We start from the raw sequence: 115,343 nt of genomic DNA on the forward strand, positions 1-115,343 counted from the left end.
CATATCGCATTTGAAGAAAAACCGCGTTGCAGAGCATCGCGTGTCTGCATGGCCGTCATAAAATCCATATAGCCATCGGTTGAAAAGCGATAGGCCGCCAGTGAAATGTTGCTGTTAATTTCCCGAATAAGCTTGCTGTAGCTAACCTGGTAGCTTTGTCCACTGCGGGTGTTATTACGCCACTCCTCTTCCCCCAGTCGGGCATGGGCCTGGGTAATATCAAACGATACGGCACCAACAGGCGTACCAACTGCCGCTCCAAGCTGAACTGCATAATAATTCTGGCTGAATTGCGCTCCTCCATAGCCCGTTAAGGCGTTCGTCAGACCATGCTGCCACGTCGCCTGATACACCATCGGCTTCTCCCGGACATTATCGTTACGCAACTTTCCGGCGGTGATGGCATAACGTGAAGATCCAGGGCGTAGTAATTGGGCAACTGAAGCGTAAGGCACGTTAAACCGTTGTTCCGTACCGTCTGCCTCACGCACAGTGACGTTAAGATCGCCGCCATAACCGGTTGGGTAGAGATCATTAATTAAAAATACCCCGGGCGTCACCGTGGTCTCGTACAAAACCAGCTCTCCCTGACGAACGGTCACTCTGGCGTTAGTACGCGCAATCCCCTGAATCTCCGGGGCATAGCCACGTAGCGACTCTGGCAACATGCGTTCATCCGTAACCATCTGCACGCCAGAAAAAGGTAGCGTATCGAACAGATCCCCATTGGTATTAGATTGACCAATCAACATTCGGGCTTTTAAGAGCGGAACATCATGCTGAAGATAGGTATTGATAGTACCGTAGCTGTCTGGTCCATTATTTGTACTGCTGTATGAGCCATTGTGACGCAGATACCATGAGCCAATATTTAGCCCCGCGTTTATACCGGCATATAATGAATTAAATTGCTGATTTTTCATTTCACTGTGATATCCATTTATGTTATATCCCAGTAACAGCGCGGGTATACCGCTATCCCATAATTGCGGACTCACCGTTCCTCTGGCTACCTTCAACATATAGAGCTGTGGAATGACAATATCCAGCCGTTGCTCATTACTATCATAATTAACTTTCGCTTCTGGCAGATATTGTTGAAGATCAATACAGCCTTCGACGTTACTCTGGTTAAAAAAATTGTCCGGTAGTTTGTCATAATTAAAGGTAATGCTTTTCAGTACCTCTGTAGACAAACAGGGGTAAATAGATTTGTCATTTCTGGCTCGAAGCTCAATATCTTTTTTATTGATGAACTGATCATTTACATACATCGCTGTTTTATAAACGCCAGGTATTCCGGACGAACCATAAGCAAAACGACTTAGATCGACTGTTTTTTCATCATCGGTATTCAGGAAAGTAGGATCAAACGCTACCGTTTTCATGGTCTGGCTTATCGCTGCGTTTGAGTCTTCAGCCCGTAGAATCCCCAGAATAGATGTTGAAAATATCGCTATTGCCAACGGCGGATATTTTTTCCGAAAGCCTAACTGAATATATTTAGACATAAAAAGCCTTTTTGCTGATTTTATAAGCAGTAATAAAATAAGCATTAATTTAATCAGGGAAGCGTAATATCCGGATCATTTAATATCAGCAGAGAATGCATTCACAGCACCATAATCATTGACAAATGCACCGCTAATTTTACTACCCGCATTTCCAGGAATATTCACCATGATTGAACGGCGTGGGGGAACCATCACACCTGCAATTTTATTATTGTTCACTACCAGTCTGGCAAAGCTTACATAAAAGGGTGTCGGGTTCGTCGCTTCCAGATGAGTGCCTTTCGCCTGCCAGATAATGGATTTCACTGCGTCATTAGCGCTTCCCTGCAATCCTGCCGGACGAAAGAACAGCTTAATACGACTACGAAAGGCTACCTGTAGCGTATTCTGGTCTGCTTTTGCCTGATTTATACCCGGTATTTCCAGTACGTTTAGCCAGAAGACAGACTCTCTGTCTACAGGAAGACTGACACCGGTATAGCTAATCCGTAGCGTCTGGCCTTTTCCGGCATCAACTCGATTTATGGGTGGCGTCAAAACAAAAGGGACTTTAATCGCCGACGGGCGTGCATTCTGATCGCCACTATCAATCCAGCTTTGCAGTAAGATCGGCGCCGAACCGTTATTCATGATCTTAACGCTAATTTCATTATTGTCAGATGGATAGATAATACGCGTACCGCTAATTACTGCACTAGCTAACGCATTTTCACTAAAAATTGTCAGTACTATAAATACAACACTATGAATAAATACACGCGCCGAAAATTTCATGGATTCTCCTGGCGTTGAATAATAGGGGGAAATTTTCCCCCTCTTCTTAGCGCAACGTTAAACGTTTCATTGATACTGAATGGAATAAACTACGTTACTGCCAACAGTACCGGCAGTAGTTTCATCCTCCGCATAATAGCGGACGGTATAGGGTAAATTAGCGGTGCCGCTGCTGACATTAACGTATGTATTGCCCGTCGTCTGGTTCGTATTACCAACGTGGATTACGGACTGAGATGAACTGGAAGCGTCCAATAACTGGAGGCTGACGTTCGTTGCATTTCCCGTCATGTTCTTCAGCCGACCATTAACCAGATCGACAGATGTACCTGATTCGAAAAACGCAGAGGCGGTTTGCAGGGTATTGGCACAGTTATTCAACGCCATAACAAAGCCTGTTTCACCCGCTGTTTTCGTGGCGGCATCCAGTTGGCTGGTACTCACGGTAGGTAAAACAACGGTTGCATCCGCCCCCTGCCCATCCACAGAGACATCACAGGTATTTGCTGTCAGCTCACCACTAAAGGTAATAGTTCCTGTGGAAGCCGCCTGTACTAATCCTGTCATGCAAAAAAGGCTTGTCAGCGATATAATGCGATTTAGGTTTTTCATCTTTTTTCCTTCTTATTGCTTTTTAATAAAGCCATTCTAATTCTCCCGACTTAAAATGGCGCATTCGTTATCAACAGGTCATTAATATGGTTAGGTTTACTAAAAAATATTTCCTTCAACGAGCATAGAAAATAAAACTTACTTCTCTCGGTTATAAACCACCTATTAAAGCGTAGCGGTGAATGCATGTTGTACATCGCCGTCAAACTCATGCGCAAACCATTTTGATACATACTAATAACACCAAACACAAAAAGAAATCATGGTTTGCTTAAATATAAGTTTAAGAAAAAACCCATTACAAAATAATATAAGAGTAGCTACAAACATCATATACAGGCATGAAAATTTGCTTTTTCAGAATATCTCTCTATTTCTTAACGATAAACGCCATGCCATTTCACAAAACTGCTGTCATATCATATGTTATTTAAGACGATATAAGACTCCGTACCAGCATGGTTTATCATTTTTCCGCTTTAGCGGTGAGTGCATAATCTCCACAATAGTGCGGTTGTATATATAAAAGGTAAGAATTTTCGGTAGATTACACCTTCCGATAAATTATTTCACAAATGATTTTAGAAGAAGCCTAAGCCGTTACTTCTCTTTACATCGCTGACATCACGCATTACGTCACTGGAATGCCTTTGCCTGCCATTTATATTGTTCGGCGTCTTATTAAGGGATGGTATCAGCCAGTTAAGACGAGTATTACCCTACTTAACCGGAATAACTTAGACAGTTCACCCAAAAAACCAATAAAATTTAGCATATTAATCTAAATTCAAGGTTAAGCTCATTTCACTTGATGGCCACGTATAAATACCGAAAACTATTTGTCGGTAGCTCCGCCAGGTTATCGCTATAGTGGAAAAGAATGGGTATTAAGGCACCGGCTAAAATAGCCTCTCATTGGGTATACGTATGGCATAATGCGCCATCCCGATAAACCGATAAATGGCGGTTCCTATTTTATATTAAAACAGAAACTCCGGGAAAGGAATTGATCGACATGGCTGTATACGTTGTGAGCAATAACCTTTATTTACAAGAAGGTATGACTGCGTTGATTCGTAGCACAGGGACTAAAGTGATAAAGGCAGGCATACATGATTTACCTTTTGATCTTCTCAGCTTTGAGGATATTATTATTCTTCACCTTAGCCCCGACAGTAAAAACTACGCAAGAATTATTTCCTCACTAAATCGATTAACGAAGTTAATGGTGGTACAAACATCGATGAATCTATTATGTTGCTATGCCGATCACATCATTAATGCAAAAGATTCGTTATCTAATCTAAAACAGGCAACGCTTAATTTATTAAAAACCATCAAAAGTAAAATTAATGATGGTCCATTGCTCAGTCGTATTGAAAATATTATAATCAATTATGCTCTTGCAGGGAAAAGCGTTAATGCCATTGCGCATATTTTAAAATTACCGCCAAAGAGAGTATATGATTATCGCAGTCGGGCGTGCAAAAGGCTGGGTGGAAAAAAAATTCACGACCTTTTGCTGATACAAGAAATTTTCAACTAAGATATTAATGGTTGCTGGTATACACATTTTATCGAGGGAAATGTGTATACCAGCATTTATTTTGCACAGTAAAAAAGTGGCCTCCCCCCGGTAGAAAAAATAAAACCACCAGCTCCTTGATTTTGAATAGAATAGTTGACACTTTTATCAGGAAAAACGTAGAAATCTGGCAAAATCTTCGCCATTGTATCTGAGGGTAACGTTTCCAGGATACGGTACTTATTAACCTTTGTAGATATCAATTGATAAATATCGTGATTTTCTCTCCAACTATATTCAATATCTCGCCTGATTTTCCCTTTTAATTTATCATTCTCATAATAGTTACCGCTAACAGCTACAATCCCCTTTTTATCTTCCAGTGAATAAATAAAATTGAGTTGAATATCTGAGCGTGATTGATTATAGAAAACGATCAGTGAGGAACGGCATTCTTCTTTGTCCAGAATCTTTGTCGTATAATAACTATATGATGCGTACACTAACACCCCGGTAAGCAGAGAAGCAATACTGAAAGTAACACGTTTTTTATTATTCATTGTTTGTCTCGCGAAAAGAAAGAGTAACGCATTGCATAGGGGATGTGTTAGTATATTTTTTAGAGCATGCAAGCATTGACAAACCCGGCGATGTGGTTGAGAGCGGAAAATAGATCCATGGATATTTTTTATAGCTTACCCCTGAGCTAAGAAGTAGTCTTTTAAAATGCTTAAATTCGCTTTGCTCGTTATGAGTTTCATCTTTTATAAAAAAATTATAGCCTTTATCTTTATCTACTAATTTATAATCTGCATAAAAACTTTTTGTACTATCGGCATTCCATAAATAGTATCCTCCTGCCGCACCAACCCAAAATGCCAGCAAAATAAAACAGATAGTTCGGACATCGTAACTTGTTAAAAAATTATATTTTTCTTGCTTTTCAGGCTGCGTTTTCACCACAGGGCATTTTGCTGTCGAACTCAAATCCGTTTCGTTTTCGATATCGGGATGGGTAACATCAGATGTACTTTGGCTGGCATCAATTATCCTGAACTCACTATCTACACATGTAATCTCAACGTCTTTATCAATTTGAAATCCTTTTCGCGGTATTGTATTGACGACGGGAGCCTCCGTCTGACCGACATTACGTAACCCTCGGCGGACAATAGAAATATTCTGATAAAGTGTATTTGCCGGAACAATGATTCCATCGTCCTCCCAAACGGTTTTATAAAATTGTCGCTGAGTGACAATGTCTGGATGAGACTCAAGCAAAAGTAACAAACAACGGCAGGCGGGTGCCGTAAGCACAACCTCAACATCCTGATTATTCAGGGAAACTAATTTTTTATTGTCGGGTAAGAAAACAATATACCGATTTATAATCCAATGCATACTTTCATTTGTTACGTGCAAGCGTCCCGAAAATCTTACCGGGCCTCATTAAATAGGGGAGAAAGATTCTAACGTTAAATGGAGGAAGCGGAAAACAATAATTAAAATAAATTTAAGTTATTTCTTACACAACAATTGTTTAACAAAAACATTAATCAATTTTCGGGAAATATTAACGTGATAATACTGGTTACCGTGTTTTACTTCCCTGCCGGATGGCGACACTAACGTCTTATCAAACCTACATGCCTGACTCCACAGGCCTGATAAGCAAAAACCCGCCGAAGCGGGTTTTATGAAGAGGTGAAACTGACCGATAAGCCGGGTTCTGTCGTGGACAGTCATTCATCTAGGCCAGCAATCGCTCACTGGCTCAAGCAGCCTACCCGGGTTCAGTACGGGCCGTACCTTATGAACCCCTATTTGGCCTTGCTCCGGGTGGAGTTTACCGTGCCACGGACTGTTACCAGCCGCGCGGTGCGCTCTTACCGCACCCTTTCACCCTTACCTGATCCCACTTGCGTGGGCCATCGGCGGTTTGCTCTCTGTTGCACTGGTCGTGGGTTTCCCCCCCAGGCGTTACCTGGCACCCTGCCCTATGGAGCCCGGACTTTCCTCCCCTCCGCCCGTCTCCCCGAAAGGACGACGACGAAGCGGCGACTGTCTGGTCAGCTTCGGCGCGAAGTATAGAGGGTTCGCGCAACTTTGTCACCCTGCGCTGCGCATTCCTATCGCCAGAGCAGCAGCAACATTTCTGGAGGCCCGATAAATATTGTTAAAATCCCCCCCGAAAAACCTCCTCCAGCATCACAATGCGCGTGAGTATGCTAAAGACCGCATCGTTAGCGAGTGACTTCCACTTTTGCCAGTTTTTCGTAGTAGCACACCAAAGCGCTATGGTCGTCATTACCGTGTCCATCCGCGCGTAACGCCTGCATCATCTTCATAACGGCGGCGGTCAGCGGTAGCTGCGCGCCAACGCCGTGGGAGGTATCCAGCGCATTCGCCAGATCTTTAATGTGCAGATCGATACGGAAACCCGGTGTAAAGTTTCTGTCCATGACCATCGGCGTTTTCGCATCCAGTACCGTACTGCCAGCCAAACCGCCACGAATCGCCTGATAGACCAGATCCGGATTGACACCAGCTTTAGTCGCCAGCGTCAGCGCTTCAGACATGGCGGCGATATTCAGCGCCACAATCACCTGGTTAGCCAGTTTCGTGACGTTGCCTGCGCCGATATCGCCGGTATGCACCACGGAACCGGCCATCGCTTTCATCAGGTCGTAGTATTTGTCGAAAATCGCTTTGTCGCCGCCGACCATGACGGACAGCGTGCCGTCGATGGCTTTGGGTTCCCCGCCGCTGACCGGCGCATCCAGCATTGCAATGCCTTTTGCTTTCAGGGCTTCGCTGATCTCACGGCTTGCCAGCGGCGCGATAGAACTCATATCAATCAATACGGCTCCCGGCTTCGCGCCTTCGATGATACCGTTCTCGCCCAGCGCAACCTCTTTCACATGCGGAGAGTTAGGCAGCATCGTGATGATGACGTCGCACTGTTCAGCGGTCGCCTTCGCCGTAGAAGCTGTTTCCGCGCCTGCGGCGATTACGTCGGCAATCGCTTCAGGATTACGATCGGACACCACCAGCGAGTACCCTGCTTTCAACAAGTTTTTGCTCATGGGCTTACCCATGATGCCTAAGCCAATAAAGCCAACTTTCATCGTCATAACGTTCTCTCTTTCCATACCGGGATTATTTTTTAAAGGTGTCGGCAAGCTTCTGCGTGCCGGCGCGGAATACGCCTAAATCGCTGCCAACAGCGACAAAGGTCGCGCCCCATTCCAGATAACAGCGGGCATCCGCCTCTACCGGCGCCAGAATGCCGCACGGTTTACCGTGCGCTTTGGCGCGGGCAAAAATATGCTGAATCGTCTGTTGCACGTCAGGGTGAGAGGCATTGCCGAGATGACCCAGCGCGGCGGCCAGATCGCTGGGGCCGACAAAAATGCCATCAACGCCTTCCGTTGCGGCGATGGCATCAACGTTGTCGACACCCAACTGGCTTTCGATTTGAACAATAATGGTGATGTTTTTGTTCGACTGCGCAAAGTAATCAGGCACCGTGCCGAACATGTTGGCGCGGTGAGAAACAGAGACGCCGCGAATGCCTTCCGGCGGGTAGCGCGTCGAGGCGACGGCGCGAGCCGCTTCCTCTTGCGTTTCAACAAAGGGGAGCAGGAAGTTATAAAACCCGATATCCAGCATCCGTTTGATAATGACCGGTTCATTGGTCGGCACACGTACCACAGGCGCGCTGGCGCTGCCTTTCAATGCCATTAACTGCGGAATTAAGGTGGTCACATCGTTCGGCGCATGTTCGCCATCCAGCACCAGCCAGTCAAATCCCGCCAGACCGAGAACTTCGGTGGTGATTGGGTTTGCCAGTGCAGACCAGCAGCCAATCTGCACCTGTTGCGACGCCAGCGCCGCTTTAAACTTATTCGGGAAAATAGCGTTATTCATCGCTTATACCTTCGCTTATTTCTTTAATTCTCTACCTATGATGTCGCCGCCATGACTTATAGCAGCGACAATAAAAATGCTTATCTGAAAATAAGAATGAGTCTCCAGATTCTATTTCTAGTGTGGTAACACATCCTGTAGCACAATATACCGCCCCAATATCTTTATCGTTTTTTATTATTATCATGGCATTTTCAAATAACTCGTCAGATACACTGAATTCGCTATTCAGTATAAACAGCATATGGCGGATAATCATTGTGCAAATGCTCATTAAGAAGGGGGCGCTTAACGCTTATTTTTGAGCATACGCCCATGATACTGGGCGCTAATGCACACATTTACGCTTTCCCTGGCCTACATAAAAAATTTCATAATTTGCGGTGACCTGGATCACATTCTTATATTTATACTCCTGTCATTCTTATTTCATTAGGCATGAACTTTATTTCTTATATTGAGATTTAACGATTAAACCATAACCAAAATAGATAATCCTTTTTCTATCATCCAGGCTGGAGAATGCTGAACAATGGCCAATATCGAAATTCGCCAGGAATCGTCATCGGCGTTTTATATAAAAGTACACGAAACCGATAATGTCGCAATTATTGTTAATCACCACGGTCTTAAAGCCGGAACACGTTTTTCGGATGGACTGGAACTGACTGAACATATTCCGCAAGGCCATAAAGTCTCTCTGACGGATATCCCCGCTCACGACGAAATCGTCCGTTACGGCGAAGTCATCGGGTATGCGGTACGTGACATCCCACGCGGAAGCTGGATCGACGAGTCGCTGGTTGAACTGCCAAAAGCGCCGTCGCTGAATACGCTGCCGCTGGCGACCAAAGTGCCAGAACCACTGCCGCTGCTGGAAGGTTACACGTTTGAGGGCTATCGTAACGCCGATGGCAGCGTCGGCACCAAAAATCTGCTTGGCATTACCACCAGCGTGCACTGTGTGGCGGGCGTGGTCGAGTATGTGGTGAAAGTGATTGAGCGCGATCTCCTGCCCAAATACCCGAATGTCGATGGCGTTGTAGGGCTAAACCATCTGTACGGCTGCGGCGTGGCAATCAACGCGCCGGCGGCGGTCGTGCCGATTCGCACGATTCATAATATCGCGCTCAACCCCAATTTTGGCGGCGAAGTGATGCTGATTGGCCTCGGTTGCGAAAAACTGCAACCGGAACGACTGCTGGAAGGCACCGAGGATGTCCCCGCCATCGCCGTCGAAAGCGCCAGTATTGTGCGTTTACAGGACGAACAGCATGTCGGCTTTAAAGCAATGGTCGATGATATTTTGCAGGTCGCCGAACGCCATCTGACGAGACTGAACCAACGCCAGCGCGAAACCTGCCCGGCTTCCGAGCTGGTCGTCGGAATGCAGTGCGGCGGCAGCGATGCGTTTTCCGGCGTCACGGCAAACCCGGCGGTGGGTTACGCTTCCGATCTGCTGGTACGCTGCGGCGCGACCGTCATGTTCTCAGAGGTTACCGAAGTGCGCGATGCCATTCATCTTCTGACGCCGCGCGCCATCAACGAAGCCGTGGGTAAACGTCTGCTGGATGAGATGGTCTGGTACGATAATTACCTTGATATGGGGAAAACCGATCGCAGCGCTAACCCGTCCCCTGGCAACAAAAAAGGTGGCCTGGCGAATGTGGTGGAAAAAGCGCTGGGCTCTATCGCTAAATCCGGTCAGAGCGCCATTGTGGAGGTATTGTCGCCAGGCCAGCGCCCCACCAAACACGGCCTGATTTACGCCGCGACGCCCGCCAGCGATTTCGTCTGCGGCACGCAGCAGGTCGCTTCCGGCATTACCGTACAGGTCTTTACCACCGGACGCGGCACGCCGTACGGGCTGATGGCAGTGCCGGTGATTAAAATGGCGACGCGTACCGAGCTGGCGAACCGCTGGTATGACTTAATGGATATCAATGCAGGCACCATCGCCACGGGTGAAGAGACAATCGAAGATGTGGGCTGGAAGCTGTTTCACTTTATTCTCGATGTCGCCAGTGGTCGGAAAAAGACTTTTTCGGATCAATGGGGCTTACATAACCAACTGGCGGTATTTAACCCGGCGCCAGTGACCTGATCCAGACGATGCCGGATAAAAAAGTAGCCGTTATCCAGCCTGGGTATAACCGTATAATCTGTAAACCGGGTAAGCGCCAGCGCCGCCCGGTATTTTTACGTATCATGCAATTATATTTTCACCAGTATCACATCAATTCCGCTCTTACGTAGCCCTTCCAGACTTTCCACGGGAATGCCCTCATCAACAATAATCATATCGATCCGTTGCGTATCAATGATCTTATGCAGGCTGGAACGATCGAATTTGCTGGAGTCAGTAACAACAATAATCCTCTCCGCCACCTCACACATCCGACGGTTAAGCCTGGCTTCATCTTCATTATGAGTACTAATACCACGCTCTAAATCAATAGCATCAACGCCAAGGAACAACATATCGAAATGGTAATTCTGTAAGGAGTGCTCCGCCTGATCGCCATAAAAAGACAGAGACTGGCGGCGGAGATGTCCACCAGTCATTAGTAATTCGACGCCCTCGGCTTCCAGTAAGGCATTAGCAACGTTCATACCATTGGTCATAGCAATCACATCAGTGTGCTTGCGCATCAGACGAGCAATTTCATAAGTCGTCGTACCCGAGTCAAGAATCACACGATGACCCGGTTTAATCAGCTCGACCGCAGCTCTGGCAATACTGCGTTTCAATGCCGTATTAAGAGAACTTTTATCTTCCACAGAAGGCTCAATACCTGAGGTATTACTGTCACAGATTAGCGCGCCGCCGTAGGCTCTTACTGCAATACCCTGCTTTTCAAGGAAAGCCAGGTCGTTACGAATTGTCACCGTAGATACGCCAAACAATACGGAAAGATCGCTCACTTGTACGCTTCCCTGCTGTCGCAGCCGCTGAATAATCAGCTCACGTCTTTCACTGGTACCCGTTACGCGTTTATCTGCGGAAGAGTCGGTATGGCCCATAAAACATCCTTTAATTAAATCTTTCGTTTTATTTCGTTTTGACTATTAACGCTTTTCTTATAGGGGAAAGCAAGCCTCCCTCCGGTAATACCCAGATCCCTCCACCTAAATCTTTCATTATGTTTCTTTTGTGAAACAGATCGGAAAACCATTAACTTTCATTTTCTTTTCAAAAGACCATGATACAGTATAAAATGAAATACAACGAAAGAAGATGGACGTAATCACCTGAACTGGAGAAGAAAGTGAAACATTTAACTAAAATGGTGGAGCAGCATAAACGCGAGAAAGCAAACGGGATTTACGCCGTTTGTTCCGCGCATCCACTGGTACTGGAATCCGCGATACGCTACGCCCACGCTAACCACACCCCCTTGCTGATCGAAGCAACCTCTAACCAGGTTGACCAGTTTGGCGGCTACACAGGCATGACCCCTGCCGATTTTCGCGATTTTGTCTGCCAGCTCGCCGATTCACTGGGATTTCCTCAATCAGAATTAATCCTGGGCGGAGACCATCTCGGTCCCAATCGTTGGCAAAACCTGCCCGCTACACAGGCGATGGTTAATGCCGATGACCTGATTAAAAGTTATGTAGCAGCCGGATTTAAAAAGATCCACCTGGATTGCAGTATGTCCTGCGCCGATGACCCGGTGCCGCTAACCGATGAAATCGTAGCGGAGCGGGCGGCTCGCCTGGCGAAAGTAGCAGAAGAAACCTGTCAGCAGCATTTTGGTGAATCCGACCTGGTCTATGTCATCGGGACGGAAGTTCCGGTTCCCGGCGGGGCGCATGAAACATTAACAGAGCTGGAAGTAACCACGCCGGAAGCAGCACGCGCCACGCTGGAAGCCCACCGTCATGCGTTTGAAAAGGCAGGACTGGATGCTATCTGGCCACGCATCATTGGACTGGTTGTACAGCCCGGCGTCGAGTTTGACCACACGCATATCATCGATTACCAGCCACAAAAAGCTATCGCTCTGAGCAAAATGGTGGAAGCGTATGACACGCTGGTATTCGAAGCGCACTCCACGGATTACCAGACACCGCAGTCGCTGCGCCAGCTAGTGAAAGATCACTTCGCCATCCTGAAAGTCGGTCCGGCCCTGACCTTCGCCCTACGCGAAGCGCTCTTCTCGCTGGCGGCCATTGAAGAAGAGTTGCTTCCAGCTAAAACCAGCTCCGGACTACGTCATGTACTTGAAAGCGTGATGCTCGATCGCCCGGAATACTGGCAGAGCCACTATCACGGAGATGGTCACGCTCGACGTCTGGCGCGTGGCTACAGCTATTCTGACCGCGTTCGCTACTACTGGCCGGACAGCCAGATTGATAACGCCTTCGAGCGGCTGGTACGCAACCTCGCAGACGAACCTATTCCACTGCCGCTCATCAGTCAGTATTTACCGTTGCAGTACGTAAAAGTCCGCGCGGGAGATATCAACGCTACGCCGAAAGAACTCATCATCAGTCATATTCAGGACATCTTGCAACAGTACCACGCCGCTTGTTATGGCACGATGTTCCATAACGAATAACAAAAAGGAAAAACGTTATGGCAAATCTGGTACTGGTCGACGAACCGGGTCGGTGCCGCGAAGGAAAACTGCTTGAGGAAGGAATATGACGCAAATTTTGCGCGCCAGGCGCCTACTGACAGAGCAAGGCTGGCTGGACGATCACCAGTTGCGTATTGAAGAGGGCATTATCACCGCGCTAGAACCCATTCCGGCAGGCATAACATTGCGTGATGCCGAGTTGCTGTGCCCTGCTTATATTGATACCCATGTTCACGGCGGCGCGGGAGTCGACGTGATGGATGAAGCGCCGGACGCACTCGATAAACTGGCAATCCATAAAGCACGTGAAGGGGTAGCCAGTTGGCTACCCACTACCGTTACAGCGCCGCTAAAGGCGATTCACAGCGCTCTGAAACGTATAGCGCTACGCTGCCATTCGGGCGGCCCGGGCGCACAGGTGTTGGGGAGCTACCTGGAAGGCCCCTACTTCACGCCGCAGAATAAAGGAGCGCATCCCCCGGAGCTGTTCCGGGAACTGAATCTCGTCGAATTAAATGAACTGATAGCAATCTCCCGGCATACCTTACGCGTGGTCGCGCTGGCGCCGGAAAAAACCGGAGCATTAGAAGCAATTGCCCATCTGAAGCAGCAGGGGGTTCGGGTGATGCTAGGACACAGCGCAGCCACCTGGAAGCAAACCCACGCCGCTTTTGATGCAGGCGCGAACGGGCTGGTGCACTGCTATAACGGCATGACCGGTCTGCATCACCGGGAACCGGGAATGGTCGGCGCAGGGTTAACGGACCCCCGTGCCTGGCTGGAGCTTATCGCCGACGGCCACCACGTCCATCCGGCGGCAATGAAACTGTGCTGCTGTTGCGCCAAAGATCGGGTGGTACTGATCACCGATGCCATGCAGGCTGCAGGCCAGTCCGACGGGCGCTATACACTCTGCGGTGAAGAGGTGGAAATGCACGGCGGTATCGTGCGGACCGCTTCCGGCGGTCTGGCGGGCAGCACCCTATCAGTTGATGCAGCGGTTCGCAATATGGTCGAGTTGACGGGGATCGCCACAGGGGAAGCTATCCATATGGCTTCGCTACATCCGGCCCGCTTGTTAGGAATCGATCATCATTTGGGATCGTTAAAAACAGGCAAACGCGCCAATATCATTGCGCTAGATAACAGGCTGTATTTACAACAGATCTGGATTCAGGGTCGAGCATTTCCCTTATAACCCTTTCATTGTACGTTATTATGGCCTTCGGTTATCTCCCGCAAGGCCTTTCTTTTCCTTTCGCTTCATAAAAATTCAACCCTGCATATTTAAATCTATTTATTATAAATCAACAAGATAAACACAGCCTTCATTTTAATGGATATAAATTTCGTTTTATTTCATTTGCCCACATTGAACTTTCGATTCCTTTCCTATAAATTACAGCAAACGATTATGTGAATAAGTGAAACGAAACGAAAGATAGCAACACTTTGCTAACGTCTGATGTGGAATTCACAAGACTAAGGACTTACGTTATGCCAGAAACCTATACCTCAGCAGCCGCGACAACCGGAACCTGGACAGAAAAAGAGATTCGTCAGCAGCCCGCCAGTTGGCTTCGCTCACTGAATCATATCGATACTATTCGCTCCGCGATCGACAGCTTTCTTACACCATTGCTGCATAAAAACGACCTCAGGATAGTCCTCACCGGGGCGGGTACTTCAGCATTTATCGGCGAAATCATCGCTCCCTGGCTTGCCAGCCAGACCGGAAAAAATATCTGTGCCATACCGACAACCGATCTGGTCACCAATCCGATGGACTATCTGAACCCGGCGCACCCATTACTGTTGGTCTCCTTCGCCCGTTCCGGTAACAGTCCGGAGAGTGTCGCCGCCGTTGAACTGGCAAATCACTTCGTTCCAGAGTGTTACCATCTTTCGATCACCTGTAACGAGGCAGGCAGCCTGTATCAAAACGCTGTTGGAAACGACAATGCTTTTGCATTGTTAATGCCCGCTGAAACACACGATCGCGGCTTTGCGATGACCAGCAGTATCACCACCATGATGGCCAGTTGCCTGGCCGTCTTCGTTCCGGAAATGATTAATAGTCGGACCTTCCGTGACGTGGCCGATCGTTGTCAGGCGATTCTGAACTCACTCGGTGATTTCAACCACGGCGTGTTTGGTAGTGAGCCCTGGAAACGAATCGTTTACCTCGGTAGCGGTGGGCTGCAGGGTGCCGCACGTGAGTCATCGCTGAAAGTGCTGGAGCTGACAGCGGGTAAACTGGCAGCATTCTATGACTCGCCGACCGGTTTCCGCCACGGTCCAAAATCACTGGTCGATAGCGAAACGTTGATCGTGGTGTACATCTCCAGCCACCCTTATACACGCCAATATGATCTCGATCTGTTGGCTGAATTGCGTCGCGATCGACAGGCCATGCGCGTCGTAGCCATTGCTGCTGAAAGTGATGCCGTTATTGACGCTGGCCCGCACATCCTGCTGCCGCCTTCACGCTTCTTTAACGATATTGAGCAGGCTTTCTGCTTCCTGATGTACGCCCAGGTATTCGCGCTCACACAATCAATCAGTGTTGGTAATACTCCAGATACCCCTTCCGCCAGCGGCACAGTCAACCGTGTGGTACAGGGCGTCGTTATTCATCCCTGGCAGGATTAAGAGGTTCCGATCATGAGCATTATTTCCACAAAATATCTCCTGCAGGATGCGCAGGCAAAAGGTTATGCGGTACCGGCTTTCAACATTCATAATGCCGAGACGATCCAGGCGATCCTTGAAGTGTGCAGCGAAATGAAATCCCCCGTGATCCTCGCCGGGACGCCGGGTACTTTTAAGCATATTGCGCTGGAAGAGATCTATGCGCTATGCAGCGCATACTCTACCAGTTTCGGTATACCACTGGCACTGCACCTCGATCACCACGAATCGCTGGATGATATTCGCCATAAGGTGAATGCGGGTGTGCGTAGCGCCATGATCGATGGTAGCCACTTCCCATTTGAAGATAACGTAAAGCTGGTGAAATCAGTCGTGGACTTTTGCCACTCACGTGATTGCAGCGTAGAGGCAGAGCTAGGGCGCCTGGGCGGAGTCGAAGACGACATGAGCGTTGATGCGGAAAATGCTTTTCTGACCGATCCGCAGGAAGCCAAACGCTTTGTCGAACTGACGGGCGTAGATAGCCTTGCTGTTGCTATCGGTACGGCGCATGGCCTCTACACTAAAAAACCCAAAATCGATTTCCAACGTCTGGCAGAAATTCGTGAAGTGGTTGATATACCGCTGGTGCTGCACGGCGCAAGCGATGTACCTGACGAATATGTACGACGCACTATTGAATTAGGTGTATGTAAAGTGAATGTAGCAACCGAATTAAAAATTGCTTTTGCCGCTGCGGTCAAAAAATGGTTTATTGAAAACCCGGATGGCAACGACCCACGTTATTATATGCGTGTTGGTATGAATGCGATGAAAGAAGTGGTAAGAAGTAAGATAACCGTTTGTAATTCACACGAAAAATTACTACCTACTCTACAGTATTAATATATTTTTCTGGGTTAGATAAATAAATTAATCACTATCACTACTTAGTTCTCAATTTATGAAGGTCATGATGAGCACCTCATGATCTTCATAGTATCTTATTGTCAATAATGGAGTATTCTGCACACCCCAGGAAAAGTCTTTCAAACCATAAGTATGGCCATTATTTCAAAGCATTGCCCACACCAGCGGGGTGATTATTGAAGACGAAAGCCACTATGTTCTGGGCAGTGAACGCTTTTTGCCGAATCGACTTCGGCACGCAAAGATATTGGCAGGAACAAGCAATAGAACGGATGCGAAAACAGGGCTGATAACTGAAATCCCATTCTGCCGGATGGCGACGCCTGAGCGTCTTATCCGGCCTACGGGTATCAAACGCGTTAATAAATTTATGAATCCTGCTGCGCCAGCGCATATTTATACAGCGCATTCTTCTTCACGCCATGAATTTCCGCCGCCAGCGCCGCCGCTTTTTTCAGCGGCAATTCGGCCTGTAGCAGCGCCAGCGTGCGCAGCGCGTCGGCGGGCAGGTCGTCTTCTTGCGCTTTATGCCCTTCGACAATCAGCACCATCTCGCCTTTACGGCGGTTTTCATCCTCTTTCACCCACGCCAGCAGCTCGCCGACCGGCGCGCCGTGAATCGTCTCCCAGGTTTTGGTCAGCTCACGCGCCAGCACCACGTAGCGGGATTCGCCCCACACGGCCACCATATCTTCCAGGCTATCCAGCAGACGATGGGTGGACTCATAAAAAATCAGCGTTCGCAGCTCCGCTTCAACCGCCTTCAGCGCATCGCGGCGACCTTTGGATTTCGCCGGTAAAAAGCCTTCATAGCAGAAACGGTCGGATGGCAGGCCAGCGGCGCTCAGGGCGGCAATAGCCGCACACGGCCCCGGTAGCGGCACCACACGGATGCCCGCTTCGCGACAAGTACGCACCAGATGGTAACCCGGATCGTTAATTAGCGGCGTACCGGCATCGGAAACCAGCGCAATGTTTTGCCCTTCTTTCAGCTTCGCGACCAGCGTTTCCGCTTTTTGTTGTTCGTTATGGTCATGCAACGCGAACAGCCGGGCGTTAATCGCGAAATGCTGCAGTAATAAACCGGTATGTCGGGTGTCTTCAGCAGCAATTAAATCAACGGCTTGTAAAACTTCCAGCGCACGTTGGGTAATATCAGCCAAATTCCCGATAGGAGTAGGTACAATAAAGAGTTGGCCCTGAGAATTATCCGCCGATTCGTTTTGTTTCATTGTGTCGTCCGTATTGCCGATTTAATATTGAGCATTGCGTAAAAAAATATCACTGGATACAGTATGGTACCCTCAACATTTTCTCGTTTGAACGCCGCGCGCGCGCTGCCTGTCGTCCTGGCGGCACTGCTTTTCGCCGGTTGCGGCACCCAGGCGCCGGATCAAAGCGCAGCCTATATGCAGGGCTCAGCGCAAGCTGACTCCGCCTTTTACCTGCATCAGATGCAGCAAAGCGCAGATGATAGCAAGACCAACTGGCAATTACTCGCCATTCATGCCCTGCTGAAAGAAGGTAAAAGCCAGCAGGCCGTCGACCTGTTCAACCAACTCCCGCAGAATCTGAACGATACGCAACGCCGCGAGCAGTCGCTGCTGGCCGTCGAGATCAAACTGGCGCAGAAAGATGTGGCAGGCGCGCAGGCCTTGCTGGATAAGCTAAAGCCCGCCGACTTTGCGCCAACTCAGCAAGCGCGTTACTGGCAGGCGCAGATCGATGCCAGCCAGGGACGCCCGTCACTTACCCTATTACGGGCGTTAATCGCTCAGGAACCGCTACTGGCAGCGAAAGATAAACAAAAAAATATCGACGCCACCTGGCAGGCGCTCTCCGCCATGACGCAGGATCAGGCCAGGACGCTGGTTATCAACGCCGATGAAAATGTGCTTCAGGGCTGGCTGGATCTGCAACGCGTCTGGTTTGACAACCGCAACGATCCAGACATGCTGAAAGCCGGGATCGCCGACTGGCAAAAACGCTACCCGCAAAATCCGGGGGCGAAAATGCTGCCGACACAGCTCGTCAATGTACAACGTTTTAAACCGGCTTCCACCAGCAAAATCGCTCTGCTGCTGCCGCTGAGCGGTCAGGCCGCCGTGTTTGGCCGTACCATCCAGCAAGGTTTTGAAGCCGCGAAAAACCTCGGCACCCAGGCGGTGGAGATGCAGCCTGCCGCCGCGCCTGACGCGCCGGTCGAACCTGGCGTGGAGGAGACGCAACCACAAATCACCGATGGCGTCGCCAGTCCGTCACAGGCCTCGGTGAGCGATCTGACTGATGACGCTCCATCCCAGTCCGCTACGCCAGTCAGCGCGCCACAAACGCCCCCTGCACAGCCTGCTACGGCAAGCGCGCCGGCAAATCCTTCCGCTGAATTAAAAATCTACGATACCTCTTCCCAGCCGTTGGATCAGGTGCTTGCCCAGGTTCAGCAAGACGGCGCCAGTATTGTCGTCGGACCGTTGTTGAAAAACAATGTGGAAGCGCTGATGAAAAGCAACACGCCGCTCAACGTACTGGCGCTCAACCAGCCGGAAACGGTACATAGCTTCCCTAACATCTGCTATTTCGCGCTCTCTCCGGAAGATGAAGCCCGTGACGCAGCGCATCATATTTATGACCAGGGCAAGCAGTCGCCGCTGCTGTTGATCCCACGCAGCGCGCTTGGCGATCGCGTGGCGAATGCCTTCACCCAGGAGTGGCAAAAACTGGGCGGCGGCATCGTGTTACAGCAAAAATTCGGCTCCGTAGCCGAGCTGAAAATGGGCGTGAACGGCGGCGCGGGTATCGCGTTGACGGGCAGCCCGGTCGCCGGTAGCGTGCCTTCGCAGCCGGGCGTCACCATTGGTGGTCTGACCATCCCTGCGCCGCCGACCGACGCGCAAATCACCGGCGGTGGACGCGTAGACGCGGTCTATATTCTGGCTACACCGGAGGAGATTGGCTTTATCAAACCAATGATCGCCATGCGTAACGGCACCCAGAGCGGCGCGACGCTGTATGCCAGCTCCCGCAGCGCGCAAGGCACCTCCGGCCCCGACTTCCGTCTGGAGATGGATGGCTTGCAGTACAGTGAAGTTCCCATGCTGGCAGGCGGCAATATGCCGTTGATGCAGCAGGCGCTGAGTACCGTACATAACGATTATTCTCTGGCGCGGATGTATGCCATGGGCGTGGACGCCTGGACGCTGGCGAACCACTTTTCGCAGATGCGTCAGGTGCCGGGATTTGAGATCAATGGCAATACCGGCGCATTAACCGCCAGCCCGGATTGTGTGATTAACAGGAAGTTATCATGGCTCAAATACCAGCAAGGGGAGATTGTTCCCGCCAGCTAACGCGTAAACAGGCCGGTGACGTGTGGGAAGCTGCCGCGCGTCGCTGGCTGGAAAGCAAAGGACTGCGGTTTGTCGCCGCCAACGTGCGCGAGCGCGGCGGCGAAATCGATCTGATCATGCGCGACGGAAAAACCACGGTTTTTGTTGAGGTTCTCTACAGGCGCTCCGGGCTTTATGGCGGCGCGGCGGCCAGTGTGACCCGCAGCAAACAACACAAATTATTACATACTGCCCGCTTGTGGCTCGCCCGCCAGAATGGGAGTTTTGATACTGTGGATTGTCGGTTCGATGTGTTAGCCTTCACCGGAAATGAGATTGAGTGGTTTCGGGATGCGTTTAACGACCACTCATAATTGAAGATTTTAAGGATTAGCGTGCTCGATAGAATCAAAGTCTGCTTTACAGAAAGCATTCAAACTCAAATTGCTGCGGCGGAAGCGCTTCCGGATGCCATTTCCCGCGCCGCCATGACGCTGGTTCATTCCCTGCTTAACGGCAACAAAATCCTCTGTTGTGGAAACGGAACGTCCGCGGCCAACGCACAGCATTTTGCTGCCAGCATGATTAACCGCTTTGAAACGGAGCGACCCAGTTTACCCGCCATTGCACTAAATACCGATAATGTGGTCTTAACAGCGATCGCTAACGATCGCCTGCACGATGAAGTTTATGCAAAACAAGTCCGGGCGCTGGGACATGCAGGCGATGTTTTATTGGCGATCTCTACGCGTGGTAATAGTCGCGATATCGTAAAAGCCGTTGAAGCAGCCGTCACGCGTGACATGACCATTGTGGCGCTAACCGGGTATGACGGGGGCGAGCTGGCCGGACTACTAGGGCCGCAGGATGTTGAAATTCGTATCCCTTCACACCACAGCGCGCGCATTCAGGAAATGCATATGCTGACGGTAAACTGCCTGTGCGATTTGATTGATAACACGCTTTTTCCTCACCAGGATGATTAAGGAGTACACATGAAGGCATTTTCGCCGCTCGCAGTCCTTATTTCTGCGTTGCTATTGCAAGGCTGCGTCGCCGCCGCGGTAGTGGGTACGGCGGCCGTCGGTACCAAAGCCGCAACCGACCCGCGTAGCGTGGGCACCCAGGTGGATGACGGAACGCTGGAACTGCGCGTCAGTAGCGCGCTGTCGAAAGATGAGCAAATCAAAAAAGAGACGCGCATCAACGTCACGGCTTATCAGGGCAAAGTTTTGTTAGTGGGCCAGTCGCCAAACAGCGAACTCTCCGCACGCGCTAAACAGATAGCGATGGGCGTTGAAGGCACCACCGAGGTTTATAACGAGATTCGCCAGGGTCAGCCTATCGGCCTGGGGACCGCCTCTAACGATACCTGGATCACCACGAAAGTTCGCTCACAGCTACTGACCAGCGATCAGGTAAAATCGTCAAACGTAAAAGTCACCACTGAAAATGGCGAAGTGTTCCTGCTGGGCCTGGTGACTGAACGTGAAGGTAAAGCGGCAGCGGATATCGCCAGCCGGGTGAGCGGCGTGAAACGCGTGACCACCGCCTTTACGTATATTAAGTAACCGGTGTGCCGGGTGGCGATAAGAATGTGTAAACCGCATCGCCATCCGGCAAATCCTCCGGCTTCGCTACCCCGCTTTTTCCCGCAGTTGCGATGAGGTCAGAATCGTCACGCCTTCTTGTGCTGGCGCCAGCGCTTCCGCCAGCATGGCGCGCGCCACATCCCGCGCATCAATCGATTTCCAGTTGCCGGGCAGCAGCCGGAATAGCGGAGCGAAAAGCGTTTCATTCACCCGCCGCGTTGTTCTGTCGCCGAGCAGCATAGAAGGCCGGGCAATCGTCAAACGAGGCCATTTTTGCGCGATTAACGCCTCCTCCATTTCTCCTTTCACCCGATTATAGAAAAACGGAGAGTGCGCGTTTGCTCCCATTGAGCTGACCACCAACATGTGCTGCGCGCCCAGCCGACGCCCGGTCAGTGCGGTATCAACCACCAGCGTATAATCCGCATGAATAAACGCCGCTTTACTTCCCGCTTCACGCCGGGTCGTGCCCAGGCAGCAAAAAACAATATCCACCGGGTCGGTCACCTGAGCTAACGCATCGGTAAGCTGCGGATCGTGAGGGTTATACACGCCGACAATATCCGTCAGCGGACGACGCGTCGGCGCGGCGATAGCGCTCACCTGCGGCGTGTTGATTAACATTCTCAGCAGATGTCCGCCGACCAGTCCGGTCGCGCCGGTAATCAGTACCTGACTCATCCTCGCTCCTTTACAGATTTGTCCACCTTGCACTCTCGGCCCTATCGACCAGGCTTAATAGTCTACGAGGTAAGTATCCATCATTGTGGGAAATTTGCCTTACCAGAAGCCAACACCGCGGAGGAAACGCATGAGTAAGAAAATAGCCGTTTTGATTACCGATGAATTTGAAGATTCAGAATTTACCTCGCCGGCAGCAGAATTCCGTCAGGCCGGACATGAGGTCATCACCATCGAAAAAGAGGCGGGTAAAACGGTGAAAGGAAAAAAAGGCGAGGCCAGCGTCACCATTGATAAGGCGATTGATGATGTTCGTCCCGACGAGTTCGACGCCTTGCTATTGCCGGGAGGTCATTCGCCGGACCACCTGCGCGGCGACAGCCGTTTCGTGGATTTTACCCGCGATTTTGTTAACAGCGGTAAACCGGTCTTTGCCATTTGCCACGGCCCGCAGTTGTTGATCAGCGCTGATGTCATTCGTGGCCGCAAACTCACGGCGGTGAAACCGATTATTATCGATGTGAAGAACGCGGGCGCGGAATTTTACGATCAGGAAGTCGTCGTCGATAAAGATCAGCTGGTGACCAGCCGCACGCCTGACGACCTGCCGGCATTTAACCGCGAGGCGCTACGCCTGCTGGGCGCGTGAATCGCGTAACCAGTGCAGTTTTTTACCAAACCCCAGCGTATTGTCGGTGAATTTAATTTCATCCAGCCGGATTTCCCATACCGGCGCTGGCAGCACTCTGGCGACCGGGAAGCGACGAAGGTAAGCTTTACGCGCGGCGTCGCTCTCCTGCCCCTCCAGACGGCGAATTTCCCCTTTAAACTGCACGCCGCGAATGCGCGCCACCGTTTTCGGCTGTCCGTTGACCGTTCCCGCAACTGGCGCGCGCGCGCCGGACATTTGCGCATGGAGGGTTTTATCCTCCGTTAACAGATACAACGCGACGTTTTGCGCATCGAACAAATAAAACGCGTTGGCGCACCACAGCTCTCCCTCATGGTGTACGCACCAGGTCACCACATGTTGTTTCGCCAGCCAACGGCCAATAGCGGTAAGTGTGTCCATCTTTATTCTCGCTTATACTGGGAACCTGAAAATTATCATGCTGATGGCGACAATGACACCCTGGTATCTGTATCTGATTCGTACGGCAGACAATGCGCTTTACACCGGGATCACCACCGATGTGGCGCGTCGTTACAGGCAGCATCAAACGGGAAAAGGCGCAAAAGCATTACGGGGGAAAGGTGAATTAACGCTGGCGTTTGCGGCGCAGGTCGGCGATCGCTCGCTGGCCCTGCGCATAGAGTATCGCATCAAACAGCTCACAAAGCGCCAGAAGGAGCACCTTGTGACGGAACGCGAGGTATTTGAAGCGCTATTGTCCAGCCTGCAAACGCCGGTGCTTAAAAACGATTGAAGTGGTCGTGATACTCCACCAGCCCCGTCACGCCCTCCAGCGCATCCTCAGCCAAACGGTGTACCTGGAAAGCGCTTTCCGTACCGGGCCAACGGCAGTGAAGATCGTAATGAGCGGCCAGTTCAAAACCGAAGCGGCTATATAACGCCGGGTCACCCAGCGTCACGACCGCCGCGTAGCCGAACTCATTGAGCGAATCCAGCCCTTCATACACTAACTGGCGCGCCAGCCCTTGCCCGCGATATTTTTCATCCACCGCCAGCGGCGCCATACCGACCCACTGTAAATCCTCGCCCTGCACATCAACCGGGCTGAAGGCCACATAGCCCACCACCTGACCTTCATCATCCGTGGCCACCAGACCGAGCGTCAGAAAGCCATCTTCACGCAAATCGTGAACCAGCTTCGCTTCCGCATCGCTTTCGAATGAACGGCGTAACAGCGCATCAATACCAGGCGCATCAATGGGGATTTCTACTCGAATTAGCATGGTTCACCTACCGAGGTCTGTTTGGTTTCCGGCGAGTTTTTCATGCCCGCCTCAACAAAATCCGCCAGTTGCAGCAGCATAACGCGTAACGCTTTCGGCATCTGCTCCAGTTCGATGGCGTCCATCAGATTCTTCACATATAACCCTAACTCAGTATCGCCTTCAATGACCAGTCGACGCTGGAAAAAGAGCGTATCCGGGTCCTGTTTACGGGCAGCTATCATTAGCAGATCGCTGGCGTCGGCGCTAAAACTGACGTCGGCATCCGCCTGCTGGCTAACGATCAGCTTTTCATTTTCAACCGTGGTATACCATTTTAAGTCAATGTCACGCACATGAATGCTTAACCAACGACCTTCGAGGAATTCCAGCTCTCCATCGGCCAGCGCCTGACGAAACTGCCAGCTCAGAACCTGTTCCAGAACCTGGCGCTTTAGCGCAAAGGGCGTCAGTTTAACCGGTACACTCATCAGAGACGGGCCAGCATGGACTAAGCGTGAACGCAGTTTATCTAACACGAGCTTTACTCCCTGTTTCAATAGTCCTGTTATTTTGCCATATCCAATAAATCACATGGCGGCGTAAATCAACAATTGTGTCTGATTTTCTACCCCATTATTGGTGTTACCAATACGCCTTTAACTGCCTTAAATCAAAAATTGTCGCAGCAAGGTTAACTAAAATCCCTGTTCGTTAACAATTTTGCGTCTCAGACGTAATCCTCAGGATAAATTATGGAGCTGCTCTGCCCTGCCGGAAATCTCCCGGCGCTGAAGGCGGCCATCGAGAACGGCGCTGACGCCGTTTATATCGGGTTAAAAGACGATACCAATGCCCGTCACTTTGCCGGCCTTAACTTCACCGAAAAAAAATTGCAGGAAGCGGTGAGCTTTGTTCACCAGCATCGCCGCAAATTACACATCGCCATTAATACTTTTGCGCATCCGGACGGCTATGTCCGCTGGCAGCGCGCCGTGGATATGGCGGCGCAGCTTGGCGCCGACGCGTTGATTCTCGCCGACCTCGCTATGCTGGAATATGCCGCAGAGCGTTACCCACATATTGAGCGTCATGTTTCCGTTCAGGCCTCGGCAACCAACGAAGAGGCGATTCGCTTTTATCACCGCCACTTTGATGTCCACCGCGTGGTACTGCCGCGTGTACTGTCGATTCACCAGGTAAAACAACTGGCCCGCGTCACGCCGGTGCCGCTGGAGGTATTCGCGTTCGGCAGCCTGTGCATTATGGCGGAAGGTCGCTGCTATCTTTCTTCTTACCTGACGGGGGAATCGCCCAATACCGTCGGCGCCTGCTCCCCCGCCCGCTTTGTTCGTTGGCAGCAAACCCCGCAGGGGCTGGAATCGCGCCTGAATGATGTCCTGATCGACCGTTACCAGGATGGCGAAAACGCGGGCTACCCAACGCTATGTAAAGGCCGCTATTTAGTAGACGGCGAGCGCTATCACGCGCTGGAGGAGCCAACCAGCCTGAACACGCTGGAGCTGCTGCCGGAGCTCATGGCGGCGAATATCGCCTCGGTGAAGATCGAAGGCCGCCAGCGCAGCCCGGCCTATGTCAGCCAGGTGGCGAAAGTGTGGCGCCAGGCGATCGATCGCTGCAAAGCCGCCCCGCAAAACTTCGTTCCACAGCGCGACTGGATGGAGACGCTCGGCGCGATGTCCGAAGGCACCCAAACCACGCTTGGCGCATATCACCGTAAATGGCAGTGAGAGGAGCTATGAAATATTCCTTAGGACCGGTGCTTTATTACTGGCCGAAAGAGACGCTGGAAGATTTTTATCAGCAGGCCGCAAAAAGCAGTGCTGACGTCATTTATCTGGGCGAAGCGGTGTGTAGCAAGCGTCGCGCTACCAAAGTCGGCGACTGGTTGGAAATGGCGAAATCCCTCGCCGCCAGCGGTAAGCAGGTGGCGCTCTCCACCCTGGCGCTGGTACAGGCGTCATCTGAATTAAGCGAGCTGAAACGCTATGTGGACAACGGCGATTTTCTGCTGGAAGCCAGCGATCTTGGCGTGGTGAATCTGTGCGCCGAGCGCAAACTGCCATTTGTCGCCGGCCATGCGCTGAACTGTTACAACGCGGTCACGCTGCGTCGGTTGCTGAAAGAAGGCATGGTGCGCTGGTGTATGCCGGTGGAGCTGTCCCGCGACTGGCTGGTGAATTTGCTTAATCAGTGCGATGAACTGGGCATCCGCAATCAGTTTGAAGTGGAAGTGTTGAGCTATGGGCATCTGCCGCTGGCCTACTCCGCTCGCTGCTTTACTGCCCGTTCGGAAGACCGTCCAAAAGATGAATGCGAAACCTGCTGTATCAAGTATCCAAACGGTCGTGACGTGCTCTCGCAGGAGAATCAGCAGGTGTTTGTGCTTAACGGTATTCAGACCATGAGCGGCTATGTCTATAACCTTGGCAACGAACTGACGTCGATGCAGGGATTGGTGGATATCGTGCGGCTATCGCCGTTGGGTACGGAGACATTGGCCATGCTTGATGCCTTTCGCGCTAACGAAAACGGCGGCGCGCCATTAGCACTTGCCGCGCATAGCGACTGTAACGGCTACTGGAAACGTCTGGCCGGGCTGGAGCTACAGGCGTAAATTTGCCGGATGGTGCCTGGCGTAGGCCTGATAAGCGTAGTGCCATCAGGCATGTCATATTCGCGACCTGTCTTATAACGCTCACTTTGTTAACAACATTCGCTAATCTTTAATGCAGTATTAAAAGATTAACCGGTAACAAAGTGAGCCGTTATGACTAACAAAACTATTCCGTTCTCGGTGCTGGATCTGGCGCCGATCCCTGAAGGATCTTCGGCAAAAGAAGCCTTCACGCACTCGCTTGATCTCGCACGGCTGGCTGAAAAGCGCGGCTATCACCGCTACTGGCTGGCGGAACATCACAACATGACCGGCATCGCCAGCGCGGCGACCTCGGTATTGATTGGCTATCTGGCGGCCAATACCACAACATTACGTCTTGGCTCCGGCGGCGTGATGCTGCCTAACCATTCACCGCTGGTGATTGCCGAGCAGTTTGGCACGCTGAATACCCTCTATCCAGGACGTATCGACTTAGGGCTGGGACGCGCGCCGGGTAGCGATCAGCCGACGATGCGCGCGCTACGTCGTCATATGAGCGGCGATATCGATAACTTTCCACGCGATGTCGCAGAGCTGGTGGACTGGTTCGACGCCCGTGATCCCAGCCCGCTGGTGCGCCCGGTGCCCGGCTACGGCGAGAAGATCCCGGTCTGGCTGCTGGGCTCCAGCCTGTATAGCGCGCAGTTGGCGGCCCAGCTTGGCCTGCCGTTCGCCTTTGCTTCGCATTTCGCGCCGGATATGTTGTTTCAGGCGCTGCATCTGTACCGCACCCAGTTCAAACCTTCAGCGCGACTGGAAAAACCGTACGCGATGGTGTGCATTAACATTATTGCTGCCGATAGCAATCGCGACGCGGAGTTCCTGTTTACCTCCATGCAGCAGGCCTTTGTGAAGCTACGCCGTGGAGAGACCGGCCAACTGCCGCCGCCGATCGAGAACATGGATACCTTCTGGTCGTCATCCGAGCAGTATGGCGTGCAGCAGGCGTTGAGCATGTCGCTGGTCGGTGATAAAGCGAAGGTCCGCCACGGGCTGGAATCTATCCTGCGGGAAACTCAGGCGGATGAAATTATGGTCAACGGCCAGATTTTCGATCATCAGGCGCGGCTACATTCGTTTGAACTGGCGATGAATGTGAAGCAAGAATTGTTGGGATAGTACGCCTTGTGCCGGATGGCGGCTTCGCCTGATCCGGCCTACATAAGCACGCAGGCCCGGTAAGCGTAGCGCCACCGGGCCATTATTTTACTGATACACCGGCAACAGATTAAAGCTCGACAAGATATGCACCAAAGCGTTACCGACGCCAAACAGCAGAATCAGTACAATCATCGGCGTGCCGCCCCAGACGCGAAATTTTGGGCTACCAAAGCGCTGGCGAGATTTACGCGCCAATAATGCCGGCACAATGGCCGCCCAGATCGTCGCTGCCAGTCCTGCATAACCAATGGCGTACAGGAAGCCGTTCGGGTACAACAGGCCACCGATCATCGGCGGCAGGAAAGTCAGCAGCGCGGTCTTCAAACGTCCCATCGCCGAGTCATCAAAGCCAAACAGATCCGCCAGGTAGTCAAACAGCCCCAGCGTAACCCCAAGGAATGAGCTCGCGACAGCAAAGTTAGAGAACACCACCAGCAGCAGATCCAGGCTGCGGCTGTTCAGCACGCCGCTCAATGCCTGTACCAGCACATCAATATTGCCGCCTTTCTGCGCAATGCCGATAAATTCCGGACGCGGGATGTTGCCCATCGTCCCCAGCAGCCAGACAGAATAGAGCGCCAGCGCCAGTAACGTCCCATAAATCAGGCACTTCACGATGGTGCGCGGATCTTTGCCGTAATATTTCATCAGGCTCGGCACGTTACCGTGATAACCAAAAGAGGCCAGACAAAATGGCAGCGTCATCAGCAGGTACGGCGTATATGACGCGTGGCTTTCAGCCACGTTAAACAACGTGGTCGGCGTGACGTGCCCCAACAAGCTGCCGAAGGTCAGGAAGAAAGTAATCACTTTCGCGCCCAGCACAATCGCCGTCATCCGACTGACCGCCTTCGTACTCAGCCACACTACAAACGCCACCAGCAGCGCAAAGGCAAAACCAGCCGCTCGCGCCGGAACGTTCAGCGACATCTCAGCAAAGGTATGATGCAGAATCGAGCCGCTCGCCGAGATATAGGCATAAGTCAGGATGTAGAGCACAAAGGCAATAGAAATGCCGTTGACAATATTCCAGCCTTTCCCCAGCAGATCTTTGGTGATGGTGTCGAAACTCGAACCAATGCGGTAGTTAAGGTTGGCTTCGAGGATCATCAGCCCGGAGTGCAGCATACAAAACCAGGTAAAGACCAGTGCCGCCATCGACCAGAAGAACCACGCCCCGGACATGACCACCGGCAGAGAGAACATCCCCGCGCCAATGATGGTACCGCCGATAATCACTACGCCGCCAAGCAGCGAAGGTGACGTTTGGGTGGTGGTAAGTGTTGCCATTCAGCTCTCTCTCCAGTCATTTATAGTGTGACTATCTATCAATACGCTGCACTGTACCAGTACATGAGTACAAAAGAAATAAAAAAAGCCCCGATTGTTACGATCGGGGCTGTATATTTTACTTTACGCTGTGAACGCGCAGGTCAGCGTGAGTTACGCATCACCGCCGAAACGACGACGACCGGTGGAGTCATCGCGACGCGGACCACGGCTTTCACGACGCTCGCCGCTGAAACGGCGACCTTCGCTACGGCCGCCTTCACGACGTTCACCGCTAAAATTACGACCGCCTTCACGACGTTCGCCGCTAAAGCTACGACCACCGCCACGACGCTCACCACCGGTATGCGGCTGAGCATCACCCAGCAACTGCATATTCATCGGCTTGTTCAGAATGCGGGTACGCGTGAAGTGCTGAAGCACTTCACCCGGCATACCTTTCGGCAGCTCGATGGTGGAGTGAGACGCGAACAGCTTAATGTTACCAATGTAACGGCTGCTGATGTCGCCTTCGTTAGCGATCGCGCCCACGATATGGCGAACTTCAACGCCATCATCGCGGCCCACTTCAATGCGGTACAACTGCATATCGCCAACGTCACGACGTTCACGACGCGGACGATCTTCACGGTCGCCACGCGGGCTACGGTCGTTACGATCGCGCGGACTACGGTCATCACGGTCGCGGAATTCACGCTTAGGACGCATCGGCGCATCCGGCGGCAGAATCAGCGGACGCTCGCCCTGCGCCATTTTCAGCAGCGCGGCGGCCAGCGTTTCGAGGTCCAGCTCTTCCCCTTCAGCAGACGGCTGGATTTTCGCCAGCAGCGCACGGTACTGATCCAGATCGCTGCTTTCCAACTGCTGCTGAACTTTCGCGGCGAATTTTTCCAGACGACGTTTGCCCAGCAGTTCTGCGTTCGGCAGTTCCACTTCCGGAATGGTCAGCTTCATGGTGCGTTCGATGTTACGCAGCAGACGACGCTCGCGGTTCTCAACGAACAGCAGCGCGCGGCCAGCGCGACCTGCACGACCAGTACGGCCAATACGGTGAACGTAAGACTCGGAGTCCATCGGGATGTCGTAGTTCACTACCAGGCTGATGCGCTCAACGTCCAGACCACGGGCCGCAACGTCGGTGGCGATCAGGATGTCCAGACGACCATCTTTCAGACGTTCCAGAGTCTGCTCACGCAGCGCCTGGTTCATATCGCCATTCAACGCGGCGCTGTTGTAGCCGCTACGTTCCAGCGCTTCCGCTACTTCCAGAGTCGCGTTTTTGGTACGCACGAAGATAATCGCCGCATCAAAGTCTTCCGCTTCCAGGAAACGCACCAGCGCTTCGTTTTTACGCATGCCCCACACCGTCCAGTAGCTCTGGCTGATGTCAGGACGGGTCGTCACGCTGGACTGAATGCGCACTTCCTGCGGCTCTTTCATAAAGCGGCGGGTAATGCGACGAATCGCTTCCGGCATGGTGGCGGAGAACAGAGCAGTCTGATGACCTTCCGGGATCTGCGCCATAATAGTTTCAACGTCTTCGATGAAGCCCATACGCAGCATTTCGTCGGCTTCATCCAGCACCAGACCGCTCAGTTTAGAGAGGTCGAGGGTGCCGCGTTTTAAGTGATCAAGCAGACGTCCGGGCGTACCGACAACGATCTGCGGCCCCTGACGCAGGGCGCGTAACTGCACGTCATAACGCTGACCGCCGTACAGAGCAACCACGTTTACGCCGCGCATGTGTTTAGAGAAATCTGTCATGGCTTCGGCAACCTGTACCGCCAGTTCGCGGGTTGGCGCCAGCACCAGAATCTGAGGTGCCTTCAGCTCAGGATCAAGATTGTTGAGCAGCGGTAAAGAGAACGCTGCAGTTTTGCCGCTACCGGTCTGGGCCATGCCCAGCACGTCGCGACCGCCCAGCAGATGCGGAATGCACTCTGCCTGGATTGGAGATGGTTTTTCGTAACCCAGATCGGTAAGGGCTTCAAGGATAGGAGCCTTCAGCCCCAGATCTGCAAAAGTGGTTTCGAATTCAGCCATGTAGTACGTGTGCCTCAAAATTAATGGCGGCCAGTCTACATAACTCATCATGAAATTGATCTGCAATTTTCATTGAAAAGTGTGAACCGGCTCAAAGTAGGTGTATTAACGAACAACAACGCCCTCACCCGCGAAGGTGATGGCAATCAAAAAGATTACGGGCTGATATGTTCGTCAGCTATTGCTGGTCCGATTCTGCCAGGTCATCTTGGTCCTGGCCCAGGAGCGATAATTCCAACAATGCGTATCGGTGCTCAACAAAGTTATGAACGTTGTTGGCCACCGCCAGTTTGAACAGAGCCGTGGCGCTGTCCAAATCCCCCAGACTTAGGTAGTACTTACCTAAATAGAAGTTGGTTTCACTGAGATGCTCAGCGAGCGAGGTGTTATCCGTTGCGTCCGCCTTGAGCCTGTCCATCAGCGTTGCTTCGCTAATGTCGCCCAGGTAGAACTCGACAATGTTCCATCCCCATTGCTCTTTATCCGATTTTTCGAAGCGTGCTTTTAACGCTTCTTTCGCCTGCTTCTCATTGAGCTTCTGCTCAACAAGATACAGCCACAGGCTGCGGTAAGGATCATTGGGATCGTCTTGATAAAACGCCAGCAGATCATCTTGCGCTAACTTATCACGGCCGCCGTAATACAATGCGATACCGCGGTTTAAGTGCGCGTAGTTGTAAGTTGGATCAAGCTCTAGTACAGAATCAAACGCTTCATAGGCAGCATCAAAATTGCCTGCCTGCGTTAAATAAATGCCTAAGTAATTGAATACTTCAGGCATATCCGGTCTGATTGCCAGCGCTTGTGAAAAATCATTTCGCGCTAATGCCCTCAAACCAAGACTATCATACAACACTCCGCGCTCATATAAAAGCTGTGCGCGTTCGTCATCGGTTAAAGCCCGACTGGCAAGAATCTGTTCCATACGCGCCAGAATCACTTCCTGCTGTAAAGTCGGTTGCAATGGTACTGCGAGGACTTCACTTTTACGCCAGGCGGAATTACTGCATCCTGCCAGCGTGAGTGCTGTCGCAACGAAACACCAGCGCAAAAAAGGCTTCATTTCCCACTCCCGAAGACAACGATTGAATGAACGTCCTGTTCCCCGGTGGCTCAACAAGGCGTCCAGCCAGGTCTAAAGCCCTCCGCAATGCGGAGGGCAAAAGGCAACCTTACTCGCCCTGTTCGCTCGCCGGAGCTTCCGGCGCAGCCGCAGGTTGAGACTGCTCGGTTGCTTCTTTAATGCTCAGACGTACACGGCCCTGGCGGTCAACTTCCAGAACCTTAACCGGCACTTCCTGACCCATCTGCAGATAGTCGGTCACTTTCTCTACACGCTTATCCGCGATTTGAGAGATGTGAACCAGACCTTCTTTACCGCCGCCGATGGCAACAAACGCGCCAAAGTCAACGATGCGGGTCACTTTACCATTGTAGATACGACCGACTTCGATCTCCGCGGTGATCTCTTCGATACGACGGATAGCGTATTTCGCTTTTTCACCGTCGGTCGCCGCGATCTTCACAGTACCGTCATCTTCGATTTCGATGGTAGTACCGGTCTCTTCAGTCAGCGCGCGGATCACAGAACCGCCTTTACCGATCACGTCTTTGATCTTGTCCGTGCTGATCTTGATGGTATGGATACGCGGCGCGAATTCAGAGATATCGCCGCGCGGCGCGTTGATCGCCTGTTCCATCACGCCCAGGATGTGCAGACGCGCGCCTTTCGCCTGATTCAGCGCCACCTGCATGATCTCTTTGGTGATACCTTCAATTTTGATATCCATCTGCAGCGCAGAGATACCGTCGCGGGAACCCGCCACTTTGAAGTCCATATCGCCCAGGTGATCTTCGTCGCCCAGAATGTCAGACAGTACAACGTAGTTGTCGCCTTCTTTCACCAGACCCATCGCGATACCCGCTACGGCGGCTTTAATTGGCACGCCAGCGTCCATCAGCGCCAGAGAAGCGCCGCACACGGAAGCCATAGAGGAAGAACCGTTGGATTCAGTAATCTCAGACACCACGCGAACGGTGTACGGGAATTTATCCATGTCCGGCATCACTGCCAGCACGCCGCGCTTCGCCAGACGACCGTGACCAATTTCACGACGCTTAGGAGAACCGACCATGCCGGTTTCGCCTACGGAGTACGGAGGGAAGTTGTAGTGGAACAGGAAGCTGTCAGTACGCTCGCCCATCAGTTCATCAAGCACCTGCGCGTCACGGGCAGTGCCCAGTGTTGCGGTAACCAGCGCCTGCGTTTCACCACGGGTGAACAGAGCGGAACCATGAGTACGCGGCAGCACGCCAGTGCGCACGTCCAGACCGCGGATCATGTCTTTTTCACGGCCATCGATACGCGGCTCGCCTGCCAGTACGCGGCTACGAACCACGTTTTTCTCAATCGCGTGCAGGATTTCGCCCAGTTCATTAGCGTCCAGAGTTTCATCTTCTGCGATAAGCTGATCGATGGTTTCGGATTTGATCACGTCAACCTGAGCATAGCGCTCTTGTTTATCGGTGATGCGGTACGCGTCGCTCAGACGAGATTCAGCCAGCGCAGCAACGCGCGCGTTCAGTGCGTCGTTGACGGCTTCCGGCTGCCAGTCCCAACGCGGTTTACCAGCTTCTTTCACCAGGTCGTTGATCGCCTGGATAACGACCTGTTGCTGCTCGTGACCGAATACCACCGCGCCCAGCATAGTGTCTTCGCTCAGCAGTTCAGCTTCGGATTCCACCATCAGCACAGCCGCTTCAGTACCGGCAACCACCAGGTCCAGTTTGCTCTCTTTCAGCTCGTCCTGGGTCGGGTTCAGTACGTACTGCTCGTTGATATAGCCAACACGCGCCGCGCCGATTGGGCCGTTGAACGGAATGCCGGACAGCGACAGCGCAGCGGATGCGCCGATCATCGCCACGATATCCGGGTTAACCTGCGGGTTAACGGAAACGACGGTGGCGATAACCTGCACTTCGTTAACGAAACCTTCCGGGAATAGCGGACGAACCGGGCGGTCAATCAGACGCGCGATCAGGGTTTCGCCTTCGCTTGGACGGCCTTCACGACGGAAGAAGCTGCCCGGGATACGGCCAGCAGCGTAGGTACGCTCCTGATAGTTAACGGTCAGTGGGAAGAAGTCCTGGCCTGGCTTGGCTTTTTTCTGGCCGACAACAGTAACGAATACGGCGGTGTCATCCATGCTTACCATAACAGCGGCTGTGGCCTGACGCGCCATCATGCCAGTTTCCAGCGTTACGGTATGCTGACCGTACTGGAATTTACGAACGATCGGATTAAGCAAAATAATATCCTTTCCAATTTTTGACGGCACAATACGCACCGTCGTTAATACCCGATCTTCTGCGCATCCTCGCGACTAATGACAACCCTAACCCTGATTCGGGTGAAGCCTCTCATTAGCCGCGCGAACCTCTGCAACGGAAGATCATTCATAGCAACAATACATTAGTTTCCAGTGAATTGCTGCCGTCCACTTGAAAAAAGGGGCCATTAGGCCCCTTCTTTCTGAAACTCGCAAGAATTAGCGACGCAGGCCCAGACGCTCAATCAGCGCGGTGTAGCGTGCAACATCTTTACGTTTCAGGTAGTCGAGCAGTTTACGACGCTGAGAAACCATACGCAGCAGACCACGACGGCTGTGGTGATCTTTTTTGTGCTCTGCAAAGTGACCCTGCAGGTGGTTAATCTGTGCAGTCAACAGAGCAACCTGAACATCGGTAGAACCGGTGTCGTTTGCGTCACGACCGAACTCAGAAACGATTTTAGCTGTAGCTTCAGTACTTAGAGACATTTTAAAACTCCAAAGTATTTAAGAATGAAAGGACGCCGATCTCTAATTCAGCGGTCCCTGTGTATACACTTCATCCTTCAAACTGCCTCTGTGTTGGCTGCGTCCGCTCACCTCAGTCACTTACTTGAGTAAGCCCCTGAGGATGTAATGAGAGATATCCTTGTCCCTCACCAGAGGCAGCCTTAGGCTGTTCAAATTCGTTCCAGACGAATTTGTCTCTTCCTTGCCGCCTTGATGCAGCTCGAATGATTTTGTGTACACGCCCGCAAACTGTTAAATAATTTACGCGACGTTAAGCGGCGGTATTCTACTCGTAGCGCTCTCTTATCGCAAGACGAAGCGACGTTATGCCGGATACTCTACTACCAGTCGACGGGGCGCAACACGACCTTCGTCGTCAATTTCGCCCATACCGATAAATTTACCGTCTTCACCTTCCGTCACACGAACCAGTCCATTCAACGGCGCGCCCGTGGTACGAACCGGGTTGCCATTTTTGAAGTATACCGAAGACGTTAACGGCAGATTAACAACAGGATAGTCCGAAGCAGGACTATCCATTGGCATCAATAATGGATCGAGCAACTGCGCTGCCGGAACGCCTTGCTGTTCCGCCTGCGCCACCAGCGTCTGCAAATGCTCCAGCGTGACCATTCGCTCTACCGGATACTTACTTACCGTCAGACGGCGCAGGTAAATGACGTGTGCGCCGCAGCCCAGTTTCTCACCTAAATCGTCAATAATGGTACGAATATAGGTGCCTTTCGAGCAGTGAACTTCCAGTTCAAGCTCGTTACCTTCGTGGCGAATAAACAGCAGTTCGTAGACGGTAATCGGGCGGGCTTCGCGCGGCACTTCGATACCCTGACGGGCATATTCGTACAGCTTCTTGCCCTGATACTTCAGCGCTGAATACATTGACGGAATCTGTTCGATATCTCCACGAAAGGTCTCCAGCGCGCTCGCAAGCTGCCCGGCGCTGAAAGTCACCGGACGCTCCAGCACGATTTGACCATCGGCGTCAGAGGTATCCGTACGTTGCCCCAGACGGGCAATAACACGATAGCGTTTGTCAGAATCCAGCAGGTACTGCGAAAATTTTGTCGCTTCACCGAGGCAAATCGGCAACATGCCGGTCGCCAGCGGGTCCAGCGCGCCGGTATGCCCGGCGCGGTTGGCATTGTAGATGCGCTTAACTTTCTGCAGCACGTCATTGCTGGACATGCCCTGCGGCTTATCCAGCAGCAGAACGCCGTGAATATCGCGGCCACGACGACGAGGACGACTCATCAATCCTCCTTGCTGTCGTCCGGGTTCACACGACGTTCTTCGTCATGTTTCACCACGTTAGTCACCAGGTTGGACATACGCATCCCTTCCACCAGCGAGTTATCGTAGAAGAAGGTGAGTTCCGGCACGATACGCAGGCGCATCGCTTTACCCAGCAGGCTACGGATAAATCCGGACGCTTCCTGCAACGCTTTGATACCCGCTTTCACCGCGTCTTCATCTTTGTCGTTCAGGAAGGTCACAAACACTTTGGCATAGGCCAGGTCACGGGACATTTCGACACCGGAGACGGTGGTCATCATGCCCAGACGCGGGTCTTTAATTTCGCGCTGCAGGATGATGGCAATCTCTTTTTGCATCTCCTGGGCCACACGCTGCGGGCGACCGAATTCTTTCGCCATAATAAATTCTCCAGAATAAAGACAAAAAAGGGGCATTCAGCCCCTTTTAAATTCATGCCGGGTGGCGCTTCGCTTACCCGGCCTACGCAAAATTATCTTCTAAGTATTTTGGGTTGCAACAAGGCGGCAAGAGTGTGAATCCCCGGGAGCATAGATAACTATGTGACCGGGGTGAACACTCGTAGCCAACGCAGTTGCGGCCCGAAAGACGACGAAGATTAAGCGATGGTACGTTGGATCTCGATAATCTCGAACACTTCAATCATATCGCCAACGCGAACGTCGTTGTAGTTCTTCACGCCGATACCACATTCCATGCCGTTACGGACTTCGTTAACGTCATCTTTGAAGCGGCGCAGGGATTCCAGCTCGCCTTCATAGATAACCACGTTGTCGCGCAGTACGCGGATTGGGTTATGGCGTTTAATCGTACCTTCGGTAACCATACAGCCCGCGATCGCGCCGAATTTCGGCGATTTGAACACATCGCGCACTTCAGCCAGACCGATGATCTGCTGTTTCAGTTCCGGAGACAGCATACCGCTCATCGCAGCTTTCACTTCGTCGATCAGGTTATAGATGACGGAGTAGTAACGCAGATCCAGGCTTTCAGACTCGATCACTTTACGCGCAGATGCATCGGCACGCACGTTGAAGCCGACCAGAATCGCGTTGGACGCCGCAGCCAGGGTGGCGTCAGTTTCGGTGATGCCCCCTACGCCGGAACCGATGATCTTCACTTTAACTTCGTCAGTAGACAGTTTCAGCAAGGAGTCGGAGATCGCTTCCACGGAACCCTGTACGTCAGCCTTCAGCACGATGTTCACTTCGTGAACTTCGCCTTCGGTCATGTTGGCGAACATGTTCTCAAGTTTCGATTTTTGCTGACGCGCCAGTTTCACTTCACGGAATTTGCCCTGACGGTACAGCGCCACTTCACGCGCTTTCTTCTCGTCACGGACCACGGTGACTTCGTCACCGGCAGCCGGAACGCCAGACAGGCCGAGAATTTCCACCGGAATGGACGGACCCGCTTCCAGCACTTCCAGACCCAGCTCGTTACGCATCGCGCGCACACGGCCATATTCGAAGCCGCACAGCACGATATCGCCTTTGTGCAGCGTACCTTCGCGTACCAGAACGGTAGCCACCGGACCACGACCTTTATCAAGGAAGGATTCAATGACCGCGCCGCTCGCCATACCTTTACGTACGGCTTTCAGCTCCAGGACTTCGGCTTGCAGCAGGATCGCGTCCAGCAGTTCGTCGATACCGGTGCCCGCTTTCGCAGACACATGGACGAACTGGCTTTCACCGCCCCACTCTTCCGGCAGAATGCCGTACTGGGACAGCTCGTTCTTCACACGATCCGGATCGGCTTCCGGCTTATCAATTTTGTTCACCGCCACAACCACCGGCACACCTGCCGCTTTCGCGTGCTGGATAGCTTCGATAGTCTGCGGCATCACGCCGTCGTCTGCCGCCACTACCAGAACCACGATATCCGTTGCCTGGGCGCCGCGAGCACGCATGGAGGTAAACGCGGCGTGGCCCGGGGTGTCCAGGAAGGTGATCATACCGTTGTCAGTTTCAACGTGGTATGCGCCGATGTGCTGGGTAATGCCGCCCGCTTCGCCAGAGGCCACCTTCGTTGAACGAATGTAGTCCAGCAGAGAGGTTTTACCGTGGTCAACGTGACCCATGATGGTCACAACCGGTGCGCGCGGTTCAGCCGCAGCGCCGGTGTCACGGTCGCTCATTACCGCTTCTTCCAGTTCGTTTTCACGACGCAGGATAACCTTGTGGCCCATCTCTTCGGCGACCAACTGTGCGGTTTCCTGGTCTATGACCTGGTTGATGGTAGCCATGGCGCCCAGTTTCATCATCGCTTTGATGACCTGAGAGCCTTTAACCGCCATCTTGTTCGCCAATTCGCCAACGGTGATGGTTTCACCGATCACCACGTCGCGGTTAACGGCCTGAGCGGGCTTCTGGAAGCCTTGCTGTAAAGAAGACCCTTTACGCTTACCACCTTTACCGCCGCGAACCGCAGCACGCGCTTCTTCACGATCGGCTTTGGATTCGGCATGTTTGCCTTTTTTCGCCGGACGAGCCGCTTTCGCATTACGGCCACGACCGCGACCGCCTTCTACTTCACGATCGCTTTCGTCTTCGGCCTGGCGAGCGTGCTGAGAAGTGGTGACATGATAGTCACTGGTGTCTTCTACAGGCTCAGGCGTTGCGGTCCATTTGTTTTCTTCCGCCATGCGGCGAGCTTCTTCTGCTACACGACGCGCTTCTTCTTCGAGTTTGCGACGTGCTTCTTCTTCCGCTTTACGCTTCAGTTCTGCAGCTTCATTCTCACGGCGGGCTTTTTCGGCCTGGGCGGTTTTGGTCATATCGTCAGTCTGTTGATTGCTCACTTTGTCTTTTTCCGCAGCTTCACGTTTCGCTTTTTCAGCGGCTTCACGCTTAGCTTGTTCTGCGGCCTCGCGTTCAGCTTTTTGTTGCGCCTCGCGTTTGGCCTGTTCTTCTGCCTCACGACGGGCTTGCTCTTCCGCTTCACGCTGCGCCTGTTCTTCCGCGGCAAGGCGTTCAGCCTCTTGCGGGTCGCGTTTTACAAAGGTGCGCTTCTTGCGGACTTCGATTTGTACCGATTTACTTTTTCCACCGGTACCTGGAATATTCAGGGTGCTGCGCGTTTTACGCTGCAGCGTCAGTTTATCGGGACCAGAAACCGCTTCGCGGTTCAGGTGCGCCAGTAAAGTCTGTTTTTCTTGTGCGGACACAGAGTCGTCAGCAGATTTCCGGATACCTGCATCAGCAAACTGCTGTACCAGGCGATCCACGGAAACCTGTCTCTCTGCGGCCAGCGCTTTTACGGTTACATCTGTCATGCTGTTCCTTCCTGCTACAGTTTATTACGCTTCGTCGCCGAACCAGCAAATATTACGGGCAGCCATAATCAGCTCACCGGCTTTTTCGTCGGTCAACCCTTCGATATCAGCCAGATCATCAATGCCCTGGTCGGCGAGATCTTCCAGCGTACAAACACCACGAGCCGCCAGTTTGAAAGCCATATCGCGATCTAATCCTTCCAGATTCAGCAGATCGTCAGCCGGTTTATTATCACCGAGGCTTGCTTCCTGGTCCTGCGCCAGAGTGGCCAGTGCGTTTTTAGCACGCTCGCGCAGTGCTTCAACGGTCGGCTCATCAAGGCCGTCAATTTCCAGCAGTTCTTTCATTGGCACATAAGCCAGTTCTTCGAGCGTGGAGAAACCTTCTTCTACCAGAACGGTCGCGAACTCTTCATCAATATCAAGATATTTAGTAAAGATCTCGATAGCGGCATGTGTTTCAGCCTGATGTTTAGCCTGCAGGTCATCAACGGTCATTACGTTGAGTTCCCAGCCGCTCAATTGCGAAGCCAGGCGGACGTTCTGACCATTACGTCCGATCGCCTGCGCCAGATTACCGGCTTCAACGGCGATATCCATGGTATGTTTATCTTCGTCCACCACGATAGACGCGACGTCTGCCGGCGCCATCGCATTAATGACGAACTGCGCCGGGTTATCATCCCACAGCACGATATCAATACGCTCGCCGCCCAGCTCGGTAGAGACCGCCTGAACGCGCGCGCCGCGCATACCCACGCAAGCGCCGACCGGATCGATACGCTTATCGTTGGTTTTCACCGCGATTTTCGCACGAGAACCCGGATCGCGAGCCGCAGCTTTAATTTCAATCACTTCTTCGCCGATTTCCGGCACTTCAATGCGGAAAAGTTCAATTAGCATTTCCGGCCTGGAACGGGTGACGAATAGTTGCGCGCCACGCGCTTCCGGGCGAACAGCATACAGCACACCGCGAATACGGTCGCCAGGACGGAAGTTTTCACGCGGTAGCATATCTTCACGCAGAATCACCGCTTCAGCGTTACCGGCCATCCCTTCGGATTTAATTTCCAGAGAGATATTGTCGCGGTTCACTTTCTTCACCACGCCAGTGACGATTTCGCCTTCCTGGTCGCGGAACTGATCGACAACCATCGCCCGTTCGGCTTCACGGACTTTCTGCACGATAACCTGTTTCGCAGTCTGCGTGGTGATACGGTCAAAGGTGACAGATTCAATCTGATCTTCAACATAGTCGCCGACATTCAGGCTTTCGTCTTCAAAGCGCGCCGCTTCCAGTGTAATTTCCTTCGTCGGCATGGTCACTTCTTCAACGATCAACCAACGGCGGAAAGTATCAAAATCACCGCTTTTACGATCGATTTCTACACGAACATCGATCTCCTGCTCATATTTTTTCTTTGTTGCTGTCGCCAGCGCACTTTCCAGCGCTTCAAAAATTTTTTCGCGTGGCAGCGCTTTTTCGTTGGAGACGGCTTCAACAACAGCCAAAATTTCTTTGTTCATCGCGGGCTTTTCACCTCATCCAGACTGTTAAAAGTGGGGAACCAGGTTCGCCTTCTGGATATTACTCAGCGCGAACACTTCATCTTTGCCTTCGACTGTGACGGTAATCATTTCACCGTCCACCGCTTTGATAATGCCCTGCCACTTGCGACGGTTCTGTACCGCCATGCGAAGAACCAGCGCGACTTCTTCACCCTGGAAACGCGCATAATGATCGGCAGTGAACATAGGACGGTCGAGACCCGGTGACGAGACTTCAAGGTTGTAAGCCACGGAGATAGGATCTTCAACGTCCAGCACCGCGCTTACCTGGTGGCTCACATCAGCACAATCATCAACATTGATGCCATCTTCACTATCAATATAGATGCGCAGTGTGGATGTGCGACCGCGAATAAATTCGATGCCGACCAGCTCATAGCCTAAGGCTTCAACTGGCGCTGTAATCATCTCTGTTAATTTTTGCTCTAATGTGGACAAGCCCACCCCCAAGACATAAAAAAAGGGCCTAAAGCCCAGTTATTCTGTAGTCAGATAACAAAAAACCCCGATAAATCGGGGCTTTAGATAACTGAACCCTATAACCGCAACTGCGGTCTGGTGTACCTTCCGAAAGAATTTTTTTCAAATCCAGCTACGAAGGACATAATCTTCACAGTATATTTGAAAAAGAACTCTAAGGGAAAGTGGTTGCGGGAGCCGGATTTGAACCGACGACCTTCGGGTTATGAGCCCGACGAGCTACCAGGCTGCTCCACCCCGCGCCTGAAACGTGGCAAATTCTACTCGTTTTGGGTAAAAAATGCAAATACTGCTGGGATTTGGTACCGAGGACGGGACGTAAAATCTGCGCACAGTATAGTGACCAGGCATGAGTAATGTCAACCTTATTCCCAATATGCAGATGAATGAATATCACTCTTCGTTATACTCATCCCACCTCTCCGGCTTATACACGCATTTCACAACGTTATTTTAGTAAACCCTCACTAAACGCTTCCTGTCTCTGATAAAAGATGATTAAATGAAAACTCATTTATTTTGCATAAAAATGCACTGAAACAGAAAACCGATCTCATTATCAGTCAATCAAGCAGGGTTCTATTCTATGACGACGATTCTTAAGCATCTTCCAGCAGGTCAACGTATTGGTATCGCTTTTTCCGGCGGTCTGGACACCAGCGCCGCACTGCTGTGGATGCGACAAAAAGGAGCTGTCCCATATGCATATACTGCGAATCTGGGACAACCGGATGAGGATGACTATGACGCCATTCCTCGTCGCGCAATGGAGTATGGCGCAGAGAACGCTCGCCTGATTGATTGCCGCAAGCAGTTGGTTGCAGAAGGGATCGCGGCGATTCAGTGCGGCGCTTTCCATAATACGACTGGCGGGCTGACCTATTTCAATACCACGCCGCTGGGCCGTGCCGTGACCGGCACGATGCTGGTCGCAGCGATGAAAGAAGACGGCGTGAATATCTGGGGTGACGGCAGCACCTATAAAGGCAACGATATTGAACGTTTCTATCGTTACGGCCTGCTGACGAATGCTGAATTACAGATTTACAAACCGTGGCTGGATACTGACTTTATCGATGAGCTGGGCGGTCGCCATGAGATGTCTGAATTTATGATTGCCTGCGGTTTCGACTATAAGATGTCAGTCGAAAAAGCCTATTCCACCGACTCCAATATGCTCGGCGCCACGCATGAAGCGAAAGATCTGGAGTTTCTTAATTCCAGCGTCAAGATCGTCAACCCGATTATGGGCGTGAAGTTCTGGGACGAAGAGGTGAAGATTCCGGCGGAAGAAGTGACCGTCCGTTTTGAGCAGGGACATCCGGTAGCGCTGAATGGCAAAACCTTCAGCAATGATGTTGAGATGATGCTGGAAGCGAATCGCATCGGTGGCCGCCACGGCCTGGGCATGAGCGACCAAATTGAAAACCGCATCATTGAAGCGAAAAGCCGCGGTATTTATGAAGCCCCCGGAATGGCGCTGCTACACATCGCCTATGAGCGTCTGCTGACCGGTATCCACAATGAAGATACCATCGAGCAGTATCACGCCCATGGCCGCCAACTGGGTCGTCTGCTGTATCAGGGCCGCTGGTTCGACTCTCAGGCGCTGATGCTGCGCGATTCCCTGCAACGCTGGGTAGCCAGCCAGGTGACGGGCGAGGTCACGCTGGAGCTGCGTCGCGGCAACGACTACTCAATTCTGAACACCGTATCCGACAATCTGACCTATAAGCCAGAACGTTTAACCATGGAAAAAGGCGATTCCGTATTCTCGCCAGACGATCGTATCGGTCAGTTGACGATGCGTAACCTGGACATCACCGATACGCGTGAAAAACTGTATGGCTATGCACAGTCTGGCCTGCTGGCGACATCGTCCGCCACCGGTTTACCGCAGGTCGGCAGTCTGGAAAACAATGCAAAGTAACCGAATGATATTTCTCACAGGCCGCGCAAGCGGCCTTTTTTATGGGGGATGATAACTGTAGGCCGAATAAGGCGTACACGCCGCCATCCGGCATTGATTGCCTGGCGACGCTACGCTTATCAGGCCTACATGCCACATCATTTGACGGGGCTCAGACGAAAAAAAAGACGCTTTTCAGCGTCTCTTTTCTGGAATATTGGTACCGAGGACGGGACTTGAACCCGTAAGCCCTATTGGGCACTACCACCTCAAGGTAGCGTGTCTACCAATTCCACCACCTCGGCACGGATACTACTATTAACGCGGGATATCGCTGGTCGGCTGGGCCGGCGCAGCAGGTTGAGTCTGCTCGGTCTTCGCCGGTGCGCTCAGGTTTTCCCACTCGCTTCCTTTATTGGTTTTGTTGCTATTGATATTACCCAACACCAGACTGATGATGAAGAACAGCGTCGCCAGTACCGCCGTCATTCGGGTCATGAAGTTACCAGAACCACTTGAACCAAATAGCGTAGCGGAAGCGCCTGCTCCGAAGGAGGCTCCCATATCAGCGCCTTTACCTTGCTGCAGCATGATCAGACCCACAAGGCCAATTGCCACAATAAGGAAAACAACTAAAAGAGCTTCGTACATAATCAACCTGTTCCTTGCGGAGTTGCCGCGTACCAATGCTTCTACCAATAAAGCGGGATTTTTACTGTTTCCCACTGAAGCGGGTGTGAATACTAACCAAAGCGAATGACCTTCGCAAGGGCAATTTAAGCGCATTGTATCAACTGCGGAAAAAAACAGCAAAAGCGTTATTTTTTACGGACAGTAAGGCGGCAACCGCCGCCTTTTTAGTCACTTAAACGATTAAACGGCTTTTACCGCGTCCGCAATACGATGGGCGAATGCCGTAACCTGCGCTTCATCCTCGCCTTCAACCATCACGCGAATCAGCGGTTCGGTACCGGATTTACGTAGCAGTACCCGCCCACGATTGCCGAGCGTGGCTTCTACGTCCGCCGTTACCGCTTTCACCGCTTCATTTTCCAGCGGATCGCCACTACCGGCGGTGTAACGCACGTTAACCAGAATCTGCGGGAACATTTTCATACCGCTGCACAGATCGTGCAGACTCATGTGATTACGCACCATCGCCGCCAAAACTTGTAGCCCCGCAACGATACCGTCGCCAGTGGTCGTTTTATCCAGCAGAATAACGTGACCAGAGTTTTCCGCGCCGATGCGCCAGCCTTTTTCCTGCAATTTTTCCAGCACGTAGCGGTCACCCACTTTCGCCCTGGCAAACGGAATGCCGAGCTGTTTAAGCGCCAGCTCCAGACCCATATTGCTCATCAGCGTCCCCACCGCGCCACCGCGCAGTTGGCCCTGGCGCAGCCCTTCGCGCGCGATGATATACATGATCTGATCGCCATCGACTTTTGCGCCTTCGTGGTCAACCATGATGACGCGGTCGCCGTCGCCGTCCAGCGCGATACCGAGGTCCGCTTTCTCCGCCAACACGCGCGCCTGCAACGCGCGCACGTCGGTTGCGCCCACTTCTTCGTTAATGTTGACGCCGTTTGGCTCACAGCCGATGGCGATAACGGTCGCGCCCAGCTCGCGCAGCACATTCGGCGCGATGTGGTAGGTGGCGCCGTTGGCGCAATCCACGACCACTTTCAGGCCATTAAGGCTCAGCTCGTTCGGGAAGGTGCCTTTACAGAACTCAATATAACGTCCGGCGGCGTCGACGATGCGACTCGCTTTCCCCAGCTCAGCGGAGTCTACGCAGGTGATCTCTTTTTCCATTTCGGCTTCGATGGCTTCTTCCACATCGTCAGGCAGTTTCGTGCCATCGATAGAGAAGAATTTAATCCCGTTATCATAGAACGGGTTATGCGAAGCCGAGATAACGATACCCGCCTCCGCGCGGAAAGTCCGCGTCAGATAGGCGACGGCCGGCGTTGGCATAGGTCCGGTAAACGAGGCCGACAGCCCCGCAGCGGCAAGGCCCGCCTCCAGCGCGGATTCCAGCATATAGCCAGAAATACGCGTATCTTTACCGATAATAATTTTACGCGAACCATGACGCGCCAGCACTTTTCCGGCAGCCCAACCCAGTTTAAGCACAAAATCAGGTGTAATGGGGGCATCGCCTACACGCCCGCGAATCCCATCGGTGCCGAAATATTTACGATTACTCATAGCGTTTGTTTCCCTTTGCAGACAGAGTGGCTTCTACCACCCGCATCGCCTCTACGGTTTCTTTGACGTCATGGACGCGAATGATCTGCGCGCCCTGCATCGCGGCAATTACTGCGCACGCAAGGCTGCCGTTCAGACGGTCTGATGGCCCCACGTTAAGTAGCTGACCAACCATCGTTTTACGCGACATGCCCACCAGCAGCGGCAGGTTAAAATGATGAAACTCACCCAGTCGCGCCAGTAAGGTATAGTTGTGAGAGAGATTTTTACCGAAACCGAATCCGGGGTCGAGCAACAATTTCTCTTTTGCGATGCCGGCCTTTTCACAACGTGCTATTTGCTCAATAAAGTAGCGATTCACCTCGGCAAAGACATCGTCATATTTCGGCGCATTCTGCATGGTTTTGGGGTTGCCCTGCATATGCATAAGACTGACCGGCAAGCCAGTTTCCGCCGCGGCTTCCAACGCGCCAGGTTCGGAAAGCGAACGGACATCATTGATAATATGCACGCCCGCCCTCGCCGCTTCACGGATTACCTCGGGTTTAGAGGTATCCACAGAAATCCACACTTCAAAACGTTGCGCTATTGCTTCCAGCACCGGAATGACGCGATCCAGCTCTTCTTCCACGCTCACTTCCGCCGCGCCTGGCCGCGTTGATTCACCACCCACATCAATAATTGTCGCCCCGGCATTCACCATTAAATTCGCATGTTTCACCGCCTCAATCAGCGTGTTATGCGCGCCGCCGTCGGAGAAAGAATCCGGTGTTACGTTCAGGATACCCATAACATGCGGATGAGTGAGATCGAGCGTGGCGCCCTGAGCGAAGAGTTTCATGGTCAAAATCCCTGTTTTATTTATGGTGAGTTAAAAAAGAAAAACCCCGGGGCAAGCCCCAGGGTTTCGGTGAGCGCTAAACATAGTGTTGTACAACAAACGCTTATTTGTCGCCCAACTGCTCTGACATCGTGTTGCCCGGGTTCGGCGTGCGTGGTTCATCAACCGGACGCGGCGCACGAGGCGTACCATTGCTGTCAGAGTTATTGGTGCCGTTTGGATCTTCCCAGCCCGCAGGCGGACGCACTTCACGACGCGCCATCAAGTCATCAATCTGCGGCGCATCGATGGTTTCATATTTCATCAGCGCATCTTTCATGGCGTGCAGAATATCCATATTATCAGTCAGGATCTGACGGGCGCGATTGTAGTTACGTTCAATCAGCGCTTTCACTTCCTGGTCGATGATACGCGCAGTTTCATCGGACATATGCTTCGCTTTCGCGACGCTACGGCCGAGGAACACTTCACCCTCTTCTTCTGCGTACAGCAACGGACCGAGTTTCTCCGAGAAGCCCCACTGGGTCACCATGTTACGCGCCAGGTTCGTCGCGACTTTAATGTCGTTCGACGCGCCAGTGGAAACATGCTCAACGCCGTAGATAATCTCTTCCGCCAGACGGCCGCCGTACAGGGTAGAGATCTGACTTTCCAGCTTCTGACGGCTGGCGCTGATCGCGTCGCCTTCAGGCAGAAAGAAGGTCACACCCAACGCACGACCACGTGGGATAATCGTCACTTTGTGCACCGGATCGTGTTCCGGCACCAGGCGACCGATAATCGCGTGGCCCGCTTCGTGGTAAGCGGTCGACTCTTTCTGCGCTTCCGTCATCACCATGGAGCGACGTTCGGCGCCCATCATGATTTTGTCTTTCGCTTTCTCGAACTCGACCATCGACACTACGCGTTTGTTGCCGCGTGCGGCAAACAGCGCCGCTTCGTTGACCAGGTTCGCCAGGTCCGCACCGGAGAAGCCCGGCGTACCGCGCGCGATGATCGCTGCATCAATGTCCGTCGCTAACGGTACGCGACGCATATGCACCTTCAGAATCTGCTCACGACCGCGAACATCCGGCAGGCCAACCACCACCTGACGGTCAAAACGACCTGGACGCAGCAGCGCAGGGTCAAGGACGTCAGGACGGTTGGTCGCCGCGATAACGATGATACCTTCGTTACCCTCGAAGCCGTCCATCTCAACCAGCATCTGGTTCAACGTCTGCTCACGTTCATCATGACCGCCGCCAAGACCTGCGCCACGCTGGCGACCTACGGCGTCAATTTCATCGATGAAGATAATGCACGGCGCCGCTTTCTTGGCCTGTTCGAACATGTCGCGCACACGGGATGCACCAACACCAACGAACATTTCCACAAAGTCAGAACCGGAAATCGTAAAGAATGGCACCTTCGCTTCACCTGCAATGGCTTTTGCCAGCAGGGTTTTACCGGTACCCGGCGGTCCGACCATCAGAACGCCTTTCGGAATTTTACCGCCCAGCTTCTGGAAGCGGCTCGGTTCACGCAGGTATTCAACCAGTTCCGCCACTTCTTCTTTCGCTTCGTCACAGCCCGCGACGTCAGCAAACGTGGTTTTGATCTGATCTTCCGTCAGCATACGCGCCTTGCTCTTACCGAACGACATGGCGCCTTTGCCACCGCCGCCCTGCATCTGACGCATGAAGAAGATCCAGACGCCGATCAGCAACAGCATCGGGAACCAGGAAATGAAGATAGAAGCCAGCAGGCTTGGCTCTTCGGGAGGTTCGCCAACAACCTTGACGTTTTTAGTCAGCAGGTTATCAAGCAGCTTCGGATCATTAATCGGAATGTAAGTCGTGTAACGGTTACTATCTTTCTTGGTAACGTTGATCTCACGTCCGTTGATACGCGCTTCGCGAACCTGGTCCTGATTGACCTCTTGCAGGAAGGTAGAGTAATCCACCTTACGGCCATTAGACTCGCTGGGCCCAAAGCTCTGGAATACTGACATCAGCACAACGGCAATGACCAGCCAGAGTATTAGGTTTTTCGCCATGTCACTCAAGGGATTAACCTCTTATTACAACTGTGTTAAAAACAGCGTCAGGATACTCTATATCCAGTTTCTTTCAAACCTTACGTCTGAAATCTGCCGGTTATCACTTTCGCCCGGTCGCTACAATGTACACTTCACGCGAACGCGCACGCGAAGAGTCCGGCTTACGAACTTTGACCTTCGTAAACAGGGAGCGAATTTCCCTTAGATACTCATCGAAACCTTCGCCCTGGAACACCTTCACTACAAAACTTCCGCCTGGCGCCAGCACATCGCGGCACATCTCTAACGCCAGCTCCACCAGATACATGGCGCGGGGGATATCCACCGCCGGTGTTCCGCTCATGTTTGGTGCCATATCCGACATGACAACTTGTACTTTACTGTCACCCACGCGTTCCAGTAACGCTTTCATGACAAGTTCATCACGAAAATCGCCCTGAAGAAAGTCCACACCAACGATAGGATCCATAGGTAAAAGATCACAAGCGATGATACGGCCTTTACCGCCAATCTGCGTGACCACATATTGTGACCAGCCTCCTGGCGCAGCGCCGAGATCGACTACCGTCATTCCCGGCTTAAAAAGTTTGTCACTTTGCTGTATTTCATCAAGTTTAAACCAGGCACGGGAGCGTAGCCCCTTTTTCTGCGCCTGTTGAACATATTTATCGCTAAAGTGTTCCTGAAGCCAGCGGCTTGAGCTGGCAGAACGCTTTTTACCTGTCATTTAACTTTCCCGTCGGGGCAGTTCATCGTAGCCAATGGCGTAAATTTCTACACGCCTATTTGGCGATATAAGGGAGATGGCGGTAGAATGACCCGTTTTCAATCCCAACGTAAGCAAAAATATACGATGAATCTGAGTACTAAACAAAAACAGCACCTAAAAGGTCTGGCACATCCGCTCAAGCCTGTTGTTATGCTTGGCAATAATGGTTTGACCGAAGGGGTACTGGCCGAGATTGAACAAGCGTTAGAGCACCATGAACTTATCAAGGTGAAAATCGCCTCGGAAGATCGCGAAACAAAAACCTTGATCGTGGACGCTATCGTGCGCGAAACCGGCGCCTGTAACGTACAGGTCATCGGTAAAACGCTGGTGCTGTATCGCCCAACTAAAGAGCGTAAAATCTCGCTGCCGCGTTAAGGATATCCTAAAGTCGAACACAAAATCTGTGTAAAACGAGGGGTTTTCCACGAGCAGGAGAGCAAAATGCCACGCTCTCTCCGTTGATAAAAGGCCGCTATGCGGCCTTTTTCCTTTCTTTACAATACACCAACAATTTGCGTATTGAGTACTACTTAAAGGTATTCCACTTTAAGCACTTCATATTCCACATCGCCGCCAGGCGTTTTGATCACCACGACGTCATCCTGCTCTTTGCCGATCAGGCCGCGAGCGATTGGCGAGTTTACCGAAATGAGATTTTGCTTAAAATCCGCCTCATCATCGCCAACAATACGGTAGGTCTGCTCTTCGTCGGTGTCCAGGTTCAGCACCGTGACGGTAGCGCCAAAAATCACACGACCATTGTTCGGCATTTTGGTGACATCAATCACCTGCGCATTCGACAGTTTTGCTTCGATATCTTTAATACGTCCTTCGCAGAAACCCTGCTGTTCGCGTGCAGCATGATACTCCGCGTTTTCTTTTAAATCGCCATGTTCACGCGCTTCGGCGATAGCGGCGATGATTTCAGGACGGCGCACAGATTTCAGAAAATCCAGCTCTTCGCGCAGTTTTTCGGCACCGCGTAAGGTCATCGGAATAGCTTGCATTTGTTATACCTCTTGAACATTCCTGTAGGGGGCAATGAACTCTACCCCGGCTGCTAAGCCAGCCCCGGCATATGCCATACCAGGGTCAGAAGCAAAAAAACACCAACCCGGGCGCGCAGTCCCAGGTCAGCTACAATTTCCTCTTTGATACCCATTTTACCCTGGAGTTCCCTATGGGTCATCGTTTACTTTTTAGGGCGTTGCGCCGTAGTATGACGGCTTGTTTCCAGGGTGTTAGCGCGAGATTATGCGATTTTCCAGATTTATCATCGGATTGACTACCAGTATAGCGTTCAGCGTTCAGGCCGCGAATATTGACGAATACATCAAACAGCTTCCGGCTGGCGCCAACCTCGCGCTGATGGTGCAAAAGGTTGGCGCGCCCGCGCCGGCTATTGATTACCATAGTCAGCAGATGGCGCTTCCCGCCAGCACCCAAAAAGTGATTACCGCGCTGGCGGCGCTGATTCAACTCGGCCCGGATTTCCGTTTTACGACCACGCTGGAGACCAAAGGCAGCGTCGATAACGGCATCTTAAAAGGTGACTTAATTGCGCGCTTCGGCGGCGATCCAACGCTAAGACGTCAGGATATTCGCAATATGGTCGCGACGCTGAAAAAGTCCGGCGTCACGCAAATCGACGGCAATGTGCTTATCGACACGTCGATTTTCGCCAGCCACGATAAAGCGCCAGGCTGGCCGTGGAACGACCTGACGCAGTGTTTCAGCGCGCCTCCCGCCGCCGCCATCGTTGACCGTAACTGCTTTTCTGTGTCGCTTTATAGCGCGCAAAAACCAAACGATTTAGCCTTTATTCGCGTGGCCTCTTATTATCCGGTAACGATGTTCAGCCAGGTGCGGACCCTGCCGCGCGGTTCGGCAGAAGCGCAGTATTGCGAGCTGGATGTTGTGCCTGGGGATTTGAACCGTTATACGCTTACCGGCTGTTTACCACAGCGCACCGACCCGCTGCCGCTGGCCTTTGCTATTCAGGACGGTGCCAGCTACGCGGGCGCGATCCTCAAGCAGGAGCTGAAAGAGGCCGGAATAACTTACCGCGGCACGTTGCTGCGTCAGACGCTGGTTAACGAGCCCGGAACAATCGTCGCCAGTAAACAGTCGGCGCCACTGCACGATCTGCTTAAGATTATGCTGAAAAAGTCAGACAATATGATCGCTGATACTGTTTTTCGGATGATTGGTCATGTCAGGTTTAACGTGCCTGGCACCTGGCGGGCGGGATCGGATGCCGTTCGCCAGATCCTGCGCCAACAGGCGGGAATCGACATAGGCAATACCATTATTGCCGATGGTTCAGGCCTCTCTCGTCATAACCTGATCGCTCCCGCCACGATGATGCAGGTGCTGCAATATATCGCTCAACACGATAATGAGCTGAACTTTATCTCTATGCTGCCGCTGGCGGGCTATGATGGTTCATTACAATATCGCGCCGGGCTGCATCAGGCGGGCGTAGACGGTAAGGTTTCAGCGAAAACCGGGTCACTGCAGGGGGTGTATAACCTGGCGGGCTTTATTACCACCGCAAGCGGGCAACGGATGGCATTTGTACAGTATTTGTCCGGCTACGCGGTTCCACCAGCCGATCAGCGTAATCGCCGCATCCCGTTAGTGCGCTTTGAAAGCCGGCTGTACAAGGATATTTATCAGAACAACTAGGTGGAGCGTTTGATTGCCGGATGGCGGCGCTTTGCGCCTTATCCGGCCTACAAGTATGTAGGCCCGGTAAGCGCAAGCGCCACCGGGCATTTAAAGCCGATTAACGCTTATAGATGAACTCGACGCCTTCTTCGTCGTCTTCGTCCCAGTCGTCATCCCAATCATCGTCTGCGTCTTCTTCCACTTCAGCCAACTGCTGACGATGATAATCATCCCACATGAACTCGACTTTTTCCGGCTGTTTCGCTTCTTCAGCCTGCGCGATCGGGTTCTCGATGATAAAGGTCATCACATCCCAGCAGAGATCTTTCACTCCTAGCTGACTGGCAGCGGAAATCAGATAGTATTTCCCTTCCCAGCCCAACGCTTCGGCGATCGCTTTCGCTTTCTCTTCCGCTTCGGCTTTATCCATCAGATCGATTTTGTTGAACACTAACCAGCGCGGTTTAGCCGCCAGATCCTGGCTGTATTTTTCCAGTTCGCCAATAATGATACGGGCGTTTTCCACCGGATCGGAACCGTCGATCGGATCGATATCAATGAGGTGCAGCAGTACGCGGCAACGTTCGAGGTGCTTCAGGAAGCGAATTCCCAGGCCCGCGCCTTCCGCCGCGCCTTCGATCAACCCCGGAATGTCGGCCACCACAAAACTCTTTTCGTTGTCCATACGTACCACACCCAGGCTCGGCACCAGCGTGGTAAATGGATAGTCCGCGACTTTTGGTTTTGCTGCCGATACCGCGCGAATGAACGTTGATTTACCGGCGTTTGGCATCCCCAGCATCCCGACATCCGCCAGCAGCATCAGTTCCAGCAGCAGGTCGCGCTTATCGCCCGGCGTACCGTTGGTTTTCTGGCGCGGCGTACGGTTAACCGAGGATTTGAAACGGGTATTGCCTAACCCATGCCAGCCGCCCTTCGCGACCAACAGACGCTGACCGTGTTTGGTCATGTCGCCCATCGTTTCACCGGTTCCCTGGTCGATAATGCGCGTACCGACCGGCACTTTGATGGTCACGTCTTTACCGCGTTTACCGGTACAGTCGCGGCTCGCGCCATTCTGACCACGTTCAGCGCGGAACGATTTTTCAAAGCGGTAATCGATCAGCGTATTCAGGTTTTCATCGGCTTCCATCCAGACGTCGCCGCCGTCGCCGCCATCACCGCCGTCCGGGCCGCCTTTCGGGATATATTTTTCGCGGCGGAAGCTCACACAGCCATTACCGCCATCGCCTGCAACGACCAGAATCGATGCTTCATCAACAAACTTCATTTTACTCTCCGTAAATCATTCGCCTGAGCGGGGTTGCGAAACCACCGTTTCATGCTTGCGTAAACCGCCCCAAATACGATGACCAATGGCGGAATACATCGCGCCCGCAACCACGACAAACGCACCGAGATAACCTAAAAGGTTTAACATCGGTCTGGCGAAGAAATCGGGCCAGGCCATAGATAAAAGATCTGAAAACAGCAGGGTAAATAGCGGTGTAAGCGTGATTATCGCGCTCACCTGCGCCGCCTGCCAACGCGCCATCGCTTCCGCCAGGGCGCCATATCCTACCAGCGTATTCAGCCCGCAGAAAATCAAACAGGCGAGCTGCCAGTCACTCAGTTGCGCTATCACCATCGGTTTTGCCAGCGGTAAGAGCGCTATCGTACATAAAGTGTACAGTAAAAACAGGATTTGCTGCGAGGCCAGACGTCGCAATAATATTTTTTGCGCCACGCCATAACTCACCCATACCATCGCCGCGCCTACGCCAAAAATAACGCCCCAGGTGTAGTCGGTCAGTCGGGTAAAAATCTCGATCAGACTGGTGTTAAAAAACATCACCAGCCCGCTCAATAACATCAGCGCGCCAATCACCTGCGTACCGCGCATCTTTTCTTTCAGAATAAAGACGCTGGCGACCATCATGCCGACCGGCGAAAGCTGGCCGATAACCTGCGACGCCGTTGGGCTTAAATATTGCAAGGAAGAACTGAACAAAATGAAATTACCGAACAGTCCGCAGGTCGCTATCGCCAGTAATACCAGCCAGCGCGGCTTACGAAAAATACGCAGCGGCGGCAGCTTTCTTTTTACTGCCAGTATCGCCCCGAGGCCAATACTGGCCATTAAGAAGCGGTAGAAGACAATGGTTGGAGGCTCCATCACCTCCAGCACTTGCTTCATTGCTATTGGCAGCGCTCCCCAGCACATCGCAGTAGTGAGCGCTAAAAGAATACCAATGCCTGCCTGCTGCTTCATGCCGTATTCCCTGCAAAGACCCGTTAACGGCATTCGCACAGCCACACGGGTATATTTTAGTCGGCCATCGAATGTAAAAAGCCCCGCAACAGGTGCGGGGCTCTCATCCGTTACCGGACCACGAAGAACTTACTCAGCAACGATGCTGATGTATTTACGGTTTTTCGGGCCTTTAACTTCGAATTTCACTTTACCGTCTGCTTTAGCAAACAGAGTGTGGTCACGACCGCAACCAACGTTGGTGCCAGCGTGGAATTTAGTACCACGTTGACGAACGATGATGCTGCCTGCCAGAACTGCTTCACCGCCAAAGCGTTTTACGCCCAGACGTTTAGCTTCAGAATCGCGACCGTTACGAGTCGAGCCGCCAGCCTTTTTATGTGCCATTTAATCTGCTCCCCTATTCTTAAGCGCTGATGCCGGTGATTTTCACATCAGTGAACCACTGACGATGGCCCTGCTGCTTACGGTAGTGTTTACGACGACGAAACTTAACGATTTTAACTTTCTCGCCACGACCGTGGGCAACAACTTCAGCTTTGATTACGCCGCCATCAACGAAAGGAACGCCGATTTTGACTTCTTCACCGTTTGCGATCATCAGAACTTCAGCGAACTCAATAGTTTCGCCAGTTGCGATGTCCAGCTTTTCCAGGCGAACGGTCTGACCTTCGCTTACTCGGTGTTGTTTACCACCACTTTGGAAAACCGCGTACATAAAAAACTCCGCTTCCGCGCACACCTTTTCAATGATTCAGAGCGCGCTATAAATATTCACAATAGGGCGCGAATATTACGCAAATTGCACGGCTTTGACAAGTGCTACCATCAATACATGAAGAAAAAAAAAACAACGCATACGGTAACGTTTATCTGCGGCGTTTTTTCAGTACAATCAGAGTATATTTCTAACCATAAACCCTACGTTACCTCATTCAGACATGGGATAATCGGGGCGATAAGCCCGGCTTTTGCGATGAATTTAGAAAAAATCAACGAGTTAACCGCGCAAGATATGGCGGGTGTCAATGCGACAATCCTTGAACAGCTTAATTCCGACGTTCAACTGATTAATCAGCTAGGATATTACATCATTAGCGGCGGCGGAAAACGCATTCGTCCGATGATTGCCGTTCTTGCCGCGCGCGCGGTGGGTTATCAGGGCAACGCGCACGTGACTATCGCCGCTCTGATCGAGTTTATCCACACGGCGACGCTGCTGCATGATGATGTGGTGGATGAATCCGATATGCGTCGCGGCAAGGCAACGGCAAATGCCGCCTTTGGTAATGCCGCCAGCGTGCTGGTCGGCGACTTTATCTATACCCGCGCCTTCCAGATGATGACCAGCCTCGGCTCGCTAAAAGTGCTGGAAGTGATGTCGGAAGCGGTCAACGTGATTGCAGAAGGCGAAGTGCTGCAATTGATGAACGTGAATGACCCGGACATTACCGAAGAAAATTACATGCGGGTGATTTACAGTAAAACTGCGCGTCTGTTCGAAGCCGCCGCCCAATGTTCCGGTATTCTCGCCGGTTGTACGCCTGAGCAAGAGAAAGGGTTGCAGGACTATGGCCGCTACCTGGGTACGGCTTTTCAGCTCATTGACGATCTGCTGGATTACAGCGCCGACGGCGAGCATCTCGGTAAAAATGTGGGCGATGACCTCAATGAGGGCAAACCCACCTTACCGTTGCTTCACGCCATGCGTCACGGTACGCCAGAACAATCAGCGATGATCCGTACCGCTATTGAACAAGGTAATGGTCGTCATCTTCTGGAACCGGTTCTGGAAGCGATGACCACCTGCGGCTCGCTGGAATGGACGCGTCAGCGAGCGGAAGAAGAAGCCGACAAAGCGATATCCGCGTTGCAGATATTACCGGATACCCCATGGCGTGAGGCGCTAATCGGTCTCGCACACATCGCGGTGCAACGCGATCGTTAATGCTATTCTCTTATCCCGCGCCCTGCGCGGGATATTCCATTAAGCTCCAATAAACTCCAGATATTCTCTTGCCCATCTTTTTCTATGCGGCTTTCCTTGGCATATTCTGAATATTGCCGCCACTTACATGAACTTTTTAGAACATTCTTTCACGAAGCGTTATAGTATCGAACGTCGTCGGGTTGTTAAAACCGTAAATGATTAACCTCAGGAGTGATGGATGTATGGAAAGCAAGCTTATTGACTGGCATCCGGCCGATATCATTGCCGGGCTGCGTAAAAAAGGGACTTCAATGGCCGCTGAGTCACGCCGGAATGGATTGAGTTCATCCACGCTGGCCAATGCGTTAACGCGCCCGTGGCCGAAAGGAGAGTTGATTATCGCGAAAGCATTGGGAACGGAACCCTGGGTTATTTGGCCATCGCGTTATCACGATCCGCACACGCATGAGTTTATCGACAGAACGCGGCTCATGAGAGCGCGTAATAAAGGCAAGCAGAATGTAGAGTGAATGCCTGCAAAACAACCCCCGCAACAGCGTTCGCGGGGGTTATTCAGCGAACAGAAGGTTATTCGCCTTTCACACGTTCAATATTGGCGCCTAGCGCGCGCAGTTTATCTTCGATGCGCTCATAACCGCGATCGATGTGATATATGCGATCCACAACCGTCGTACCTTCCGCAATACAGCCCGCCAGCACCAGGCTCGCAGATGCCCGCAGATCTGTCGCCATGACCTGTGCGCCAGAGAGTGTTTCTACGCCATGGCATATCACGGTATTGCTTTCAATTTCCGCACGCGCGCCCATGCGGCTGAGTTCAGGCACATGCATAAAACGGTTTTCAAAAACGGTTTCTGTGATAAAGCCTGTCCCCTCCGCCACCAGGTTTAGCAACGTGAACTGTGCCTGCATATCGGTCGGAAATGCCGGATGCGGTGCAGTACGAACATTGACCGCCTTTGGTCGTTTGCCGTGCATGTCCAGACTAATCCAGTCCTTGCCCACTTCGATGTCCGCACCAGCATCACGCAGTTTCGCCAGTACCGCGTCCAGAGTGTCCGGTTGCGCGTTACGGCAGATGATTTTACCGCGAGAGATCGCTGCCGCCACCAGGAAAGTCCCCGTTTCGATACGATCCGGCAGCACACGATAAACGCCGCCACCCAGACGCTCTACGCCCTCGATCGTAATACGATCGGTGCCCTGCCCGGCGATCTTCGCCCCCAGAGCAATCAGGAAGTTAGCGGTGTCGACAATTTCCGGCTCGCGCGCGGCATTTTCAATAATGGTCGTCCCTTCCGCCAGCGTAGCGGCGCACATAATGGTGACAGTCGCGCCGACGCTGACCTTATCCATCACGATATGCGCCCCTTTAAGACGCCCTTCCACGGAGGCCTTTACGTAACCCTCTTCCAGCTTGATGGTCGCACCTAGTTGTTCCAGACCGGTAATATGCAGATCAACCGGACGCGCGCCGATAGTGCATCCCCCCGGCAGGGAGACTTGTCCCTGACCAAAACGGGCAACCAGCGGCCCCAGCGCCCATATCGAGGCGCGCATGGTCTTAACCAGATCATAAGGCGCGCAGAACACGTTCACCTGGCTGGCGTCAATGTGTACCGATCCATTGCGTTCCACTTTCGCCCCTAATTGGCTCAGGAGCTTCATTGACGTATCCACGTCTTTCAGTTTTGGGACGTTTTGGATCTCTACCGGCTCTTCTGCCAGCAGCGCGGCGAACAGGATCGGCAGCGCGGCGTTTTTGGCGCCGGAAATTGTGACTTCGCCCTGGAGCGTCGTTGGCCCCTGTACACGAAATTTATCCATTATTGTATTCTCAATTAAGCATTCATCTCCGCTACCGGCAGGTTACCCTTACCCGTAGCTTAAAATCCGTTAAGTTTACGATCGCGCGCCCATTCTGCCGGGGTATACGCTTTGATCGATACGGCATGGATACGGTTGTCCGCAATGTACTCCATTAGCGGGCCATAGACCGTTTGCTGTTTCTTGACCCGGCTCATGCCGTCAAACATCTCGCCCACGGCAATAACCTGAAAGTGACTGCCATCGCCGGAGACGTGGACTTCCTGGAGGGAGAGGGCATTCATCAGCACACTCTGAATTTCATGATTTTCCATGGGTTCTTTATTCGTCAAATAGTGAAAACAGCCCAACATCTTAGAGCAAAGTGGCGCCGTCTTAAATAAGCAAAAGATCACGCTGATAAATCAGAGCTGTAAAAGTGCCGGATGGCACCGCTAACGCGTCTTATCAGGCCTACGAAGATCATGCGAAGTGTAGGCCGGATAAACCATCCGGCATTCATTACATACGAGGAAGTACGTCTTCGGGCAAGTTATATAATTGCGCCAACACGTAGACCTTATCGTTAACGCCAGACAATGACACGGTATTGCCCTGTTTTTTTGCCTGGTTCACAAGGTGCGCCAGCAGCGCCAGGCCCCCCGTATCCACCCTGGAGATCTGGCTCAGGTCGATACGGGTAACGTCTGTCATCGCCTCTACGCGCGCGTCCCATAACGGCGTCAACACGTCCTGATCCAGCTCTCCCGCCAGCATCAGTGTGCCCGCTTCACGCGTCCAGGTGAGTTGCGGCGTCATTACTGTTTCTCGTCTAAAGTAATTTTCTGTTGAGAGATAGATTTCAATTGTGCGGTCAGGCCGTCGATGCCTTTAGTACGCAGCAGGTCACTCCACTCATTTTGCTTGGTGGTGATCATGCTGACGCCTTCCGCAATCATGTCATACGCCTGCCAGTTGCCGGTCTGGGTATTTTTGCGCCACTGGAAATCCAGACGCACCGGCGGACGACCGTTGGGATCAATAATCGTTACACGGATCGGCACAATGGTCGCATCGCCCAGCGGTTGCTCAGGCGCTATCTGGTAAGTCTGACCGTGGTACATCGCCAGCGCCTGGCCGTAGGCCTGTTTCAGGTATTCGCGAAACGCTGCAAAATAGGCTTCACGCTGCGCCGGGGTCGCATCTTTGTAGTAGCGGCCTAACACCAGCGCGCCGGCATATTTTACCTGCACGTACGGCAGGAGTTCCTGATCAACAACGTCGCGCAGGTAATCCGGATTGGCGCGAATTTTCGGCTGTTCGTTTTTCAGGCGATCAAAAGTTTTCTGCGCCGCCTCGTTCATCAGTTTATAAGGATTGCTCTGATCCGCTGCCGTTGCTACGCTTAATGGCGCAATGACCAGCATGGCCACCATCATCAGTCGTTTAAACATGCCTCAATTCTCCTGAGATTATTTCGTTGCGCCCACGGGCGTTGTGGCTTCAGTATGGCCTTCCGTTGCGGCTGGCGCATCGCCAGAATTCTTATTGTCGTCGCCTTTGCTGTTATAAAGGAACTGACCAATCATATCTTCCAGCACCATTGCAGACTTGGTGTCCTGGATCGTACTTCCATCTTTGAGGATAGACGTTCCCAGCTCAGGATCTTCAAAACCGACGTTTAATGCCAGATATTGCTCCCCCAGCAGCCCGGAAGTACGAATACTCAACGAGCTGGTATCGGGAATATGGTTATAACGCTCTTCGATGTCGAGCGTTACGCGCGGCAGGTACGTTTTCGGATCAAGCGAGATATCTTCAACCCGCCCGACAACCACCCCGCCGATGCGTACCGGGGAACGCACTTTCAGACCGCCGATGTTATCGAAGGTCGCATAAACCTTATAGGTCGGCTCCGTGCGCATAGAGGTCACATTTGCCGCCTTCAGGCACACAAACAGCGCCGCCAGCAACGCCACCAGCAAAAAAACGCCTACCCAAATTTCATTTTTTTTCGTTTGCATGAACTCAATTCCCAAACATCAGTGCGGTCAGCACAAAATCCAGCCCCAGAACGGCCAACGATGCGTGAACCACGGTACGCGTCGTTGCCCGGCTAATCCCGGCAGAAGTCGGTATTGCGTCATAACCGTTGAATAACGCAATCCATGTTACCGTAATGGCGAACACCACGCTCTTTATCAGACAGTTCACCAGGTCCATACGCCAGTCGACGGCATTCTGCATCGCGGACCAGAAGAACCCGGCGTCGATTCCCTTCCAGCTTACGCCGACCAACGAGCCGCCCCAGATACCGACCGCCACAAAGATAATGGTCAGTAGCGGCAACGAAATCACGCCAGCCCAAAAGCGCGGCGAAATCACCCGGCGCAATGGATCAACCGCCATCATCTCCATACTGGAGAGCTGCTCCGTCGCCCGCATCAGGCCGATTTCCGCCGTCAACGCCGACCCGGCCCGCCCGGCAAACAGCAACGCCGCGACCACCGGCCCCAGCTCGCGCAGCAGCGAAAGCGCCACTAACATGCCAAGACTGGTCTCCGCGCTGTAAGTGGTCAGAACCAGATAGCCTTGCAGCCCCAGCACCATACCGATGAATACGCCGGAGACAATAATGATAAGCATCGACAAGACACCCACATTATAAAGCTGGCGCACCAGCAGCGGCGCATGTTTGCGAAACTCCGGCTTACCGATAACCGCATTGAATAACATTAACCCGGCACGCCCGAACGTCCTGACGGTTTTGATCCCGCGGTGTCCGAGTGCTGCCAGCGCATTTAACAGCATGAGTGGCTTAACTCCCTGTTTCGAGTAAATCAAGGTGATAATCGCCCGCCGGATAGCGGAACGGAACCGGCCCGTCGGCAATGCCGTCAAGGAACTGACGCACGCGCGGGTCCGTATTCTCCTGCAACGCCTGAGCGCTACCGTGGGCGACGATTTTTTTGTCCGCCATGATCCAGGCGTGATCCGCAATACTGAGCACCTCTGGCACATCATGCGAAACCACCACGCAGGTCACGCCCAGCGCGCTGTTCAATTCTGAAATCAGCTTCACCAGAACGCCCATGGTAATCGGGTCCTGGCCGACAAACGGCTCATCGAACATGATGAGATCCGGTTCCAGAGCGATGGCGCGCGCCAACGCGGCGCGGCGCGCCATCCCGCCGGAGAGCTCGGAAGGCATCAGTTTTGCCGCGCCGCGCAGCCCGACAGCCTCCAGTTTCATCATCACAACGCTTTTTAGCAGCGGCGCGGGTAAAGTGGTGTGCTCCCGTAGCGGATAGGCCACATTGTCAAACACGTTCATGTCGGTAAACAGCGCTCCCGACTGAAACAGCATACTCATACGTTTGCGGACGGTGTAGAGCCGCGAACGGGACATGGCCGGCACATTCTCGCCATCAAATAAGATCTCGCCCTTATCCGGCGGGATCTGTCCGCCAATCAGGCGCAACAGAGTGGTTTTACCGATGCCCGACGGCCCCATGATCGCCGTGATCTTCCCGCGCGGCACCGTCAGGGAAATATTATCGAAAATGCAGCGTTCGCCACGGGAAAAGCTGACGTCGCGCATATCGACTAAATTTGCCACAGACTGACCCATTGATTCATCCTTCGTATTGCCTTGTTGAGGTAACCATGGCGCTGAATTTAACCATGGGTTCGACATAATTACAGAATATTCACTGACAGGGTTAGCGAAAGCTGGCATTCGTTTTACTTTTTAGCCGCATAAAGTCAAAATTAGGACTTCGTTACGGCTTCCAGATATCCCTTCCAGGGGACCGGCGAGTATACCTGAAGAAAGGACTTTAGATGCTTTTAGCGATGGCGCTACTCATAATTGGTTTGCTTCTGGTGGCCTACGGCGCCGATCGTCTGGTGTTTGCAGCCTCTATTTTATGCCGTACATTCGGTATTCCCCCGCTGATCATCGGGATGACGGTAGTGAGTATCGGCACCTCGCTGCCGGAAATTATTGTGTCGGTTGCCGCATCGCTGCACGGTCAGCTCGATTTAGCCGTCGGCGCGGCGCTCGGTTCTAACATCACCAATATTTTGCTGATCTTAGGGCTGGCGGCGCTGGTTCGTCCTTTTACCGTGCATTCCGATGTTTTACGTCGCGAATTGCCGTTAATGTTATTTGTTAGCGTGGTAGCCGGTTCCGTACTGCATGACGGACAGTTAAGCCGCAGTGATGGTATCTTTCTCCTGCTTCTGGCCGTGCTATGGCTGTTATTCATTGTTAAAATCGCGCGTCTGGCCGAACGGCAGGGAAATGACAGCCTCACTCGCGAACAACTGGCGGAACTGCCGCGCGAAGGCGGGCTCCCCGTCGCGTTCTTATGGCTGGGCATTGCGCTGGTCATCATGCCGATGGCGACGCGCATGGTAATCGATAACGCTACGGTACTGGCGAATTATTTCGCCATGAGTGAATTAACGCTCGGCCTGACAGTCATCGCCGTCGGCACCAGTCTGCCAGAACTGGCCACGGCGATTGCCGGCGTGCGAAAAGGCGAAAATGATATTGCCGTCGGCAATATCATTGGCGCCAATATTTTTAATCTCGCCATCGTGCTGGGGCTGCCTGCGCTGATCGCCCCGGGGGAGATCAACCCGCTGGCGTTTGGGCGTGATTATAGCGTGATGTTGCTGGTTAGCGTGGTTTTCGCTTTACTTTGCTGGCGGCATCCGCGCCAGATTGGTCGGGGCGCAGGTATACTGCTGACCGGCGGGTTTATCGTATGGTTGGCGATGCTCTATTGGCTATCGCCACTTCTTGTTGGATAACTGGAAACGGATTATGTCGCATTTAGCGTTACAACCGGGGTTTGACTTTCAGCAGGCAGGCAAAGAGGTCCTGGAAATTGAACGTGAAGGCCTGGCGGAGCTTGATCAATATATCAACCAGCATTTCACGCTGGCATGTGAAAAAATGTTCAACTGCACCGGAAAAGTAGTGGTGATGGGTATGGGAAAATCCGGTCATATCGGACGGAAAATGGCCGCCACTTTCGCCAGTACCGGCACCTCTTCCTTTTTTGTACATCCGGGCGAAGCCGCGCACGGCGATTTGGGGATGGTTACGCCGCAGGATGTGGTTATCGCTATCTCCAACTCCGGCGAATCCAGCGAGATCGCGGCGCTAATACCGGTGCTTAAACGCCTGCATGTACCGTTAATTTGCATTACCGGGCGACCGGAAAGCAGCATGGCGCGTGCGGCAGATGTGCATCTGTGTGTTAAAGTGCCCAAAGAAGCGTGCCCGTTAGGCCTGGCGCCTACCAGTAGTACCACCGCAACGCTGGTGATGGGCGACGCGCTCGCCGTGGCATTGTTAAAAGCGCGCGGCTTTACCGCCGAAGATTTCGCTCTGTCGCATCCTGGCGGCGCGCTGGGACGTAAGCTGCTGCTGCGCGTAAGCGATATTATGCATACCGGCGATGAAATCCCGCATGTTAATAAACATGCCAGCCTGCGTGATGCGCTATTAGAAATTACGCGTAAAAATCTCGGTATGACCGTCATTTGCGATGAATCCATGAAGATCGACGGCATCTTCACCGACGGCGATTTACGTCGCGTATTCGACATGGGCGGCGATATGCGCCAGTTGGGGATCGCCGAGGTGATGACGCCAGGGGGCATTCGCGTGCGTCCCGGTATTCTCGCCGTCGATGCGCTGAATTTAATGCAGTCCCGCCATATCACCTCCGTACTGGTTGCTGATGGCGACCAGTTACTCGGTGTGTTACATATGCATGATCTCCTGCGTGCAGGCGTCGTGTAGAAACTCAAGGATAATTAACGATGAGTAAAGCAGGTGCGTCGCTTGCGACCTGTTATGGCCCCGTCAGCACCCACGTCATGACAAAGGCGGAGAATATCCGTCTGCTCATCCTTGACGTGGATGGCGTATTGTCTGACGGCCTAATTTATATGGGCAATAACGGCGAAGAGCTGAAGGCTTTCAACGTTCGTGACGGCTATGGCATTCGCTGTGTTTTGACCTCCAATATCGAGGTTGCCATTATTACCGGACGAAAGGCTAAACTTGTAGAAGATCGCTGCGCCACGCTGGGGATCGCCCATCTTTATCAGGGGCAGTCGAATAAGCTGATCGCCTTTAGCAATCTGCTGGAAAAACTGGCTATTGCACCGGAAAACGTCGCCTATGTTGGCGATGATCTGATTGACTGGCCGGTAATGGAAAAAGTGGGATTAAGCGTTGCCGTTGCGGATGCGCATCCGCTGCTGATCCCCCGCGCTGACTATGTGACGCACATTGCCGGCGGGCGCGGCGCGGTACGTGAGGTGTGCGATTTGCTGCTGCTGGCGCAGGGCAAGCTGAATGAGGCCAAAGGGCAATCGATATGAGTAAAACCAGACGTTGGGTTATCATTCTACTGTCGTTGGCCATTCTGGTACTGATTGGTATCAATCTGGCAGATAAAGACGATCCTGCCGCCGTGGTGGTCAATAGCAACGATCCCACGTATAAAAGCGAGCATACGGATACCGTCGTGTACAGTCCGGAAGGCGCGTTGAGCTATCGTCTGATCGCACAGCACGTTGAATATTTTTCCGATCAGGCGGTCTCATGGTTTACGCAACCGGTATTAACCACCTTTGATAAGGATAAAGTGCCGACATGGTCGATCAAAGCCGATAAAGCCAAATTGACTAACGATCGGATGCTCTATCTGTATGGCCATGTTGAAGTCAACGCCCTGGTGCCTGACGCTCAACTACGCAGAATTACCACCGATAACGCGCAAATTAATCTGGTGACGCAGGACGTTACTTCGAACGATCTGGTGACGTTATACGGCACAACATTTAACTCCAGCGGACTGAAAATGCGCGGTAACTTACGCAGCAAGAACGCCGAGCTGATTGAAAAGGTTAGAACCTCTTATGAAATTCAAAACAAACAAACTCAGCCTTAATCTTATGCTTGCCGGCTCGCTGCTGGCCGCCAGCATTCCGGCATTCGCCGTCACGGGCGATACCGAGCAGCCTATTCATATTGACTCGGATCAACAGTCGCTGGATATGCAAGGCAACGTCGTGACCTTTACGGGCAACGTGGTGATGACCCAGGGCACGATTAAGATCAACGCCGATAAAGTCGTTGTTACCCGCCCTGGCGGCGAGCAAGGGAAAGAGGTGATCGACGGTTACGGCAATCCGGCCACCTTCTACCAGATGCAGGACAACGGTAAACCGGTGAAAGGCCACGCTTCACATATGCATTACGAACTGGCAAAAGATTTTGTGGTGCTGACCGGCAACGCTTATCTGGAACAGCTTGACAGCAACATTACTGGCGACAAAATCACCTATTTGGTGAAAGAGCAGAAAATGCAGGCCTTCAGCGAGAAAGGCAAACGCGTCACCACCGTTCTGGTGCCGTCGCAGTTGCAAGACAAAAACAAAGGCCAGACTCCGGCGCAAAAGAAGAGTAACTAATTCGTTATGGCAACATTAACTGCAAAGAATCTGGCGAAGGCCTATAAAGGCCGTCGCGTAGTGGAAGATGTCAGTCTGACCGTTAACTCCGGGGAGATTGTCGGTCTGCTCGGTCCAAACGGCGCAGGTAAAACCACCACCTTTTATATGGTCGTCGGTATCGTGCCGCGTGACGCGGGCAATATCATCATTGATGATGAAGATATCAGTCTGCTGCCGCTGCACGCGCGCGCGCGCCGCGGTATCGGCTATTTGCCGCAGGAAGCCTCTATTTTCCGCCGTCTCAGCGTATTTGATAACCTGATGGCGGTACTGCAAATTCGTGACGATTTGACCGCAGAACAGCGAGAAGACCGCGCCAACGAGCTGATGGAAGAGTTTCATATTGAGCATCTGCGCGACAGCATGGGACAGGCGCTGTCCGGTGGTGAACGCCGTCGTGTAGAAATTGCCCGCGCGTTGGCCGCTAATCCCAAATTTATCCTGCTGGATGAACCCTTTGCCGGCGTTGACCCGATTTCCGTTATCGACATCAAACGCATTATCGAACATCTGCGCGATAGCGGGCTCGGGGTGCTGATCACCGACCATAATGTCCGTGAGACGCTGGCAGTCTGTGAACGCGCCTATATCGTAAGCCAGGGCCACCTTATCGCCCACGGTACGCCGACAGAAATCCTGCAAGACGAACACGTTAAGCGTGTATATCTTGGGGAAGACTTCAGACTCTGATAGGGTAGAGGGCTATGCTGCTCTAGCGGGAGAAAACGACTCTGAATATGAAGCAAGGTTTGCAACTCAGGCTTAGCCAACAACTGGCGATGACGCCTCAGCTACAACAGGCCATCCGTCTGTTGCAGTTGTCTACGCTGGAACTTCAGCAGGAACTCCAGCAAGCGCTGGAAAATAACCCGCTGCTTGAGCAAACCGATCTTCATGACGAAATCGACACTCAGCAACCTCAGGATGACGATCCTCTCGATACCGCAGATGCGCTCGAACAGAAAGAGATGCCGGAAGAGCTGCCGCTTGACGCCAGTTGGGATGAAATTTACACCGCCGGGACGCCATCCGGCCCCAGCGGCGATTATATCGATGATGAACTGCCCGTCTATCAGGGCGAAACGACGCAGTCGTTGCAGGATTATCTGATGTGGCAGGTTGAGCTAACGCCCTTCTCGGACACCGATCGCGCCATTGCGACATCCATTGTCGATGCGGTAGATGATACCGGTTATCTCACCGTATCCCTGGATGAAATTCGCGAAAGCATGGGCGATGAAGAGGTAGATCTTGATGAAGTCGAAGCCGTCCTGAAGCGTATTCAGCGTTTTGATCCGGTGGGCGTTGCGGCGAAAGATCTTCGCGACTGTCTGCTGATCCAGCTTTCACAATTCGACAAATCCACGCCGTGGCTGGAAGAGGCGCGGCTCATTATCTGCGATCACCTTGATCTGCTGGCCAACCACGATTTCCGCACGTTGATGCGCGTTACCCGACTGAAAGAAGAGGTACTGAAAGAGGCGGTAAACCTGATTCAGTCGCTCGATCCCAGACCCGGTCAGTCGATCCAGACCGGCGAGCCGGAGTACGTTATCCCGGATGTGCTGGTACGCAAGCATAACGGCCGCTGGACGGTGGAGCTTAATAGCGACAGTATTCCCCGTTTACAGATTAACCAGCACTATGCCGCCATGTGCAACAGCGCGCGCAACGATACCGACAGCCAGTTCATCCGCAGTAATTTACAGGATGCGAAGTGGCTGATAAAAAGCCTTGAAAGCCGCAACGACACGCTGCTGCGTGTCAGTCGCTGCATCGTCGAGCAACAGCAAGCCTTTTTTGAACAGGGCGAAGAATATATGAAACCGATGGTACTGGCGGATATCGCCCAGGCCGTCGAGATGCACGAATCCACCATATCCCGCGTGACCACGCAGAAGTATCTGCACAGCCCGCGCGGTATTTTTGAACTCAAATATTTCTTTTCCAGCCACGTCAATACCGAAGGCGGAGGCGAAGCCTCTTCCACCGCGATTCGCGCGCTGGTGAAGAAGTTAATTGCGGCGGAAAACCCCGCGAAACCGCTGAGCGACAGCAAGTTAACCTCTCTGCTGTCAGAACAGGGTATCATGGTGGCGCGCCGCACTGTTGCGAAGTACCGAGAGTCTTTATCCATTCCGCCGTCAAACCAACGCAAACAGCTGGTTTGACCCAACCGATAAGGAAGACACTATGCAGCTCAATATCACCGGACATAACGTCGAAATTACTGAAGCCCTGCGTGAATTTGTGACGACGAAATTCGCCAAACTTGAACAGTATTTTGAGCGGATTAATCAGGTATACGTGGTGTTGAAAGTGGAGAAGGTCACGCACATCTCGGATGCGACGCTACACGTTAACGGCGGCGAAATTCACGCCAGCGCGGAAGGCCAGGATATGTATGCCGCCATTGACGGCTTGATTGATAAACTGGCAAGGCAGTTAACCAGGCATAAAGATAAACTGAAACAACACTAATTGTCCGGGCAGTTAGCCAGTGCAGGACGGCCTGTTGTGTGACACAACGGGCCATTTGTACAGTTAGCGCTCCGAACCTGGCCATCAACCTGACAGGACAGGTTCTTAGGTGAAATTATGATAAATAACGATACGACTCTACAACTGAGCAGTGTACTTAACCAGGAGTGTACGCGTAGCGGCGTTCATTGTCAGAGTAAGAAACGCGCGCTGGAAATCATCAGCGAACTGGCGGCAAAACAGCTCAGTTTACCTCCTCAGGTCGTGTTTGAAGCCATTCTGACACGCGAAAAAATGGGCAGTACCGGTATTGGTAATGGTATCGCCATCCCGCACGGGAAACTGGAAGAAGATACCTTACGCGCCGTCGGCGTGTTCGTTCAGCTCGAAACGCCTATCGCGTTCGATGCCATCGATAACCAGCCGGTCGATCTCCTCTTCGCCCTGCTGGTGCCCGCCGATCAGACTAAAACGCATCTGCATACGCTGTCGCTGGTCGCGAAACGTCTGGCGGATAAAACGATCTGCCGCCGCCTGCGCGCGGCGCTGAATGATGAAGAGCTGTATCAAATCATTACTGACACCGAAGGTGAGCAGAATGAGGCATAACAACTCAATGGCATTTCTTTCTGTCGTTGTGAGGAGAAACGGTACATGGTACTGATGATCGTCAGCGGGCGTTCCGGATCAGGTAAATCTGTCGCTCTACGCGCGCTGGAAGATATGGGTTTTTACTGCGTGGATAACCTTCCCGTCGTGCTGTTGCCCGATCTGGCGCGAACACTGGCCGATCGCCAGATTTCCGCCGCCGTCAGCATTGATGTGCGCAATATGCCTGAATCACCTGAGATTTTTGAACAGGCGATGAATAATCTGCCTGACGCTTTCTCGCCGCAATTGCTGTTTCTTGACGCCGACCGCAATACCTTGATTCGCCGCTACAGCGACACGCGACGTCTGCATCCGCTTTCCAGCAAAAACCTTTCTTTAGAGAGTGCGATCGATAAAGAGAGCGACCTGCTGGAGCCATTACGTTCTCGTGCGGATCTAATCGTCGACACTTCGGAAATGTCCGTTCATGAGCTGGCGGAGATGCTGCGTACCCGGCTGTTGGGCAAACGCGAGCGCGAACTGACGATGGTATTTGAGTCCTTCGGCTTTAAACATGGTATCCCAATCGATGCGGACTATGTGTTCGATGTTCGCTTCCTGCCCAACCCGCACTGGGACCCAAAACTGCGCCCCATGACCGGGCTTGATAAGCCGGTAGCCGCATTTCTTGACCGGCACACAGAAGTTCACAATTTTATCTATCAAACTCGCAGCTATCTTGAGCTATGGTTACCGATGCTGGAGACCAACAACCGCAGCTACCTTACCGTCGCTATTGGTTGTACCGGCGGGAAACACCGTTCGGTGTATATTGCAGAACAGCTGGCAGACTACTTCCGCTCGCGCGGTAAAAACGTCCAGTCTCGCCATCGCACGCTGGAAAAACGCAAAACATGACCGTAAAGCAAACTGTTGAAATTACCAATAAGCTGGGCATGCATGCCCGGCCTGCCATGAAGCTTTTCGAACTGATGCAGGGTTTTGACGCCGAGGTGCTATTACGCAATGACGAAGGCACCGAAGCGGAAGCGAACAGCGTCATCGCGCTGTTAATGCTCGATTCAGCCAAAGGACGCCAGATAGAAATTGAAGCCACCGGCCCGCAAGAAGTTGAAGCGTTGGCGGCGGTTATCGCTCTGTTCAATTCCGGCTTTGACGAAGACTAAGCCTCCCCCTCTATTCCATATTTCCCCCACGCCGTCCCGGTATTTGATGACAGCCAACCCAAAGCCGGGCATGTTACGCCTGCCAATTGTCCCGCAGTCCCACCCTTTCGTAAGATTTGTACATTTCGTGCGTTTTACCTATGCATAAAAACATTAAGAAAACCTTAAAAAATTTCGTTTGGGTTTTATTTAAATTCTTTGTCCATACTAAATTTATGTGAATAAAATTTTCCAGGACTCGCCATGATCCCCTTATCCGAACAGACTCCGCTGGGCGCCGGTCGACATCGTAAATGCTATATGCACCCGGATAATGCCCGGCGCTGCATAAAGGTTATTTACAACCGTGAGCACGGCGGCGATAAAGAGATTCGGCGTGAACTGAGCTACTATGCGCGTCTGTCCCGCTACCTGACAGACTGGAGCGCTATCCCCCGTTATTACGGCACGGTGGAAACCGATTGCGGTACTGGCTATGTCTACGACATGATTACCGATTTCAACGGCGCGCCATCTATCACCCTGACCGAGTTCGCTGCGCAATGCCGTTATGAAGAGGATGTCGCCGTCCTGCGCCAGCTACTGAAGAAACTGAAACGTTACCTGTTTGATAATCATATTGTGACAATGTCGCTGAAGCCGCAAAACGTCCTGTGCCAGCGAATCAGCGAGTCAGAAGTAGTGCCGGTGGTTTGTGACAATCTGGGTGAAAGTACCTTTATCCCGCTGGCGACCTGGTCAACATGGTGCTGTGAACGCAAACTGGAGAGAGTGTGGCAGCGGTTTATCGCCCAGCCTGCGCTGGTCGTTGCCCTGGAGAGGAACGCGCAGCCAAAAGACAAGAAAGGGCTGGCGCTCACTTCGCGCGAAGCTTAATGGCCTGTGCTTATCAGGCCTGGACGACACGGATCGTAGGCCGGATAAGACGTTCACGTCGCCATCCGGCAAAATCAATTAAGCTGGTTGCGCGTCATAAAAGCTTCCCCGCCCAGTTGGCGCATCTGGCGCAATATCCACGCCTGTCGACTACGCACATAGCCGGAAGGCGCATTCGCCTTATAGCGTAACGGATTTGGCAATACGGCCGCCAGCAACGCGGCTTCGGGCATACTTAAGCGGCTGGCGGGCTTATTGAAATATCGCCAGGCCGCAGCCTCCACGCCGAAAATACCATCGCCAAACTCCGCGATATTCAGATAAACCGTGAGGATGCGCTTTTTGCTCCAGACGGTTTCAATGCCCAGAGTCAGCCCGGCCTCCAGACCTTTGCGCACCCAACTTCGTCCATCCCATAAAAAGAGATTTTTCGCCGTTTGCTGCGAAAGCGTGGAGGCGCCACGAATACGGCTCTCATTCCGCTCATTATGCGCCAGCGCTTTTTCAATCGCCGGAACATCAAAGCCCCAATGCTCAGGGAACTTCTGGTCTTCCGCCGCAATTACCGCCAGCCCCATCCACGGCGAGATATCTGCCATGCTGACCCAGTCAGAACGCGCCACATACCCGAACTCTCCGCTCAGCCAGGCGCTAATCTGCCGTTCCGCCATCACCGCCGAAAAAGGCACCGGAACCACGCTAAACAGAGCAATACCGCCGCCCCAAAAGACGGCGAGCGCAACAAGAGTACGTAAAAGTAGACGGCGCAAAAACGTTAACGGCGCGATGCGTCGTTTGCTCATTCCGCCAGAACCAGCACGCGCGACACTAATTTATCAATGCCGCTTGCCGCCTGGGCGATATCCTGTGCCAACATATAGGCAGGGGTGGTCACGACCTTGTTATCCTCGTCCACAACGATATCATCAACCGGGCAAGGTACGTGTTCGGCGCCCATCTCTTCAAGTACTTCAGCGGTATCAATATCCGTCCCTATCGTCAGACGTAACGGGAAGTCAAAGATTTTCGGCAACATTGCGGGCGCGATACAGATGAATCCCAGCGGCTTGCCGGTCTGGTGCATGGCCTTCGCCAGCGCGGCTAAATCGCTATCCACACGGCATTCGCTCCCCCGGCTGGCGAAATTACTCAGGTTCTTCGCCGCGCCGAAACCACCAGGCACAATGAGCGCATCCAGTTCCTCTGGCTGAGCCTGGGACAGGGGACGAATCTCGCCCCGCGTAATACGCGCCGCCTCAATCAGGACATTACGCGTTTCCGCCATCGCTTCGCCGGTCAGGTGATTAATGACATCCGCTTGTGGTTTATCCGGCGCGAAGCAGACAGCCTGCGCGCCGCTGCGGGCAATGGCCAACAACGTCAGAACGGCCTCATGAATTTCGGCGCCGTCATAGACGCCGCATCCGCTGAGCACTACGCCAATTTTTTTCATGGTGAACATCCTCCTGCAACCGACTCAAGCCCATTAATAATTTTGATTAAAATGCTACGCTTCACACATTTAAATGATTCATGTAACAAATCATTTAGGATTTGCTATCTTAACTGCGTGCGGCCTGAAAATAGGACTGCGCCTTTTACATCATCATAATAAGCACGGCGCAGCCACGATTTCCCTGGTGTTGGCGCAGTATTCGCGCACCCCGGTCAAACCGGGGTCATTTTTTTTCCGCGTTTGCCACCCAGGCTTTCAGCACCGCGACGTCGTGCTGCCACTCCTGCTTCATCTCTTCAATCCATTCTGCGACGTTATCTTCCCAGGCGGGAAGATCCGGCGACTGGATTTGCTGGCCAAGCTGCTGCAGATGACGCAGCCCTACCGAACCAGCGGCGCCTTTAATCTTATGCCCTTCCTCAACGACGCCTTTTTTGTCACGCGCCGTCAGATTGGACTCCAGCACGCTTAAATAGCCAGGCATCATTTTTTCAAACACTGCGAGACCGTCGGTGATCAATTTAGGCCCGACCAGCTCGATGTACTGTTCCAGCATCGGGATATCCAGTAGCGCTTGCGCTTTATCGCTCTCTTCAGGCGTCACGGTACTCTCCTCTTTATCGGTGGCATCCCAGAATTTTTTAATCATCGCAGTTAAGGCCGGCACCGACAGCGGCTTACTCAGCACATCGTCCATACCGGCGTCCAGATACTCTTTTTTATCTTTCAGAACGTTAGCCGTGAGCGCCACCAGCGGCGGTAAATCTTCCCGCGTGTGGCGACGGGTTAGTTCTCTGGCGATATCCAGACCCGTCATATCCGGTAGCTGAATATCCAGTAAGACCAGGTCGTATTCGCCCGGCACGAACATCTCCAGCGCCGCCTTGCCGGTCATCGCGACCTCCACGCTGTTACCCAGTTTTTCCAGTACCGAACGCGCCACGATCACGTTCAGTTCAATATCTTCGACCAGCAGAACATGCAGCGCGGGCAGCGGCATGTCGTCTTCATCAAAGGCGTCCTCCACCTCTTCCGCCACCGCTGGCGCATGAACCGTTAGCGTAAAGGTCGATCCTTTGCCCGGCAAACTGGAAACGGTAATATCGCCCCCCATATTTTTCGCCAGCCGACGGGAGACCGCCAGCCCGATACCAGTACCCGTCGCCGGTTTACCGCCATGACTGTCTTTCACCTGATAATACATGGCGAAAATTTTATCCTGCTCATCCTGCGGAATGCCGATCCCGGAATCTTCTACTTCAAAGTGCAGCATGTCGCCTTCCTCATAGCGCGCCCGCACCGTAACCTGGCCCTGCTGAGTAAACTTCACCGCATTGCTGATCAAATTCCACAGAATCTGGCGCAGACGCGTTCCGTCGGTAATGACTTTGTGCGGCAGCGGCAACGTCGGCTCAAGCACAAAACGTAGACCTTTTTGCTGCGCCTGCAAACCGGAAAGGTTTTCCAGATCGGCCATAAAGCTGGTGAAATCAACCGGTTGGTTATCAAGCTGAACCTTACGCCGTTCCATCTTATCCATGTCAATGATATCATTGAAAATATTGCCTAACGTCACGGCGGAGACATGGATCGTCTTAAGGTATTTTTCCTGTTCGGCGGTGAGATCGGTATCCAGCAGGATGCGGCTTAAACCGACGATGCCGTTAAGCGGGGTACGCAGTTCATGGCTGATCGTAGAGATAAACGTGGTCTTGTCGCGGCTGGCGCGTTCAAGCGCGTCCTGATAACGCTTACGCTCGGTAATATCACGGCCAAATCCCATCAGGCCATGACGTTTACCGACACGGTCATAATAAGGCACTTTACGAATTTCAAAGCAGGCTTTCCGTCCGTCCGGGTAATCCAGCCACTGTTCGTAGGTCAGAGAGACGTTATGGCGGAATACTTTTTCATCGGTTTCAATGACTTTCTCCGCCGCTTCGGGAGAGTACACATCTTCCGGCTTCAAATGCACCAACTGTTTTTCACTCTTGCCGGTTAGCAATTCCATTGCGCGGTTACAGCCGGAAAATTCTTTATCCTCATTACGATAAAAAACCAAATCCGGCGAGGCGTCCAGAAATGAGCGCAAAAAAGAGGATTGCTGTTCTAGCTGGATTTGCGCCTCTTCACGCTCTTTAATTTCTACTTTTAGCTGTTCAAATGTCTCATGTAGCTCCGCTTCCGCTTTTTCGCGATCGGCAATTTCCTGATTAAGCTGGGCAATATTGTCCTTCAACTGTACGTTAAGCTTGAGATCGCGCTCGCGCATCTCCTCCAGCTTTTGCACCAGACGCGACAGTCGCTGCCTTGACTCTTCCAGTTGTTCAACAACAACCGATAAGAAATAGACCGCCCAGGGCGTAATTAACAGGCCAAAAAAGATAGAACGAATGACGTCGATACTTTCGACCTGACCATGCAGCACCATGGTCACTGCCATCTGCACGACAATCGCCAGCACCACCAACGCCAACGCCAGGAGCATGGAAAAGCGCACCAGACCCAGTTTCATCATCAGGTCGACATAGTATTGCGCCAGCATACGAATTTGCTTCATAGAGGATTCCTTCACCACAACTTCGCACATAATACCCAATTATGAGAACCGCGTTGAATATTGTGCGAAATATGCGTAGCGCCCCTCATCACGCTACGCTATGGGAGGTATCCAGGGACGGGCCAGCGCAGATCCCTGTACGCCATGCTCATTCAGGTATTTGTCCAACTCAACCATCCCCGTCCAGCGATTCTCGCACCACAGAGGGGCGAGCAGCGTCGGACGGCGCGCGCTGGCGGAAATCCGGTGATAAATCACCTCCGGCGGCGTATGACGAATCATCTCCCCTGCCGTTAGCGTGTAATCGTCCAGCGCAATGCCGTTCAGCCTCCCCGACTCCCAGGCTTTCGCCATAATACTGCCTTTGACGATATGCAGCGGGTGCAGTTTAATGCCGTCCACGCCCGTTTCCACAACGCGAGTCAGCGTTTGCAGGCATTCACTTTGCCCCTCGCCCGGCAGCCCCACAATCAGATGCGCGCACACTTTCAACCCGCTCTCACGGGCAATCCGGGTGGTACGTTGATAGCAGGCGAAGTCATGCCCGCGATTAATACGGCGCAGCGTTTTATCGTGCGCGGTTTGCAGTCCCAGTTCCAGCCACACCTCATAGCCTTGATCTTTATATTCACACAATAAATCTACTACCGCCTGCGGTACGCAATCCGGACGCGTACCGACGCATAATCCGACGATGCTGGCCTGACTGACGGCCTGTTGATACATGGAACGTAGCACCTGCACTTCTGCAAAGGTGCTGGTGTAGGCCTGGAAATAGGCCAGATAGCGTTTAGCGCGGTTCACCAGATGCGCCTGATGCGCAAGCTGCTCGGCAATCGAATGATGCTGCTGCGCCTCATCGGCAAAAGAGGCGACATTACAGAAGGTGCAGCCGCCGCGCCCGATGGTGCCGTCGCGATTAGGGCAGCTAAAACCGCCATGAAGCGTCAGCTTATGAACCTTTTGCCCATACCGACGTAAAAGATCCCCACCAAACATATTGACTAATTTCTGTAACTGCATAATCTGATAGACCGCCTCTTAAAAAGAGGCCAAAGCCTGCCATTTTTAGCCTCCTTTGGCGATGACCTGGATCAATCGCCCCGGAAGGCGTTTACTTATTGCATAATAAAGCAAAATAAACGATATTTCATTCATAAAACTGCTGATGATTTTTTCTGATATTCCCCTCTTTTTTCAACGTCTGAAGGTTCGTCGATAAAAACAGTAGCATTAAATGCCGCTTATACTTAAATCAGCATAAAATGCTAAGATTTTTGGAAAAACAAGGTCAGACAGGACCTGACAAGCGGCTCTTATAGTGAGACAGATCACAGGATTTCTGCCGCTCCGCTTTGGCCGCCTTTCTATAAAAACCTTTTAATTTCAATGGATTCAAAAAGTTATCTGTACTACAGCACACTTTTGCATAAATCAGTTTGCCATTTGACCTGGGTGTGGATTCCCGATAAGTTGGGAATCCGCTGGAAGCTTTCTGGATGAGCCGTCTGCTCATCATATTTATGCAGTAATTGAGATTCCCTCTTAACCGTATTTACCAATGCGAAAAGGACATAAAGAGGGCGAATGCGAGGTAAGCGTATGATGCGCCAGCCCCGTCGCCATGCTCTTGCTGTGCCCGCGCGCCATCGGTTGGGAGAGCGTCCCGTAGAGCCTGGGGAGGTTCACTGATATGTTGTACGATAAATCCCTTGAGAAGGATAACTGTGGTTTCGGCCTGATCGCCCACATAGAAGGCGAACCTAGCCACAAGGTAGTGCGTACCGCCATACACGCGCTGGCCCGCATGCAGCACCGTGGCGCGATCCTTGCCGACGGTAAAACCGGCGACGGTTGCGGCTTGCTATTACAAAAACCTGACCGTTTCTTTCGCATCGTGGCCGAAGAGCGCGGCTGGCGCTTAGCCAAAAACTACGCCGTCGGGATGATCTTTTTGAATAAAGATCCTGAACTGGCCGCCGCGTCACGCCATATTGTCGAAGAAGAATTACAACAGGAAACCCTGTCGATTGTCGGCTGGCGCGATGTACCAACCAATGAAGGCGTGCTCGGTGAAATCGCCCTCTCCTCCCTGCCGCGTATTGAGCAGATTTTTGTCAACGCTCCGGCGGGCTGGCGTCCGCGCGATATGGAGCGCCGTCTGTTTATCGCCCGCCGCCGCATTGAAAAGCGCTTGCAGGACGACAAAGATTTCTACGTGTGCAGCCTGTCGAACCTGGTCAACATTTATAAAGGTCTGTGTATGCCGGCGGATCTGCCGCGCTTCTACCTGGATCTCGCGGATCTGCGTCTGGAATCGGCTATCTGCCTGTTCCACCAGCGCTTTTCCACTAACACCGTGCCGCGCTGGCCGCTGGCGCAGCCGTTCCGCTACCTGGCGCACAACGGCGAGATTAACACCATTACCGGCAACCGCCAGTGGGCGCGCGCCCGTACCTATAAATTCCAGACGCCGCTGATCCCAGATTTACAGTCCGCCGCGCCGTTTGTTAACGAAACCGGTTCGGATTCCAGCTCGCTGGACAATATGCTGGAACTGCTGCTGGCAGGCGGGATGGACATCATCCGCGCCATGCGCCTGTTGGTGCCGCCCGCCTGGCAGAACAACCCGGATATGGACCCGGATCTGCGCGCCTTCTTCGACTTTAACTCCATGCACATGGAGCCGTGGGACGGCCCGGCAGGCATCGTGATGTCCGACGGGCGCTTCGCCGCTTGTAACCTCGACCGTAACGGCCTGCGCCCGGCACGCTATGTCATCACCAAAGACAAGCTGATCACCTGCGCCTCGGAAGTCGGTATCTGGGACTATCAGCCGGATGAAGTGGTCGAGAAAGGTCGCGTCGGTCCCGGCGAGCTGATGGTGATCGACACCCGCGGGGGACGTATCCTGCATTCCGCGGAAACTGATGACGATCTAAAAAGTCGCCATCCGTATAAAGCGTGGATGGAAAAGAATGTCCGCCGTCTGGTGCCATTTGAAGATCTGCCGGATGAAGAAGTCGGTAGCCGCGAACTGGACGACGACCTGCTTGCCAGCTATCAGAAACAGTTTAACTACAGCGCCGAAGAGCTGGACTCGGTTATCCGCGTGTTAGGTGAAAACGGCCAGGAAGCAGTTGGCTCAATGGGCGACGATACCCCCTTTGCCGTGCTCTCCAGCCAGCCGCGTATTATTTACGACTACTTCCGCCAACAGTTCGCGCAGGTCACTAACCCGCCTATCGACCCGCTGCGTGAAGCGCACGTCATGTCGCTCGCCACCAGCATCGGTCGCGAAATGAACGTCTTCTGCGAAGCGGAAGGTCAGGCCCATCGCCTGAGTTTTAAATCGCCGATCCTGCTGTACTCCGATTTCAAACAGCTCACCACCATGACCGAGCATCACTACCGCGCCGACTGGCTTGACATTACCTTTGATGTCACCGAAACCTCGCTGGATGCGACGGTCAAAGCACTGTGCGATAAAGCGGAACAGATGGTGCGTAATGGCACCGTGCTGCTGGTCCTCTCGGATCGCAATATCGGTAAGAATCGCCTGCCGGTACCCGCGCCGATGGCGGTGGGCGCGGTGCAGACGCGTCTGGTAGAACAAAGCCTGCGCTGCGACGCCAACATCATCGTAGAAACCGGAAGCGCCCGCGATCCGCACCACTTTGCGGTGCTGCTGGGCTTTGGCGCGACGGCCATCTATCCGTATCTGGCCTACGAAACGCTGGGGCGTCTGATTGATACCCAGGCCATCGCCAAAAACTACCGTACCGTGATGCAGAACTACCGTAACGGCATCAACAAAGGGCTGTACAAGATCATGTCCAAAATGGGCATTTCGACCATTGCCTCTTACCGCTGCTCCAAACTGTTTGAAGCGGTCGGGCTGCACGATGATGTGGTAAACCTGTGTTTCCAGGGCGTGGTCAGCCGTATCGGCGGCGCGAGCTTCGATGACTTCCAACAGGATCTGCTGAATCTCTCTAAACGCGCCTGGCTGGCGCGCAAACCCATTAGCCCTGGCGGCCTGCTGAAGTACGTCCACGGCGGCGAATATCACGCCTATAACCCGGACGTGGTGCGCACCCTGCAACAAGCGGTACAGAGCGGCGAATACAGCGATTACAAAGAATATGCCGAGCTGGTCAACAACCGCCCGGCGGCAACGCTGCGCGATCTGCTGGCGATACATCCAGACGGCGAGGCGATCGCTATCGACGAGGTTGAGCCCGCCAGTGAGCTGTTTAAACGCTTTGATACCGCAGCCATGTCTATCGGCGCATTAAGTCCGGAAGCGCACGAAGCGCTGGCGGAAGCGATGAACAGCCTCGGTGGCAACTCCAACTCCGGTGAAGGCGGTGAAGATCCGGCGCGCTACGGCACCAATAAAGTGTCGCGTATCAAACAGGTGGCCTCCGGTCGCTTTGGCGTGACGCCGGCCTACCTCGTGAATGCCGATGTGATTCAGATTAAAGTCGCGCAGGGCGCGAAGCCAGGCGAAGGCGGTCAGTTGCCGGGGGATAAAGTGACGCCATATATCGCCAAACTGCGCTATTCAGTACCGGGCGTGACGCTGATCTCCCCGCCGCCGCATCACGATATCTACTCTATCGAGGATTTAGCGCAGCTCATTTTCGACCTCAAACAGGTCAACCCGAAAGCGATGATCTCGGTGAAGCTGGTGTCCGAGCCGGGCGTCGGCACTATCGCTACCGGCGTGGCGAAAGCCTATGCGGATCTGATCACCATCGCCGGCTACGACGGCGGCACCGGTGCCAGCCCGCTCTCTTCCGTGAAATATGCGGGCTGTCCGTGGGAACTCGGACTTGTTGAAACCCAGCAGGCGCTGGTCGCCAATGGCTTGCGTCACAAGATTCGTCTGCAGGTCGATGGCGGCCTGAAAACTGGCGTAGACATCATTAAAGCGGCGATTCTCGGTGCGGAAAGTTTCGGCTTCGGCACCGGCCCGATGGTGGCGCTGGGCTGTAAATACCTGCGTATTTGTCATCTGAACAACTGCGCAACCGGCGTGGCGACGCAGGATGAAAAACTGCGTAAGAACCACTATCACGGTCTGCCGTTCAAAGTGACCAACTACTTTGAATTTATCGCCCGCGAAGTGCGCGAGCTGATGGCCGAACTGGGCGTGACCCGCCTGGTGGATTTGATTGGCCGCACCGACCTGCTTAAAGAGTTGGAGGGCTTCACCGCTAAACAGCAGAAGCTGGCGCTGTCTCGCCTGCTGGAAACCGCACAGCCGCATCCTGGCAAAGCGCTGTACTGCACCGAGAATAACCCGCCGTTTGATAACGGCGTGCTGAATGCGCAACTGTTGCAGCAGGCAAAACCGTTTGTTGATGCACGCCAGAGCAAAACCTTCTGGTTCGATATTCGCAACACCGATCGTTCCGTTGGGGCGTCGCTTTCCGGCTATATCGCGCAGACCCACGGCGATCAGGGGCTGGCTTCCGATCCGATTAAAGCGCACTTCAGCGGTACTGCAGGCCAGAGCTTCGGCGTGTGGAACGCGGGCGGCGTGGAGCTATATCTGACCGGCGATGCCAATGACTATGTCGGTAAAGGTATGGCGGGCGGTTTGATCGCCATCAGACCACCGGTAGGCTCCGCCTTCCTCAGTCATAAAGCCAGCATTATCGGCAACACCTGCCTGTATGGGGCGACCGGTGGCCGTCTGTACGCGGCGGGCCGCGCGGGCGAACGTTTCGGCGTGCGTAACTCCGGGGCGATTACCGTGGTAGAGGGCATCGGCGACAACGGCTGTGAATACATGACCGGCGGCATCGTCTGCGTGCTGGGTAAAACCGGCGTTAACTTCGGCGCGGGAATGACCGGCGGCTTCGCCTACGTGCTGGACGAAGACGGCGAATTCCGTAAACGCGTGAACCCGGAACTGGTGGAAGTACTGGACGTCGATTCGCTGGCTATCCACGAAGAGCATCTGCGCGGCCTGATCACCGAGCACGTGCAACATACTGGTTCGCAACGCGGCGAAGAGATCCTGTCCAGGTGGTCAAGCTTCTCAACCCAATTCGCGTTAGTTAAACCCAAGTCCAGCGATGTCAAAGCCCTGTTGGGCCACCGTAGTCGTAGTGCGGCAGAATTGCGCGTGCAGGCGCAGTAAGGAATTGAAATGAGCCAGAATGTTTATCAATTTATCGACCTGCAGCGCGTTGATCCGCCGAAGAAACCGCTGAAGATCCGTAAGATCGAGTTTGTTGAAATCTACGAACCGTTTTCTGAAGGCCAGGCGAAAGCCCAGGCGGATCGCTGTTTATCCTGTGGTAACCCATACTGCGAGTGGAAATGCCCGGTACATAACTACATCCCAAACTGGCTGAAACTGGCTAACGAAGGGCGTATTTTTGAGGCGGCTGAGCTATCGCACCAGACTAACACTCTGCCGGAAGTGTGCGGCCGTGTCTGCCCGCAGGACCGTCTGTGCGAAGGTTCTTGTACGCTGCACGATGAGTTTGGCGCGGTGACCATCGGCAACATCGAACGTTATATCAATGATAAAGCGTTTGAGATGGGCTGGCGCCCGGATATGACCGGCGTGCGCCAGACTGACAAACGGGTAGCGATTATCGGCGCAGGCCCGGCAGGGCTGGCGTGCGCCGACGTGCTGACCCGCAACGGCGTGAAGGCGGTGGTCTTTGACCGCCATCCGGAAATCGGCGGCCTGCTGACCTTCGGTATTCCAGCTTTCAAACTGGAAAAAGAGGTGATGACCCGCCGCCGTGAAATCTTCACCGGCATGGGCATTGAGTTCAAACTCAATGTTGAAGTGGGCCGCGACGTCGAACTTGACGAGCTGTTGAAAGAGTACGACGCAGTGTTCCTTGGCGTCGGTACCTATCAGTCGATGCGCGGCGGGCTGGAAAATGAAAATGCGGACGGGGTTTTCGACGCTCTGCCGTTCCTTATCGCCAATACGAAGCAGATCATGGGGTTTGGCGAAACCAGTAACGAGCCATATGTCAGCATGGAAGGCAAACGCGTGGTGGTGCTGGGCGGCGGCGATACCGCAATGGACTGCGTGCGTACCTCCATTCGTCAGGGTGCCACGCACGTGACCTGTGCTTATCGTCGTGATGAGGAGAACATGCCGGGTTCCAGACGCGAAGTGAAAAACGCGCGCGAGGAAGGTGTCGAGTTCCAGTTTAACGTGCAGCCGCTGGGCATTGAAGTCAATGCCAACGGCAAAGTAAGCGGCGTAAAAATGGTGCGTACTGAAATGGGCGAACCGGACGCCAAAGGCCGTCGACGGGCGGAGATCGTCGCCGGCTCCGAGCATGTGGTTCCGGCTGATGCGGTGGTGATGGCGTTTGGTTTTCGTCCACACAGCATGGAATGGCTGGCGAAACACAGCGTGGAACTGGACTCGCAAGGACGAATTATCGCGCCGGAACGCAGCGATAATGCTTTCCAGACCAGCAACCCGAAAATCTTCGCCGGTGGCGACATCGTGCGCGGTTCCGATCTGGTGGTGACGGCAATTGCCGAAGGCCGTAAAGCGGCTGACGGGATTATGAACTACCTTGAAGTGTAACCCTTCCGGCTCCCCGGTTGATGCCTTGTGCTGGTGGCAGGAGAGATATTCTTCTCCTCAATATCTCTCCTGCCGGTTCTGGAAACCCGCTCGTAAATCGAGATGTAATACCATGTAAAATCCGTTCACGGATTGATCCGTTTACGCCTGAGGCGTATTGATAGCGTTCTAATTTCACATTGAAACTATCACGTAAGGGATGACATGACGAATCCAACTTTATCGCCACAGTCTGATGAATATCAGCAAATTCATGACGGCATCATCCGGCTAGTGGATACGGCCCGTACTGAGACCGTACGCAGTATCAATACCATCATGACCGCCACCTATTAGGAAATTGGCCGACGCATTGTCGAATTTGAACAGGGAGGAGAAGCGCGAGCGGCCTATGGTACTCAGCTTATCGAACGATTGGCGGTAGATTTAAGCCAGCGCTATAAGCGCGGTTTTTCCACCAGAAACCTATGGCAAATTCGTACATTTTATCTTTGTTTTCAACATATTGAAATTCCGCAGACACTGTCTGCGGAATCTAATAGCATACTGCTCGCCAAAACATTCCCTCTTCCCTGGTCAGCTTATGTGCGTCTGCTGTCGGTGAAAGATAACGATGCCCGCCGCTTCTATGAAAAAGAGACTTTACGTAACGGCTGGTCAGTTCGGCAGCTCGACAGGCAAATCGCGACTCAGTTTTACGAACGGACGCTGCTGTCATCTGACAAATTGTCCATGCTGCAGCAGGACGCGCCCGCCATCCCTGAGGGCTTACCCGAGCATTCTCTTCGCGATCCTTTTATTCTGGAATTCCTCAATCTAAAGGATGAGTATTCGGAATCTGACCTTGAAGAAGCACTGCTCAACCACCTGATGGACTTTATGCTGGAACTGGGCGACGATTTCGCCTTCGTGGGGCGTCAGCGTCGCTTACGGATTGACGATAACTGGTTCCGCGTTGATCTTCTATTTTTCCACCGCAAATTGCGCTGCCTGTTGGTGGTTGACCTGAAAGTAGGCAAATTCAGCTATAGCGATGCCGGGCAAATGAATATGTACCTGAACTATGCAAAAGAACACTGGACGATGCCGGGAGAAAACCCGCCCGTGGGATTGATTCTGTGTGCAGAAAAAGGCGCTGGCGAAGCTTACTATGCCCTGAACGGCTTGCCGAATACCGTGATGGCGAGTGAATACAAAGTGCAGCTACCTGATGAAAAGCTGCTGGCTGATGAACTTGTGCGCTCACAAAACCTGTTGGAGACGCGCAAATCATAATGCCAGAGACCGCCAGATATTATCCCCGATAACTCAAATATCGCCTCTTCACGATGCTATATGTAAATCCGTACGTAAACGTTTGCATTCATCAAAAAAATGTATATTATGCGGCGGATTTTTTGGCCAAATTTCAAGGAGGCGTTGTGTCGCAGGACAACAATTATAGCCAGGGGCCAGTTCCCCAGGCGGCGCGGAAAGGCGTGATTCCACTGACGTTTGTCATGTTGGGTTTAACGTTTTTTTCCGCCAGTATGTGGACCGGAGGGACGCTCGGCACCGGCCTTTCCTATCATGATTTCTTCCTCGCAGTTCTCTTCGGTAATCTCCTCCTCGGTATCTACACTGCATTTCTTGGCTACATCGGCGCAAAAACCGGACTCTCCACCCACCTCCTTGCACGTTACTCCTTTGGCGTTAAAGGCTCATGGCTTCCCTCCTTGCTGCTTGGCGGCACACAGGTAGGCTGGTTTGGCGTTGGCGTAGCGATGTTCGCTATTCCGGTCAGTAAAGCGACGGGCATTGATGCCAATATCCTGATTGCCGTTTCGGGTCTGCTGATGACCCTGACCATCTTTTTCGGCATCTCGGCGTTGACCATTTTGTCTATCATTGCCGTACCCGCGATCGTTATTCTGGGTAGCTACTCCGTCTGGCTGGCGGTCAGCGGCGTGGGTGGGCTGGAGCATTTAAAAACGATAATGCCGCAGACACCGCTGGATTTTTCCAGCGCGCTGGCGCTGGTGGTGGGATCATTTGTCAGCGCCGGTACATTGACCGCCGACTTCGTCCGCTTCGGGCGTCGTGCCAAAAGCGCCGTACTGATTGCGATGGTCGCTTTTTTCCTCGGTAACTCGCTGATGTTTATCTTTGGCGCGGCAGGCGCTGCCGCCGTCGGTCAGGCGGATATCTCTGACGTGATGATCGCGCAGGGGCTGTTGCTGCCCGCGATTGTGGTGCTCGGCCTGAATATCTGGACCACCAACGACAACGCGCTGTACGCATCGGGCCTGGGCTTCGCCAATATTACCGGCCTTTCCAGCCGCACGCTGTCGGTGGCTAACGGTATTATCGGTACCGTGTGCGCGCTGTGGCTTTACAATAATTTTGTCGGCTGGCTGACGTTCCTCTCATCTGCCATCCCACCGATTGGCGGGGTGATTATTGCCGACTACCTGTTAAACCGCCGCCGCTATGCCGACTTCAACACCGCGCGCTTTATTCCTGTTAACTGGATTGCTATTCTTTCCGTCGCGCTGGGCATCGCCGCCGGACATTATGTTCCAGGTATTGTGCCCGTCAACGCCGTACTCGGCGGCGTCTTCAGCTATATCTTGTTGAATCCACTTTGCAATCGCAGCTTTGCGAAATCCCCGGAGATCGGCCATGCAGAATAATTCCCTTACCATCCGTCAGGCGCGTCTGCAGGGGCGCGAAGGATTGTGGCAGCTCACGATTGAAAACGGTCGCTTTAGCCGTATTGAACCGCAGGAAGCGGCCTCGTTGGCGCAAGGCGAAGCGCTGGATGCCGAAGGTGGGCTGGTCATCCCGCCGTTTGTTGAGCCACATATTCACCTGGACACCACGCAAACCGCAGGCGAACCGAACTGGAATCAGTCGGGGACGCTGTTTGAAGGGATTGAGCGCTGGGCCGAACGTAAAGCGATGCTCACCCACGAAGACGTGAAGTCACGTGCGATGCAAACCCTCAAGTGGCAGATGGCCAACGGCATCCAGTATGTCCGTACTCACGTTGACGTTTCTGACCCGACGCTGACGGCACTGAAAGCGATGCTGGAAGTGAAGCAGGAGGTTGCGCCATGGGTAGACCTGCAAATCGTCGCCTTCCCGCAAGAAGGTATTCTTTCTTACCCCAACGGTGAAGCGCTGTTAGAGGAAGCCGTACGTTTGGGCGCTGACGTTATTGGCGCAATCCCGCACTTTGAGTTCACGCGGGAATATGGCGTTGAATCGCTGCACAAAACCTTCGCCCTGGCACAGAAATACGACAGACTGATCGATGTGCACTGCGACGAAATTGATGATGAGCAGTCTCGCTTTGTCGAAACGGTCGCGGCGCTGGCGCATCGCGATGGCATGGGCGCGCGCGTCACTGCCAGTCATACCACCGCAATGCACTCCTATAACGGCGCCTACGCTTCACGCCTGTTCCGCCTATTGAAAATGTCGGGGATTAACTTCATTGCTAACCCGCTGGTGAATATCCACTTGCAAGGGCGGTTTGATACCTATCCCAAGCGCCGCGGCGTAACCCGCGTGAAAGAGATGCTGGAGACGGGCATTAATGTCTGCTTTGGTCATGATGACGTATTCGATCCGTGGTATCCGCTGGGTACCGCCAATATGCTGCAGGTGCTACACATGGGGTTACACGTTTGCCAGTTGATGGGATACGGACAAATCAATGATGGGCTGAATTTGATCACCACCCACAGCGCGAAAACTCTGCATTTACCGGACTACGGCCTGAACGTCGGCAATTCCGCGAATCTGGTTATCTTACCGGCTGAGAATGGATTCGACGCGGTGCGCCGCCAGACGCCTGCCCGTTACTCGATTCGCCACGGGCGGGTTATTGCCGAGACGGTGCCGAGCCAGACAACGCTGCACCTGACCCAGCCGGAAGCCGTGACGTTTAAGCGCTAACCGACACCTTCACAACGCAGCCCCGCAAAGGGGCCTGCGTTTATATTTCATCCACAATGCACGGAAAACTACAAGTGGATGAGAACTGCCACTGGGATAAAATCGGCGCTGTCGATCTGCGCCAAATCCACCGCGGCAACGCCAGTCCCTTACAGAGTTAACGTGCAGGCGCTGAAACTAACGGCAGAGGCGCGCCATACTCGTTGACGTAAGTCAGCACTGGAGCGCTTATCACGTTGTCCGCTTTAACCTTCATCGCCGCGCTGCCCCCGGGCGCAATCACTAACGGCGAATGCATGAGGGTTCCGAATCGATGCGTTTACCTTGCCGGAAGGATACTTCCGGCAAGAGATTTAGGCCGCCAGCAGACTGGCGCGTACCTTCACTACCACTTTCTTGATGTCATCCGGCTCACCAACTGCACATCCCGGTTTATGCGGTTCTCCCGGCATAAACACAGCAAACATCCCCGCTTGCAGCGTAATAGCCTGCTCGTCGGCGATTTTACTACAAAGCTGGTAATCCTCTTCAACGTGCATCTCCTCGCACTGGCGAGCGGCACCGGACATCCCGAACGCAATACGCTCGGCGCCGGTCAGCAGTAGCTGAATATCAATGTATTGCTCATGCAATTCCGCTTTCTTCTCTGCAGGCATTTGCGTCGTTAACTGCATCACATTCATAAAGATATTGTCGCCCTGCAATTCATAGCGCCCCGGCGCTTTCTCCTGCGGCCTTGCCGCCAGCGCGAGGGTCAATGCATCCAGCAGTCGCGGATGCAACCCGCAAGAAGGCAACGACCGTACTTCACCCATCATCATAATGTGTCTCCTTGAGCTAACAGAGCAGCGCCCAATAATCCTGCGTCATGCCGATAGCGAGCGGCGCTCAGCGCCACGTGATAAGGCGCAGGTTCTTGCATCAAAAACGCACGAACCTGCTCCAGGTATCCCTCAGCTAACCCTACACTGCCGCCAATGATCACACATTGGCAGTCGGTGGTCGCTTTCACATCGGCGACCAGTCGCGCCATTACCTGCGCGGATTGGCTTACCAGATGCCGCGCCTGCTGATGGCCTTCGCCAGCGCGAATAAATAGGGTTTTGGCGTCGCATCCCGCCAGATCATCCCGCGCCGCCGCGGCCATCCCTCGTCCAGAGGCGATGGCCTCTACGCAGCCAACGCGTCCACAGCCGCACACGGGCCCGTGTGGGTCCGCCAGAGTGTGTCCCAGATGCCCGGCCAGACCGCCTTTTCCGGTAAGAAGCTTGCCGTCGCAAACAACGCCGCCGCCAACCCCTGTTGAAACGGTGATAAACACCATATCGCGGATATCATCAGGGAGCGCGTGATACTCCGCCCAGGCCGCCGCCTGCGCATCGTTCACCGCCAGCGTCGGCAGGCCAGCGATCGTTTCCAGTGTCCGAACTAACGGAAAGTGTAGCAAGCCACCCAGATTATGGGGGTTTAGCGCCAGCAGCATCCCTTCCTGAATGATCCCGGTAGAGGCTATCGCTACCTGACGCGCCTCTGCCCGTAGCGGTTCAACCAGCGCCTTTAATGCTTCACGTAACGCGTCCGGCGTTTTGCTCGCGGGGGTCGGCAGCTCGCGACGCTGGCTAATGCGCAAGTTTTTGTCGATGAGCGCGGCGGCAAGTTTAGTACCGCCAATATCGATTGCTAACGTAGTCATGACGCCGCCTTTTTTAATGCGTCGTTATACCATCCACAGATATGTTCCAGACGGGTAATGGCGGACCCCACCGTCACCGCCCATGCGCCATAACGGATCGCCTTCGCCGCCAGTGCTGGCGAGTTATAGCGCCCTTCGGCTATCACCCGGCATCCGGCGTCATGCAACGCTTTGACTAAGGGCAGATCGGGTTCCTCCGGCGTATCGGGGGTAGTGTAGCCGGACATTGTCGTGCCGATAATGTCCGCGCCCAACCGTTGGCAGGCGAGACCATCGTCCACGGATGAGCAGTCGGCCATCGCCAGTAGATGGTGGTGATGAATGCGCGCCAACAACGCCTCAACAGCTACCGGCCGTTGTCGAGCGGTTCCATCAACGGCGATAATATTTGCGCCGGCCTGCGCCAGCGCATCTACATCGTCGAGAAAAGGGGTAATGCGTACTGGAGACTCGTCCAGATCGCGTTTGATAATGCCGATAATCGGTACCGAAACGAGCGAGCGGGTCACACGCAGGTTGTCTATGCCTTCAATACGCACCGCAACCGCGCCCGCCTGTTCCGCCGCCAACGCCATTGCCGCTACAATCTCCGGCTTATCCAGCGGACTGCCAGGAACGGGCTGGCAGGAGACAATCAAACCGCCAGAAGCGGCAATATTTTTATCCAGTTGTTCAAGTAACGACATACTACTCCCTTACAAATATTGCCCGGTTTGAAAACCGGGCAAGCGGATTAACTTTTCGTTTTTACAAAGGCATCTTTACTACTGCCAAACGGTACGGCTCCGCTGAACGGCTTGTCGTCGATAGCATCGTGAGTGCGTAACGCTTCCGGACGTAGCCAACGCTGTACGCGAGACGGCATATCGAGACCAATAAGCAGGATCACGACAAACGTTAGGCTGAAAGAGAGCGATGCCAGCGCAGTGCCCAGATCCAGACGTTGAGCGATCAGCGCTCCCAGGATCGGTGCCAGCGCGCCGCCGAGCGCGCCGACGTTATAAGTAAAGCCCAGCCCCGCCGCACGCTGATCGGTATCGAAGTACCCGCCGATCAGTTTCGGCAGAATCCCGGCAATCCCCTGCCCCAACATCTGTTGGAAAAACAGTAGCAGACCCAGAACCCAGACGTTTGCGCCGCCAATCGCAAAAACTGGAATAATGAGTATTTGCGAGGCCAGCAGGCTACAGACATACGCTTTACGCGTTCCCAGCCAGTCGCCAAGAAAACCGCCTACGCAGCAACCAACCGCCGCGCCGAATCCACTAAAGAAAAGGACATTCGCCACCGTATGTGGATCGTAGGCCAGCTCGGTTTTCAGATAAGTGGGTAATAGCGCCTGAATCGGCCAGGAATAGAGGAAAGCAAACAGCACCACCAGCATCAGCGTTACGCCAGTGGGCCAGCGTTTACCGCTGCTCTGCACCATAAAACTGATAAAGATAGCCGCACACAATAGTCCCAGCCCCGCCACAATCGCAGCATTTTGTAGATTACCGGCAAAACAGAACCACAGCGCAGCGGCGGCGGCGAAGGTCATTAAGATATTGATGATGCGATGTTCGCCCCGATAAAGAATGTCGACCATCGTGCGTACCGGCGCTTTACCCGCGTGTTTCTCTTTCCAGTCCTCTGCTTCCGGAATGTTTTTCCGCAGCCAGAGGGCGAAGATAATTGGCAAAATGCCAATGAAAAACAGCGCACGCCAGCCCCAGACAGGCACCACCAGGCTGTACACTTGCGCGGCGACGACCGCGCCAACGGAGAAGCCGGAAATCAGAAATCCGCTGGCTTTATTGCGTAAATGTTTTGGCCAGCTTTCAATCACATAGGTCGCGCTGGAACCATATTCGCCCGCCATGCCCATACCAATCACCAATCGGGCGATAAACATGGTAGTGTAACCAGGCGCAAACCCGCAGGCCAGGGTTCCCACCGAAAACAGAATGATGCTGCTGACCATCGCCAAACGACGCCCATAGCGATCGCCCATCGCGCCCAGCAATAACCCGCCGAACCAGCGAGAGATAAAAGCCGCCGAAATCAGGCTTGCCGCCTGTACCGTCGTCAGCCCAAATTCGCTTTGTACCTCAGTCAGTACAAGAGCAATCAACACAAAATCAAAACCATCAAGCAGATATCCCAGCCAGGCAGCGGAAAATGCCCGCCATTGCGCCCGGTTGAGATGGCGATACCACGGGATGTTCTGGGCAGAAGTACTCATTTTACTCTCCCGACGATTTTTGTTGTCGTTGTGCCGGATGGCGGCTTCGCCTTATCCGGCCTACCGTTCGTACTGTCGTAGGCCGGGCAAGCACAGCGCCCCCGGCATTACGCTGTTACGCCTTTTCTTCCAGCAATTCTTGAGCCAGCGCCTTCAGCTCCGGCAGATATTTTTCATCAACAGGCGCAAACGGTTTACGACACAGCGGCACCGATACCACGTCCATATAATGCAGGACCGTTTTCAGGCCGCGGAATACGCCGGTTTTAATCAGTAAATCAATAACCTTATTGCACTCGGTTTGCAGGCGCTGTGCTTTCGCCACATCGCCCTCACGTAACGCCTGCACAATCCCCTGATAACGCCAGCCCATAATGTTGTATGTGCTGCCGATACCGCCGTCCGCTCCCGCCAGCAAGCCGGAGGCGAAAATTTCGTCATAACCGTTGTACAACACCAGATCCGGATGCGCGCGGCGGATCTGTTCCATCTGGAAAAGATCGCCGGAAGTTTGCTTCAGCGCGCTCACGCCTGGTAATGTCACCAGCGTATTGATCTGATCCAGCGTAAGTTTTACGCCGCTTAACGCCGGAATGTTGTATACCACCATCGGTAGCCCATCTGCGGAATCAATGATTGCCCGATAATGGTCACAGTGCTCTTCAAAACTGAAAGGGTAATAAAAGGGCGTCACCGCAGAGACAGCATCAAAACCGTAACGCTTTGCAGCGCTCGCCAGTTGCTGGCTTTCTGCGGTGCTTACAGTCCCGACATGGGCGATCAGCGTGATTTTTCCCTTCGCCTCTTCGGCGACAATTTCCAGCACCTGCTCTCTTTCTGCAAGACTCTGTACGAATGCTTCCCCGGTGGAACCGCCAACGTATAGTCCGTCGATACCCTGCCCAATGTTAAAACGCACCAGACGGCGCAGACTTTCGCTATCCAGTTGCTGCTGATGATCAAATGGGGTCAACAACGCCGCCATTACGCCTTGCAATGCTTTTGCCATACCTACCTCTGCGGATGATGAATATATTAACTACCTACCTTTATACCTGTTATACCAGAACAAATAAGCAGCAAATAATACAGAACGCTTATAGTGCGATCTGCTTCACTAAACAAAGATCGGAAGCGCGATCTCTACCGCATTTTTTGACTTTTTTTACCGAACGCGTGCCAGGTAGCGGAAACGCTATTGAGGTGGGTTTGCAGAGCGCGATCCGCTTTATCTGGATCTCGCTGACGGATGGCATCAACAATCACAATATGCTGTTGATAACTCACGTTATTATGTTCATGCAACTCGCGATCGGGAACGCTTGGACGAGCGGCGATTAGCCAGTCCAGCAGAGCAACATGAATAGCCATAAAGATCGGGTTACCAGGAATTTCAGCCAGTACCCGGTGAAACTCGACATCCGAACGAATAAACAGCGCGTTGTCATCCAGCGACTGACTATTAATTTCCAGCGCTTTCGTTAACAACGCGATCTGCTCGTCGGTGGCATGTTCCGCCGCATAGCGTACCAGGCTGGATTCAAAGAAAAGCCGTAGCTGTTCAAAGTGAGCAATACCGCCAGGGTGAGTAAGAAAATCTTTCGCCATACCTGACAGTTCACTGATGATGGTATCGGCAGAGGGGCGCGAAACGCGGGCGCGTTCGCCGTTATTGATTTGCACCAGACCTTTACGCTTCAGCGCGGCTAACGCTTCACGCACGGAGGGACGTCCCACATTGAAGAAGGCCATTAATTCACGTTCAGACGGTAGCTGTTCCCCCTCGCCAAATTCATGGCGACGGATCATCTGTTCCAGCTCCTCCTCAACCATTTCAGACAGTTTTTTACGCGCCAGCGGACGGCGGCGCAAACTACGCCCGAGGGATGTAGGAGAATCTTCTGCTTGCGAATCAAATGCGTTCATAACGTCCATTCATGAGTGCTCGGTGGCAGATAATAGCCAGCCTATCGTATCACAGCTTTAAAAGCGGGGTGAACCCACGAGGAGACCAAACAAAACAGGCCCTTCAGGGCCTGTTGATTATTTTACCACGCGCAGCGCCGGACGTCCGCCACGCGGCGGTGGCGGCTCGTCATCAGGGCTACTGTCGTCATCGTGGTCAGGCTTATCGCCATCAATGACGGACATCACGGTCTCGCTTTCCGCGCCTGTGGTTTTGTCATCATCATTTAAGCTGACAACGTCTTCATCATAGGCGGCTTCAGGCTCAAACATGGTACCCGCGCCATTTTCACGGGCGTAAATCGCCAGCACCGCAGCCAAAGGCACAGAAACCTGACGGGGGACGCCGCCGAAGCGCGCATTAAAGCGCACTTCATCATTAGACAGTTCCAGATTACCTACCGCACGCGGCGCGATGTTGAGGACGATTTGCCCATCGCGCGCATATTCCATAGGGACATGCACGCCAGGCAACGTCACATCCACCACCAGATGCGGGGTCAGTTGGTTATCCAATAACCACTCATAGAAAGCGCGCAACAGATAAGGACGACGCGGCGTCAACTGTGACAAATCCATACAGGTTAACCCCGACCGAGGCGCATTTCACGTTCAGCTTCGGTTAAGGAAGCCAGGAAAGAATCACGTTCAAAGACGCGGGTCATATAGCCTTTCAGCTCTTTCGCCCCTGCGCCGCTGAATTCGATACCTAACTGCGGTAAACGCCACAGCAGAGGTGCCAGGTAGCAATCAACCAGACTGAATTCGTCGCTCAGGAAATACGGTTTCTGGCCAAATACCGGCGCAATCGCCAGCAGCTCTTCGCGCAGTTGTTTACGCGCAGAGTCGGCCTCGGAAGCAGACCCGTTTACGATGACGTTCATCAGCGTATACCAGTCTTTTTCAATACGGTGCATGTACAGACGGCTTTCACCGCGAGCGACCGGATAAACCGGCATCAGCGGCGGATGAGGGAAACGCTCATCCAGATATTCCATAATGATGCGAGATTCCCACAGGGTCAGCTCACGATCCACCAGTGTCGGAACGCTTTGATTCGGGTTGAGGTCAATCAGATCCTGAGGTGGATTGTCCTTTTCCACGTGTTCGATCTCAAAACTAACACCCTTTTCAGCCAGCACAATGCGGACCTGATGGCTATAGATGTCAGTAGGACCAGAAAACAGCGTCATTACCGAACGTTTGTTGGCAGCGACAGCCATGAAAACCTCCAGGTATATTCAGAATTTTTACTGCTACCAGCCACAACGTGACCAGCCAGATGTTATGTCACCCAGGGCGAAAAAAGTCATCATTGCTCAAAAACGAGACAAAAAATGAACATTCCCCGCTATTTGGGCAGAAAATTGGATGATAGTTTACCAGATTTTGTGACCTTTGTGGTGAGTCGATTCTGGAATTGGGGAAAAAGAGACAACAATCCGCATTTCATCGTGACAGATAAATGCATTGCCCATAAAAAAACCCGCCGAAGCGGGTTTTTCGCTAACAGTTGTCTGCCGAAGCAGAAACCCATTAACGTTTGGAAAACTGCGGACGACGACGTGCTTTACGCAGACCGACTTTCTTACGTTCAACCTGACGAGCGTCACGAGTAACGAAGCCAGCTTTACGCAGTTCGCCACGCAGAGACTCATCGTACTCCATCAGAGCGCGGGTGATACCGTGACGGATCGCACCAGCCTGACCAGAGATACCACCACCTTTAACAGTGATGTACAGATCCAGTTTCTCAACCATGTCGACCAGTTCCAGCGGCTGACGAACTACCATGCGGGCAGTTTCACGACCGAAGTACTGTTCCAGAGAACGTTGGTTGATAACGATTTTACCGTTGCCCGGTTTGATGAACACGCGAGCTGCGGAACTTTTGCGGCGACCAGTGCCGTAGTATTGATTTTCAGCCATTGCCTATAATCCCGATTAGATGTCAAGAACTTGCGGTTGCTGTGCCGCGTGGTTGTGCTCGTTGCCCGCGTAAACTTTCAGTTTACGGAACATAGCACGACCCAGCGGGCCTTTTGGCAGCATGCCTTTAACCGCGATTTCAATCACACGCTCAGGACGGCGGGCAATCATCTCTTCAAAGGTCGCTTGTTTGATACCACCGATGTGGCCGGTGTGGTGATAGTACACTTTGTCAGTGCGCTTGTTGCCGGTTACAGCAACTTTGTCAGCGTTCAGAACGATGATGTAATCACCCGTATCTACGTGCGGAGTGTATTCCGCTTTGTGCTTACCGCGCAGGCGACGAGCCAGTTCAGTAGCCAGACGGCCCAGAGTTTTACCGGTCGCGTCAACAACATACCAGTCGCGTTTTACGGTTTCTGGTTTAGCTGTAAAAGTTTTCATTAAAAGCTTACCCAAATAAATAAGTTACACGTTGGTGAACACCCAAACGTTTTAAATAGTTGAGGTTCACACGACAAAGTCCGGTAAACCTACCCCCTCGGATATGTTTGGCCGGCACAGAGAAAGTTTGGGAAAAAACTCTCTTGTAACGTGGGGTCGCAGGATTATAGAGAAGTCCAGGTCAAAGATCGACCCCTTTTTGTGATTTGCCGCGGGTTTTGTTCAGACCTTATCCAACATCGGTCGGGGAAGTTGTCGACATAAGACACACAATGCCCGGGGCGCTGCGCTTGTCCGGCTTACGGCATATGCTCCCGCTTGAGGTACTCCGCACTCTGCATCTCCTGCAGGCGCGACAGACAGCGCTGAAATTCAAACTTGAGCCGCTCCCCCTGATAAATCTCATATAACGGCGCGGCGGCGCTGACCACCAGCTTAACGTGGCGCTCGTAAAACTCATCCACCAGCGCAATAAAGCGGCGCGCTTCGCTCTCCATCAGCGGCGTCATGACCGGCACGTCAAACAGCAGAACCGTGTGAAATAGCCTTGAGAGCGCAATGTAATCATGCTGGCTACGGGCCTCGACGCACAACGTAGCGAAAGAGACCGCTAACGTTTGGTTTTCAACGCCCAGGGTGGATAAAGGGCGATGATTGATTTCCAGGGTCGGGGCGTGTTCTCGCGTGGCCCCCGCTAACGCCAGCCACAGTTTATCCATTTGCCGCCGGGTTTCATCATTAAGCGGCGTTAGCCATAAATGGGCCTGCGTCAGCGTACGCAGCCGGTAATCGACGCCGGCGTCCACATTCATAATGTCGCAGTGCTGTTTGATGGCATCGATAGCTGGCAGGAAGCGGGCGCGTTGCAAACCGTTGCGGTAGAGTTCATCCGGCGGAATATTGGAGGTCGCGACCAGCGTAATGCCGCGTGCAAACAGCGCTTTCATTAAACCGCCCAGCAGCATGGCGTCGGTAATATCGGCGACGAAAAACTCATCGAAACACAGTACGTCCGTCTCGGCTTTAAACCGGTCGGCAATAATGTCTAACGGATCGCTCTGTCCCTGTAGTGCGGTGAGTTCTTCATGCACGCGCAGCATAAAACGATGAAAATGCAGGCGCAGTTTTCGCTCGCCCGGCAGGCTGTGGTAGAAGAGATCCATGAGCCAGGTTTTGCCGCGACCCACGCCCCCCCACATGTACAGCCCGCGAACCGGTATTTGCGCGTCCGGTTCGTTTTTGCCTAATAATTTCCCCAGTCGCGCTATCAGTCCGCCAGGCGGCGTAGTCGACGATTTTTTCGCGGTGAGCTCCTGATAAAGGGTTTCCAGACGGTTGACCGCCTCTTTCTGTACGTCGTCAGGCTGATGGGTGCCTTCGTTGAGAGCCTGGAGATAACGCGATGTAGGGGAAAGGCTTTGCATAATGTTATTGTTATTCCTTGAAAATCGATGTGCCGTCCGTTCACGGCTGACGAAAAAAAGGCCGTTCTACACTACGCGATATGCTGCCGGGATTCCACTTCTACGGAATTAGCGGTTATAGTGGCATAATCAGGCGCGGGCATGGAGCCTGGAGCCAACACCCTACGGAAACATAAGACAACGGGAGATGTTCATGACCTGGGAATATGCGCTAATTGGATTAGTCGTCGGTATCATCATTGGTGCCGTGGCCATGCGTTTTGGTAATCGTAAGTTACGTCAACAGCAGGCATTGCAGTACGAACTGGAAAAAAACAAAGCTGAGCTGGAAGAGTACCGTGAAGAGCTGGTTAGCCACTTTGCCCGCAGCGCAGAGCTGCTGGATACCATGGCGCATGATTACCGCCAGCTGTATCAGCATATGGCGAAAAGCTCCAGCAGCCTGCTGCCGGAAATGTCGGCGGAGTCGAATCCGTTCCGTAACCGTCTGGCGGAGTCTGAAGCGAGCAACGATCAGGCGCCGGTACAAATGCCGCGTGACTATTCTGAAGGCGCGTCAGGCCTGTTGCGTAGCGGTGCAAAGCGCGATTAATCGCATGCCGTTAAGAAATTTATCGGGCGCATCGCTTGCGCCCCCTCTCTATCTTTCCTGTCCCAGCTATTATCATTGTTACCAGGCTGAAAATTCAATAACATCAATCTGTTTTGAATTGTCTATCCGTTCATTCAAGGTACGAGAGCAGCATCCATGAAAAAACACCCCCAGCTGTTAAGTGCATTCGCGTTAAGTGTCGGGTTAACTCTTTCGGCGCCGTTTCCAGCCCTTGCATCGATACCAGGCCAGGTGCCAGGCCAGGCGACGCTGCCAAGCCTTGCCCCTATGCTGGAGAAAGTGCTGCCTGCTGTCGTCAGCGTAAAAGTCGAGGGAACCGCCACCCAGAGCCCAAAAGTGCCGGAGGAGTTTAAAAAATTCTTTGGCGAAGATCTGCCAGACCAGCCGTCCCAGCAGTTTGAAGGACTCGGTTCGGGGGTGATTATCGATGCCGCGAAAGGCTATGTATTAACCAATAATCATGTGATTAATCAGGCGCAGAAGATCAGCATTCAACTGAATGACGGACGCGAATTTGACGCGAAGCTGATCGGCGGCGACGACCAGAGCGATATCGCTCTGTTACAGATTCAGAATCCCAGTCAGTTAACGCAAATTGCGATCGCCGATTCCGACAAACTCCGCGTCGGCGATTTCGCCGTGGCGGTCGGTAATCCGTTTGGTCTGGGGCAAACCGCCACCTCCGGGATTATTTCAGCACTGGGACGTAGCGGGCTTAATCTGGAAGGGCTTGAGAACTTTATTCAAACCGATGCCTCCATTAACCGCGGCAACTCCGGCGGCGCGCTGCTTAACCTGAACGGCGAGCTGATTGGGATTAATACCGCGATCCTCGCGCCAGGGGGCGGGAGCATCGGCATCGGCTTTGCTATTCCTTCCAATATGGCGCAGACGCTGGCGCAGCAGTTGATTCAGTTCGGCGAAATCAAACGCGGATTGCTGGGAATTAAAGGCACTGAAATGACCGCTGATATCGCTAAGGCATTCAAACTGAACGTTCAGCGTGGCGCTTTTGTCAGCGAGGTTTTACCCAATTCAGGTTCGGCGAAGGCCGGGGTGAAATCCGGAGACGTGATTATCAGTCTTAACGGTAAGCCGCTGAATAGCTTTGCCGAACTGCGTTCACGTATCGCCACCACCGAACCGGGCACGAAAGTAAAGCTGGGTCTGCTGCGCGATGGTAAGCCGCTGGAGGTGGAAGTCACGCTGGATTCCAATACCTCCTCTTCCGCCAGCGCCGAAATGATCGCCCCGGCGTTGCAAGGCGCGACGCTGAGCGACGGACAACTGAAAGACGGGACGAAAGGCGTTAAGATTGATAGCGTCGAAAAAAGCAGTCCCGCCGCTCAGGCCGGTTTGCAAAAAGATGATGTTATTATCGGCGTTAACCGCGATCGCATCAGTTCTATCGCCGAAATGCGCAAAGTGATGGCGGCAAAACCGTCTATCATTGCCCTTCAGGTAGTACGCGGCAACGAGAACATTTATCTATTGCTGCGCTAATCCTGTCTTAAACCGGGCATCAGCCTGCGATGTGATGTCCGGTTAACTCATGGTATGCTGCTGCCGTTCCCTTTTTTAACGACGCCTCCATCATGTTTGTGAAGCTCTTACGTTCGGTCGCAATAGGTTTAATTGTCGGCGCTATTCTGTTGGCCGTCATGCCTTCTTTGCGCAAAATTAATCCTATCGCCGTCCCGCAATTCGACAGTACCGATGAGACGCCAGCCAGCTATAATTTTGCGGTTCGCCGCGCCGCGCCTGCCGTCGTCAATGTCTATAACCGCAGTATGAACAGTACCGCGCATAATCAACTGGAGATCCGCACGCTGGGTTCCGGCGTGATCATGGATCAACGCGGTTATATTATTACCAACAAGCACGTGATTAACGATGCCGATCAGATTATCGTCGCGCTACAGGACGGCCGCGTGTTTGAAGCGCTACTGGTTGGCTCCGATTCGCTTACCGATCTGGCGGTGCTGAAGATCAACGCCACCGGCGGGCTGCCTACCATCCCGATTAATACAAAGCGTACGCCGCATATTGGCGATGTCGTACTGGCTATCGGCAACCCATATAATCTGGGACAGACCATCACCCAGGGGATCATCAGCGCAACGGGTCGTATCGGCCTGAACCCGACGGGGCGGCAGAATTTTCTCCAGACCGACGCCTCGATTAACCACGGTAATTCCGGCGGCGCGCTGGTCAACTCGTTAGGCGAACTGATGGGGATCAACACCCTCTCTTTTGATAAGAGTAACGATGGCGAAACGCCGGAAGGTATTGGTTTTGCGATTCCCTTCCAGCTAGCCACGAAAATTATGGATAAGCTTATCCGCGACGGTCGCGTGATTCGCGGCTATATCGGTATTGGCGGACGAGAAATCGCGCCGCTGCACGCGCAGGGTAGCGGCATGGACCCGATTCAGGGCATTGTGGTTAATGAAGTAACGCCAAACGGCCCCGCCGCGCTTGCCGGTATTCAGGTTAACGATCTGATCATTTCGGTCAATAATAAACCGGCCGTGTCCGCGCTGGAGACGATGGATCAGGTGGCGGAAATCCGTCCGGGCTCCGTCATTCCGGTCGTGGTGATGCGGGATGATAAGCAGTTCACGTTCCAGGTGACGGTGCAGGAATATCCGGCGACTAATTGATATTTTCTGCGCCGTTAATCAAGCGGGCATAAAAAAACCGGAGTTAACTCCGGTTTTTTTTATAATAACATATGGCTTACTTCGTGACGAACTCTTCGCCAAGCGTAATGTCTTTTTTCAGTGTATCCAGCATACCTTCCAGCGAGCGTTGCTCGAAAGCGCTCAGCGTGCCGATGGATTTACGCTCTTCTACGCCATTTTTACCCAGCAACAGCGGCTGAGAGAAGAAACGGGCATACTGACCGTCGCCTTCCACATAGGCGCATTCCACCACGCCTTTTTCGCCCTGCAGAGCGCGAACCAGAGAAAGACCGAAACGCGCAGCAGCCTGGCCCATAGAGAGGGTTGCCGATCCGCCGCCGGCTTTCGCCTCAACGACTTCAGTACCGGCGTTCTGGATGCGCTTAGTCAGATCGGCCGCTTCTTGTTCGGTAAAGCTTACGCCTGGAATCTGCGACAGCAGCGGCAGAATAGTCACGCCGGAGTGCCCACCGATCACCGGAACTTCAACTTCCGTTGGCAGCTTACCTTTCAGCTCTGCAACAAAGGTGTTAGAGCGGATGATATCCAGCGTGGTTACGCCAAACAGTTTGTTTTTGTCGTATACGCCTGCTTTTTTCAGCACTTCCGCCGCAATCGCAACGGTGGTGTTCACCGGGTTGGTGATAATACCCACGCACGCTTTCGGGCAGGTTTTAGCGATCTGCTGCACCAGATTTTTCACGATGCCGGCGTTAACGTTAAACAGGTCGGAACGGTCCATACCCGGCTTGCGCGCCACCCCCGCAGAAATCAGTACTACGTCAGCGCCTTCAAGCGCCGGGGTTGCGTCTTCGCCGGAGAAACCTTTGATTTTTACTGCGGTGGGAATATGGCTCAAATCAACGGCCACACCGGGAGTCACTGGAGCGATGTCGTACAGGGAGAGTTCTGAACCTGAAGGCAGTTGGTTTTTTAAAAGTAATGCCAGCGCCTGACCGATACCACCAGCAGCGCCGAGGACTGCGACTTTCATCCTAAACTCCTTATTATATGATTAACTTAGTGTCTATTGCTCCGCGGCGGCGACCTTAATTCACAAATTCAATGATTACAATCCTCACGCGTCAAGAATGCGGAGTCGCGCAATTTTGGCTTTTATGCATTTAATTTGCGTAATCCGGATCGGCTGCAACCAGAGAGCAACGTTCCTACAGGTGGTGACAATATACCCTACTGCCCCCTCAAAACAACATCATTTTGATAACAATTAATTTACTTTTAATCTTATTTGCGAGGCGTGACGCAGGCATGTTTCTTGATAACGAAATTTGATAAAATTCCGCTCTTTCATAACATTATTTCAGCCTTAAACAAGGCAGACTGTTTGCATAAAAATTCATCTGTATGCACAATAATGTTGTTTCTACCGCCATATTACGGGTGACTTATGCGAAGCTCGGCTAAACAAGAAGAACTAGTAAGGGCGTTTAAAGCGCTCCTCAAAGAAGAAAAATTCAGCTCACAGGGCGAAATCGTCCTCGCGTTGCAGGATCAGGGCTTTGAAAATATCAATCAGTCCAAGGTCTCGCGCATGTTGACTAAGTTCGGCGCGGTGCGTACGCGTAACGCAAAAATGGAGATGGTGTACTGTCTTCCGGCTGAACTGGGCGTCCCGACAACATCCAGTCCGTTGAAAAATCTGGTGCTGGATATCGATTATAACGACGCTGTCGTGGTAATCCATACCAGCCCTGGCGCGGCGCAGCTCATCGCGCGCCTGCTGGATTCATTGGGGAAAGCGGAAGGTATTCTCGGCACGATTGCCGGCGACGATACTATATTCACTACGCCTGCCAGCGGCTTTTCCGTAAGAGATCTTTACGAAGCCATTCTGGAACTCTTTGAACAAGAGCTCTAGCCCTACTTCCTCCGTCGTCGTACGGCGGAGGCACCTTCTTCTCCTCTCTCCGCGCGGCTTTCCTGTACGGTTATCATTTGGCAAATCATGCCCTTAAACATTCACCATATGAATACCAAATCAAAAAAACGCACAAAATGTCAAATTTTTTAATACATTGATTTTATTTTCTTTTTTTAAATATCGCGGCGAAAAGCAGCAATTTTAATTCTATAACATTATAAAAAATAAGATTTTTAGTATCTTAAAAAAGAAGAAACAATTAGCGTGGTATTAATTAATCGCGTGATTAGTGTATACTTGATTTTGTGATGAGGGTCACGAAACAAAGACCCCAGTAAAGGAATTCGACGAGGTAAAAATCATGAAAATCAAAACCACTGTTGCAACATTAAGTATTCTGTCCATTCTCTCTTTTGGCGCTTTCGCCGCAGAACCTATCAGCGCAGAGCAAGCGCAAAACCGTGAAGCGATTGGATCGGTTTCAGTCAGCGCTATTGGCTCATCGCCTATGGATATGAACGCCATGCTGAGCAAAAAAGCGGATGAACAAGGCGCTACGGCCTACCACATTACCGAAGCGCATAGCGGCAGCAACTGGCACGCCACTGCCGAACTGTACAAATAAAATTCACCTGCCATCGCATATAACATGTCGTTACTTCGCGGAGATATCGCATAAGAAAAGCCCATTAATCCGCGAGGTTGACCCTATAAAGGAATAAAAGATTATGAAAACGAAATACATTATCGCATCACTCGGCCTGGCCACTCTACTCTCTTTCGGCGCAAATGCCGCAGTACACCAGGTCAACGCGGAACAGGCGCAGAATCTGCAACCGATGGGCACCATTTCCGTCTCGCAGATTGGCAGTACACCAATGGATATGCGCCAGGAACTCGTCGCTAAAGCCGAAAAAGCAGGCGCTAATAGCTATCGCATTATCGAATTAAAAGAAGGTGATAACTGGCACGCCACCGCCGAATTGTATAAATAAACCCTCGTCGTCTAACCCGACGACTTGCCCCCGCCTGTCGGGGGCTTTTTTATGCTTTTTCAATGCCGGACATTAAACCGTAGCCGCCCCTCCAACTCTTCTTCCGCTTCATCAAAGAGTAAAATCAGCGCCCCGTAGCGCCTGCGCAGTTTATCAGGCAGGTGAACGAACTCAATCTCTAGCGGTAAGGGTAAGATATCGCTCATTACCGCATCCCATAATGTATCAAGATCGCTTACTTTCTCACTGGCAAGACCAAACGTCTGCGTAAACTCGCGATAAAAATCGCTTTGGTTTTTAATATCATTAAAATCAAAAGTATAGACATTCATAGCCAGCCACCATCCCCGACAGACAATTGTCTGTTTTACTACAAAGCATCATTATGCAGAGGTTTCACTTCCAGAAACGCTTTTAGCCCCGGAGCACTCTTGCGCTGTTTTTGTATCTCGAATAAGTATAGTCATAAAAAAACCGACGCTTTTGGCATCGGTTCTCGTGGGTTAGCTATCGGTAAGCGCGTTCTGGTATTTATGTAACATGCCCGTCAGGCGTTTAACCGGTTCCGTCACCTGCGGCGGCGCCTCCCAGATACGTAATTTCTCCTGATAGATATCCAGCTCATCCAGCAACTGACCAAAGTAGCGTCGTCGTTTATCATCGCTTCCGGCGGAAATAACATGGTCTGCGGTACGACGAAGCTGACGATGGAACACTGACAGGTCTTCATTAACCGGTATCGGCGCATCGCGTAGACGTTGATGGGCAATGATCATCGTTAGCGCCAGACGGAACTTCGGCAAATCGCCAGGGAATTTATTCATCAGCAAAAAGAGTTGCTGATATAACGCAGGCAGACGGTTCTCTTTACGACGCGCCACGTTGGTCGTCATTGCCGAAACCGCAGCGGAAACAAACTGATTAAGCAGCACGCGACCGGTTCGGTCTTTGGATTTATCACGCACCAGCAAGATGACGATAAACGCCAGCATACAGCCGACAATTTGCCCCAACGCGCTGTCCAGGAACTGGCTGAAATGGAACGTCATCGGATTATCCAACACAATAATGTTAATTGTACTGGCCAGCGCCCCCATCGACCCCAGACGCCGTTTCTGCACCTCAATGCCGATAAAGAACCCCAATACCGCCAGGCTCAAACATAGCAACAGCATACTTTGCTGCGTATTGGGAATAATCACCAGGAAATAGAGCAATCCCAGCGGCAGCGCCGCCAGCGTGCCATAAATAAAATCAATGCAGACCATGCGCGGATTGGGTAAACGCATCGCCAGCGAGGTCACCACGGCAATCATCACCATCGCGCCATTACCCGATGTCCAGCCGGTCCATAGCCAGAATAATGTCCCCAGTACGCAGGAGAGCGTGGTGCGCCAGAAGTTCACCATAGCATGGTGACGTTCGGCGGATTCCACTTTAACCACGGGCTCGCCTTGCAGGATCTCTTCTTCCGTCGCGCTGATTTTGGTGTTACTTATCACGCCGCGTTTAAGCAGCAGATAGCGCGTTGCAGCACCTACCCAGCTATAAAGCGTGACGGGCGTTTCGCGCTCGCCGGTCCAGACAATGACACGCCGCATCCTTTTTAACTGCCTGTGGACGTCCTGTACCGTTTCAACCGGCGTCTCGAACAGTTCCCGGAATGTATCGGTAATCAGTTCCGGCCGCGTATTTTGAATAAGATAAGTTTCACAGGATTGCGTAATCAGCGTGAGCGAAAGCGTATTCAACGCTTTCAGGCGGCGGTTAGCGCGTACCCAGCGCGAAGATTCCATATTCAGATTACTTCGCATCCCCTCCAGCGCCGCCGTGCGCCGCACCAGATCGCCCCAGGCGTTGTCGACCTCTTCGCTGTCGCCATGCTTAATACAAAGCTGCATTAGCTGGTACTGCGCCACCAGCAGACTATCCAGTTCGCGATCAACCTCCTGCTTTATCGATCGCGGCGAGAAAAGCAGATCCGCTAAAATAGCGCAGCCAATGCCGATGACGATTTCGCTACAACGCTCAAGCGCAAATTGCGGTGTGAGTAGCGGCTCCGTCTGAATGGTAATTACAATGATCAGCGCGGTATAACCCGACAGTCCCCACGCATAAGAGTTTTCGATCCGTACCAAAGACGAGATCCAGGTACAAAAACCGGCCCAGACACAGCACACCAGAATCATCAATAGCGGCGCGCGGATCATAGTGATAATGATCATAAGCGCAGCGATACAGCCAATAAACGTCCCGATAATACGCAACATTCCGCGATAACGGATAGCGCCGGAATAGGGTTCTCCGCCGGCGGCAAATGCCGGGCCTGCCGCCACGATCGCGGCGGTCAGCACCGCCCAACGCGGCGTCTCCAGTTGAAAATGGAAGCCGATAAATAATGCCAGCACAATGGCGCACGCCAGCTTTACCGCAAAGCGAATGTGCTGGTTGGCAATGGAGAAAATGCCCATGACGATTAACCGAATTCGCGCAGCCGGTGCGCCAGTTTACGGAAGAAGGAGTCCTGGCTTGCGTCACGATCTTGCTTACCGGTGATCACGACGGTTGCCGTCGTACCGGCAGGCCATAAATTCCCCTGCTGCTCGTCAAGCCGGATGCGCACCGGAACACGCTGGGCCAGACGCACCCATTCGAGGTTAGAGTCTATCGTCGCCATCCCTTTCGCATCGCTGGTACTGCTGGCATTCGTTACCCCTGCCGCCACGCTATCGACGGTACCTTTTAATACCCGGTTGCTGCCGAGCGGCGTGATTTCGGCACGATATCCCGGACGCACGCCTTCCAGCTTGGTCTCTTCCATATAGGCCTGCACGTAAAAAGAGTTCTTTTTCACCAGGGCGACGGCCGTAGAACCGCGGGTAATAAATTCACCGGCATAAACATTGAGGTTAGTCACCCAGCCGTCGGCAGGCGCGCGAATGACGGTGCGCTCAAGATCGAGTTTAGCCAGGTCGCGCGTCGCCTGAGCTTTAGCCAGTTGATGCAGTACAGTCTGCAAGACATTGTTCGCCTGATCGATCTCTTCCCGGGACATCGCCTGTACGCCGAGACGATTACGGCGACCGGCTTCCTGGCGTTTTTCCTGCGCCAGTACCTGATAATAGGCCACATCGGCTTCCGCTTCAGCGAGCGCTTTTTGATAGCGTGGCTGATCGATGGTAAACAGGACCTGATCCTTTTGCACCAGTTGGTTATCATGCACGTTTACATGGGTAATCAGGCCCGCGACATCCGGGGCAATAGCGACTACATCGGCGCTAAAACGCGCGTCGCGCGTCCAGGGGGATTCGGTGTAATACACCCAGGCGCGGAAAATGGCGATAAAGGCCAGAATAACCAGTACGAGGGTAATGGCCGTACGGGAGAGTTTTCTTGTTAGTGTTTTCACTTCAACCTCAAACGAACAGGCGCGATATTAAATAAAACAGACAACAATACAGCGCGGTATTGAACAAAGCCGGATGCCAGACAAAATCATAGATGCCCGTCGGCACAAGCATCCGACGCACCAGCCAAAAAATAGCCAGTGACAAAAGCAATTCGAAAAATATCGGTGGGAAGGAAAGACCAAACACCACGATAACGGGAAACAGACTCATGTTGACCTTGATTTCTGAGAGAGAGCAGGCGATAGATTGTTAAGCTACATCGCCGCAGAGAAGGGCAAGAGACGCCAGGCGAGAGCGACATAGCTCTTATTCGAATAATAGTATATTAGCGTAATTGTTATGCTGTTATCTATATTATGTGATCTAAATCACTTTTAAGCCAGAGTGAATAATGGAACGTTTAAAACGAATGTCGGTATTCGCCAAAGTTGTCGAGTTTGGCTCTTTTACCGCCGCAGCCAGACAGTTGCAAATGAGCGTGTCGTCCATCAGCCAGACTGTGGCAAAACTGGAAGATGAGCTTCAGGTTAAATTGCTCAACCGCAGCACGCGCAGCATTGGGCTCACCGAAGCTGGAAAAATCTATTATCAGGGCTGTCGTCGCATGTTGCATGAAGTGCAGGATGTTCACGAGCAGCTTTACGCTTTTAATAACACGCCAATCGGTACATTGCGTATCGGTTGTTCTTCAACCATGGCGCAAAATGTGCTGGCCGGGCTTACCGCGAAATTATTAAAAGAGTATCCCGGTCTGGCAGTTAATCTGGTGACGGGAATTCCTGCCCCGGATTTAATTGCAGACGGGCTGGACGTGGTGATCCGCGTGGGCGCGCTGCAAGACTCCAGCCTGTTTTCCCGTCGACTGGGCGCGATGCCGATGGTTGTGTGCGCCGCCAGGCCCTACCTCGCCCAGTTCGGCGCCCCGGAAAAACCCGCCGATCTCAGCAACCATTCCTGGCTGGAATATAGCGTACGCCCGGATAATGAGTTTGAACTTATCGCGCCGGAAGGAATTTCTACCCGGTTGATTCCACAGGGACGGTTCGTTACTAACGATCCGATGACGCTGGTACGCTGGCTGACCGCCGGTACCGGGATCGCCTATGTGCCGCTGATGTGGGTGATCGATGAGATCAATCGTGGCGATCTGGAGATCCTGCTGCCTCGCTATCAGTCCGATCCCCGACCGGTATATGCGCTGTACACCGAAAAAGATAAGCTGCCGCTTAAAGTGCAGGTAGTGATTAACGCGTTAACTGACTATTTTGTCGATGTCGCACACCTGTTTCAGGGGATGCGCGGGCTAGGAAAAGAAAAATAAAAACACCGGGTAATTGCTGGAGACGGTTGTAGGCCAGATAAGGCATTTATGCCGCCACCCAGCGCAGACATTGCCTGATGGCGCTGCGCTTATCAGGCCTGGGCGGCACACACCGCAGGCCTGATAAGGCGGACAGTTATGCGGTGCCGCCAACCGTCAGGTTATCGACTTTCAGCGTCGGCTGGCCTACGCCTACCGGCAGGCTTTGGCCCTCTTTACCGCAGACCCCCACCCCGTTATCCAGCTTAAGGTCGTTGCCGACCATGGAGATCTGTTGCATCGTTTCAATGCCTGATCCAATCAACGTCGCCCCCTTCACCGGCGTTGTGACTTTGCCGTTTTCAATCAGATACGCTTCCGAAGTAGAGAATACAAACTTGCCGGAGGTGATATCCACCTGACCGCCGCCAAAGTTAGGCGCATAAATGCCGTACTCAACGGATTCGATAATTTCCTGCGGCGTTGACTGCCCCGCCAACATATAGGTATTGGTCATACGCGGCATCGGCAGATGCGCGTAAGATTCGCGACGCCCGTTACCGGTCGGCGCAGCGCCCATCAGGCGCGCATTCAGCTTGTCCTGCATGTACCCTTTCAGTACGCCATTTTCAATCAATACGTTGTACTGGCCTGGCGTACCTTCATCATCGATAGCGACGGAGCCACGACGGTTCATCATTGTGCCGTCATCCACTACGGTACAAAGCGCGGAGGCAACCTGCTCGCCGATCTGACCGCTAAATACAGACGTTCCACGACGGTTAAAATCGCCTTCCAACCCGTGTCCGACCGCTTCGTGCAGCAATACACCCGGCCACCCGGCGCCCAGAACCACCGGTAACGTCCCCGCTGGCGCCGCGACCGCAGAAAGATTAACCAGCGCCATGCGTACCGCTTCTTTCGCCCACGCGTCGGCGCGAACCTCGCCGTCGAGATCGGCAAGAAAATACTCATAACCAAAGCGACCGCCGCCGCCGCTGGCGCCGCGCTCACGTTTACCATCTTCTTCCACCTGCACGCTAACGGACAAACGCACCAGTGGACGGACATCCGCCGCCAGCGTCCCGTCGGTCGCCGCCACGAGGATTAATTCATATACGCCAGTCAGGCTGGCGTTGACTTCCTGCACGCGTTTATCGGCTTCTCGCGCCGCTTTATCAACGCGTCTGAGGATATCCAGCTTCTCTTCGCGGCTCATACTTTGCAACGGATCAAGGGTGGTGTAGAGCGGCTGATGATCTACGGCGGCGAGCGTTTTTACCTTGCCTTCGCCGTTATCGCGTACAATGGTTCGCGCGGCCTGCGCACTCTGCTCCAGCGCCAGGAGGCTTATCTGGTCAGCATAAGCAAAACCGGTTTTTTCGCCGCTAATGGCGCGAACGCCAACGCCCTGGTCGATATTATATGAACCATCTTTAATGATGCGGTCTTCTAAAACCCAGGATTCGTGATAGCTCGACTGAAAATAGAGATCGCCATAATCAAGACGGCGTTCGGCCAGTTGGCCGAGGATAGCGAACAGATCCTGATGTTTCAGGCCGTTCGCCGCTAGCAATTGTTCACTTACCAGGTTCAGACTCATCGTTTTTGCTACTCGTTGATTTCTGCCGGATGGCGGCACACGCCTTATCCGGCCTATGTTGTTAGGTTGTGCAAACCGGATAAACGCAGCGCCATCCGGCATAACTATGTACTGAGAGTGGGGCAATTCCTCGCCCCCGTCAAATCATTGCTGGCTTTCTTTTCTCGGTTGGCGCAGAACTTCGTTGATCTGCGGCGCATCGACCGGACCGGTAATGCGATAACGCAGAATGGAGACCTTGCTCCATAGCGGCCCCAACACTTTACTGGCGGCAAATACCGCCGCGCCGACAATCGGGTTAACGGCAAAAGCCGCGGCGACCCCCACCGTGGCGGAAATTTCCGGCGCAACGACAGCCTCCATATCAAGACGACGGCGCACCAGATCGACGGAACCTTTCATTGCAATGTCTGCTTCCAGCCCGTCCACCAGCGTATCGTCAGTATGCAGGACGCCATCTTTAATCCACGCGGTACTACGGATAGAGTCGAAATAGAAGCCCTCGCTAAAGGTATCGCTAAAGTCAAACCGCAGTTTACGCAGTAACGCATCAAAACTGAGCAGCCGCAGTAGCTGCCCGGCATGACCGCTACTTAGATCAGTAAACTCGCCTTTACCCAGACGCGTACGTAAAATCCCGTTGAGCGTGGCTTCATCAGGTTGCCAGGGCGGGTTTCGCCAGTGCAGATCGTAATCTACGTTAAACGACGCGTTCTGGATTGGCGTCGAGATGCCGAAGAACCCGGCAGCCGCGTCCAGGTTACGGCCATGCAGACTGCCTTTCAGCGAGGTTCGTTCATTGCCCGGCGCATTCACCCACTCGCCGTTCGCTTTCAAACGAGCGAATCCGGTATCGATCAGGCCATTCGTCAGGGCCAGCGTATTGCCTTTGATGGCGAAATCGCCATCAATACGCCCATATTTTTGCCCCCACAGCCAGCACTCTTCGCAGCGAAGCTGTAAATCCGGCCAGCCGCGGAAGCTAATAGTGTTTGCCGAAGCAAACGTCGATGTCGGCGTTGACGACGAGGCGTGCGTTTTTGCGACGCCAGGGTTGTAATACAGATACTTAATGTTCGCCAGCCACGGCGCATGACTGCGCATAGTCAGCGTGGCGTTCACCTCACGGCCCTGCGCTTCAATTTTTGTTCCATTCAGCGAAGGGACTGAAACGACGCTCAAATTGTTCCACTGCTGGCCGCCCAGCGATAGCGCGGGAGTTCGTAACGTGACGCGTTGGGGAAGCTCGGCCGAACTGCTCACGTTATCCGCCGCGCCTTTCTGGAATAGCGCCAGCCATTGCGCGCCATCCAGCGCCGGCAGATTGAGTTCAACACCTTGTTGAGCAGGCAATGGCGGAATCGTCCGGCTGTCCGTCGTCCAGATGGCCCGATCCAGCGTCAGTTTCTGATTTAATAACCAGCGGCTATTAAAGTGATTTTTACTCCCTGCGCTCCCCGTTAGCGCAAAGCTTTTCAGGTTGCCGGCAGCTTTAATGTTCACCGGAATGGCTTCGCCTGCGGGTTTATTTAGCGGAGAAGGTAAGTGACTGCTCACATTTCTCAGGTCGCCGTTCAGCTCGATGTTATAGGTAGCGCCAGCGTGATACGGAAGATCGATGCCGACTTTACCATTCCACGCCACGCTGCCGCTCAGGGCATCATTCAGTTGCGGCGGTAAGACCCCCATACGCGTTGGCTGCCAGTTACCGTTAAGGTTGACGGCTACCTGATACGCTTTTGCCCCTTCCGTCGTACTGAAATCCAGGTTAAGCGGCTGATTAAACCAGTTTGCCGTCAGCGGCCCGCTTTTTAGCGCGCCATTCACAAAGCTGAATTTACCGTTCAAATTTTTGAGCGTGCTGTTTAGCGGCTTAATAAACAGGCTGTTATTACGCAACGAGACATCGCCCTCGGCGGTAACCTGTTCGCCATCCAGAGGAATATCAAGATGTAAGCGAGCATTCACATCGCCATCTAATTGTAGCTCCGCCAGCGTCGAACCAAGCGAGTCTTTTAGCGGCGTCTCGTCGAAATAAGGTCCAACGGCTTTTCCCGGCCCGTGAATATCGGCATCAATGAGCAGTTTCTCTTTGGAATAATCCGGAATCGCCGCCGCGAGTTTGCTGGCCTTCACCCCGCCCAAATCGACGCTATCCGAGCGCATCCACAGGCCGTCGTTCAGGAAATCCAGTTCAATATTGAGATTTTTTAGCGCAGGCCAGTCGGGTTGAAAGGCAAACGTCGCATTGCGTAGCGGCACCAGCACTTCAAACTGACCTTCGTTATGCTTATAGGGAAAGAGGTGCGGATTACCGCCGTAAACCAACGTGGCGTTATCCGCCTCGCCGCCCTGAATCGCGCCGCTAAGGTAATCTACCAGCGCTTTGCCCATCAGATTTTCCGGAAAATAGCGCCACGCCTGTGACCCGTCGTCGGTACTGATTCCGGCCAGAATGCCCAGCCACGGTTCATCGCCCGTTGGTTGCAGATAGCGGAACCCGCCACGCGCATGTACCGCCTTTGCTTTTACATCAATGTCACGGCCATCAAGCTGAAAGCCGTTCTCATTCTTCAACCAGCTAAGCGTCGCGACGCCGTTTTCAATTTCCAGCGGCGCGCGAAAAACTGTTTCATAGGGCATTTTGGCCTGCTGCATCACAACCTTCATCTGCCCGTCTTCTACGCTTCCCGCCAGCGTACCGGAAAAATGTTCCGCGCCAGGCAACAGCTTCCACTGTTTCCATGCAAGATTTTCCCACGATGCCTGAAAACGCGTTTTTTCGGTCGCCTGTAGCGGAATATCCAGCGCCAGTGTGGCGATCTTTCCGCTCGGCTGCGTAGCCTGCCATATTTCGCCCAGCGCAGGCGACAGTTTAGCCGCCAGCGGACGTAATGCTTCCAGCCCTGCCAGTTCAAGATTACTGGCGCGAATGCGCAGTTCATCGCTACGAGTGTGATTCTTCCCGCCGACGTCCTGCTGCGGGAGCCAGGCCACGGTTAACGCTCCGCTCGGCCAGGGCTTACCATCAAGCGTAATCCGCGTGTCGGGAATATAAAACTGCCAGCCCGGCTGCTCACGGCTAATGTGCGCCGTCAGGTTATCGACAGACAGCGTATGCGTCGCGTTATCGCCCAGCCAGCTTGCGCCGCCCTGTTTCAGCCAGACGTCTCCTCCGGCGATTTCACCTTTACTGAGCGTCATCCAGCCTTCCAGACTGAAACGCGCCGTCTGGAGCGCCACGTTATCCTGCATCCACCTACCCAGCCATGGCTTGACGTCAATATCGTCGGCCTGTAACCAGACTCTGCCATTATTCAGCAGACCGTCGTCATCGCGTAAATCCATCCGCACCTGCATTACGCCGTGCTGCCCGGTCAGGCTGGAGAGGCTGACCTCGCCTTCGGCGCGGTGCCGGTCTTTGCCGTTTAGCCAGGTAAGCTGTGGGATCGCCAGTTCCGCGCGTTGTCCGGAAAGCGTCAGAAAGCTAATTTGGCTATCGCGCAAATCGAAATGATCGAACTGATGCAGGAAAAGATCGCTTAAACGGCTGGTTTCGATGCCTTCCCCGTCGCTGCTTTGAAGAGGTGTATTGGTGCGGAAATTGAGCTGCCAGAAGGTCAGGTCGCGAAACTGCCAGCGCATATGCAACAGGCTTTGCCAGACATCCAGCGCCAGCGTAACGCGTTTTATCGACAGTTCGCCGCCATCTTTCAGGGCGGCATGAATATTATGCGCTTCCAGCGTAGGGCCAAAATTTTGCCAGCTTGCGGAGAGTTGACTGGCAGCCACCGGCACGCCGGTCGCGGACTCTATCTTATTCAGGATAGCTGGACGCCAGGCGTCCAGATGAGGCAACGCCAGGCGCAGCCCGCTAACCAGCAGCGCTGCAATGACGATGAGCGCGGCTCCAGTGAGCAATAAAATCCCCGGCAATCGCCTCACGCGTCTCTCCTTGTCTGCCAAAAAATACGACTCACAACCTCGTTTTGCCGGATGGCGGCGTGAACGCCTTATCCGGCCTGCAATGCTCGTACGGGGTGCGGTCTTTTACATCATTACGACGTCAAACTGCTCCTGGTTATAAAGCGGTTCGACCTGAACTTTAACCTGTTTGCCGACAAAGATTTCGACTTCCGCCAGCGCGTGTGATTCTTCGCCTTTCAGCGCTTCCGCTACCGCAGGAGAAGCATAAACCAGGAAGCGATCGGAGTCATAAGCGTGATGGACACGTACAATCTCACGCATAATCTCATAGCAGACGGTTTCCACCGTTTTTACCGTCCCGCGGCCATGACAGGTTGGACACTCGTTACAAAGCACATGTTCCACGCTTTCACGGGTCCGTTTGCGAGTCATTTCCACCAGCCCCAGCGGCGAAAAACCGTTAATGCTGGTTTTCACACGATCCTTACTTAACGCCTGTTCCAGCGAATGCAGCACCCGGCGGCGGTGATCCTCATTATTCATGTCGATAAAATCAATAATGATAATGCCGCCCAGATTACGCAGGCGTAGCTGGCGGGCGATAGCCTGAGTCGCTTCAATATTAGTATTAAAAATGGTGTCGTCGAGATTACGGTGTCCGACAAACGCGCCGGTATTGATATCTACCGTGGTCATCGCTTCGGTTTGGTCGATAATAAGATAACCGCCGGACTTGAGTTCAACCTTACGCTCCAGCGCGCGCTGGATCTCATTTTCCACGTCATAAAGATCGAAGATCGGCTGACGACCGCTGTAATGCTCCAGTTTACTGGTCATTTCCGGGATGTATTCTGCGGTAAACTCCAGCAGCGACTCATAGGTCAGACGTGAGTCGACGCGAATTCGGTCCAACTGCGCATCGGCGAAATCGCGCAGCACGCGCTGCGCCAGCGCCAGTTCGCCATACATCTGATAACGCGTTTGCGGTCGCTTTTTGCGCTCCATGACTTTCGTCCAGACACGCTTGAGATAGGCAGCGTCAGACGCGAGATCCTCTTCACACACGCCTTCCGCCGCGGTACGGATAATAAACCCGCCCTGTTCGTCGCAGTATTCCGCCACCACCTTTTTCAGGCGCTCGCGTTCACTTTCGCTTTCGATGCGCTGGGAGACGCCAACGTGCGACGCGCCGGGCATAAAAACAAGGTAACGGGAGGGCAACGTGATGTCCGTGGTCAGACGCGCGCCTTTCGTGCCGAGCGGATCTTTCACCACCTGCACCATCAGATCCTGCCCCTGACGCACCAGTTCGGAGATATCGCGCACAGTAAACTGTTTTTGCTCGTCGCCCGCCACGCATTCGGTGTGCGGCATAATATCGGAAGCGTGAAGAAATGCGGCTTTATCCAGCCCAATATCTACAAAAGCCGCCTGCATACCTGGAAGTACACGACTTACACGACCTTTGTAGATATTGCCTACGATTCCGCGTCGCGCTTCGCGCTCAATATGGATTTCCTGAAGAATACCGCCATCAATGTACGCCACGCGCGTTTCCGATGGCGTTACGTTTACCAACAATTCAGCCGTCATGTTTATCCCTTTTATCACGCAGTGCGTTAAAATGACTCAACAACTCATACGTTTCAACCAGCGGTAAGCCGACGACGGCGTGATAGCTGCCATTTATCTTCCTGACAAAAGAGCCACCTCGCCCCTGAATACCGTATGCACCTGCTTTATCTAAAGGCTCGCCGCTGGCGACATAGCCAGCAATGTCCTGCGCAGAAAGCGTGCGGAAAGTCACCTCCGTCACCACCAGACAATCCAGTATCTGCTGCGAGTCCGCAAGCGCGACAGCAGTCATCACCTGATGCGTATTTCCGGAAAGTAAACGCAGCATTGCTGCGGCATGAGCAGCGTCGCGCGGCTTTTCCAGCACCTCGCCATTTAACACGACTATCGTATCCGCGCCCAAAACCGGCAGATCACGGGGAACCAGCGCCACGCCAGCCTGCGCCTTTTCGCGCGCCAGCCGAACAACATACTGCTGCGCGCTTTCCTGAGCGCGCCGCTGCTCTTCAATACCAGGCACGACCTGCTCGAATGAAAATCCAAGTTGAGTCAATAATTCCTGGCGACGCGGGGAACCGGAAGCAAGATACAGAGTTGTCATATCGACCTTTATTGTACAGCAAACTGCTGGCGTACTTTACGCATCAGCAAGAAGAGCCAGGGCCACAGCACGCCATTAACTACACTACTCCAGAACACTTCCGGTCTGAAAGAGACGTTGATCACTAAAAACTCGGCCCAGAAAACAATAATGTCCACAGCCAGTGAAAGCAACATCACCACCAGCGCCTGCTGCCAGAGCGCCAGGTTACGGAAGAGCTGGAATTTCAGAGCGACCAGGTAGGCGATAATACTCATCGACAGAGCGCGAACGCCGAGTGTGGAACCGCTGATAAGATCAAGTATGGCACCCATCACAAATCCCGTCCCCACATTTACGCGGTGCGGCAGGGCCAGAATCCAGTACAGTAAGATGAGCAAAACCCAGTTTGGCCGGAAAACAATGATGTCGTCCGGCCAGGGCATGATTTGCAGCAACAGCGCAATAAGAAACGAGAGCCAGATAACCCAGCGCCCCTGGCTACGATAGCTCGCCACTATTGCCCTCCCGGCGCACGCGCAGGCGGCGTGGTCGCGCCCGAAGGCGATGGTTGCGTTGATACCGGCGCAGTCTGGCCTGCAGATGGCTGAGTAATCCCCGTCGCCGGGTCCGGCACTGGCGCCGGCGGCCCCATCGCATCCGGAGAAGGCAACACCTGCGGCATCATCTGCATCAGGCGCTCATTAGCTACGCGGTGAACCTCTTCCGGCGTCAGCGGGTTAGCGCCGTTACGATCTGCGCCCCACAGCAACAAC

The 115,343-nt window shown here is 53.0% G+C and carries 111 protein-coding genes, 2 tRNA genes, 1 other RNA gene and 2 pseudogenes (2 of these 116 running past the window's edge); 44 read left to right on the forward strand and 72 right to left on the reverse strand.

Annotated elements, in window-relative coordinates; all coding sequences use genetic code 11:
- From AC3G3F_RS08430 to AC3G3F_RS08440, 3 genes are all read right to left on the reverse strand, one after another.
- A protein-coding gene (locus AC3G3F_RS08430; protein ID WP_232471732.1) for a fimbria/pilus outer membrane usher protein crosses the window boundary here: on the reverse strand, nt 1–1,511 show its 5' portion. Its footprint begins 1,051 nt before the window's first position; 1,511 of the gene's 2,562 nt are visible here — the first part of the coding sequence; the start codon lies at nt 1,509–1,511; the stop codon falls past the left edge of the window.
- A 75-nt stretch (nt 1,512–1,586) separates the two neighbouring features.
- Nucleotides 1,587–2,288: a fimbrial biogenesis chaperone gene (locus AC3G3F_RS08435; RefSeq protein WP_023246615.1), complete on the reverse strand. Its 702-nt coding sequence runs from the start codon at nt 2,286–2,288 to the stop codon at nt 1,587–1,589.
- Between the two features lie 66 nt (nt 2,289–2,354).
- Nucleotides 2,355–2,900, reverse strand: coding sequence for a fimbrial protein (locus AC3G3F_RS08440; protein ID WP_023246616.1), 546 nt, complete (start codon nt 2,898–2,900; stop codon nt 2,355–2,357).
- Nucleotides 2,901–3,915: 1,015 nt separating this feature from the next.
- Between AC3G3F_RS08440 and AC3G3F_RS08445 the strand changes: the two genes are divergently transcribed.
- A complete protein-coding gene (locus AC3G3F_RS08445) occupies nt 3,916–4,446 on the forward strand; it encodes a helix-turn-helix transcriptional regulator (protein ID WP_088733694.1) in 531 nt (176 codons plus the stop codon).
- Between the two features lie 56 nt (nt 4,447–4,502).
- Here AC3G3F_RS08445 and AC3G3F_RS08450 read toward each other — a convergent pair whose 3' ends face one another.
- From AC3G3F_RS08450 to garL, 6 genes and pseudogenes are all read right to left on the reverse strand, one after another.
- Nucleotides 4,503–4,985, reverse strand: coding sequence for a hypothetical protein (locus tag AC3G3F_RS08450; RefSeq protein ID WP_023246618.1), 483 nt, complete (start codon nt 4,983–4,985; stop codon nt 4,503–4,505).
- On the reverse strand, nt 4,978–5,742 hold the full coding sequence (locus tag AC3G3F_RS08455; protein ID WP_170245740.1) for a winged helix-turn-helix domain-containing protein: 765 nt from the start codon (nt 5,740–5,742) through the stop codon (nt 4,978–4,980). Before AC3G3F_RS08455 ends, AC3G3F_RS08450 begins: the two co-directional genes overlap by 8 nt.
- A gap of 385 nt (nt 5,743–6,127) precedes the next feature.
- An RNA gene (gene rnpB / locus AC3G3F_RS08460) (RNase P RNA component class A) lies at nt 6,128–6,502 on the reverse strand.
- A 32-nt stretch (nt 6,503–6,534) separates the two neighbouring features.
- Nucleotides 6,535–6,667 (reverse strand): annotated as a pseudogene (locus tag AC3G3F_RS08465) (glycerate 2-kinase); the annotation flags it as partial.
- A 1-nt stretch (nt 6,668) separates the two neighbouring features.
- Nucleotides 6,669–7,577 (reverse strand): 2-hydroxy-3-oxopropionate reductase, encoded by a 909-nt coding sequence (garR, locus tag AC3G3F_RS08470; RefSeq protein ID WP_227005396.1) that lies wholly within the window; start codon nt 7,575–7,577, stop codon nt 6,669–6,671.
- 7 nt (nt 7,578–7,584) lie between these two features.
- A complete protein-coding gene (gene garL, locus AC3G3F_RS08475; protein ID WP_088733692.1) occupies nt 7,585–8,355 on the reverse strand; it encodes a 2-dehydro-3-deoxyglucarate aldolase in 771 nt (256 codons plus the stop codon).
- A 532-nt stretch (nt 8,356–8,887) separates the two neighbouring features.
- Between garL and garD the strand changes: the two genes are divergently transcribed.
- A complete protein-coding gene (gene garD / locus AC3G3F_RS08480; protein ID WP_488394795.1) occupies nt 8,888–10,459 on the forward strand; it encodes a galactarate dehydratase in 1,572 nt (523 codons plus the stop codon).
- Nucleotides 10,460–10,569: 110 nt separating this feature from the next.
- Here garD and AC3G3F_RS08485 read toward each other — a convergent pair whose 3' ends face one another.
- Entirely contained in the window at nt 10,570–11,379 is an 810-nt protein-coding gene (locus tag AC3G3F_RS08485; protein ID WP_023246623.1) for a DeoR family transcriptional regulator, read from the reverse strand.
- Nucleotides 11,380–11,642: 263 nt separating this feature from the next.
- Here AC3G3F_RS08485 and kbaZ point away from each other — a divergent pair, with 263 nt between their 5' ends.
- From kbaZ to kbaY, 4 genes are all read left to right on the forward strand, one after another.
- A complete protein-coding gene (gene kbaZ / locus AC3G3F_RS08490) occupies nt 11,643–12,920 on the forward strand; it encodes a tagatose-bisphosphate aldolase subunit KbaZ (protein WP_430717584.1) in 1,278 nt (425 codons plus the stop codon).
- Between the two features lie 85 nt (nt 12,921–13,005).
- The gene (nagA, locus tag AC3G3F_RS08495; RefSeq protein ID WP_053508264.1) at nt 13,006–14,139 is read left to right on the forward strand and encodes an N-acetylglucosamine-6-phosphate deacetylase; all 1,134 of its coding nucleotides are present in this window, start codon (nt 13,006–13,008) and stop codon (nt 14,137–14,139) included.
- 299 nt (nt 14,140–14,438) lie between these two features.
- Complete coding sequence (locus AC3G3F_RS08500) at nt 14,439–15,593, forward strand: SIS domain-containing protein (protein ID WP_023246626.1); 1,155 nt, start codon at nt 14,439–14,441, stop codon at nt 15,591–15,593.
- A 12-nt stretch (nt 15,594–15,605) separates the two neighbouring features.
- Nucleotides 15,606–16,478, forward strand: coding sequence for a tagatose-bisphosphate aldolase subunit KbaY (gene kbaY / locus AC3G3F_RS08505; RefSeq protein WP_023246627.1), 873 nt, complete (start codon nt 15,606–15,608; stop codon nt 16,476–16,478).
- 392 nt (nt 16,479–16,870) lie between these two features.
- On the opposite strand, the gene rsmI is transcribed toward kbaY, so the two are convergent.
- On the reverse strand, nt 16,871–17,734 hold the full coding sequence (gene rsmI, locus AC3G3F_RS08510; protein WP_023246628.1) for a 16S rRNA (cytidine(1402)-2'-O)-methyltransferase: 864 nt from the start codon (nt 17,732–17,734) through the stop codon (nt 16,871–16,873).
- Nucleotides 17,735–17,797: 63 nt separating this feature from the next.
- Between rsmI and AC3G3F_RS08515 the strand changes: the two genes are divergently transcribed.
- Genes AC3G3F_RS08515 through dolP form a run of 4 tightly spaced genes read left to right on the forward strand, consistent with a single transcriptional unit; the run spans nt 17,798 to nt 21,399 of the window.
- Complete coding sequence (locus tag AC3G3F_RS08515; RefSeq protein WP_063390848.1) at nt 17,798–19,849, forward strand: penicillin-binding protein activator; 2,052 nt, start codon at nt 17,798–17,800, stop codon at nt 19,847–19,849.
- On the forward strand, nt 19,807–20,202 hold the full coding sequence (locus AC3G3F_RS08520; protein WP_488394798.1) for a YraN family protein: 396 nt from the start codon (nt 19,807–19,809) through the stop codon (nt 20,200–20,202). The genes AC3G3F_RS08515 and AC3G3F_RS08520 overlap by 43 nt, the downstream gene beginning before the upstream one ends.
- A 21-nt stretch (nt 20,203–20,223) precedes the next feature.
- Complete coding sequence (diaA, locus tag AC3G3F_RS08525; RefSeq protein WP_023246631.1) at nt 20,224–20,814, forward strand: DnaA initiator-associating protein DiaA; 591 nt, start codon at nt 20,224–20,226, stop codon at nt 20,812–20,814.
- A gap of 9 nt (nt 20,815–20,823) precedes the next feature.
- Complete coding sequence (dolP, locus tag AC3G3F_RS08530) at nt 20,824–21,399, forward strand: division/outer membrane stress-associated lipid-binding lipoprotein (RefSeq protein WP_000643280.1); 576 nt, start codon at nt 20,824–20,826, stop codon at nt 21,397–21,399.
- A gap of 66 nt (nt 21,400–21,465) precedes the next feature.
- Here dolP and AC3G3F_RS08535 read toward each other — a convergent pair whose 3' ends face one another.
- Nucleotides 21,466–22,101, reverse strand: coding sequence for an NAD(P)H-binding protein (locus AC3G3F_RS08535; RefSeq protein WP_001664614.1), 636 nt, complete (start codon nt 22,099–22,101; stop codon nt 21,466–21,468).
- A 130-nt stretch (nt 22,102–22,231) separates the two neighbouring features.
- Here AC3G3F_RS08535 and yhbO point away from each other — a divergent pair, with 130 nt between their 5' ends.
- The gene (gene yhbO, locus AC3G3F_RS08540; RefSeq protein ID WP_000037597.1) at nt 22,232–22,750 is read left to right on the forward strand and encodes a protein/nucleic acid deglycase; all 519 of its coding nucleotides are present in this window, start codon (nt 22,232–22,234) and stop codon (nt 22,748–22,750) included.
- Here the strand turns inward: yhbO and AC3G3F_RS08545 are convergent.
- Nucleotides 22,730–23,173: a YhbP family protein gene (locus AC3G3F_RS08545; RefSeq protein WP_488394800.1), complete on the reverse strand. Its 444-nt coding sequence runs from the start codon at nt 23,171–23,173 to the stop codon at nt 22,730–22,732. The two genes, yhbO and AC3G3F_RS08545, sit on opposite strands and share 21 nt — an antisense overlap.
- Before the next feature lie 37 nt (nt 23,174–23,210).
- On the opposite strand from AC3G3F_RS08545, the gene AC3G3F_RS08550 reads away from it, so the two are divergent.
- Entirely contained in the window at nt 23,211–23,528 is a 318-nt protein-coding gene (locus AC3G3F_RS08550; protein WP_072158667.1) for a GIY-YIG nuclease family protein, read from the forward strand.
- On the opposite strand, the gene AC3G3F_RS08555 is transcribed toward AC3G3F_RS08550, so the two are convergent.
- Nucleotides 23,515–24,018 carry a GNAT family N-acetyltransferase gene (locus AC3G3F_RS08555; RefSeq protein WP_000908562.1) on the reverse strand — a complete coding sequence of 168 codons (504 nt, stop codon included), beginning with the start codon at nt 24,016–24,018 and terminating at the stop codon, nt 23,515–23,517. The genes AC3G3F_RS08550 and AC3G3F_RS08555 overlap by 14 nt on opposite strands.
- Nucleotides 24,012–24,536, reverse strand: a complete 525-nt coding sequence (gene ubiT / locus AC3G3F_RS08560) for a ubiquinone anaerobic biosynthesis accessory factor UbiT (protein WP_000884721.1) — start codon at nt 24,534–24,536, stop codon at nt 24,012–24,014. Before ubiT ends, AC3G3F_RS08555 begins: the two co-directional genes overlap by 7 nt.
- Before the next feature lie 216 nt (nt 24,537–24,752).
- On the opposite strand from ubiT, the gene ubiU reads away from it, so the two are divergent.
- From ubiU to AC3G3F_RS08575, 3 genes are all read left to right on the forward strand, one after another.
- A complete protein-coding gene (ubiU, locus tag AC3G3F_RS08565) occupies nt 24,753–25,748 on the forward strand; it encodes a ubiquinone anaerobic biosynthesis protein UbiU (protein ID WP_053508271.1) in 996 nt (331 codons plus the stop codon).
- A gap of 8 nt (nt 25,749–25,756) precedes the next feature.
- Nucleotides 25,757–26,635 (forward strand): U32 family peptidase, encoded by an 879-nt coding sequence (locus AC3G3F_RS08570; protein ID WP_023246636.1) that lies wholly within the window; start codon nt 25,757–25,759, stop codon nt 26,633–26,635.
- 153 nt (nt 26,636–26,788) lie between these two features.
- Nucleotides 26,789–27,796, forward strand: a complete 1,008-nt coding sequence (locus tag AC3G3F_RS08575) for a luciferase-like monooxygenase (RefSeq protein ID WP_088733688.1) — start codon at nt 26,789–26,791, stop codon at nt 27,794–27,796.
- 87 nt (nt 27,797–27,883) lie between these two features.
- Here AC3G3F_RS08575 and mtr read toward each other — a convergent pair whose 3' ends face one another.
- From mtr to AC3G3F_RS08635, 12 genes are all read right to left on the reverse strand, one after another.
- The gene (mtr, locus tag AC3G3F_RS08580) at nt 27,884–29,128 is read right to left on the reverse strand and encodes a tryptophan permease (RefSeq protein ID WP_488394803.1); all 1,245 of its coding nucleotides are present in this window, start codon (nt 29,126–29,128) and stop codon (nt 27,884–27,886) included.
- Between the two features lie 153 nt (nt 29,129–29,281).
- Nucleotides 29,282–31,171, reverse strand: coding sequence for an ATP-dependent RNA helicase DeaD (deaD, locus tag AC3G3F_RS08585; RefSeq protein ID WP_053508275.1), 1,890 nt, complete (start codon nt 31,169–31,171; stop codon nt 29,282–29,284).
- A complete protein-coding gene (yrbN, locus tag AC3G3F_RS08590; protein WP_010723222.1) occupies nt 31,164–31,244 on the reverse strand; it encodes a protein YrbN in 81 nt (26 codons plus the stop codon). The genes deaD and yrbN overlap by 8 nt, the downstream gene beginning before the upstream one ends.
- 105 nt (nt 31,245–31,349) lie before the next feature.
- Nucleotides 31,350–32,234 (reverse strand): lipoprotein NlpI, encoded by an 885-nt coding sequence (gene nlpI, locus AC3G3F_RS08595; RefSeq protein ID WP_023246640.1) that lies wholly within the window; start codon nt 32,232–32,234, stop codon nt 31,350–31,352.
- A gap of 109 nt (nt 32,235–32,343) precedes the next feature.
- Nucleotides 32,344–34,479, reverse strand: coding sequence for a polyribonucleotide nucleotidyltransferase (pnp, locus tag AC3G3F_RS08600; protein WP_023246641.1), 2,136 nt, complete (start codon nt 34,477–34,479; stop codon nt 32,344–32,346).
- Between the two features lie 240 nt (nt 34,480–34,719).
- Nucleotides 34,720–34,989: a 30S ribosomal protein S15 gene (gene rpsO / locus AC3G3F_RS08605; RefSeq protein ID WP_000059465.1), complete on the reverse strand. Its 270-nt coding sequence runs from the start codon at nt 34,987–34,989 to the stop codon at nt 34,720–34,722.
- A 345-nt stretch (nt 34,990–35,334) separates the two neighbouring features.
- Entirely contained in the window at nt 35,335–36,279 is a 945-nt protein-coding gene (truB, locus tag AC3G3F_RS08610; protein ID WP_023246642.1) for a tRNA pseudouridine(55) synthase TruB, read from the reverse strand.
- On the reverse strand, nt 36,279–36,680 hold the full coding sequence (gene rbfA, locus AC3G3F_RS08615) for a 30S ribosome-binding factor RbfA (protein WP_001040199.1): 402 nt from the start codon (nt 36,678–36,680) through the stop codon (nt 36,279–36,281). The genes truB and rbfA overlap by 1 nt, the downstream gene beginning before the upstream one ends.
- Before the next feature lie 218 nt (nt 36,681–36,898).
- Nucleotides 36,899–39,577 (reverse strand): translation initiation factor IF-2, encoded by a 2,679-nt coding sequence (gene infB, locus AC3G3F_RS08620; RefSeq protein ID WP_023246643.1) that lies wholly within the window; start codon nt 39,575–39,577, stop codon nt 36,899–36,901.
- A 24-nt stretch (nt 39,578–39,601) separates the two neighbouring features.
- Nucleotides 39,602–41,104: a transcription termination factor NusA gene (gene nusA / locus AC3G3F_RS08625; protein WP_053508279.1), complete on the reverse strand. Its 1,503-nt coding sequence runs from the start codon at nt 41,102–41,104 to the stop codon at nt 39,602–39,604.
- Nucleotides 41,105–41,131: 27 nt separating this feature from the next.
- Complete coding sequence (gene rimP / locus AC3G3F_RS08630; protein ID WP_000105461.1) at nt 41,132–41,584, reverse strand: ribosome maturation factor RimP; 453 nt, start codon at nt 41,582–41,584, stop codon at nt 41,132–41,134.
- A gap of 207 nt (nt 41,585–41,791) precedes the next feature.
- Nucleotides 41,792–41,868, reverse strand: a tRNA-Met gene (locus AC3G3F_RS08635).
- 344 nt (nt 41,869–42,212) lie between these two features.
- Here AC3G3F_RS08635 and argG point away from each other — a divergent pair.
- Nucleotides 42,213–43,556, forward strand: a complete 1,344-nt coding sequence (gene argG, locus AC3G3F_RS08640; RefSeq protein WP_046093092.1) for an argininosuccinate synthase — start codon at nt 42,213–42,215, stop codon at nt 43,554–43,556.
- 197 nt (nt 43,557–43,753) lie between these two features.
- Here the strand turns inward: argG and AC3G3F_RS08645 are convergent.
- The 6 genes from AC3G3F_RS08645 to rlmE form a co-directional block, all read right to left on the reverse strand.
- Nucleotides 43,754–43,840, reverse strand: a tRNA-Leu gene (locus tag AC3G3F_RS08645).
- A gap of 13 nt (nt 43,841–43,853) precedes the next feature.
- Entirely contained in the window at nt 43,854–44,186 is a 333-nt protein-coding gene (gene secG, locus AC3G3F_RS08650) for a preprotein translocase subunit SecG (protein ID WP_000272680.1), read from the reverse strand.
- A 222-nt stretch (nt 44,187–44,408) separates the two neighbouring features.
- Nucleotides 44,409–45,746, reverse strand: a complete 1,338-nt coding sequence (gene glmM / locus AC3G3F_RS08655) for a phosphoglucosamine mutase (protein ID WP_000071159.1) — start codon at nt 45,744–45,746, stop codon at nt 44,409–44,411.
- The gene (folP, locus tag AC3G3F_RS08660) at nt 45,739–46,587 is read right to left on the reverse strand and encodes a dihydropteroate synthase (protein WP_023246395.1); all 849 of its coding nucleotides are present in this window, start codon (nt 46,585–46,587) and stop codon (nt 45,739–45,741) included. The genes glmM and folP overlap by 8 nt, the downstream gene beginning before the upstream one ends.
- Nucleotides 46,588–46,690: 103 nt before the next feature.
- Nucleotides 46,691–48,625 carry an ATP-dependent zinc metalloprotease FtsH gene (gene ftsH, locus AC3G3F_RS08665; RefSeq protein WP_023246394.1) on the reverse strand — a complete coding sequence of 645 codons (1,935 nt, stop codon included), beginning with the start codon at nt 48,623–48,625 and terminating at the stop codon, nt 46,691–46,693.
- A gap of 103 nt (nt 48,626–48,728) precedes the next feature.
- Complete coding sequence (rlmE, locus tag AC3G3F_RS08670) at nt 48,729–49,355, reverse strand: 23S rRNA (uridine(2552)-2'-O)-methyltransferase RlmE (protein ID WP_000145974.1); 627 nt, start codon at nt 49,353–49,355, stop codon at nt 48,729–48,731.
- Between the two features lie 126 nt (nt 49,356–49,481).
- Here rlmE and yhbY point away from each other — a divergent pair, with 126 nt between their 5' ends.
- Nucleotides 49,482–49,775, forward strand: a complete 294-nt coding sequence (gene yhbY / locus AC3G3F_RS08675) for a ribosome assembly RNA-binding protein YhbY (protein WP_001592995.1) — start codon at nt 49,482–49,484, stop codon at nt 49,773–49,775.
- 155 nt (nt 49,776–49,930) lie between these two features.
- Here yhbY and greA read toward each other — a convergent pair whose 3' ends face one another.
- Nucleotides 49,931–50,407: a transcription elongation factor GreA gene (greA, locus tag AC3G3F_RS08680; RefSeq protein WP_001148008.1), complete on the reverse strand. Its 477-nt coding sequence runs from the start codon at nt 50,405–50,407 to the stop codon at nt 49,931–49,933.
- A 247-nt stretch (nt 50,408–50,654) separates the two neighbouring features.
- Here greA and dacB point away from each other — a divergent pair, with 247 nt between their 5' ends.
- On the forward strand, nt 50,655–52,088 hold the full coding sequence (gene dacB, locus AC3G3F_RS08685; protein ID WP_053508280.1) for a serine-type D-Ala-D-Ala carboxypeptidase: 1,434 nt from the start codon (nt 50,655–50,657) through the stop codon (nt 52,086–52,088).
- Between the two features lie 100 nt (nt 52,089–52,188).
- Here the strand turns inward: dacB and cgtA are convergent, their stop codons facing one another.
- From cgtA to rplU, 4 genes are all read right to left on the reverse strand, one after another.
- On the reverse strand, nt 52,189–53,361 hold the full coding sequence (cgtA, locus tag AC3G3F_RS08690; RefSeq protein WP_023246392.1) for an Obg family GTPase CgtA: 1,173 nt from the start codon (nt 53,359–53,361) through the stop codon (nt 52,189–52,191).
- A 15-nt stretch (nt 53,362–53,376) separates the two neighbouring features.
- Nucleotides 53,377–54,342, reverse strand: coding sequence for a DMT family transporter (locus AC3G3F_RS08695; protein ID WP_023246391.1), 966 nt, complete (start codon nt 54,340–54,342; stop codon nt 53,377–53,379).
- Between the two features lie 129 nt (nt 54,343–54,471).
- Nucleotides 54,472–54,729, reverse strand: coding sequence for a 50S ribosomal protein L27 (rpmA, locus tag AC3G3F_RS08700; protein WP_000940593.1), 258 nt, complete (start codon nt 54,727–54,729; stop codon nt 54,472–54,474).
- Between the two features lie 19 nt (nt 54,730–54,748).
- Nucleotides 54,749–55,060, reverse strand: a complete 312-nt coding sequence (gene rplU / locus AC3G3F_RS08705) for a 50S ribosomal protein L21 (RefSeq protein WP_000271396.1) — start codon at nt 55,058–55,060, stop codon at nt 54,749–54,751.
- Nucleotides 55,061–55,318: 258 nt separating this feature from the next.
- Here rplU and ispB point away from each other — a divergent pair, with 258 nt between their 5' ends.
- Both ispB and sfsB read left to right on the forward strand, forming a co-directional pair.
- A complete protein-coding gene (gene ispB, locus AC3G3F_RS08710; RefSeq protein ID WP_001047354.1) occupies nt 55,319–56,290 on the forward strand; it encodes an octaprenyl diphosphate synthase in 972 nt (323 codons plus the stop codon).
- A 224-nt stretch (nt 56,291–56,514) separates the two neighbouring features.
- Entirely contained in the window at nt 56,515–56,802 is a 288-nt protein-coding gene (sfsB, locus tag AC3G3F_RS08715) for a DNA-binding transcriptional regulator SfsB (RefSeq protein ID WP_023246390.1), read from the forward strand.
- A 58-nt stretch (nt 56,803–56,860) separates the two neighbouring features.
- Here sfsB and murA read toward each other — a convergent pair whose 3' ends face one another.
- The 7 genes from murA to mlaF all read right to left on the reverse strand — a co-directional run bounded on the left by murA (nt 56,861) and on the right by mlaF (nt 61,730).
- Nucleotides 56,861–58,120, reverse strand: coding sequence for a UDP-N-acetylglucosamine 1-carboxyvinyltransferase (gene murA / locus AC3G3F_RS08720; protein ID WP_079796082.1), 1,260 nt, complete (start codon nt 58,118–58,120; stop codon nt 56,861–56,863).
- Between the two features lie 59 nt (nt 58,121–58,179).
- Nucleotides 58,180–58,434, reverse strand: coding sequence for a BolA family iron metabolism protein IbaG (gene ibaG / locus AC3G3F_RS08725; protein WP_001518349.1), 255 nt, complete (start codon nt 58,432–58,434; stop codon nt 58,180–58,182).
- 187 nt (nt 58,435–58,621) lie between these two features.
- Nucleotides 58,622–58,918, reverse strand: a complete 297-nt coding sequence (mlaB, locus tag AC3G3F_RS08730; protein WP_023246388.1) for a lipid asymmetry maintenance protein MlaB — start codon at nt 58,916–58,918, stop codon at nt 58,622–58,624.
- Nucleotides 58,918–59,553 (reverse strand): phospholipid-binding protein MlaC, encoded by a 636-nt coding sequence (mlaC, locus tag AC3G3F_RS08735; protein ID WP_023246387.1) that lies wholly within the window; start codon nt 59,551–59,553, stop codon nt 58,918–58,920. The genes mlaB and mlaC overlap by 1 nt, the downstream gene beginning before the upstream one ends.
- 18 nt (nt 59,554–59,571) lie before the next feature.
- Nucleotides 59,572–60,123 carry an outer membrane lipid asymmetry maintenance protein MlaD gene (gene mlaD, locus AC3G3F_RS08740; RefSeq protein WP_023246386.1) on the reverse strand — a complete coding sequence of 184 codons (552 nt, stop codon included), beginning with the start codon at nt 60,121–60,123 and terminating at the stop codon, nt 59,572–59,574.
- 4 nt (nt 60,124–60,127) lie between these two features.
- Nucleotides 60,128–60,910, reverse strand: coding sequence for a lipid asymmetry maintenance ABC transporter permease subunit MlaE (gene mlaE / locus AC3G3F_RS08745; RefSeq protein ID WP_023246385.1), 783 nt, complete (start codon nt 60,908–60,910; stop codon nt 60,128–60,130).
- Nucleotides 60,911–60,917: 7 nt separating this feature from the next.
- Nucleotides 60,918–61,730: a phospholipid ABC transporter ATP-binding protein MlaF gene (gene mlaF, locus AC3G3F_RS08750; RefSeq protein ID WP_053508286.1), complete on the reverse strand. Its 813-nt coding sequence runs from the start codon at nt 61,728–61,730 to the stop codon at nt 60,918–60,920.
- 212 nt (nt 61,731–61,942) lie between these two features.
- Here mlaF and AC3G3F_RS08755 point away from each other — a divergent pair, with 212 nt between their 5' ends.
- From AC3G3F_RS08755 to yrbL, 12 genes are all read left to right on the forward strand, one after another.
- Nucleotides 61,943–62,920: a calcium/sodium antiporter gene (locus tag AC3G3F_RS08755; protein WP_023246383.1), complete on the forward strand. Its 978-nt coding sequence runs from the start codon at nt 61,943–61,945 to the stop codon at nt 62,918–62,920.
- 13 nt (nt 62,921–62,933) lie between these two features.
- The gene (gene kdsD / locus AC3G3F_RS08760) at nt 62,934–63,920 is read left to right on the forward strand and encodes an arabinose-5-phosphate isomerase KdsD (protein WP_023183204.1); all 987 of its coding nucleotides are present in this window, start codon (nt 62,934–62,936) and stop codon (nt 63,918–63,920) included.
- A 20-nt stretch (nt 63,921–63,940) separates the two neighbouring features.
- Nucleotides 63,941–64,507, forward strand: coding sequence for a 3-deoxy-manno-octulosonate-8-phosphatase KdsC (kdsC, locus tag AC3G3F_RS08765; protein WP_053529428.1), 567 nt, complete (start codon nt 63,941–63,943; stop codon nt 64,505–64,507).
- On the forward strand, nt 64,504–65,079 hold the full coding sequence (gene lptC, locus AC3G3F_RS08770) for an LPS export ABC transporter periplasmic protein LptC (RefSeq protein WP_000047848.1): 576 nt from the start codon (nt 64,504–64,506) through the stop codon (nt 65,077–65,079). Before kdsC ends, lptC begins: the two co-directional genes overlap by 4 nt.
- Complete coding sequence (gene lptA, locus AC3G3F_RS08775) at nt 65,048–65,602, forward strand: lipopolysaccharide ABC transporter substrate-binding protein LptA (RefSeq protein ID WP_000669770.1); 555 nt, start codon at nt 65,048–65,050, stop codon at nt 65,600–65,602. The genes lptC and lptA overlap by 32 nt, the downstream gene beginning before the upstream one ends.
- Before the next feature lie 6 nt (nt 65,603–65,608).
- Nucleotides 65,609–66,334 (forward strand): LPS export ABC transporter ATP-binding protein, encoded by a 726-nt coding sequence (gene lptB, locus AC3G3F_RS08780; protein WP_000224104.1) that lies wholly within the window; start codon nt 65,609–65,611, stop codon nt 66,332–66,334.
- A gap of 47 nt (nt 66,335–66,381) precedes the next feature.
- A complete protein-coding gene (gene rpoN, locus AC3G3F_RS08785; RefSeq protein ID WP_023246381.1) occupies nt 66,382–67,815 on the forward strand; it encodes an RNA polymerase factor sigma-54 in 1,434 nt (477 codons plus the stop codon).
- Between the two features lie 22 nt (nt 67,816–67,837).
- The gene (hpf, locus tag AC3G3F_RS08790; RefSeq protein ID WP_001176589.1) at nt 67,838–68,125 is read left to right on the forward strand and encodes a ribosome hibernation promoting factor; all 288 of its coding nucleotides are present in this window, start codon (nt 67,838–67,840) and stop codon (nt 68,123–68,125) included.
- A gap of 117 nt (nt 68,126–68,242) precedes the next feature.
- Complete coding sequence (ptsN, locus tag AC3G3F_RS08795) at nt 68,243–68,734, forward strand: PTS IIA-like nitrogen regulatory protein PtsN (protein WP_000609332.1); 492 nt, start codon at nt 68,243–68,245, stop codon at nt 68,732–68,734.
- Between the two features lie 45 nt (nt 68,735–68,779).
- Nucleotides 68,780–69,634, forward strand: coding sequence for an RNase adapter RapZ (gene rapZ / locus AC3G3F_RS08800; RefSeq protein ID WP_000243747.1), 855 nt, complete (start codon nt 68,780–68,782; stop codon nt 69,632–69,634).
- Nucleotides 69,631–69,903, forward strand: coding sequence for a PTS phosphocarrier protein NPr (gene npr, locus AC3G3F_RS08805; RefSeq protein ID WP_000216790.1), 273 nt, complete (start codon nt 69,631–69,633; stop codon nt 69,901–69,903). Before rapZ ends, npr begins: the two co-directional genes overlap by 4 nt.
- A 243-nt stretch (nt 69,904–70,146) precedes the next feature.
- Nucleotides 70,147–70,779, forward strand: a complete 633-nt coding sequence (gene yrbL / locus AC3G3F_RS08810; protein WP_023246380.1) for a PhoP regulatory network protein YrbL — start codon at nt 70,147–70,149, stop codon at nt 70,777–70,779.
- A 74-nt stretch (nt 70,780–70,853) separates the two neighbouring features.
- Here yrbL and mtgA read toward each other — a convergent pair whose 3' ends face one another.
- The 4 genes from mtgA to mnmL form a co-directional block, all read right to left on the reverse strand.
- Complete coding sequence (gene mtgA / locus AC3G3F_RS08815; protein ID WP_023246379.1) at nt 70,854–71,582, reverse strand: monofunctional biosynthetic peptidoglycan transglycosylase; 729 nt, start codon at nt 71,580–71,582, stop codon at nt 70,854–70,856.
- Nucleotides 71,579–72,232, reverse strand: a complete 654-nt coding sequence (gene elbB / locus AC3G3F_RS08820) for an isoprenoid biosynthesis glyoxalase ElbB (RefSeq protein WP_023246378.1) — start codon at nt 72,230–72,232, stop codon at nt 71,579–71,581. Before elbB ends, mtgA begins: the two co-directional genes overlap by 4 nt.
- 226 nt (nt 72,233–72,458) lie before the next feature.
- Complete coding sequence (gene arcB / locus AC3G3F_RS08825; protein ID WP_023246377.1) at nt 72,459–74,795, reverse strand: aerobic respiration two-component sensor histidine kinase ArcB; 2,337 nt, start codon at nt 74,793–74,795, stop codon at nt 72,459–72,461.
- 93 nt (nt 74,796–74,888) lie between these two features.
- Entirely contained in the window at nt 74,889–75,818 is a 930-nt protein-coding gene (mnmL, locus tag AC3G3F_RS08830) for a tRNA modification radical SAM protein MnmL/YtqA (RefSeq protein WP_053508291.1), read from the reverse strand.
- Nucleotides 75,819–76,488: 670 nt separating this feature from the next.
- Between mnmL and gltB the strand changes: the two genes are divergently transcribed.
- The 5 genes and pseudogenes from gltB (at nt 76,489) to AC3G3F_RS08855 (ending at nt 86,319) form a co-directional block, all read left to right on the forward strand.
- Nucleotides 76,489–80,949, forward strand: coding sequence for a glutamate synthase large subunit (gltB, locus tag AC3G3F_RS08835; protein WP_023246375.1), 4,461 nt, complete (start codon nt 76,489–76,491; stop codon nt 80,947–80,949).
- A gap of 9 nt (nt 80,950–80,958) precedes the next feature.
- Nucleotides 80,959–82,377 (forward strand): glutamate synthase subunit GltD, encoded by a 1,419-nt coding sequence (gene gltD / locus AC3G3F_RS08840; protein WP_023246374.1) that lies wholly within the window; start codon nt 80,959–80,961, stop codon nt 82,375–82,377.
- Between the two features lie 204 nt (nt 82,378–82,581).
- Nucleotides 82,582–83,652 (forward strand): annotated as a pseudogene (locus AC3G3F_RS08845) (PDDEXK nuclease domain-containing protein).
- 146 nt (nt 83,653–83,798) lie between these two features.
- Complete coding sequence (gene codB / locus AC3G3F_RS08850) at nt 83,799–85,049, forward strand: cytosine permease (protein ID WP_023246373.1); 1,251 nt, start codon at nt 83,799–83,801, stop codon at nt 85,047–85,049.
- Nucleotides 85,039–86,319, forward strand: a complete 1,281-nt coding sequence (locus tag AC3G3F_RS08855; RefSeq protein WP_023246372.1) for a cytosine deaminase — start codon at nt 85,039–85,041, stop codon at nt 86,317–86,319. The genes codB and AC3G3F_RS08855 overlap by 11 nt, the downstream gene beginning before the upstream one ends.
- A 157-nt stretch (nt 86,320–86,476) precedes the next feature.
- Here the strand turns inward: AC3G3F_RS08855 and AC3G3F_RS08860 are convergent, their stop codons facing one another.
- The 12 genes from AC3G3F_RS08860 to zapE form a co-directional block, all read right to left on the reverse strand.
- Nucleotides 86,477–86,617: a hypothetical protein gene (locus tag AC3G3F_RS08860; RefSeq protein ID WP_023246371.1), complete on the reverse strand. Its 141-nt coding sequence runs from the start codon at nt 86,615–86,617 to the stop codon at nt 86,477–86,479.
- A 55-nt stretch (nt 86,618–86,672) separates the two neighbouring features.
- The gene (nanQ, locus tag AC3G3F_RS08865) at nt 86,673–87,140 is read right to left on the reverse strand and encodes an N-acetylneuraminate anomerase (RefSeq protein ID WP_023246370.1); all 468 of its coding nucleotides are present in this window, start codon (nt 87,138–87,140) and stop codon (nt 86,673–86,675) included.
- The gene (nanK, locus tag AC3G3F_RS08870; protein WP_023246369.1) at nt 87,137–88,012 is read right to left on the reverse strand and encodes an N-acetylmannosamine kinase; all 876 of its coding nucleotides are present in this window, start codon (nt 88,010–88,012) and stop codon (nt 87,137–87,139) included. The genes nanQ and nanK overlap by 4 nt, the downstream gene beginning before the upstream one ends.
- On the reverse strand, nt 88,009–88,698 hold the full coding sequence (locus AC3G3F_RS08875) for an N-acetylmannosamine-6-phosphate 2-epimerase (RefSeq protein WP_023246368.1): 690 nt from the start codon (nt 88,696–88,698) through the stop codon (nt 88,009–88,011). Before AC3G3F_RS08875 ends, nanK begins: the two co-directional genes overlap by 4 nt.
- Before the next feature lie 47 nt (nt 88,699–88,745).
- The gene (nanT, locus tag AC3G3F_RS08880; protein ID WP_023246367.1) at nt 88,746–90,236 is read right to left on the reverse strand and encodes a sialic acid transporter NanT; all 1,491 of its coding nucleotides are present in this window, start codon (nt 90,234–90,236) and stop codon (nt 88,746–88,748) included.
- A 115-nt stretch (nt 90,237–90,351) separates the two neighbouring features.
- A complete protein-coding gene (gene nanA / locus AC3G3F_RS08885; protein ID WP_023246366.1) occupies nt 90,352–91,245 on the reverse strand; it encodes an N-acetylneuraminate lyase in 894 nt (297 codons plus the stop codon).
- A gap of 134 nt (nt 91,246–91,379) precedes the next feature.
- A complete protein-coding gene (gene nanR / locus AC3G3F_RS08890; protein ID WP_000382925.1) occupies nt 91,380–92,171 on the reverse strand; it encodes a transcriptional regulator NanR in 792 nt (263 codons plus the stop codon).
- A gap of 108 nt (nt 92,172–92,279) precedes the next feature.
- Nucleotides 92,280–92,780: a ClpXP protease specificity-enhancing factor gene (gene sspB / locus AC3G3F_RS08895; protein WP_023246364.1), complete on the reverse strand. Its 501-nt coding sequence runs from the start codon at nt 92,778–92,780 to the stop codon at nt 92,280–92,282.
- Between the two features lie 5 nt (nt 92,781–92,785).
- Nucleotides 92,786–93,424, reverse strand: a complete 639-nt coding sequence (sspA, locus tag AC3G3F_RS08900) for a stringent starvation protein SspA (protein WP_000257298.1) — start codon at nt 93,422–93,424, stop codon at nt 92,786–92,788.
- Nucleotides 93,425–93,737: 313 nt separating this feature from the next.
- Nucleotides 93,738–94,130: a 30S ribosomal protein S9 gene (rpsI, locus tag AC3G3F_RS08905; RefSeq protein WP_000829815.1), complete on the reverse strand. Its 393-nt coding sequence runs from the start codon at nt 94,128–94,130 to the stop codon at nt 93,738–93,740.
- 15 nt (nt 94,131–94,145) lie between these two features.
- Entirely contained in the window at nt 94,146–94,574 is a 429-nt protein-coding gene (rplM, locus tag AC3G3F_RS08910; protein ID WP_000847559.1) for a 50S ribosomal protein L13, read from the reverse strand.
- Between the two features lie 299 nt (nt 94,575–94,873).
- A complete protein-coding gene (gene zapE / locus AC3G3F_RS08915; protein ID WP_023246363.1) occupies nt 94,874–95,998 on the reverse strand; it encodes a cell division protein ZapE in 1,125 nt (374 codons plus the stop codon).
- Nucleotides 95,999–96,191: 193 nt separating this feature from the next.
- Here zapE and zapG point away from each other — a divergent pair, with 193 nt between their 5' ends.
- From zapG to degS, 3 genes are all read left to right on the forward strand, one after another.
- A complete protein-coding gene (gene zapG, locus AC3G3F_RS08920; protein WP_001519074.1) occupies nt 96,192–96,590 on the forward strand; it encodes a Z-ring associated protein ZapG in 399 nt (132 codons plus the stop codon).
- A gap of 156 nt (nt 96,591–96,746) precedes the next feature.
- Nucleotides 96,747–98,114 carry a serine endoprotease DegQ gene (degQ, locus tag AC3G3F_RS08925; RefSeq protein ID WP_488394817.1) on the forward strand — a complete coding sequence of 456 codons (1,368 nt, stop codon included), beginning with the start codon at nt 96,747–96,749 and terminating at the stop codon, nt 98,112–98,114.
- A gap of 92 nt (nt 98,115–98,206) precedes the next feature.
- Nucleotides 98,207–99,274 (forward strand): outer membrane-stress sensor serine endopeptidase DegS, encoded by a 1,068-nt coding sequence (degS, locus tag AC3G3F_RS08930; RefSeq protein WP_023246361.1) that lies wholly within the window; start codon nt 98,207–98,209, stop codon nt 99,272–99,274.
- 76 nt (nt 99,275–99,350) lie between these two features.
- On the opposite strand, the gene mdh is transcribed toward degS, so the two are convergent.
- Entirely contained in the window at nt 99,351–100,289 is a 939-nt protein-coding gene (mdh, locus tag AC3G3F_RS08935; protein WP_000861583.1) for a malate dehydrogenase, read from the reverse strand.
- Nucleotides 100,290–100,703: 414 nt separating this feature from the next.
- Between mdh and argR the strand changes: the two genes are divergently transcribed.
- From argR to yhcN-B, 3 genes are all read left to right on the forward strand, one after another.
- Complete coding sequence (gene argR, locus AC3G3F_RS08940; RefSeq protein WP_001257852.1) at nt 100,704–101,174, forward strand: transcriptional regulator ArgR; 471 nt, start codon at nt 100,704–100,706, stop codon at nt 101,172–101,174.
- 364 nt (nt 101,175–101,538) lie between these two features.
- Nucleotides 101,539–101,802, forward strand: coding sequence for a peroxide/acid stress response protein YhcN (gene yhcN, locus AC3G3F_RS08945; RefSeq protein ID WP_023246359.1), 264 nt, complete (start codon nt 101,539–101,541; stop codon nt 101,800–101,802).
- 103 nt (nt 101,803–101,905) lie between these two features.
- A complete protein-coding gene (gene yhcN-B, locus AC3G3F_RS08950) occupies nt 101,906–102,172 on the forward strand; it encodes a DUF1471 family stress response protein YhcN-B (RefSeq protein ID WP_000853279.1) in 267 nt (88 codons plus the stop codon).
- Nucleotides 102,173–102,231: 59 nt separating this feature from the next.
- Here the strand turns inward: yhcN-B and AC3G3F_RS08955 are convergent, their stop codons facing one another.
- The 4 genes from AC3G3F_RS08955 to aaeX all read right to left on the reverse strand — a co-directional run bounded on the left by AC3G3F_RS08955 (nt 102,232) and on the right by aaeX (nt 105,792).
- Nucleotides 102,232–102,504: a barstar family protein gene (locus AC3G3F_RS08955; RefSeq protein WP_001103887.1), complete on the reverse strand. Its 273-nt coding sequence runs from the start codon at nt 102,502–102,504 to the stop codon at nt 102,232–102,234.
- A gap of 171 nt (nt 102,505–102,675) precedes the next feature.
- The gene (gene aaeB / locus AC3G3F_RS08960) at nt 102,676–104,643 is read right to left on the reverse strand and encodes a p-hydroxybenzoic acid efflux pump subunit AaeB (RefSeq protein ID WP_023246358.1); all 1,968 of its coding nucleotides are present in this window, start codon (nt 104,641–104,643) and stop codon (nt 102,676–102,678) included.
- 5 nt (nt 104,644–104,648) lie between these two features.
- Nucleotides 104,649–105,581: a p-hydroxybenzoic acid efflux pump subunit AaeA gene (gene aaeA / locus AC3G3F_RS08965; RefSeq protein WP_000855140.1), complete on the reverse strand. Its 933-nt coding sequence runs from the start codon at nt 105,579–105,581 to the stop codon at nt 104,649–104,651.
- A 7-nt stretch (nt 105,582–105,588) separates the two neighbouring features.
- Nucleotides 105,589–105,792 (reverse strand): p-hydroxybenzoic acid efflux pump operon protein AaeX, encoded by a 204-nt coding sequence (gene aaeX / locus AC3G3F_RS08970; RefSeq protein WP_000051840.1) that lies wholly within the window; start codon nt 105,790–105,792, stop codon nt 105,589–105,591.
- Between the two features lie 181 nt (nt 105,793–105,973).
- Here aaeX and aaeR point away from each other — a divergent pair, with 181 nt between their 5' ends.
- The gene (gene aaeR / locus AC3G3F_RS08975) at nt 105,974–106,903 is read left to right on the forward strand and encodes an HTH-type transcriptional activator AaeR (protein WP_053508299.1); all 930 of its coding nucleotides are present in this window, start codon (nt 105,974–105,976) and stop codon (nt 106,901–106,903) included.
- A gap of 136 nt (nt 106,904–107,039) precedes the next feature.
- Here aaeR and tldD read toward each other — a convergent pair whose 3' ends face one another.
- The 6 genes from tldD to mreC form a co-directional block, all read right to left on the reverse strand.
- Nucleotides 107,040–108,485 (reverse strand): metalloprotease TldD, encoded by a 1,446-nt coding sequence (gene tldD / locus AC3G3F_RS08980; RefSeq protein WP_023246356.1) that lies wholly within the window; start codon nt 108,483–108,485, stop codon nt 107,040–107,042.
- A 144-nt stretch (nt 108,486–108,629) separates the two neighbouring features.
- Nucleotides 108,630–112,430 carry an AsmA2 domain-containing protein YhdP gene (yhdP, locus tag AC3G3F_RS08985; RefSeq protein WP_053529435.1) on the reverse strand — a complete coding sequence of 1,267 codons (3,801 nt, stop codon included), beginning with the start codon at nt 112,428–112,430 and terminating at the stop codon, nt 108,630–108,632.
- A gap of 105 nt (nt 112,431–112,535) precedes the next feature.
- Nucleotides 112,536–114,005 (reverse strand): ribonuclease G, encoded by a 1,470-nt coding sequence (gene rng / locus AC3G3F_RS08990; protein WP_000123192.1) that lies wholly within the window; start codon nt 114,003–114,005, stop codon nt 112,536–112,538.
- Complete coding sequence (locus AC3G3F_RS08995) at nt 113,995–114,588, reverse strand: Maf family protein (protein ID WP_053508303.1); 594 nt, start codon at nt 114,586–114,588, stop codon at nt 113,995–113,997. Before AC3G3F_RS08995 ends, rng begins: the two co-directional genes overlap by 11 nt.
- Before the next feature lie 8 nt (nt 114,589–114,596).
- Nucleotides 114,597–115,085 (reverse strand): rod shape-determining protein MreD, encoded by a 489-nt coding sequence (mreD, locus tag AC3G3F_RS09000; RefSeq protein ID WP_023246353.1) that lies wholly within the window; start codon nt 115,083–115,085, stop codon nt 114,597–114,599.
- Nucleotides 115,085–115,343, reverse strand: partial view of a rod shape-determining protein MreC gene (gene mreC, locus AC3G3F_RS09005; protein ID WP_023246352.1) — the end only. The gene runs 797 nt beyond the window's last position; 259 of the gene's 1,056 nt are visible here — the last part of the coding sequence; its start codon lies beyond the right edge, outside the window; its stop codon occupies nt 115,085–115,087. Before mreC ends, mreD begins: the two co-directional genes overlap by 1 nt.

It is taken from the genome of Salmonella sp. FC25216, assembly GCF_057751355.1.

Bases quoted from the DNA above. Each gene is read 5' to 3' on its own strand.
- AC3G3F_RS08435 (WP_023246615.1), bottom strand. From the start codon at position 2,288: ATGAAATTTTCGGCGCGTGTATTTATTCATAGTGTTGTATTTATAGTA.
- AC3G3F_RS08440 (WP_023246616.1), bottom strand. From the start codon at position 2,900: ATGAAAAACCTAAATCGCATTATATCGCTGACAAGCCTTTTTTGCATG.
- AC3G3F_RS08445 (WP_088733694.1), top strand. From the start codon at position 3,916: ATGGCTGTATACGTTGTGAGCAATAACCTTTATTTACAAGAAGGTATG.
- AC3G3F_RS08450 (WP_023246618.1), bottom strand. From the start codon at position 4,985: ATGAATAATAAAAAACGTGTTACTTTCAGTATTGCTTCTCTGCTTACC.
- garR (WP_227005396.1), bottom strand. From the start codon at position 7,577: ATGGAAAGAGAGAACGTTATGACGATGAAAGTTGGCTTTATTGGCTTA.
- garL (WP_088733692.1), bottom strand. From the start codon at position 8,355: ATGAATAACGCTATTTTCCCGAATAAGTTTAAAGCGGCGCTGGCGTCG.
- garD (WP_488394795.1), top strand. From the start codon at position 8,888: ATGGCCAATATCGAAATTCGCCAGGAATCGTCATCGGCGTTTTATATA.
- AC3G3F_RS08485 (WP_023246623.1), bottom strand. From the start codon at position 11,379: ATGGGCCATACCGACTCTTCCGCAGATAAACGCGTAACGGGTACCAGT.
- kbaZ (WP_430717584.1), top strand. From the start codon at position 11,643: ATGGTGGAGCAGCATAAACGCGAGAAAGCAAACGGGATTTACGCCGTT.
- nagA (WP_053508264.1), top strand. From the start codon at position 13,006: ATGACGCAAATTTTGCGCGCCAGGCGCCTACTGACAGAGCAAGGCTGG.
- AC3G3F_RS08500 (WP_023246626.1), top strand. From the start codon at position 14,439: ATGCCAGAAACCTATACCTCAGCAGCCGCGACAACCGGAACCTGGACA.
- kbaY (WP_023246627.1), top strand. From the start codon at position 15,606: ATGAGCATTATTTCCACAAAATATCTCCTGCAGGATGCGCAGGCAAAA.
- rsmI (WP_023246628.1), bottom strand. From the start codon at position 17,734: ATGAAACAAAACGAATCGGCGGATAATTCTCAGGGCCAACTCTTTATT.
- AC3G3F_RS08515 (WP_063390848.1), top strand. From the start codon at position 17,798: ATGGTACCCTCAACATTTTCTCGTTTGAACGCCGCGCGCGCGCTGCCT.
- AC3G3F_RS08520 (WP_488394798.1), top strand. From the start codon at position 19,807: ATGGCTCAAATACCAGCAAGGGGAGATTGTTCCCGCCAGCTAACGCGT.
- dolP (WP_000643280.1), top strand. From the start codon at position 20,824: ATGAAGGCATTTTCGCCGCTCGCAGTCCTTATTTCTGCGTTGCTATTG.
- AC3G3F_RS08535 (WP_001664614.1), bottom strand. From the start codon at position 22,101: ATGAGTCAGGTACTGATTACCGGCGCGACCGGACTGGTCGGCGGACAT.
- yhbO (WP_000037597.1), top strand. From the start codon at position 22,232: ATGAGTAAGAAAATAGCCGTTTTGATTACCGATGAATTTGAAGATTCA.
- AC3G3F_RS08545 (WP_488394800.1), bottom strand. From the start codon at position 23,173: ATGGACACACTTACCGCTATTGGCCGTTGGCTGGCGAAACAACATGTG.
- AC3G3F_RS08550 (WP_072158667.1), top strand. From the start codon at position 23,211: ATGCTGATGGCGACAATGACACCCTGGTATCTGTATCTGATTCGTACG.
- AC3G3F_RS08555 (WP_000908562.1), bottom strand. From the start codon at position 24,018: ATGCTAATTCGAGTAGAAATCCCCATTGATGCGCCTGGTATTGATGCG.
- ubiU (WP_053508271.1), top strand. From the start codon at position 24,753: ATGGAGCTGCTCTGCCCTGCCGGAAATCTCCCGGCGCTGAAGGCGGCC.
- AC3G3F_RS08570 (WP_023246636.1), top strand. From the start codon at position 25,757: ATGAAATATTCCTTAGGACCGGTGCTTTATTACTGGCCGAAAGAGACG.
- AC3G3F_RS08575 (WP_088733688.1), top strand. From the start codon at position 26,789: ATGACTAACAAAACTATTCCGTTCTCGGTGCTGGATCTGGCGCCGATC.
- mtr (WP_488394803.1), bottom strand. From the start codon at position 29,128: ATGGCAACACTTACCACCACCCAAACGTCACCTTCGCTGCTTGGCGGC.
- deaD (WP_053508275.1), bottom strand. From the start codon at position 31,171: ATGGCTGAATTCGAAACCACTTTTGCAGATCTGGGGCTGAAGGCTCCT.
- yrbN (WP_010723222.1), bottom strand. From the start codon at position 31,244: ATGAAAATTGCAGATCAATTTCATGATGAGTTATGTAGACTGGCCGCC.
- nlpI (WP_023246640.1), bottom strand. From the start codon at position 32,234: ATGAAGCCTTTTTTGCGCTGGTGTTTCGTTGCGACAGCACTCACGCTG.
- rpsO (WP_000059465.1), bottom strand. From the start codon at position 34,989: ATGTCTCTAAGTACTGAAGCTACAGCTAAAATCGTTTCTGAGTTCGGT.
- truB (WP_023246642.1), bottom strand. From the start codon at position 36,279: ATGAGTCGTCCTCGTCGTCGTGGCCGCGATATTCACGGCGTTCTGCTG.
- rbfA (WP_001040199.1), bottom strand. From the start codon at position 36,680: ATGGCGAAAGAATTCGGTCGCCCGCAGCGTGTGGCCCAGGAGATGCAA.
- infB (WP_023246643.1), bottom strand. From the start codon at position 39,577: ATGACAGATGTAACCGTAAAAGCGCTGGCCGCAGAGAGACAGGTTTCC.
- nusA (WP_053508279.1), bottom strand. From the start codon at position 41,104: ATGAACAAAGAAATTTTGGCTGTTGTTGAAGCCGTCTCCAACGAAAAA.
- argG (WP_046093092.1), top strand. From the start codon at position 42,213: ATGACGACGATTCTTAAGCATCTTCCAGCAGGTCAACGTATTGGTATC.
- secG (WP_000272680.1), bottom strand. From the start codon at position 44,186: ATGTACGAAGCTCTTTTAGTTGTTTTCCTTATTGTGGCAATTGGCCTT.
- glmM (WP_000071159.1), bottom strand. From the start codon at position 45,746: ATGAGTAATCGTAAATATTTCGGCACCGATGGGATTCGCGGGCGTGTA.
- folP (WP_023246395.1), bottom strand. From the start codon at position 46,587: ATGAAACTCTTCGCTCAGGGCGCCACGCTCGATCTCACTCATCCGCAT.
- ftsH (WP_023246394.1), bottom strand. From the start codon at position 48,625: ATGGCGAAAAACCTAATACTCTGGCTGGTCATTGCCGTTGTGCTGATG.
- rlmE (WP_000145974.1), bottom strand. From the start codon at position 49,355: ATGACAGGTAAAAAGCGTTCTGCCAGCTCAAGCCGCTGGCTTCAGGAA.
- yhbY (WP_001592995.1), top strand. From the start codon at position 49,482: ATGAATCTGAGTACTAAACAAAAACAGCACCTAAAAGGTCTGGCACAT.
- greA (WP_001148008.1), bottom strand. From the start codon at position 50,407: ATGCAAGCTATTCCGATGACCTTACGCGGTGCCGAAAAACTGCGCGAA.
- dacB (WP_053508280.1), top strand. From the start codon at position 50,655: ATGCGATTTTCCAGATTTATCATCGGATTGACTACCAGTATAGCGTTC.
- cgtA (WP_023246392.1), bottom strand. From the start codon at position 53,361: ATGAAGTTTGTTGATGAAGCATCGATTCTGGTCGTTGCAGGCGATGGC.
- AC3G3F_RS08695 (WP_023246391.1), bottom strand. From the start codon at position 54,342: ATGAAGCAGCAGGCAGGCATTGGTATTCTTTTAGCGCTCACTACTGCG.
- rpmA (WP_000940593.1), bottom strand. From the start codon at position 54,729: ATGGCACATAAAAAGGCTGGCGGCTCGACTCGTAACGGTCGCGATTCT.
- rplU (WP_000271396.1), bottom strand. From the start codon at position 55,060: ATGTACGCGGTTTTCCAAAGTGGTGGTAAACAACACCGAGTAAGCGAA.
- ispB (WP_001047354.1), top strand. From the start codon at position 55,319: ATGAATTTAGAAAAAATCAACGAGTTAACCGCGCAAGATATGGCGGGT.
- sfsB (WP_023246390.1), top strand. From the start codon at position 56,515: ATGGAAAGCAAGCTTATTGACTGGCATCCGGCCGATATCATTGCCGGG.
- murA (WP_079796082.1), bottom strand. From the start codon at position 58,120: ATGGATAAATTTCGTGTACAGGGGCCAACGACGCTCCAGGGCGAAGTC.
- ibaG (WP_001518349.1), bottom strand. From the start codon at position 58,434: ATGGAAAATCATGAAATTCAGAGTGTGCTGATGAATGCCCTCTCCCTC.
- mlaB (WP_023246388.1), bottom strand. From the start codon at position 58,918: ATGACGCCGCAACTCACCTGGACGCGTGAAGCGGGCACACTGATGCTG.
- mlaC (WP_023246387.1), bottom strand. From the start codon at position 59,553: ATGTTTAAACGACTGATGATGGTGGCCATGCTGGTCATTGCGCCATTA.
- mlaD (WP_023246386.1), bottom strand. From the start codon at position 60,123: ATGCAAACGAAAAAAAATGAAATTTGGGTAGGCGTTTTTTTGCTGGTG.
- mlaE (WP_023246385.1), bottom strand. From the start codon at position 60,910: ATGCTGTTAAATGCGCTGGCAGCACTCGGACACCGCGGGATCAAAACC.
- mlaF (WP_053508286.1), bottom strand. From the start codon at position 61,730: ATGGGTCAGTCTGTGGCAAATTTAGTCGATATGCGCGACGTCAGCTTT.
- AC3G3F_RS08755 (WP_023246383.1), top strand. From the start codon at position 61,943: ATGCTTTTAGCGATGGCGCTACTCATAATTGGTTTGCTTCTGGTGGCC.
- kdsD (WP_023183204.1), top strand. From the start codon at position 62,934: ATGTCGCATTTAGCGTTACAACCGGGGTTTGACTTTCAGCAGGCAGGC.
- kdsC (WP_053529428.1), top strand. From the start codon at position 63,941: ATGAGTAAAGCAGGTGCGTCGCTTGCGACCTGTTATGGCCCCGTCAGC.
- lptC (WP_000047848.1), top strand. From the start codon at position 64,504: ATGAGTAAAACCAGACGTTGGGTTATCATTCTACTGTCGTTGGCCATT.
- lptA (WP_000669770.1), top strand. From the start codon at position 65,048: ATGAAATTCAAAACAAACAAACTCAGCCTTAATCTTATGCTTGCCGGC.
- lptB (WP_000224104.1), top strand. From the start codon at position 65,609: ATGGCAACATTAACTGCAAAGAATCTGGCGAAGGCCTATAAAGGCCGT.
- rpoN (WP_023246381.1), top strand. From the start codon at position 66,382: ATGAAGCAAGGTTTGCAACTCAGGCTTAGCCAACAACTGGCGATGACG.
- hpf (WP_001176589.1), top strand. From the start codon at position 67,838: ATGCAGCTCAATATCACCGGACATAACGTCGAAATTACTGAAGCCCTG.
- ptsN (WP_000609332.1), top strand. From the start codon at position 68,243: ATGATAAATAACGATACGACTCTACAACTGAGCAGTGTACTTAACCAG.
- rapZ (WP_000243747.1), top strand. From the start codon at position 68,780: ATGGTACTGATGATCGTCAGCGGGCGTTCCGGATCAGGTAAATCTGTC.
- npr (WP_000216790.1), top strand. From the start codon at position 69,631: ATGACCGTAAAGCAAACTGTTGAAATTACCAATAAGCTGGGCATGCAT.
- yrbL (WP_023246380.1), top strand. From the start codon at position 70,147: ATGATCCCCTTATCCGAACAGACTCCGCTGGGCGCCGGTCGACATCGT.
- mtgA (WP_023246379.1), bottom strand. From the start codon at position 71,582: ATGAGCAAACGACGCATCGCGCCGTTAACGTTTTTGCGCCGTCTACTT.
- elbB (WP_023246378.1), bottom strand. From the start codon at position 72,232: ATGAAAAAAATTGGCGTAGTGCTCAGCGGATGCGGCGTCTATGACGGC.
- arcB (WP_023246377.1), bottom strand. From the start codon at position 74,795: ATGAAGCAAATTCGTATGCTGGCGCAATACTATGTCGACCTGATGATG.
- mnmL (WP_053508291.1), bottom strand. From the start codon at position 75,818: ATGCAGTTACAGAAATTAGTCAATATGTTTGGTGGGGATCTTTTACGT.
- gltB (WP_023246375.1), top strand. From the start codon at position 76,489: ATGTTGTACGATAAATCCCTTGAGAAGGATAACTGTGGTTTCGGCCTG.
- gltD (WP_023246374.1), top strand. From the start codon at position 80,959: ATGAGCCAGAATGTTTATCAATTTATCGACCTGCAGCGCGTTGATCCG.
- AC3G3F_RS08855 (WP_023246372.1), top strand. From the start codon at position 85,039: ATGCAGAATAATTCCCTTACCATCCGTCAGGCGCGTCTGCAGGGGCGC.
- AC3G3F_RS08860 (WP_023246371.1), bottom strand. From the start codon at position 86,617: ATGCATTCGCCGTTAGTGATTGCGCCCGGGGGCAGCGCGGCGATGAAG.
- nanQ (WP_023246370.1), bottom strand. From the start codon at position 87,140: ATGATGATGGGTGAAGTACGGTCGTTGCCTTCTTGCGGGTTGCATCCG.
- nanK (WP_023246369.1), bottom strand. From the start codon at position 88,012: ATGACTACGTTAGCAATCGATATTGGCGGTACTAAACTTGCCGCCGCG.
- AC3G3F_RS08875 (WP_023246368.1), bottom strand. From the start codon at position 88,698: ATGTCGTTACTTGAACAACTGGATAAAAATATTGCCGCTTCTGGCGGT.
- nanT (WP_023246367.1), bottom strand. From the start codon at position 90,236: ATGAGTACTTCTGCCCAGAACATCCCGTGGTATCGCCATCTCAACCGG.
- nanA (WP_023246366.1), bottom strand. From the start codon at position 91,245: ATGGCAAAAGCATTGCAAGGCGTAATGGCGGCGTTGTTGACCCCATTT.
- nanR (WP_000382925.1), bottom strand. From the start codon at position 92,171: ATGGACGTTATGAACGCATTTGATTCGCAAGCAGAAGATTCTCCTACA.
- sspB (WP_023246364.1), bottom strand. From the start codon at position 92,780: ATGGATTTGTCACAGTTGACGCCGCGTCGTCCTTATCTGTTGCGCGCT.
- sspA (WP_000257298.1), bottom strand. From the start codon at position 93,424: ATGGCTGTCGCTGCCAACAAACGTTCGGTAATGACGCTGTTTTCTGGT.
- rpsI (WP_000829815.1), bottom strand. From the start codon at position 94,130: ATGGCTGAAAATCAATACTACGGCACTGGTCGCCGCAAAAGTTCCGCA.
- rplM (WP_000847559.1), bottom strand. From the start codon at position 94,574: ATGAAAACTTTTACAGCTAAACCAGAAACCGTAAAACGCGACTGGTAT.
- zapE (WP_023246363.1), bottom strand. From the start codon at position 95,998: ATGCAAAGCCTTTCCCCTACATCGCGTTATCTCCAGGCTCTCAACGAA.
- zapG (WP_001519074.1), top strand. From the start codon at position 96,192: ATGACCTGGGAATATGCGCTAATTGGATTAGTCGTCGGTATCATCATT.
- degQ (WP_488394817.1), top strand. From the start codon at position 96,747: ATGAAAAAACACCCCCAGCTGTTAAGTGCATTCGCGTTAAGTGTCGGG.
- degS (WP_023246361.1), top strand. From the start codon at position 98,207: ATGTTTGTGAAGCTCTTACGTTCGGTCGCAATAGGTTTAATTGTCGGC.
- mdh (WP_000861583.1), bottom strand. From the start codon at position 100,289: ATGAAAGTCGCAGTCCTCGGCGCTGCTGGTGGTATCGGTCAGGCGCTG.
- argR (WP_001257852.1), top strand. From the start codon at position 100,704: ATGCGAAGCTCGGCTAAACAAGAAGAACTAGTAAGGGCGTTTAAAGCG.
- yhcN (WP_023246359.1), top strand. From the start codon at position 101,539: ATGAAAATCAAAACCACTGTTGCAACATTAAGTATTCTGTCCATTCTC.
- yhcN-B (WP_000853279.1), top strand. From the start codon at position 101,906: ATGAAAACGAAATACATTATCGCATCACTCGGCCTGGCCACTCTACTC.
- AC3G3F_RS08955 (WP_001103887.1), bottom strand. From the start codon at position 102,504: ATGAATGTCTATACTTTTGATTTTAATGATATTAAAAACCAAAGCGAT.
- aaeB (WP_023246358.1), bottom strand. From the start codon at position 104,643: ATGGGCATTTTCTCCATTGCCAACCAGCACATTCGCTTTGCGGTAAAG.
- aaeX (WP_000051840.1), bottom strand. From the start codon at position 105,792: ATGAGTCTGTTTCCCGTTATCGTGGTGTTTGGTCTTTCCTTCCCACCG.
- aaeR (WP_053508299.1), top strand. From the start codon at position 105,974: ATGGAACGTTTAAAACGAATGTCGGTATTCGCCAAAGTTGTCGAGTTT.
- tldD (WP_023246356.1), bottom strand. From the start codon at position 108,485: ATGAGTCTGAACCTGGTAAGTGAACAATTGCTAGCGGCGAACGGCCTG.
- rng (WP_000123192.1), bottom strand. From the start codon at position 114,005: ATGACGGCTGAATTGTTGGTAAACGTAACGCCATCGGAAACGCGCGTG.
- AC3G3F_RS08995 (WP_053508303.1), bottom strand. From the start codon at position 114,588: ATGACAACTCTGTATCTTGCTTCCGGTTCCCCGCGTCGCCAGGAATTA.